Genomic DNA, 109,971 nt, shown 5'->3' on the forward strand with positions numbered 1-109,971 from the left:
TCAGCATCGACATCGGCGCGAAAAAGCGTCCGCCCAGCTGGCCGCTGGCGCGCATCGCCTGAAGCTTGTCTTCGATGTTGCCGGCGCGCTCGGCAAGCACGCCAAGCAGGAACAGTACGAAACCGCCGCCGACCCACAGGGTGGCCGAGACGATGTGGAGGAATTTGACGATCGAATACCAGTCCATGGATCTCTCCCTTGGATATCCCAAATGATTGCAGGCGGCGCGGCCGCCCCGGTTCGGAGGAGCGGACGTTTAGCGTGGCGGCTGTTTCGGAACGATGTCGGGAGGGAGACCGGCTTGTATCAACGATGCGCACGCCGCCCGATCGGGCCCGTTTGTCCACGGGCGCGGCGATGCCCGCCCTGTCCCGAAGCGGTACAGATTTGCGGCACGATGAGAATTTTTCCGGCGCCGTTAAGGGTTCATTAAGCTTTACGGGCGTTTACTATGCGCATCCAGTGATCTGGATTCTTACCGAGTGGTTGGAGCCACTTTGTTTGACGCCTCCCTGTTAAACTCCTGAGAGCCGCCTTATCCGCGGCTCTTTTTTTGTCCGCGGCCCGCTTTGGCCAGGCCGGCTCCGCCGTTAACCCTTCGTTAAACATGTGCTTGCCTTCACCGGCGGCGAAGCGCATTTTCAAGCTTCAGTCATTTAGGGTTCAGGGCGTGACGGCATACGATGCCGAATCGGCTTGCGGCAGTGCAGGGGCGTAGCGATGAACGAGCCTTCCATGGGGAGCGCGAAAACCATCAAATTGGCGGAGCGCCGGGTTTTCTCCCAGTCCTTCAAGCCACTCTACCAGGAGGGCATGGGCCTGGTCGAGCAGGCAGCCGAGTATCTCGACGGCAAGGGCCGCGCCGAGGCCAAGAAGCTGTCGAGGACGGCTGCGACCCTCTATGCGGCCGAATCGATGCGGCTGACCACCAGGCTGATGCAGGTCGCTTCCTGGCTGCTTCTGCAGCGGGCGGCCAATTCCGGCGAGATGACCCGCGACCAGGTCGCGTCCGAAAAGTCCAAGGTGCGTCTCGACACCGCTTCCGCGCATGACGAAGCGATCGGCTGGGCCGAATTGCCGGCGGATTTTCTCGACCTCGTCACGCGCTCGCTGCGCCTGCAGGCGCTGGTGCGACGCATGGACGAGGAGATCTACGGCAACGCCTTCACTGATGCGCCGCCGGCGGTCCGCCGCGCCAATCCGGTTTCCGACCAGATCAGCTTGCTGAACACGGCGTTTGCCCGCGGCTGAAAAGCCGCGGCATCTCTCCCAACAGGGCGAACTCTCAAGCAGCCAGTGAGTTGCTGTGCGGCATCGTTTCTGGTTTGTTCACATTTCACTGGCATCGCTTGCCGCCAAGGGTAAAGTTGGCGGATGGGGGAAGCGATTCGCATCATCGGTATCGATCCGGGGCTCAGGCGCACCGGCTGGGGCATCGTCGAGAGCCTCGGCAATTCCCTGCGCTTCGTCGGCTCCGGCACCGTGCGTTCCGACGACAAGGCGGCGCTGGCGGTGCGGCTCTGCCAGCTGCATGACGGACTGGCCGAGGTGCTGCACGCGGCCATGCCGCACGAGGCCGCGGTCGAGCAGACTTTCGTCAACAAGGATGCAACGGCGACGCTGAAGCTTGGCCAGGCGCGCGGCATCGCCATGCTGGTGCCGGCGCGCGCCGGGCTGGTCGTTGCCGAATATGCGCCCAACGCTGTCAAAAAGGCGGTGATCGGTGTCGGCCATGGCGACAAGAAGCAGATCCATATGATGGTCAAGGTGCTGATGCCGAAGGCGACTTTCGACACCGACGACGCGGCCGACGCGCTGGCCATCGCCATCTGCCACGCGCATCACCGGCAGAGCGTCGCCTACCGGATGGCGGCGCTCGTATGAGGGGGCACGTATGATCGGCAAGCTCAAATGATCGGCAAGCTCAAGGGCACGCTGGACGAGATCGAAGAGGATTTCTGCCTCGTCGACGTGCATGGCGTCGGCTACGTCGCCTACTGCTCGGCGCGCACACTTGCCGCGTTGCCGGCGCCCGGCGAGGCTGTGGTGCTGTTCATCGAGACCTATGTACGCGAGGACATGATCCGGCTCTACGGCTTCCAGTCGGTGCTGGAGCGCGAATGGTTTCGGCTCTTGATGAACAATGTGCAGGGCGTCGGCGCCAAGGTGGCACTGGCCATCCTGTCGACGCTGGCGCCGGCCGATCTCGCCAATGCGATCGCGCTGCGCGATATCGCGATGGTCTCCCGCGCGCCGGGCGTCGGCAAGAAGGTGGCTGAGCGCATCGTCACCGAACTGAAGAACAAGGCGCCGGCCTATGCGGGTGCTGCCTCCGGCACCATCGGCCTCAAGCAGGAGCTCGGCGAGGGCGTCGCACCGGCGCCGATCACCGATGCCGTCTCGGCGCTGGTCAATCTCGGTTATTCGCGCGACATCGCTGCCAATGCGGTGTCGGCGGCGTTGAAGACGGCCGGCGAGGGCGCCGATGCCTCGAAGCTCATTCGATTTGGGCTGAAGGAACTGGCGCGGTGAGGCGTCGCTTGTTCCGTTCTCTGCCCTGTGCAAGGAAGGCAGCATGAGCCTTTCGCCCCGCCTGATTGCGCCCGACAAACGCGGCGAGGATGCCGAGCAGACCTTGCGGCCACAGACGCTTGACGACTTCGTCGGCCAGGCGGCGGTACGGGCCAACCTCAAGGTCTTCGTCGACGCCGCCAAGGGGCGCGGCGAGGCGCTCGACCATGTGCTGTTCGTCGGTCCGCCGGGTCTTGGCAAGACGACGCTGGCGCAGATCATGGCGCGCGAACTCGGCGTCAACTTCCGTTCGACCTCCGGCCCGGTCATCGCCAAGGCCGGCGATCTGGCGGCGCTGCTCACCAATCTCGAAGACCGCGACGTGCTGTTCATCGACGAGATCCACCGGCTCAATCCGGCGGTCGAGGAAATCCTCTATCCGGCGATGGAGGATTTCCAGCTCGACCTGATCATCGGCGAAGGGCCGGCGGCGCGTTCGGTCAAGATCGACCTTGCCCGCTTCACGCTTGTCGCCGCCACCACGCGGCTCGGCCTGTTGACCAATCCGCTGCGCGACCGTTTCGGCATTCCGGTCCGGCTCAATTTCTACACGGTCGAGGAACTGGAACAGATCGTGCGGCGCGGCGCCCGGATTCTCTCGATGCCACTGGGCGACGATGGCGCGCTTGAGATAGCGCGGCGCGCGCGCGGCACGCCGCGTATCGCCGGCCGACTGCTGCGCCGGGTGCGCGATTTTGCATCGGTCGCCGGTGACGGCCACGTCGACCGCAGGATCGCCGACGAGGCGCTGACCAGGCTGGAGGTCGATGCGCTCGGCCTCGATGCGCTTGACCGCCGCTATCTGTCGATGATCGCGCGCAATTTCGGCGGTGGGCCGGTCGGCATAGAGACCATCGCCGCGGGACTCTCCGAGCCGCGCGATGCCATCGAGGACATCATCGAGCCTTATCTCATTCAGCAGGGCTTCATCCAGCGCACGCCGCGCGGCCGGGTGCTGACGGCCAATGCCTGGCGCCATCTCGGCCTCGACGCACCGAAGGATCTGGCGCAGCAGCAGATCAGCCTGTTCCAGGAAGAGTAACGGAGATTTGTTCTTCGGTTGCCCGAGGGACGGCTTTTCTGCGCAAAATCTCCTCGCCTCCGCCAGCGCGAAGGCGCAATTGCCCGCTTCATGGCAAGTCTTGCTCAATGGACTTGCCATCCCAAAGAGGCCGGGGCTCATCGATGATCACCAGACGTGGCTTCCTGCGCCTCATCGGCGGCTCGTTCCTGTCGATGGTGTCGCTTGGCGCCTATGCAGTCGGCATCGAGCCGATGCTGCTGACGCATGTGAAGCGCTATTCGCTGACACCGCCGCATTGGCCGGCGGGTCTCAAGCTGCGCGTCGTTGCACTGGCCGACATCCATGCCTGCCGTCCCTGGATGACGCCCGAGCGGATTGCCTCGCTCGCCGCCGAGGCGAACGCCTTGCAGCCGGACCTGATCGTCCTGCTTGGCGACTATATTGCTGGCATGCGCCTGGTGACGGACCAGGTGACTGAACCGGAATGGGCCTCGGCTCTGTCAGGTCTCATGGCACCGCTCGGTGTCTTGTCGATCCTCGGCAATCACGACTGGTGGCACGATCATGCCGCGCAAAAGGCCGGAGCCGGACCGACGGTGGCGCGCAGGGCGCTTGAGGCCGTCGGCATTCCGGTACTGGAGAACGATGTCGTGCGCTTGGAAAAGGACGGACACGGCTTCTGGCTTGCCGGACTTGCCGACCAGCTTGCCTTGCGGCCGGGCGTAGAGTGGGGCCGGATTGGCTTCAAAGGCCTGGACGATCTCGACGGCACGCTGGCCAAGGTAAGCGACAGCGCGCCCGTCATCCTGCTGGCGCATGAGCCGGACATATTTCCGAAGGTGCCGTCGCGGGTTTCGCTGACCCTGTCCGGCCACACCCATGGCGGGCAGGTGCGGCTGTTCGGCTATTCGCCGGTCGTGCCGTCACGGTTCGGCAATCGCTACGCCTATGGCCACGTCGTGGAACATGACAGCAACCTGATCGTATCCGGCGGGCTCGGCTTCAGCATCATGCCGGTGCGTTTTGGAATGCGCCCGGAGATACTGCAGATCGATTTGGGTTAATTCCTCAATCCCGCCCGGCGTCTTAGTGAAGCGACCGGATCGCATCCATCACTTCAGGCTCGGCCTTGTCGCCATCGAAGGCATCGACGATGCCGAAGGCGCCGCCGAAACTCCACACCGACCAGGAAAAGCCGTGCGCTTCGGCGCGCGCGATCATGTCCCTGACATAGGCTGCGCGGTCATCACCAGGCATCACATAGGAATTGCCGTATTCCTGGCGAATCATGCCGAACTCACCCAGCGTGATGTTTTCCGGCTTGATGCCGTTGGCCTTGGCCCAACCTTCCACCGTCTTGAATGGTGCATCCATCAGCCCAAGCAGCTTTTCGTCCGTGTCCATACTGGCGACCTGCTCGTCGAGATAGGCAAGCATGCCGTTCTGTCGCGTCCATGGCGCTTCGGCCCTGATCCGGGCGCGGATCGTATCCAGCGCCACATCGAGCTGAGCGTGCGGCACCGCGGTCAGCGGAAAGGGCAGACCGGTGACATAGCGGATGAAATCGCCGGCCCAGGTCGCGCCCTGATGGGTGAGCAGGAACGGATCATAAGAATGGAAGGTCCAGATGATGTTGTCGTCGGCGATCATCTTCGGATCGATCTTCGCCAGCGAGGCGGCGTTAGAATAGCAGGCCCCGGTCAGGATCAGGGTGAGTTTGGTCGCCGAGGAGCGCGCCGCCGCGAACAGCTTCAGCTGCCGGTCGGGCCACAGGCTGGTGCCGTCGCCGTCACAGTCGACGATCGGCTCGTTCATCGGCTCGAAAGCGACCTGGTGCGGATCCTCGGCGGCAAGCGTGCGCGCCATCTTGCGCACCATCTCGACATAACCTTCGAAGATCTCGGGATTGTCCATCACCTGGCCCATGCCGATCTTGCGGCTGCCGCCGGACGGGATCAGGTGCATGTCGACGATGACCTTCAGCCCGGCACGGTTGATCATGCGCACCGAGTCCAGCACGCTGGCATAGAGGTCGTCGCGCAGCGCCACCGTCTCGGCGGAGAGGAACGGCGAGGGGTCGACCGGCATGCGCAGGAAATCGAAACCGGCATCCTTCAGCGCCTTGAGGTCATCGTCTTTGAGGAATTTGCGCCATTCCGGATAGGGCAGGATGGCTTTCGGGTCGTTCCACTTGTCCTCGCCGACCCAGGTCGTCCATTGGTCGAGGTTGAGGCCGCGCTTCATCGAGAAGGTTGCCGCCTGGCCAGGCAGCACCAGGTTGGTCAGCACAAGCAGCATCGCCAGCAAGGTCTTGATCATCGCGCCCAACAGTGCCATCCGGTTCCCGCGCCGCAACACCTGCCTGCTCATGCCCGAAAAGGAAAGCGCTATGGACGATCATGGTGAATCGGCAACGCTTGTGGCCGGGCTTTCCGGCGCGCTGACGGAATTCGGCCACCGGCTGATGGCGCGGGTCTATTATGCCGACACGGATTTCTCCGGCGTCGTCTACCATGCCCGCTATCTCGAATTCTTCGAGCGCGGCCGTTCCGATTATCTCAGGCTTGCCGGCGTCCACCACACCGAGCTGGCCAACGGCAGGCATGGCGAAAAGATCGTCTGGGTGGTCAGGCGCATGGAGATCGATTTCCGCTCGCCCGCCCGGATGGATGACATCCTGACCATCGACACGCGCACCGAGGATATTTCCGGCGCCCGCATCGTCATGGCGCAACAGCTGAAGCGCGGCAGCGAAGTCCTGGTCAAAGCGCGGGTCGAGGCAGCGATCATCGGCGAGAACGGAAGGCCAAGGCGCTTTCCGAAGGATTGGGTGGCGGCTTTCTTACCCAAGGCAAACGGCTGATATTTCGCGCATCGGCAACCTCGGCGACCATTCGAATAACAGACCCAACCACCAGCCAAGCGATCCGGAGGCGCGGCAATGCGCCGCGCTGTACGTCCTAACCCATCCTTAACCATAACGGTTCATGAAGAGATTGGTGAAGATTGGCGGAATCCGAACGCCTTCCTTTGACCAATATTTGCCCCGAAAAGGCCGAGAACGGCGCATTTGGGGTGCTCCGCAAGCTTCAAGCTTCGCGCGAACGGACCACAAGGGATGCCCATGGGCCAGCCGCCAGCGATGCCCGGAAAATCTTTAAGGACGTAACCATGGAAAACATCGCACTCGCCGAACCGGGCGCGCATCTGTCGATTTGGGCGCTGTTCATGCAGGCCAACTGGGTCGTCAAGCTGGTGATGATCGGCCTGCTCTTCGCCTCGATCTGGACCTGGGCGATCATCGTCGACAAGCTGGTCACCTATGCCCGCATGCGGCTCGCGCTCAACCGCTTCGAACAGGTTTTCTGGTCGGGACAGTCGCTGGAAGAGCTTTACCGTACGCTCGCCGACCGCAAGACCACCGGCATGGGCGCGATCTTCGTTGCCGCCATGCGCGAATGGAAAAAGAGCTTCGAGAAGGGCGCGAAATCGCCGCTCGGCCTGCAGACCCGCATCGACAAGGCGATGGACCTGGCATTGACGCGCGAGATGGAGCGGCTGGAGGGACGGCTCGGCTTCCTCGCCACCACCGGTTCGGCGGCGCCCTTTATCGGCCTGTTCGGCACCGTCATCGGCATCATGACTTCGTTCCAAGCCATTGCCGCTTCCAAGAACACCAGCCTGTCGGTGGTGGCGCCCGGCATCGCCGAAGCGCTGCTGGCCACGGCCATCGGCCTGCTCGCCGCCATTCCCGCGGTGATCGCCTACAACAAGCTGTCATCGGATGCGAACAAGATCGCCGTGCGCATGGAAGGGTTCTCGGACGAGTTCTCCGCCATACTCTCGCGCCAAATCGATGAAAAAGTCGCGCAGAAGGCCTGAGGTACAAACATGGGTATGTCCGTAGGCATGTCGGGACGCGGCGGGCGCGGCCACAGGCGGCGAGGCCGCCATCATGCGCTGATTTCGGAAATCAACGTCACGCCGATGGTCGACGTGATGCTGGTGCTTTTGATCATCTTCATGGTCGCGGCACCGCTGCTGACGGTCGGCGTGCCGATCGACCTGCCGGATACGCAGGCCAAGGCGATGAACGTCGACACCCAGCCGATCACCGTCTCCATCAACGCCTCCGGCCAGATCTATCTGCAGGAAACCGAGATCCCGATCGACGAACTGGTGGCAAAGCTGCAGGCGATCTCGAAGACCGGCTATGACGAGCGCATCTTCATCCGTGGCGACAAGCTGACGGACTACGGCACCGCCATGAAGGTGATGGCCCGCATTTCGGCTGCCGGCTACAAGAATATCGGCCTCGTCTCGCTGCAGGAACAGGATCAGTAGACAAGAAGATGAGGACCGGCCTCACCACATCGGTAATCTTGCATGCGGTGGCGCTCGCCCTCGGGTTGTTCACGCTGACGTCGCCGGCTGCGCTGCCGGCGGCCGATGTCGAATCCGTCTCGGTCGACATAGTGCCGACGGAAGCCATGGCGCAGGTGCTGCAGGGCGACAAGAAGGCGGTGATGCATGACAAGCCAGCGCCTGTGCCGACCCAGCGTCCCGATATCATTCCCGCTGCCCAGAAGATTGGCGAAAACAGCGTCGACACCGACAAGCCGATAACGCCGGAGGCCAAGCCGAAGCCGGTCGACATGACGTCGGCGCCGCCGCCTGCCCCAACGCCGGTCGAGAAGCCGAAGCCCGAGGACGTGCCGAAGCCGCAGGAAAAGCCGAAGCCGATTCCGGCGACCGAAGTGGCGCCAGAGCCGCAGCCCAAGGAAGAGGTCAAGCCAGAGCCGGTGAAACAGACGGAGCCCAAGCCGACTCCGGCCAAGGAGCCTGCCCCCACGCCGCCGGAGGACAAGACCGCCGCGATCGAGCCGAAGCCCGAGGTCAAGCCTGACGCCGTTGCCGAGGCCATTGCCCAGGAGCCGCCAACCGAAACGACGCAGCTGCCGGACTCTGCGCCTGCGCCGGAAGCCCGCCCGAAGCCGAAGCCGGCGCAGGCCGAAAGCGCCAAGGCGCCGGACCGCAAGGACGCCGAAAAGCCGGTCAAGGAAGCCTCATCCAAGCCCAAGTCCGAGGACAAGCAATTCAACGCCGACGAGATTTCGGCGCTGCTCGACAAGCAGAAGCCGTCCGGTGGCGGCGCCAAGCGCTCGACCCAGCAATCGTCGCTCGGCGGTGACAAAGATCAGGGCGCGAAGCTTTCCAAGTCGGAGCAGGGAGCGCTGGAAAGTCAGCTCGGCGGTTGCTGGACCCTGCCGGTCGGGCTCGAGGGTTCGGAGAATTTCGTCGTTGTGGTCCGGTTCAATCTGGACACTTCCGGCAAGCTGGATGGCCGTCCATCTGTCGAGCAATCGAGCGGCAACCGCCAGTTCGACGAAAGTGCGGTGCGCGCGGTGCAGAAATGCGACATGGCCGGCCTGCAGGTTCCCGCCGGCAAGCAGGACATCTGGAACGACATCCGGGTCACCTTCGATCCAAGGGAGATGCTTGGCCTCTAGGCCTGGCGTCTACATAATCAAAGAAGAGAAGCGAGAAGATATGAGATCTTTCCTCAAGCCGCTCCTGACGATTGCAGCGATGGCGCTGGGCATGACGGCCGCGGCTCCGCTGCCGGCGTGGGCGCTCGTCGAGCTCAACGTCAACAAGGGCAATGTCGAGCCTCTGCCGATCGCCATCACCGACTTCCAGGGCGGCGACGCGCTAGGGGCGGAGATCTCCGACATCGTCAGCGCCGACCTCAAGCGTTCGGGTCTGTTCGCGCCGATCGACAAGAGCGCCTTCATCGAGAAGATATCCAATCCCGACGCCCAGCCCCGCTTCGACGACTGGAAGGTGATCAACGCGCAGGCGCTGGTGACCGGCAGCGTCGGCAAGGAAGCCGACGGCCGCATCCGCGCCCAGTACAGGCTGTGGGACACCTTTGCCGGCCAGCAGATGTCGGGCGAGCAGTTTTTCGCCAACGACGCCAACACCAGGCGCGTCGCCCATATCATCGCCGACGCCATCTATGAGCGGCTGACCGGCGAGAAGGGCTATTTCGACACCCGCGTCGTCTTCATTGACGAATCCGGCGCCAAGAACGCACGCAAGAAGCGCTTGGCCATCATGGACCAGGACGGCGCCAATGTGCGCTACCTCTCGGACGGCCGGGCGATCGTGCTGACGCCGCGTTTCTCGCCGAACCGGCAGGAAATCACATACATGTCCTATGAGAGCGGCCAGCCGAAGGTCTACCTGCTGCAGATCGAAACCGGGCAGCGCGAACTGGTCGGCAACTTTCCCGGCATGACGTTTGCACCTCGCTTTTCGCCTGACGGCCAGAAGGTGATCATGAGCCTGCTGCGCGACGACGGCAATTCCAACATCTTCGCCATGGATCTGAGAAGCCGCTCGACCACCAGGCTGACCAATTCGACCGCCATCGACACCTCGCCGTCCTATTCGCCCGACGGCAGCAAGGTGGTCTTCACCTCCGACCGTGGCGGCCGCGCGCAGATCTACGTGATGGGCGCCGACGGCTCGGGCCAGACCCGCATCTCGTTCGGCGACGGTGTCTATTCGACCCCGGTGTGGTCGCCGCGCGGCGACCTCATCGCCTTCACCAAACAGACCGGCGGCGAGTTCCAGATCGGCGTCATGAAGACCGACGGCTCGGGCGAGCGCATCCTGTCGTCAGGCTTCCAGCAGGAAGGACCGACCTGGGCGCCGAACGGTCGCGTGCTGATGTTCTTCCGCGATGCCAATGGCGGGCCGAAGCTGGTTTCGGTCGATCTTACCGGCCGCAACGAACAGTCGATTCCGACGTCGAACTTCGCCTCGGACCCGGCCTGGTCGCCTTTGCTCGAATAGGCTGGCCGCGGAGTATACTTTGCTCCAGTTGCAAGCCGGCAACGGCGTCGGAAAAGCCCCATTCTGGGGCTTTTTTCACGCCTTGGTCGCGTTTCGGCCGCATTTCCGCCTACGGTCCGCGCACATTGTGGCGTTCGGTCATGACGGTTGCGGACGGCAGCCGAAACCAAATTTTAACCGTGTTTCTTGAATGCCGGTTAACCCAAACGTGGTTACTGGGTGATCAACGAAATCACTCGAAATGCGAAGGAGAGGCGGCATGGGCCGTATCGCAGCACTTACTCGAAACCCGGTGATGATCGCGCTGGTCGCAATGCTCGCCATTACCGGTTGCGCCTCGAAGAAGACCCCGAACAGCGCTGCCGATCTCGGCCTTAACGGTGCTGGCGCGGCGACCCCCGGATCGGCGCAGGACTTCACCGTCAACATCGGCGACCGCATTTTCTTCGACACCGACTCGTCCTCGATCCGCGCCGACGCGCAGACGACGCTTGCCCGCCAGGCGCAGTGGCTGAACCAGTACAGGCAGTATGCCATCGTCATCGAAGGCCATGCCGACGAGCGCGGCACGCGCGAATACAATCTGGCGCTCGGCGCCCGCCGCGCCGCCGCCACCCGCGACTTCCTGGTCGCCAAGGGTGTCTCGGCGCAGCGCCTGAAGACGATTTCCTACGGCAAGGAACGTCCAGTCGCGGTCTGCGACGACATCTCCTGCTGGTCGCAGAATCGCCGCGCCGTCACCACGCTGAGCGGCGCCGGTTCCTGATCGGCAAAAATACAACACACCTGTGCGAAAGGCGGCCTCGGGGCCGCCTTTTTCATGTGCAGCTTCGATATCCCTTGGCCAAACAAAATTTGGCCGAAGTCTCAGGCCCTGCTATGAGCCGAGGGCGCTTGGTCCCACTCTGATCGGAAGGGCGCAACAGACCAACGATTTTCACGGCGAGAGACATAATGCATTTCAGAACGGTCCTGAGCGGCACGCTTGCGCTGCTGCTCGTATCAAGCATCGCCGCCCCGGCAAGCGAGACCGGGCAGCCAGCAGACAGCGGGTTCTCCTTCCACCTGCCGACGCTGGGCATTTTCGGCCAGAAGAAAAAGCCGGACCAGCAGCAGGTGGCGCAGCAGGATCCTGCCGGCGCCACCGGTCTGGAAGACCAGCTCCGACAGATGAACGGCAAGATCGAGGAACTCAATTTCCAGATCCTGCAGATGCAGGAGCAGATGCGCAAGCAGCAGGAAGACAACGAGTTCCGCTTCCAGCAGCTTGAAGGCGGCACGCAGGGGGCCCAGCAGCCGCCGGCACAGAAGAAGTCGGAAGCGGCGCCGGAGAATACCGACAACAGCGTCGCCGAGGCCCCGGCGACGCAGGCACCTGCCGATACGGCCACGCCGCCGGCGGGTGGCCAGAGCGTCGGCGAGGTCATCGTCGAATCGCAGACCGGCGATCCCGGCAAGGTGATCACCGGCGCGCCGCCGAAGACGTTCGGCACCATCACCGTCGACAAGAACGGCAATGTGGTCGAGGCCGGCGGCAACACGCAGGCGAGCGCGCCGGCGGAGACTGCTGCTCCGGCTACCGAGGCTCCGGCAACCGGGTCCAAGACCGGCAAGGCCGACGGCACGGTGGTCGCGGCGCTGCCGTCCACCAACAATCCCGATGAGCTCTATCGCAACTCCTACCAATTCATCCTGTCGGGCGACTACGGCACAGCCGAACAGGGTTTCCGCGACCACATCAGCCGCTTCCCCAAGGACGCCAAGGCGGCGGACGCCCATTACTGGCTGGGTGAGTCGCTGCTCGGCCAGCAGAAATACCGCGACGCGGCCGAGATCTTCCTCGCCGCCAGCAAGGACTATCCGAAGGCCAAGAAGGCTCCCGACATGCTTTTGAAGCTCGGCGTGTCGCTGGTCGGCCTGAAGCAGAACGACGTGGCCTGCGCCACCTTCGGCGAGATCGGCAAGCGCTATCCCGACCTTTCCAGCGCGCTCAAGGAACGTATCAAGCAGGAAAGGGCGCTTGCGGCGTGCTGACGCTCGATACCAGGCCTGACCTTACCGGGCCTGACCTTTCGGATTTTTCCAAGATCGACTTTACCAACGGCGCCATTGCAGCCGTATCCGGCGGCAGCGACTCGACCGCCCTCCTCCTTCTCCTCAAAAACCATCTCGACCGCACCGCGCCGGCCACCAGGCTGCTGGCGGTGACGATCGATCACGATTTGCGGCCGGGCTCGGCGGCGGAAGCGCGAGCCGTGGCCAGCCTCTGCGCCGAGCGCGGCATCGCGCATCGCACACTTCGCTGGTCCGGACCAAAGCCGTCGAGCGGCCTGCCAGCCGCCGCGCGAGAGGCGCGCTACCGGCTGTTGGCGCAGGCCGCGGTAGAGGATGGCATCGACCTGATCCTGACCGGCCATACCGCCGACGACCAGGCTGAAACCGTGCTGATGCGGCAGGCGCGGGATGAGGGCCGCGGCCTTGCCGGCATGGCGCCGGCGACCCTCTACGATTGGCGGCAATGGATCGTCAGGCCGCTGCTCGGCGCGCGGCGCTCGGCATTGCGCACATTCCTGCGGCGCGAGAATGTCGGCTGGGCCGAAGATCCGACCAACGCCGACGCGCATTTCGAACGGCCGCGCGTCCGGGCAGTGCTTGGCGAAGACGATGGTCAGCGATTTGCCGAGGCGATCGGCCTAGCCAAGCGGGTCGCCGCCGAGCGCGAAGAGCTCGGGCAGCGCGCGGCCATGCTGATCCGTGACTTTGCCGCCATGCCGACGACCGGGCTCATCCGTCTCGACCCCGCCTTCACGGCATCGGGCGATGCCCAGGCCGCCGTCTACGCCATGCGCATCCTGCTGGCGACTATTGGCGGCGTATCCTTCCTGCCTGACGAGGCCCGCAGCCAGGCGCTGTTTTCCCGGCTGCGGGCCGGACCGCTTTGCGCCACATTGTCGCGGACGGTGGTCGACGCGCGGCGCGCCGGCATCTTCCTGCGCCGGGAAGCGCGCGGCCTGCCCTTGGCGGCACCGGTCAGCGACGATGTCTTTTGGGACGGCCGTCGGCGGATCACATTGGGCGACAGGCCGGGTGCATTGTTGATCGCGCCGCTCGGGCGGGCCGCGGCCGCAAAGCGGGCGGTTGCCGAGGACGGCACGCCGCCGAACCTTGCGCGCGCCGCTCAAGCCGCCGAGCCGGCGCTTTGGCACGGGGCCGAATGCCTGGGTTTTGCGGGCGACGGCGCGGTGCCGACGACGGTCGGCGTGTCTCCCGTCGTGGCGCCCTTTGCCTGCTTCCTGCCGTCCTTCGATCTGGCGCCCGCCGCGGCCATTGCCGCGCTGATCGGCGCGCTGCCGGTCCCGGCCCTGCCTTTCCGCGGCCATAGTGCCGGGCGATGATGGGCGAAAGCTTAACCCAGACGTGCTGTTATGCTTGGCAAGGGGAGGCGCTCTCCCTATGTTAGGCTCAAGCTTCCTCTCATCATGTGTGTCCGCGTGCGGGCGCTAACGGGACATTAGATGAATCCGAATTATCGCAACCTCGCGCTCTGGGCGATCATAGCGGTCCTGCTCATCGCCCTGTTCAACCTGTTCCAGACGCCGCAGACGCGGGGCGCCTCGAGCGATGTGCCTTATTCGCAGTTCCTGCAGGACGTCGCGGCGGGCCGGGTCAAGACGGTGACGATCGCCGGCGCCCGCATCTCCGGCACCTACACCGACAGCTCGACCGGCTTCCAGACTTATTCGCCCGGCGACCCCTCGCTGGTCACACGGCTGCAGGACAAGAACGTCACCATCAATGCCCGGCCTGAATCCGACGGCTCCAACTCGCTGTTCGGCTATCTGATCTCCTGGCTGCCGATGATCCTGATCCTCGGCGTCTGGATATTCTTCATGCGCCAGATGCAGTCGGGCTCCGGCCGCGCCATGGGCTTCGGCAAGTCGAAGGCCAAGCTTCTGACCGAAGCGCATGGCCGCGTCACCTTCCAGGACGTCGCCGGCGTCGACGAAGCCAAGGAAGACCTGGAAGAGATCGTCGAATTCCTGCGCGACCCGCAGAAGTTCCAGCGCCTCGGCGGCAAGATTCCGCGCGGCGTGCTGTTGGTCGGCCCGCCCGGAACCGGCAAGACGCTGCTCGCCCGCTCGGTCGCCGGTGAAGCCAACGTGCCGTTCTTCACCATTTCCGGTTCGGACTTCGTCGAAATGTTCGTCGGCGTCGGCGCGTCCCGTGTCCGCGACATGTTCGACCAGGCCAAGAAGAATGCGCCCTGCATCATCTTCATCGACGAAATCGATGCCGTCGGCCGCCATCGCGGCGCCGGCCTCGGCGGCGGCAATGACGAGCGCGAGCAGACGCTGAACCAGCTGCTGGTCGAGATGGACGGTTTCGAATCCAACGAAAGCATCATCCTGATCGCTGCGACCAACCGCCCCGACGTGCTCGATCCGGCGCTGTTGCGTCCGGGCCGTTTCGACCGCCAGGTGGTGGTGCCGAACCCCGACATCGTCGGCCGCGAGAAGATCCTCAAGGTGCATGTGCGCAACGTGCCGCTGGCGCCGAACGTCGATCTCAAGGTGATCGCGCGCGGCACGCCGGGCTTTTCCGGTGCCGACCTGATGAACCTCGTCAACGAGTCCGCTTTGATGGCGGCGCGGCGCAACAAGCGCCTCGTCACCATGGCCGAGTTCGAGGATGCCAAGGACAAGATCATGATGGGCGCCGAGCGCCGCTCGTCGGCGATGACGCAGGCCGAGAAGGAGCTGACCGCCTATCACGAGGCCGGCCACGCCATCCTGGCGCTCAACGTGCCGTCGGCCGATCCGCTGCACAAGGCGACCATCATCCCGCGCGGCCGTGCGCTCGGCATGGTCATGCAGCTGCCGGAAGGCGACCGCTATTCGATGAGCTACAAATACATGGTGTCGCGGCTTGCCATCATGATGGGCGGCCGCGTCGCCGAGGAGTTCAAGTTCGGCAAGGAGAACATCACCTCGGGCGCCTCCTCGGATATCGAGCAGGCGACCAAGCTGGCGCGCGCCATGGTCACGCGCTGGGGCTTCTCCGACAAGCTCGGCCATGTCGCCTACGGCGACAATCAGGAAGAAGTCTTCCTCGGCCATTCGGTGGCACGCACGCAGAACATCTCCGAAGAGACGGCGCAGATCATCGACGCCGAAGTGCGCCGGCTGATCGACGACGCCTATTCGACGGCGAAGGCCGTGCTGACCAAGAAGAAGAAGGAATGGATCGCGCTGGCGCAGGGGCTGCTCGAATACGAGACGCTCACCGGCGAGGAGATCAAGCAGCTGATCGCCGGCCACAAGCCGGCCCGCGACCTCGGCGACGACACGCCGCCGAGCCGTGGCTCGGCCGTGCCGAAAGCCGGCACCGGCGGCCGCCGCAAGAAGGGCCCCGAGCCCGAAGGCGGCATGGAACCTCAGCCGTCGAGCTGAGGTTCGGGTAGGAGACTGATTTCGAAAACGCCGCGGCTTGGTCCGCGGCGTTTTTGTTTTGCAGAGGCTTATTAGCGGTCTGCCGCAGCTGAAAGTCGTCGTTTGCAAAGATAGCCGGCCAATTGCTGATGTCTGCGCCGCCCCTCATCGCCCTGCCGGGCACTTCTCCCCGTATAATGACGGGGAGAAGGACGCTGGTCGCAGCCTTGGCACGCTTCCTGCCACGTTGGTGATTGGTGAAACCGCCGATGATGGCGTCCTTCGCCCCGTTTACGGGGAGAAGATGCCGGCAGGCAGATGAGGGCGGTGCCAACGTTCGCAAATGCTCCCCCGGCCTTGAAAGCGGACCAGTCTGTCCAATCAACCTGCGGAGAACATTCCGCTGCCGGCAGCAAAAGGCCCGCGCACTTTGCTGGTGCGCGGACCTTCGTCGTTGGGAATATTACTGCGCTATCAGCTCTTCAGCTTGGCGTTGCAGAGGCTGTAGAAGCCGCCGCCCTTCTGGATCCACTTCAGGCCGCCCAACGTGTTGGCGTCCTTGTTGGCATAGTACAGTTCGAGGCAGGTGTGCATGCGACCCTTGGCGGGCGTCTCGCCGGCAAACTTCTTCGAGATCGCCGTCGGGAACTTTACGCCCCCGGGCGCTGCAACCGTCGGCTTTTCGGGGTCGCTTGTGTAGGTCGCCTCGTCGGCGGCCGGCACGGTGTCGTCGTCGGAGGCGGAAGCACCGCACTCGCTCTTGCGGAAGTCGTTCCACTTCTTGCCGCCCAGCGAGTTGCTTGCCTTGGCCGCCTGATACTTGGCGCTGCAATCGGCCATGCTCAGGCCCTTGCCGTCTTCGGCGGCTGCCTTGGTCGTCGCCTTGGCGGGCTCAGCCGCGGCCGTGGCGCCGGCGGCGCATTCGGTCTTGCGGAAGTCGTTCCACTTCATGCCATTGAGGGTGCCGGCGGCCTTGGCGGCCTGGTACTTGGTGCTGCATTCCTTCGCCGTCAGACCCTTGGCGGCATCGTCGTCGCTGGCCGCGGCGGCCTTGGTCGTCGCCTTGGCGGGCTCGGCTGCGGCCGTGGCGCCGGCGGCGCATTCGGTCTTGCGGAAGTCGTTCCATTTCATGCCGTTCAGCGTGCCGGCGGCCTTGGCCGCCTGATACTTGGTGCTGCATTCCTTCGCGGTCAGACCCTTGGCGGCATCGTCGTCACTGGCCGCGGCGGCCTTGGTCGTCGCCTTGGCGGGTTCGGCTGCGGCCGTTGCGCCGGCGGCGCATTCAGTCTTGCGGAAGTCGTTCCACTTCATGCCGTTCAGCGTGCCGGCGGCCTTGGCGGCTTGGTATTTGGTGCTGCATTCCTTCGCCGTCAGGCCCTTGGCCGCATCGTCGTCACTGGCTGCCGCCGCCTTGGTGTCGGTCTTGGTCGTCTTCTTGGCCGGCTTGGTGTCGGTCGTCGCTGCCGCGTCCGTGCCGCACTCGGCCTTGCGGAACTGGTTCCAAGTCTGTCCGCCAAGTGTTCCCGCATCCTTGGCTGCGTTATACTTGGTGCTACACTCTGCCATGGTCAGCGCGTTGGCCGGCGCCGCCAGGAACAGGGTTGCGACGGCAAGGCCCGTCAGTGTTGCAAGTCTGTGGATGAGCATGGCGTTTCTCCGTTGCTGCCGCCCAAGTTTGTCCGTTGCGGAATCAATAGCTCTCAACGGCCGGTTGCGCCAGATGCTAACTGGCGCGGACGTCGCCGGAAACTGCGTTCTGCCGACAAGGTGATGAAAACGTTGCGGATCAAGGCCGCCGGGCCAAGAGTTGCCCGGCGAATCTGCGCCGTTCTGCCCGCCGCGACTGGTCTATTGTGGCGAGACAGTGTCATCGTGGTAGACTGTCGAATCGCTTGAACTAACCGCAACAATGATTTTCTAAGGAATCGTAATACATAATCACACAATGTGATGTTCGGACGCAGCCCAATTGTGGCAATACGAACGGCTGAAAAATCGACGGGGACCAAGGCAGGTATGGCAGGGCAGTATTTCGGCACCGACGGTATTCGCGGACGCGCCAACAAATTTCCGATGACGGCGGAGATCGCCATGCGGGTCGGCATGGCCGCAGGCCTGTCGTTCCAGCGCGGCAGCCATCGGCACCGTGTCGTGCTCGGCAAGGACACCAGGCTTTCCGGCTACATGATTGAGAACGCGATGGTGTCGGGCCTGTGCGCCGCCGGCATGGACGTGTTCCTGCTCGGTCCCATTCCGACGCCCGCGGTTGCCATGCTGGTGCGTTCGCTGCGCGCCGATATCGGCGTGATGATCTCGGCCTCGCACAACCCCTATTACGACAACGGCATCAAGCTATTCGGCCCCGACGGCTACAAGCTCTCCGACGAGATCGAGGAGCGCATCGAGGGGATGCTCGACAAGGATATCGAACTGGCGCTTGCCGATTCCGACGGGCTTGGCCGCGCCAAGCGCGTCGACGGCGTGCATGACCGCTATATCGAATTCGCCAAGCGCACCTTGCCGCGCTCGATGTCGCTGTCGGGTCTCAGGATCGTCGTCGATTGCGCCAACGGCGCCGCCTACAAGGTGGCGCCCGAGGCATTGTGGGAACTCGGAGCCGAGGTGGTGGCCATCAATGTCGAGCCCAACGGCTTCAACATCAACAAGGAATGCGGCTCGACCCATCCGGCCGGACTGCAGAAGAAGGTGCATGAGGTGCGCGCCGATATCGGCATCGCGCTCGACGGCGACGCCGACCGCGTCGTCATCGTCGACGAGAACGGCACGATCGTCGACGGCGACCAGATCATGGCGCTGATCGCCGAGTCATGGCACCAGAGCGGACGGCTGGCCGGCGGCGGCGTGGTTTCGACGGTGATGTCCAATCTCGGCCTCGAACGCTTCCTCGGCGACATGAAGCTGCAACTGCACCGCACCAAGGTCGGCGACCGCTATGTCGTCGAGCATATGCGCGCGCATGGGTTGAATGTCGGCGGCGAGCAATCGGGCCACATCGTGCTCTCCGACTTCTCGACCACGGGCGACGGCCTGGTCTCGGCGCTGCAGGTGCTGGCCTGCATCAAGCGGCAGAACCGGCCGGTCAGCGAACTGTCGAAGAAGTTCGAGCCGGTGCCGCAGCTTTTGAAGAATGTGCGTATTGCCGGCGGCAAGCCGCTCGAGGAGGCGCCGGTCAAGGCGGCGATCGAGGATGCCCGTCACCGCCTCGGCAAGGCCGGGCGGCTAGTCATCCGTCCTTCCGGTACCGAGCCGCTGATCCGCGTCATGGCCGAGGGCGACGATCCGCAACTGGTCGAGGCGGTCGTCAACGACATCGTCGGCATCATTTCCGAGACCCGCAGCGCCGCCTGAACCCTGGCGCGTCCGAGGAGGGCGCGGCGCGAAAACTACCTGTTCCAGAGTTGCAAAGGCCCGCCGTCAGGCGGGCCTTTTTGTGCTTGTCGGAACACCCTGCTGCTTGGGGAACATGCTCTACTTCTAAAATTCTATAGATTCGTGGTTAATCGATACGGTTAAACGCCTTTTAACCTTTGCAATTCATTATCCACGCCGAGGTCAATCACATTCGGGCGGATACGTCGTTCCGAGGCTTCTTAGGGGTGACAAGCATGTTCAGTACAGCAAGAATGGCACTGTTCGCCGCGCTGTTGGCGGGCGTGGCCGGACCGGCCTTCGCCGCCGATTTCGTGGAGCCGCCCGTGGTCGAGCAGGCGCCGCCGCCGGTGGCCTATCAAGAACCGGCCGATTTTGGCGGCTGGTACATTCGCGGCGACATCGACTACCATTGGTCGGAGTTCGGCGGTGGCGACTACACCACATACAGTGGAACAGCGCCCCAGAATCCTGGGTCTTTCGCCAGCGGTGAGCTGAAGGGCGCCTTCTCGGCCGGCGCCGGTGTCGGTTATCAGGTCAATCGGTACTTCCGTACAGACCTGACCTTCGACTGGATGGGCAAGTCTGATTTCCGCGGATCGACGAACGGCTTCTGCGGCCCTGCACCGCAAGTTGCCTGTACCTCGACCGACACATCGTCCTATTCGGCCATGCTGCTGCTGGCCAACGCCTATGTCGACATCGGCACATGGCACGGCGTGACGCCCTATGTCGGCGCCGGCATCGGCGGCGCCTGGGTCAAGTGGGACACGCTGCACAACAGCGACTCCGATGGTGAATTTGAACACACAGGCGGTAAGGGCTGGCGCTTCGCTTACGCCCTCATGGCCGGCGCTTCCTACTGCCTTACCGATCAGGTCAAGCTCGATGTCGGCTATCGCTACAGCCACATCAATGGCGGCAAGATGTTCGAATACGCTTCGGACAGCAATGTCGGCCCGGGCTACGATCACGGCATCAACGTGCACGAAGTGCGCGGCGGTCTGCGCTACCAGTTCGGCCGGTCCGACTGCGCTCCTCCGCCGGAGCCCTATGTGCCGGAGCCGGTCTACACCAAGTAATCGGTTCGATTTCAGACCTTCGCCAACCGCCCGGCCTTGCCGGGCGGTTTTCGTTTGTGCCGCTTCAGTCCGTGTCCGACCCTTTCCGAACCAAGATCAGCGAAGCAAAACCGGATCGCTTTCTGCCGCCGACCTTCAGTGGGGTAAATGCTCCAGTCAAAACCCTGCCGAAATCAATTCGCTAACGCTCTGTTATCCTTAACCGGCACTTAACCACTATGGTTAACAATGCTCCCTGAAACGGCGCGTGCCATTGCAATGCGCGCCAAGTTCGGGAGCCCGGGGACCATGGTACTCAAATCGCGTATAGCGCTGGCGCTTGCGGCAATCATGCTGATGCCGGTGACGCAGGCGTCGTCGGCCGACTACGATCCACCCATCTATGTCGACCAGGCGCCCGACTACGTGCCGGTCGAGGTCGGTTCGGGATGGTATCTGCGCGGCGATATCGGCTACGCCTTCAGCCATCCGTTCGAACACCAGACAGCAGCCAGCGGATCGACCACTTTCACCAACGACAGCAGCCTGTTCACCGGCAGCATCGGCATGGGCTATCACATCAACGATTACCTTCGGGTCGAACTCAACGGCGGAATTCTGCCGACCAACAAGTTCGGCGACCATGCGCTGGTGCCAAGCGGGTGCGCCGGCACAACGAACAGCCTGTTTCCGGACGGGGCTGGCGGCTTCATCATTGTTCCCACGGCTACGACCCAGGATTGCGAGGCCTCAAACTACGGCACCAACAAGGGTTACAGCGTGATGGCCAACGGCTATGTGGACCTCGGCACCTATGTGGGCATCACACCCTATATCGGTGGCGGCGTCGGTGTTGCCTACAACAAGTATTTCAAGACCCAGGGCGCGCGCAATTGCATTCCGATCGATCCCGATCCGACGTCGGGCGCGGGTGGCTTCCAGTGTAACGATCCGGCTGGATACAGCGGGTCGGAAGACTCAGAGGCCAAATTCAATCTCGCTTATTCGATCGGGGCCGGCCTGTCCTATCAAGTGACCAAGAACGTCTCGGTTGACCTGGGCTACGAGTATTTCTCGATCCCAAGCGCCAAATATGTCGCCTATGATGATGGCGCCTTCGGCATCCACAAAGGCATCGATTATCAGACGGTCAAGCTCGGCCTGCGCTACGATCTCTGGTAAGCGCGCAACGAAGCCCAAGGAATCGACGGCGAGCCCTCGGGCTCGCCGTTTGCATTATGCGCCTAAGATGGCATGGCGCGCCAGTATCCTGCCAGCGACAAAAACTTTCCTCTTGACGCCGAAAGCCTGAACGCATATCGCCGTCCGTGGGCCACCCCTCCCCAACGAGGGGCCACTATCTGGAAGGATAGACCACGATGACGACACATACGAAGCCCGGACTCCGTCCGGCAAACCCCAATTTCTCCTCAGGTCCCTGCGCAAAGCGCCCCGGCTGGTCGGTCGAGGCCCTCAAGAATGCCGCGCTTGGACGTTCGCATCGCGCCAAGATCGGCAAGACCAAGCTCGAACAGGCGATCGAGCTGACGCGCGAGATCCTCCAGGTACCAGCGGGCTACCGCATCGGCATCGTGCCGGCGTCCGACACCGGCGCAGTCGAGATGGCGCTGTGGTCGCTGCTCGGCGAGCGCGGCGTCGACATGGTCGCCTGGGAGAGCTTCGGCTCCGGCTGGGTCACCGACGTGGTCAAGCAGCTGAAGCTCGCGGACGTGCGCAGGATCGAAGCCGGCTACGGCGAGCTGCCCGACCTGGCGAAGATCGACTTCGACCGCGACGTGGTCTTCACCTGGAACGGCACGACCTCGGGCGTGCGGGTGCCGAACGGCGATTTCATCCCGGCCGCTCGCAAGGGCCTGACCATCTGCGACGCGACGTCGGCGGCCTTCGCGCAAAGGCTCGATTTCGAAAAACTCGATGTCGTCACCTTTTCCTGGCAGAAGGTGCTGGGCGGCGAGGGCGCGCATGGCATGCTGATCCTCAGCCCGCGCGCTGTCGAGCGGCTGGAAACCTACAAGCCTTCATGGCCGCTGCCGAAAATCTTCCGCCTGACGTCGGGCGGCAAGCTGATCGAAGGCATCTTCAAGGGCGAGACCATCAACACGCCGTCGATGCTGTGCGTCGAGGATTATCTGGATGCGCTGCAGTGGGCGAAGTCGATCGGCGGCCTCGAGGCCCTGATCGCCCGCGCCGACGCCAATGCCGCGGTGCTCGATCGCTTCGTCGCCAAGTCCTCCTGGCTCGGCCATCTCGCCGTCCAGCCGGCAACGCGATCCAACACTTCGGTCTGCCTGTCCTTCATCGATCCGGATGTCGCGGCACTCGACGCGGACGGCCAGGCGGCTTTCGCCAAGGGACTGGTCTCTGTGCTCGACAAGGAAGGCGTCGCCTATGACATCGGCGCCTATCGCGATGCACCGCCCGGCCTGCGCATATGGTGCGGCGCTACGGTCGAGACATCCGACCTCGAAGCACTGCTGCCTTGGCTCGACTGGGCCTTTGCCATGCAAAAGGCGTCGCTGAAAGCGGCTGCCTGAGCTCATTGCGCGGCGGCCTTCGGGCCGCCGGTTTCCCGTACGGATCAATCCCATTTTCAAGGAGGCCGCCATGGCGCCCCGCGTTCTCGTCTCAGACAAACTTTCCACCACCGCCGTGCAGATCTTCAAGGACCGAGGAGTCGAGGTCGACTACCTGCCCGATCTCGGCAAGGATAAGGAAAAGCTCGCCGAAGTGATCGGTCAATATGATGGCCTCGCCATCCGTTCGGCGACCAAAGTCACGGAAAAGCTGATCAATGCCGCCACCAATCTGAAGGTCGTCGGCCGCGCCGGTATCGGCGTCGACAATGTCGACATCCCGGCGGCGAGCCGCAAGGGCATCATCGTGATGAACACGCCCTTCGGCAATTCGATCACCACTGCCGAGCATGCGGTTGCCATGATCTTTGCGCTGGCGCGCCAGATCCCGGAGGCCAATGCCTCCACGCATGCCGGCAAATGGGAGAAGAACCGTTTCATGGGCATCGAGATCACCGGCAAAACGCTGGGCGTGATCGGCTGCGGCAATATCGGTTCCATCGTCGCCACGCGCGGCGTCGGGCTGAAGATGCATGTCATCGCCTTCGACCCGTTCCTGTCGGACAGCCGTGCGGAAGAACTTGGCGTCGTGAAGGTCGAACTGGACGAGCTGTTCGCCCGCGCCGATTTCATCACGCTGCACACGCCGCTGACCGACAAGACGCGCAACATCATCGACGCGTCGGCGATCGCCAAGATGAAGGACGGCGTGCGCATCATCAATTGCGCGCGCGGCGGCCTGATCGTCGAGGCCGATCTGGTGGCGGCGTTGAAGAGCAGCAAGGTGGCGGGCGCCGGCATCGACGTGTTCGAGGTCGAACCGGCGGAGAGGAACGAGCTGTTCGGCATGGACAATGTCGTGGCGACGCCGCATCTCGGCGCCTCGACCACCGAGGCGCAGGAGAACGTTGCGCTGCAGGTCGCCGAACAGATGGCCGACTATCTGATCAAGGGCGCCGTTTCCAACGCCATCAACATGCCGTCGATCTCCGCCGAGGAAGCGCCGCGGCTGAAGCCTTTCGTCAAGCTCGCCGAAGTGCTCGGGGCCTTTGTCGGCCAGGTCACCGAGGATCCGATCAAGGAGGTCGAGATACTGTTCGACGGCTCGACCGCGACGATGAACACGCGCGCACTGATCAGTGCCGCCCTTGCCGGCCTGATTCGGCCGCAGGTCTCCGACGTCAACATGGTGTCGGCGCCGATCATGGTGAAGGAGCGCGGCATCATCGTCGCCGAGGTCAAACGCGACAAGTCGGGCGTGTTCGACGGCTACATCAAGCTGACGGTCAAGACCGAGCACCGGACGCGCTCGATCGCCGGCACCTGCTTCTCCGACGGCAAGCCGCGCTTCATCCAGATCAAGGGCATCAATCTCGACGCCGAGGTCGGCCAGCACATGCTCTACACGACCAATGCCGACGCGCCGGGCATCATCGGCCTGCTCGGCACGGTGTGCGGCGAAAATGGCGTCAACATCGCCAACTTCCAGCTTGGCCGCAACCGGCCCGGCGGCGATGCCATCGCGCTGCTCTATCTCGACGCGCCGTTCCCGGAAAGGGTGCTCGATCAGCTGCGGGCGCACAAGTCGATCGACTCGGCCAAGCCGCTGCACTTCGACGTCGGCAGCGCCTGACCTGATTCCAAGAAAGCTTTATCGAAGGCGCGGCTCCGTCCGCGCCTTTTCTGTTTTGCGGCGGCTCGGCCAAGTAAATGATGCAGAAGGCGAAAATTGTTGCGTTTCAAGCGGCAAAGAATGGTCGCATCGGCCTGCTCTTGACGCTATAGAGGCCTGTCGTTTCAAAGCCGCCGGTCGGCATCTCAAGGGAAAAGAAACATGGCCAATGTGGTGGTCGTCGGCTCGCAGTGGGGCGACGAAGGCAAGGGCAAGATCGTCGACTGGCTGTCGGAACGGGCGGACGTCGTCGTGCGCTTCCAGGGCGGCCACAATGCCGGCCACACGCTGGTCGTCGACGGCAAGGTCTACAAACTGTCGCTGCTGCCGTCCGGCGTAGTGCGGCCAGGCAAGCTGTCGATCATCGGCAATGGCGTGGTCTTCGACCCGCACGCCTTCGTCGCCGAAGCGGCGAAACTGAAGGCGCAAGGCGTGGAGGTGACGCCGGATCGCCTGAAAATAGCCGAAAACACCGCGCTTATCCTGTCGCTGCACCGCGAGCTGGACGGATTCCGCGAGGACGCCGCCTCCAATTCCGGAACGAAGATTGGCACGACCCGCCGCGGCATCGGCCCCGCCTACGAGGACAAGGTGGGCCGGCGTGCGGTCAGGGTGATGGACCTGGCGGATTTGGAAACGCTTCCCTTGAAAGTCGACAGGCTGCTGACGCACCACAACGCGCTGCGCCGCGGGCTCGGCCATGCCGAGGTCACGCATGACGCGATCATGGGCGAGCTGACTTCGGTCGCCGACGAAATCCTGCCCTATATGGATCGGGTCTGGAAGGTTCTCGACGACCGGCGCCGCGCCGGCGAACGCATCCTGTTCGAGGGCGCGCAAGGCACACTTCTCGACATCGACCACGGCACCTATCCATTCGTGACCTCGTCCAATACCGTGGCCGGCCAGGCGGCGGCCGGCGCCGGCGTCGGCCCCGGCGTCATCGGCTATGTGCTCGGCATTACCAAGGCCTATACGACGCGTGTCGGCGAGGGTCCGTTCCCGACCGAACAGAAGAACGAGATCGGCGAATTCCTCGGAACGCGCGGCCATGAATTCGGCGTCGTCACCGGCCGCAAGCGCCGCTGCGGCTGGTTCGACGCCGTGCTGGTCCGCCAGGCGGTCGCCGTCAACGGCATCAAGGGTATCGCGCTGACCAAGCTCGACGTGCTCGATGGCCTGGACGAGATCAAGGTCTGCACCGGCTACCGCCTCGACGGCGAGATGATCGACTATCTGCCCGCCAGCCAGGGCGCGCAGGCCCGGGTCGAACCGGTCTACGAGACGCTGGAGGGCTGGAAAGGCACCACCGCCGGCGCGCGCAGCTGGAACGATCTGCCGGCCCAGGCGGTCAAATATGTCCGTTACATCGAAGAGCTGATCGGCGCGCCGGTAGCACTCCTTTCCACCAGCCCGGAACGGGACGATACGATACTTGTGACCGATCCGTTTCAAGACTAGTTTCTGAGCCTTTCCGGGCATTGCGGCTGATTTGCGGGGGCCGGTCCGTGACAAAATACAGGTCGACTGACGCATGGCAGATTTCGTTGCTGTTCTGAAAAAGACGATCGACGGTCTCGGTGAGAACACGCCGGAGATTCGGGCGAGGGTCTACGACAAGGCCCGGGCGACGATCGCGAAGAAGCTCGCGGATCACGTTCCGCCTTTGGCCCCGTCGGTCGCCGACCAGCAGAAGCGCACGCTTGAAGATGCCATTTCCAGCGTCGAGCGGACCTACGCCAAGAACGTACCTGCCGCCGACCCGCTGGCGGAGCTGGAGCACATCTTCTCGTCCATAGACCGCAACAAGAACCAGCCGAGCCACACACGGCAACCGGCAAAGACGGAACCGACCTGGCCGCCGCCGCCTATGGCCAAGCCGGAACCCGCCAAGTCGGAGACCGTCAGGCCGGCGCCGCCCGCCGCCAAGGCAGAGCCGAGCTGGCAGAAGACGCCGCAGACGCCGCCATTCGACACTGCCGATAACCGCCTTCCGGGGATGGACGCGCAGGCGCCGAACGATCAGGACAATGTCTTTGCCAATGACGAGCAACCGGCGGCGGAGGACACCTTCCAGCGCTTGCGCCCCGCCGTGCGCAAACGCAGCTATGGCGGGCTGATCGCGACCGCCGCCGTGCTGCTGGTGGTTGCCGGCGGCGGGTACGGCATCTGGCTGAACAAGGACGCATTCGGCTCGATGTTCGGCCCTGGCGGGTCGAAGACCGTCACCACCGAGCCGCTGGTGAAACCGGCGGCCCCGGCCAAGCCGGCGGCCGATGCCGCGGCGGCACCGCCAGCGGCGGGCGCTACCGACACCGCCGAGACAACCAAGTTCACCCAGCGCCTGACGCCCGAGGGCAAGGAGACCGATCCCGGTCCGGCCGCCGGGCAAAGCGGCATAGGCGAAGGCGAATCCGTCGCCGCACTGACCACGCCGCCGCCGGCGACGCCGCCTGCGGCCACTCCCGCGCCGACCACGCAACCGCCGACCACTCCGGTGCCGACCACTCCGGCGCCTGCGCCGGCCGACCAGCCGGCAGCAGGCGCTCCCGCAGCGCCCGCAGCAACGCCGCCAGCCGACGGTGCCGCGCCGCCCGCAGCACCGGCTGACGCTACTGCCGCCGCTCCGACTGCGCCGCCAGCGGCCGGCACCACACCGGCCGCGCCTGCCGCACCGGCGGCCGCACCCGCCGAGGCCACGCTGCCGGTCGGTCAGAAAGCGATCTTCTACGAAGAACGCACAAGCACCGCGCAAGGCTCGGCCGAGCCTGGCAATATCGTCTGGTCGCTGGTGCAGGAATCGCCCGGCGGTGACCTGCCGCCCGAGCCGGCGATCCGGGCCGAAGCGACCATTCCGGGCAAGGACATCCAGCTGCGCATGACGATCAGGCGCAACACCGACCAGACGCTGCCGGCCAGCCACATCATCGAGATGATCTTCCTGACGCCGGAAAGCTTTGACGGTGGCGGCGTCGACAACATCCTGCGCATCGCCATGAAGAGCTCGGAGCAGGATGCCGGCAGCCCGCTGATCGGCATCCCGGCTAAGATCGCCGACGGCTTCTTCCTTGTCGCGCTCAACGACACCAAGGCGGACGAGGACGCCAACCTTACCCTGCTCCGCGGCCAGGACTGGATCGACGTGCCGGTTGTCTACAAGACCGGACGGCGGGCGCTGCTCACCATGGAGAAGGGCATCCCCGGCGAGAAGGTGTTCGACGAGGCGCTGAAGGCCTGGCAGGCCAAGACGTCGGGCTGAGCAAAGCTCGGCCCGACAATTCAGAAACCCTGGAACAACATGTCGAGCGCGCCGACGATGTCGTCGTGATGCTTGGTGATGTTCAACCTGATTTCACCCAGTTCGCTGCTCGGAACCGTGGCGATCAGATGGGTGGCCACAAGCAGCTTTCGGCCATTGATCTCGACGATGGGATGCAGTTTTCGAATCGCCGGTGGTGCGGCCTGGATCGGGAGAAGCGGGATCACCACGCGTGTCCTGAGATGGTCGAGCAGATCGGATTGCACGTTCAGCAAATAGCTGCCTTCGACGCGACCCGCGAAGACATCATAGCGGGCCATCAGAATTGCCGGTACTCTTCCAGCGGTATTCCTTGCTTTTCGGCGTATTCATTCCACGCTTCCATCGTGGCACGGTTCTCCAGCTTCCACAGCCGCGTCTTTTCGGCAGCCACGGCCTCTGCGATGCCGGCTTCCGCGGCGCGCGAGACATTGACGTCCAGCCCCTTGGCTTCCTTCATGAGATTGGAATCGATCGACAGGTTCGCCGGCTGGCGGATCGCGTTCGAGGCAAGCTTGCGCATGGTGACCTCCGCAACATGCGCATAATCTATGCGCATTTGCGCGCAGCGGCAATGGCGGTGTCCGATCGCGGTGCGCACGAGCCTGCTTCCTAGAGCGGTCCAACATCGGTAGAATCGTTGAGCCGCTCTAACTCTTTGTTTTTACGCAATTCCGGGCGGAAAACCGCTACGCACTTTTCCTGGAATTGCTCTGGGGACATGGGAGAAATTGTCTTCAGATGCTATACTCACTTAAACGGCAGGTCGAAACCGGGCACGGGCGATGACCAATGCGAAGATCGATCTTCGTGAGCTGGGCGAAACCGTTCTCCTGACGGATGGCGGCCTCGAAACGTCGCTCGTCTTCATGCATGGGCTCGATCTGCCGTTCTTTGCCGCTTTTCCCCTGCTCGGTGAGGAAGAAGGCCAAGACAGGCTCGCTCGCTATTTCCGCCAGTTTCTGGATATCGCCGAACAGCGCGGCGTCGGCTTCGTGCTCGACACGCCGACGTGGCGCGCCAATCCGGACTGGGGCGGGAAGCTCGGCTACTCGGATAAGGCGCTGTCGGCCGCCAACCGGCACGCTGTCTCGTGGGCACGGGCGCTCGGTGCGCCTTACGTCGCGCGCGGGATGGTCGTCCTTGTGAATGGAGTGGTCGGACCGCGCGGCGACGGCTACCGTGTCGATGCGGTGATGACGACGGCCGAAGCCGAAAACTATCACATCGAGCAAATCAAGGCGTTCCGCGACGCCGGCGCCGATATGGTCAGCGCCATCACCATGACCTATTCGCACGAGGCGGCCGGAATAGCCTGCGCCGCAATGGCATCGGGCCTTCCGTCGGTGCTCTCCTTCACTGTCGAGACCGATGGGCGCCTGCCCTCCGGCGAGAGCCTGAAGGATGCCATCGAAACCGTTGACGACGAAACCGACGGCGCACCGGCCTATTTCATGATCAACTGTGCGCACCCCAGCCATTTCGACGCCGTTCTTGCCGGCGACGGAGGCTGGGTGGGCCGCATTCGCGGCGTGCGCGCCAACGCGTCCGCCAAGAGCCATGCCGAGCTCGACGCGGCGACCGAGCTCGATCCCGGCGATCCGGTCGACCTCGGCCGGCGCTATCGCGCGATGCGCGACCGTTTCGGCCACATCTGCGTGCTCGGCGGCTGCTGTGGTACGGACGCAAGGCACATCGCCGCGATCTGCGATGCCTGCCTGTGACAGGCTGCTGTCAGAGAAGGCCCAGCTCTAACCTTCCATCTCCTCGCGCAGCATCTCCAGCTCCAGCCACTCCTCCTCGAGCGCGGCCAGCGTGGAGCGCTCCTTGTCGAGGGCGGCAATGGTCTTCTGGAACGAGGCCGGATCGCGCTCGTAGTAGGCGGGATCGGCGATGTTGTTCTCCAGCCTTGAGATCGATGCGGTCACCGCCTCGATTTTCTTCGGCAGCGATTCCAGCGCGAATTTCTGCTTGAACGAGAGTTTCTTGGCCGGAGCTTTCGGAGCCGCGGGTTCTGACCTAGCTGTGGCCGGCGCTTCGCCAGCGTCCTTCGGCCTCGCCTTGCGGTCTTCCAGCCTGGTGCCGCCGCGCTGCGCCAGCATGTCGGAATAGCCGCCGGCATATTCGATCCAGCGGCCGCCGCCGTCAGGCGCAATCACGCTGGTCACGGTGCGGTCGAGGAAATCGCGATCGTGGCTGACCAGGATGACAGTGCCAGCAAAACCGGCGACCAATTCCTGCAGCAGTTCCAGCGTCTCCATGTCGAGATCGTTGGTCGGCTCATCGAGCACCAGAAGGTTCGCCGGCCGCGCCAGCACGCGAGCCAGCAGCAGGCGTGCCCGCTCGCCGCCGGAAAGCTCGCGCACCGGCGTGCGCGCCTGCTCCGGCTTGAACAGGAAGTCCTTCATGTAGGAGACGACGTGGCGCTGCTCGCCATTGACGACGAGATTTTCGCCGCGCCCGTCGGTGAGGTAATGCGCCAGCGTCTCGGCCGGGTCGACGGCCTCGCGCTTCTGGTCGAGCGTGGCGATCTCCAGATTGACGCCAAGCCGGATCGAGCCGGCATCCGGTGCCAGCTCGCCGGTCAGCATCTTCAGAAGTGTCGTCTTGCCGGCGCCGTTCGGTCCGACCAGACCAACGCGATCACCGCGCTGGATCCGGGTCGAAAAGCCTTTGACCACGGTGAGGTCACCAAAACTCTTCTCGATGTTCCTGGCCTCGATCACCAGCTTGCCGGATTCAGCGGCGTCGCTGGCCACCAGGGTCGCCGTGCCCTCGGCGCCGCGATGGCCGCGAAAGCGCTGGCGCATGGTTTGCAGCTCGCCAAGCCGGCGCATGTTGCGCTTGCGCCGCGCCGTCACGCCGTAGCGCAGCCAGTGCTCCTCACGCACGATCTGGCGGCCGAGCTTGTGCTGCTCGCGCTCTTCCTCTTCCAGCACCTGGTCGCGCCATTCCTCGAAATGACCAAAGCCCTTGTCGAGCCGGCGGGTCTGGCCACGGTCGAGCCAGACGGTGGCGCGCGAGACGCGCTCGAGAAAACGACGGTCGTGGGAGATGAGGATCAGCGCCGACGAGGTGCGGGCAAGCTCCTCCTCCAGCCATTCGATCACCGACAGGTCAAGATGGTTGGTCGGCTCATCAAGCAGCAAAATGTCGGGCTCGGGCGCCATGACGCGGGCAAGGGCTGCGCGGCGCGCCTCGCCGCCGGAGAGATCGTTCGGCTTCTCTTCGCCGGTGAGGCCAAGGTGTTCCATCAGATAGGTGGCGCGGTAGGGATCGTCGGCGGGCCCCAGTCCCGCCTCGACATAGGCGCGAACGTTGGCGAAATCGTCCATGTCGGGCATTTGCGGCAGATAGCGCACGGTCGCCGAGGGCTGGCGGAACACTTCGCCATCCTGCGGCTCGATCATTCCAGCAGCGATCTTCAGCAGCGTCGACTTGCCGGAGCCGTTGCGGCCGACCAGCGCGATCTTGTCGCCGGCCGAGGCACTGAGTTCGGCGCCGTCAAGCAGCGGCGTGCCGCCGAAGGTGAGCTTGACCCCGTCGAGATTGAGAAGCGGCGGGGCCATGATCAGCTTTCAGGCAAGGGGTAGGGGTGGGCAAGCAGCAGCGCACGGCCGCTGCCCAAGGCGATTTCGAGGCGGCCCTTGACCTCGTTGGAAATGGTCAGCGACGAGCCGAACGCAACTTCGACATGGTCGAGCGGCCATTTGGCGCCAGTGACGCTCAAGCCGGCAAGGTCGGAGAAGCCGAGCACCGAAAACAGCGTGCCGTCGGCGTAGCTGAAACCGGCTTTTCCAGGCAAAAGCGGGATGCCTTCCTGTGCGCCGCTGGTCAAAAGCACATCCATCCCGCCTTCGGCCAGGCGCACCGCGAGGGCTAGGTGCAGGAAGGCGTGGTCGGCACGCTTGCCGCCGAAGGCGCCGGCGAGAACCAGGCTGGTGGCGCCGCGTTCGAGTGCGGCTGATATCGCCAGTTCGCCGTCGGTCTGGTCTTTCTCGGGCGGAAACACCTGGCGCGGCACGGCGGCCAGATCGTCCGGCAAATCCGCCGGCACGGAATCGAAATCGCCGACCCAGAGTTCGGGCATCACTCCCAGCATCCGAGCATGGCCGATGCCGGCGTCGGCGGCGATGACGCGCGTGCCCTCGATCTGGCGGTCGAGCAGTGGCGTGCGGATGAGATCGCCGCCAAGCAGGATGGTGAATGTGCTCATATCTCGTGGCCCTTACCAGCCCTGCCTGCGAAACGGAAGGCCGGGCCTCACGTGCGTCGCGTCTTTGGGCAACATGCACTGGATCCCCGGCAAAGTTCCGCTTGCACGCCACATCGGCCGGGCCTATGTGTCGAAACGCTCTAACGGGGTGCCGGACGCGATCTTCGCGGACCGGCTGAGAGGCAAACCAGCCAACCCGCTGAACCTGATCCGGTTTGTACCGGCGGAGGGATTAGACGTTTCGGACAACCCGACGCCTCAATTCCTTTCAACACGAACGAAGGAGGCGCCGATGCGCACGCTTTTATACGCACTGATCTCAGCAATCACCCTGGCTGTTACTGCACCCGCGCAAGCGCAGGACAAGCTCACCGTCTACACCTATGAGAGTTTCACCGCCGAGTGGGGTCCGGGTCCGTTGGTGAAGAAGGAATTCGAGGCCGAATGCGGCTGCACCCTCGACTTCGTCTCGGTCGCCGACGGCGTGGCGCTGCTCAACCGCGTCAAGCTCGAAGGGGCCTCGACCAAGGCCGACATCGTACTCGGCCTCGACACCAACCTGACGGCCGAAGCCAAGGCCACCGGCCTGTTCGCGCCGCATGGCGCGGTGTCCGATGTCAACGTGCCGGGCGGCTGGAGCGACGACACCTTCGTGCCGTTCGACTATGGCTATTTCGCCGTCGTCTACGATACCGAAAAGCTAAAAGTGCCGCCGAAGAGCCTGAAGGAACTGGTCGAAGGCGATGCAACCGACAAGATCGTCATCCAGGATCCGCGCACCTCGACACCGGGCCTCGGCCTGCTGCTCTGGGTCAAGTCGGTCTATGGCGACAAGGCGCCGGAGGCCTGGGCCAAGCTCAAGTCGAAGGTGCTGACAGTGACGCCGGGCTGGAGCGAGGCATACGGCCTGTTCACCAAGGGCGAAGCGCCGATGGTGCTGTCCTACACGACGTCGCCGGCCTACCACATGGTCGCCGAAAACACCGAGCGCTACCAGGCGGCGTCTTTCGAGGAAGGCGAGTATCTGCAGATCGAGGTTGCCGGCATCACTACGACCGGCGCCAAGAACCCGCTGGCGGAAAAGTTCATGGCCTTCATGACCGGACCGAAGTTCCAGAATGTCATTCCCGAGACCAACTGGATGTACCCGGCCGGCAAGACCGACAAGCCGCTCAACCCGGCCTTCGACAGACTGGTCAAGCCAACCAAGACCTTGCTGTTCAGTCCGGAGGAGGTCGCGGCCAACCGCAAGGTCTGGGTGGATGAATGGCTGGCGGTGATGAGCAAGTAGGGGTCGGGATGGTACCGGCGCGTTCGACCGATCCCCGCATCACCGCCGGCATCGTCGCGCTTTCGGCAATAGCGCTACTGATCGGCGGCGCGTTCGCCGGGCTCATCCTCGAAGGCGCACGCGACCTCTCCGGCGCTGCGTCCGCCTTCGATCCCTATCTCCTGCGCGTCGCCCGCTTCACGCTGTGGCAAGCGGCTCTCTCGACGCTGCTTTCCGTCGTGCCGGCGCTGTTCGTGGCGCGCGCCCTGTCGCGGCATCCGCGCTTTTTCGGCCGCGGCCTGATCCTGCAGCTCTTCGCCCTGCCGCTGGCACTGCCGGCCATCGTCGCTGCGCTCGGCATCCTGGCGCTCTACGGCAATGCCGGCTATTTCGCCGGCATTCTTGGCAGCCGGAATTGGCCGGGCATCTACGGGCTGTCAGGCATTCTCGTCGCCCATGTCTTCTTCAACCTGCCTTTGGCCACAAGGCTGTTCCTGGAGGCGCTGGGGACGGTGCCGGCCGACCAATGGCGGCTGGCGAGTCAGCTCGGCATGGGCGCAAGACCCGCCTTCCGGCTGATCGAATGGCCGGCGCTGCGCGCGGCACTCCCCGGTATTGCCGGGCTTGTCTTCATGCTCTGCATCACCTCCTTCACCATCGTGCTGACGTTGGGCGGCGGGCCGGCCGCCACGACGCTGGAGGTCGCCATCTACCAGGCGCTGCGCTTCGATTTCGATCCCGCGCGGACCGTAACGCTGACATTTCTGCAGATCGCGCTCACCTTCGTCGTCGTGCTGGCCTTGATGCGGCTCGGCGTCAACACGGTTGGCGATGCCAATCTGCCGGTGGCGCCGCGACGGTATCTTTCCGCCGGCATGGCCGAGACCGCGTTGAACGTCACCTTGATCGGTCTGGCCTTGCTGTTCGTCGCCGGGCCGATGGCCGCGACGTTGGCCGCCGGGCTTGGCGCCGATCTCGGCCGGTTGGCGGGCGAGGCTGCCGTGCGACAGGCGACGGTGACCAGCGTCGTGCTTGCCTTGCTCTCGGCGGTTCTTGCGGTGGCGCTGTCGTTGTCGCTCATCATGGCGCGGCGAGCACTCGCGCTGATGCGCGGCGTCGGTCCTCGGACGCTGCTCGAACATGCCACCGACACCGGCGCCGGCTTTGTGCTGGTCGTGCCGCCCATCGTCGTCGGCGCCGGCTGGTTCCTGCTGTTGAGTGCGATCAGCGACGTCTTTGCCGTCGCGCCTGTCATGGTCGTTGCCGTCAACGCGGTGATGGCAATGCCCTTCGCCATCCGTGCCGTGCGTCCCGCCTATGATGCGGCGAGCGAACGGCACGAACGGCTTTGCGCGCAACTTGGCATCTCAGGCTGGAGCCGGCTCATTCTGGTCGACTGGCCGTCGCTCAGGCGGCCTCTGGCCACAGCCTTCGCCTTCGCCATGGCCTTGTCGCTCGGCGACCTCGGCGTCATCGCGCTGTTCGGCAGCGATTCAGTGCAGACCTTGCCTTATCTTTTGCTGGCGCGCATGGGCAGTTACCGGACCGCGGACGCCGCCGGCTTGGCCTTGCTGCTCGGCATGGTTTGCCTGGCGCTCGTGCTTGTCGCAGACCGGCTGGGGCGGGGAGAACGAGCATGACGCCCACCCATGATGGCGCCGACGTGAAACACGGGGCAGCAGTGCGGCTGGACAATGTTTCGTTCAGCTACGGCGAGGCGTCGTTTCTCTTCAATGTCCAGTTTGCCGCTTCCAGGATCACCGCCATCATGGGGCCAAGCGGCTCCGGAAAATCGACGCTGCTCAATCTGGTGGCCGGTTTCGAGGCGCCAGGGTCGGGCCGCGTGCTGATCGGCGAGGCGGAAGTCAGCGCCGCTCCGCCTTCGGTCCGGCCAGTGTCGATGGTGTTCCAGGAAAACAATCTGTTTGCCCATCTCCCGGTGGAGCGCAATGTCGGGCTCGGCCGCTCGCCGTCGCTCGGCCTAAGCGGCGCCGACCGCGAGGCGATCGCCGGGGCACTCCAGCGCGTCGGCCTTGCCGGCAAGGAAAACCGCCTGCCGCGCGAGCTCTCCGGTGGCGAGCGGCAGCGCGTCGCACTTGCCCGCGTGCTGGTGCGCGACCGGCCGGTGCTTCTGCTCGACGAGCCATTCGCCTCCCTCGGACCGGCCCTGCGCGACGACATGCTGGATCTTTTGGCCAGTGTCCATGCCGAGCGGAAGATGACGGTTCTGTTCGTCACCCACCAGCCCGAAGATGCGCGCCGCATCGGCCAAGATATGGTGTTTCTCGACAATGGCGCGGTCGCCGCGGCGGGGACGGCGGCCGATTTCTTCGACGGCGCTGGACCGGAAGCCTTCCGGCGCTATATCGGCTCGGGACCGGTCAACACCGGATCACGAGATATTGCCCGGAAGCGGACATAATTTACGGCCAAACCGGGTTTGGACGATGCGGCGTTTGCTTGCCTTGACCAGAGGAGTGTGGCTAGGTCCGGCCATACTGGTCCGGCATAGGCCGTGATTTGCCGCAAACAACAGAAGGGACGCCGATCTGCCGACCGGCAAGGACAGACTGTTGATGAAGCCGCTGGCGCGATTCCTTGCGCTGGCCGGCTTGGCCGTGGCGCTGGCAAGCTGCCAGATGTTCACGCCGCCGGATGTGCAGGAATCCGGTTTCCAGCCGTCCGACAGGCCCGTCACCGTCGACAATGTCGTCGCCAACAGCAAGCTCGCCGAGATGGCGAAGGCGCAGCATCCGCGCATCCTCGCCACCTATGGCGGCGAATATTCCGATCCCAAGCTCGAGCGTATGGTGGCCAAGGTCGTCGGCAGCCTGACCGTGGTGTCTGCCAATCCGACCCAGACCTATCGCATCACCATCCTAAATTCGCCCAACGTCAACGCCTTCGCGCTGCCTGGCGGCTATCTCTACGTCACGCGCGGCCTGCTGGCACTGGCCAATGATTCGGCCGAGCTTGCCGCCGTCATCGCGCACGAGATGGGCCACGTCACCGCCAATCACGGCCTGCAGCGGCAGCAGCTGGAGGCCGAGGAAGGGCTGGCGACCAAGGTCGTCTCCGATGTGCTCGGCGACAGCCCGACCGCCAAGGCCGCACTCATCCGCGGCAAGCTCAGGCTTGCGCAGTTCTCGCGCAACCAGGAGCTCGAAGCAGATGCCATCGGCATCAAGTCGGTCGGCGAGGCGGGTTATGATCCTTACGCCGCCGGCCGCTTCCTGCAGTCGATGTCGGCCTATACCGATTTCCGCTCGATCAGCGGCGCCACCGATGCCAGCCTCGACTTCCTGGCGACGCACCCCAACACGCCGCAGCGCATCGACCTGGCACAGCGGCATGCCCGTCAGTTCGGCCCGCCGGGCGTTGGCACGCGCGACCGCGATGCTTTCCTCGCCGGCATAGACGGCCTGCTTTACGGCGATACGCCGGAAGAAGGCTATGTGCGCGGCCAGACCTTCCTGCATCCTGGCCTCGGCGTGTCGTTCACCGTGCCCGACGGCTTCGTCATCGACAATTCGGCCGCCGCCGTGACGGCGACCGGCCCGGGCGACATGGCGATCCGCTTCGACGGCGTTTCGATCGACAAGAACCGCCCGCTGACCGACTATATCCGCAGCGGCTGGGTGGCCGGTCTCGACGATGCGAGCGTGAAGCAGGAAACCATCAACGGCAACGAGGCGGCGACAGCGCATGCCGGCGCCGACGGCTGGCAGTTCGACATCGCGGTGATCCGCGCCGGCGGCCAGGTCTACCGGCTGCTGACGGCGGCACCCTCGGCCAGCACCACGCTCGATCCGGTGGCGCGCTCGGTGAGCGGCTCGTTCCGCATCCTCAGCGCGGCCGAGAAGGCGGCGCTGAAGCCGCTGCATATCCGCGTCGTCACCGTGCAGGCGGGGCAGACCATGGGCTCGCTCGCCGCGCAGATGGTCGGCGTCGACCGCAAGCTCGACCTGTTTAGGGTGCTCAACGCGATGTCGCCGGGCGCCGCCGTTTCGACCGGCGACAAGGTCAAGATCGTCACAGATAGATAAGGTTCAGGACGGCAAGGTTCAGGCGGCTGTCGCCATGAATTCGGGGTTCTGCTCGACCAGCGCAACCTTCAGCTTTTCCATGGCGCGGGCTTCGATCTGGCGGACGCGTTCCTTGGAAATGCCGAGCGCTTCGCCAAGCGACTCAAGCGTTGCGCCCTCGTCGGTCAGACGGCGCTGCTCGATGATCCTGAGTTCGCGGGCATTGAGCGCGCCGAGCGCTGCCTTGAGCCATAGCGAGCGGCGTTCGATGTCGATCGTGTCGCCGACAATTTCGTCCGGCAAGGGATCGTCCGAGATCAGGAAATCCATCCGCTCGGCCGTGCCGGCATCGTCGGCAAGCGGCGCGTTGAGCGAAGAGTCGGGAGCCGAGAGGCGGGAATCCATCATTGCCACGTCGGCCTCGGAGACGCCGAGCGCGACGGAAACTTCGCGGTAGAGTGAGGCGTTGGAGATCGGTTCGGCACCGTTCGCAAGCCGGGCGCGCAGGCGCCGCAGGTTGAAGAACAGAGCCTTTTGCGCCGAGCTGGTGCCGCCGCGCACGATCGACCAGTTGCGCAGGATGTAGTCCTGCATCGAAGCGCGGATCCACCATGTCGCATAAGTCGAAAACCGCACCTCGCGGTCCGGCTCGAAACGCGCCGCGGCTTCCAGCAAGCCGACATGACCCTCCTGGATCAGGTCGCCGAGCGGCAGGCCGTAGTGGCGAAACCGCGAGGCCATGGAAATGACCAGCCGCATATGCGCGACGGTGATCCGGTGCAGCGCCTGCTGGTCGTTATCTTCCTTCCAGCGCAAGGCCAGAAGATGCTCCTCCTCGCGCTCGAGATAAGGAGCCTTCATCGCCGCGCGGACCATGGTTCGTCCTGCCGTGTCTTCGATCATGCCGCGCTCCTGTTCCGGGTCTTGCCGGCGGGCTCGCCACCGCGATCTTGTCGGCGCTTCGGTTGAAATGTCGGCGCTGCGCCCTACAACAGCAAAACTCGCCACGCCGAGGAATGTTCCCCGGCGCAATCGCCCTGCGGTTGGACGGAGTGGAGCGAAGCGGGAACGCTGAAGGTTTGCGCCGCGTTCGTCGGTGTGGATTTTGAGAATGGGATTTCTGAAATGATCTATCTTTGAAATCCGATTCCTTATTTTGCCGAGCTGCATCTGCCAGTTTCCAGCCCTTCACAAAGTGCCGACCACCGGCCAAGACGGGATCACAGAAAAATGAAATGGCTCACTTCGCTCATCGTTGCCGGAACGCTGCAGGTTCTGGCGGTTACGTCAGGCCACGCCGGCGCCAACCTCGACCAGATCAAGCAGGCTGGCGTCATCAAGGTCGGCACGGAAGGCACCTATGCGCCCTTCACCTATCATGACGCTTCCGGCGCGCTGGTCGGCTTCGACGTCGAGATCGCCAAGGCGATCGCCGACAAGCTCGGCGTGAAAGTCGAATTCCTCGAAGGCAAGTGGGACGGGCTGATCGCCGGCCTCGACTCCAACCGCTATGACACCGTCATCAACGAGGTCGGCATCACCGATGCGCGCAAGGCGAAGTACGACTTCTCCGATCCCTATATCGCCTCCAAGGCGGTGCTGATCGTTCGCGGCGACAACACTGACATCAAGAGCTTCGCCGATCTCAAGGGCAAGAAGTCGGCACAGTCGCTGACCTCGAACTTCGGCAAGCTCGCCGAGACCAACGGCGCCGAGCTCGTCGGTACGGACGGCTTCGACCAGTCGATCCAGCTGCTGCTCACCGGACGTGCCGACGCCACCGTCAATGACAGCCTGTCCTTCCTCGACTTCAAGAAGCACAAACCCGACGCCAATGTGAAGATCGCGGCGCAGGAAGAGAACGCCGACTATTCCGGCGTGATCGTGCGCAAGGGCGATCCGGAACTGGTCGCCGCCATCAACAAGGCGCTGGCCGACATCAAGGCCGACGGCACGTACAAGAAGATCGCCGACACCTATTTCGGCCAAGACGTCTCGCAGTAAACGCATTCTTCTCGGGCGGGCCGATACCGGCCCGCTTTCCATATTTTGCGGTGAGCCGTCTTTGACGGCTCGCCGGTTTTCGCATGATATCCGGTCCTGTGTCCGCGCCTCGACGGATGCGGGCTGATGCACCGTAGATGATCTGGCAAGGAGGCCTTCTGTGCCGCACTGGCTGCAACTGATGCTGGACTCCTTGCCGACGCTGTTGTGGGCGGCGCTGATCTTTACCGTGCCGCTGACGCTGCTGTCGTTTGCCTTCGGCCTCGCCGCCGGACTGGTCACGGCGCTGATCAGGCTGTTTGGCCCGAAGCCGTTGGTTGCCGTGGCCCGTTTCTATGTCTGGATTTTTCGCGGGACGCCGCTTCTGGTGCAGTTGTTCCTGATCTTCTACGGCCTGCCGTCGGTCGGCATATTGCTCGACGCCTTTCCTGCCGCGTTGATCGGCTTCACGCTCAACATCGGCGCCTACACGTCGGAGATCATCCGCGCCGCCATCGGCTCGGTGCCGAAGGGGCAGTGGGAGGCGGCCTATTCGATCGGTATGAGCTGGAGCCAGGCGATGCGGCGCACGATCCTTCCGCAAGCCGGACGCGTCGCCGTGCCGCCGCTGTCCAACACCTTCATCTCGCTGGTCAAGGATACGTCGCTGGCCGCCGCCATCACGGTGCCGGAAATGTTCCAGGCGGCGCAGCGCATTGTTGCCACCACGTATGAGCCGCTGATCCTCTATGTCCAGGCTGCGGCGCTCTATCTGGCGCTGAGTTCGGTGCTGTCGGCGCTGCAGACGCGGCTGGAGGTACGACTCAACCGCTATGGCGGCTTCCTGGAGGCGCGCTCATGATCGGCCTCACCAATATCGAGAAGCGCTTCGGCGACAATCTTGTGCTGAAGGGCGTCACCGTCGCCATCGAGGAGGGCGGCGTCACCGCCCTTGTCGGCCCCTCCGGCGGCGGCAAGAGCACGCTTCTGCGCTGCATCAACCTGCTGGAGATCCCGACCTCCGGCACGGTGCGCATCGGCGATGAGACGCTGGAATTCCGCCCGGGCACCAAGGTCGCCACCAGGGACATCCGGCGCCTGCGGCTGCAGACCGGCATGGTGTTCCAGAACTTCCAGCTGTTCCCGCACCGCACCGTGATCGAGAACGTCATGGAAGGGCTGGTGACGGTGCTGAAATGGCCGGTTGAGAGGGCGCGCGAACGGGCGATGGCCCTGCTCGAGAAGGTCGGCATGGTGCACAAGGCCGATGCCTGGCCGGCGACGCTGTCGGGTGGCCAGCAGCAGCGGGTGGCCATCGCCCGGGCGCTGGCGCCGTCGCCGAAGGTGCTGCTCTGCGACGAGCCGACCTCGGCGCTTGACCCGGAACTGGCGCAGGAAGTGGTCGACGTGCTTGGTCAGCTCGCCAGCGAAGGCACGACCATGGTGATGGCGACGCATGATCTCAGGCTCGCTTCCAAGATCGCGCAGGAAGTGGTCTTTCTCGACGCCGGTGTCGTCGTCGAGAAGGGCCCGGCTTCCGTGGTGTTTTCTACCCCGGAGCATCAGCGCACCAAGCGGTTCATCGCCACGTTGAAGCAAGAAGCGGGCGGGTCCCAATAAAAAACCCGGCGCGAGGCCGGGTTTTCTGAATTTCGCGTACGAAAAGCTCAGGCAGCTTCTTCCTGCTCGGCTTCCTCGTTGTCGGCCTTGGCGCCGCGCTTCGGACCCTTGTTGAGGTTCACCTCGATGAGGCGCACCGCTTCGGTCTCCGACATGCGGTTGACGGCCGCGATCTCGCGCGCCATGCGGTCGAGTGCCGCCTCGTAAAGCTGGCGCTCGGAATAGGACTGCTCCGGCTGGTTGTCGGCGCGGTAGAGGTCGCGCACCACTTCCGAGATGGAGATCAGGTCGCCCGAGTTGATCTTCGCGTCATATTCCTGGGCGCGGCGCGACCACATGGTACGCTTGATGCGGGCACGGCCCTGCACCACCTTCAGCGCGCGGTCGACATAGTCCTCTTCCGAAAGTTTGCGCATACCGATGGAGGTCGCCTTGGCGACCGGCACCTTCAGGCGCATCTTGTCCTTCTGGAAGTCGATGACGAAGAGTTCCAGCTTGTGGCCTGCCACTTCTTGCTCGTCGATCGACACGATCTGGCCGACGCCATGCGCCGGATAGACAATGAACTCGCCGGTCTTGAAACCGTGACGCGCCGCGGTGGACTTCTTCTGCGGGGTGATCGTTGCCATACGCCCTGAACTCCTTGTTGTAGCGCCGGCGTGGCGGCGCCGGCTGAAACTTCGCGCGATCGGGGTGGCCGACCGTTAGCCGCACAACAGACGAACCCATCCGGAAAAGCGACCGGCAAACCGCAATATCGCGACCGCCTGCCCCAGATCGCTCTGGTCCGGATTGAGAAGTTCACCTTTCAGTGATTTGGGGCGTTTGCGCCATAAATCGATGTTGTGTCACCGGCATGTTTGGCTGATGTAGCACAAAAAGTCGGAAGAATCAAGGTTTTGCTGCATTAGCGAAGGCAACGGGCCATCACCGCCTGTCAAGACAGTTCATGTCTCATGCCCGTTACGCAGCGTCACGCCGGCCGAACCGGCGCGACCGTCAGTCGCCTTCGCCGGGCTCGGCGGAGAAATATTTCTCGAACTTGCCGGCCTCGCCATCGAAGGTCTTGGCGTCTGCCGGCGGCTCTTTCTTGGCGGTAATGTTGGGCCATTTCTCGGCGTATTCGGTGTTGACCTGCAGCCATTTTTCAAGGCCCGGTTCCGTATCGGGCTTGATCGCGTCGGCCGGGCACTCCGGTTCGCAGACGCCGCAGTCGATGCACTCGTCGGGGTGGATGACGAGCATGTTCTCGCCTTCGTAGAAACAGTCGACCGGACAGACCTCGATACAGTCCATGTATTTGCATTTTATGCAATTGTCGGTCACGACATAGGTCATCGGTCGGCTCCGGGACGTCCCATTTTGTTGGGCTTTTTTGGTGAGGTAACGCCTTTGCCTGCCGCTGGCAAGGGCGGCCATTCTCACCGGTGTCGGCGCTTCCGGAATGGATTTCCAGGGCGAGACGTTGGTGAAAGTCGCGCGTGCCTTCAATCGTCGCCGATGAGCCGCTCGGTTTGGCGGCGTTCCTTCTTGGTCGGCCGGCCGCTGCCGGCGTCGCGCAGTGCCGGAATCGCATCTGGAACGGCCTCGCCCTTCGGCGCCGGCGGTGGCGACATGTCCTCGTAAAGCAGGCGCGCTTCTTCAGCCGGGCCGCGCCGGACACCCGCACCGAGCACCTTCCAGACGAAGATGCGCCGCTCCAACGTGATGGTCAGGACATCGCCAGGCTTGACCAGATCCGAGGCCTGCGCTGCTTTGTCGCGATTGATGCGCACGCGTCCGGCGACCACCAGCTTCGCCGCCAGCGAGCGCGATTTCACCGCGCGGGAAAAGAACAGCCATTTGTCTATTCTCTGGCGGCCTTCGGCAACCATCGGACCTTTGACTTACTTCTTCAACTGGTCGCGCAAAGCGGCGAGCTTGGCGAAGGGCGAGTCCGGATCGAAACGCACCGGACGCTCCTCGCGCGGCTTTGCCTGGAATGCAGGCTTGCCACTCTGTGCGCCGCCCTTGCCGTCCTGCCGGCCGCCTTTCCAGTCGGGCCGGCTCTCGCGGCGATCGGGACGCTCACCCTGCGGCTTGCCCTCGCGCCGTTCTCCGGCCTCGCCTTGAGGCTGCGGCCTCGGCTTGAACTTGCTGCGATCGAAGCGCGGCTTGCCGGCACCGTCGCGCTGTTCGCGGCGACCCTCCTGAGGCGGCCGGCTGCCGGGGGCGGCTTCAGTGCCTGCCGGCGCATCGCTGCGGCTCTGCGCAGCCTGCCCGTTGCGCGGACGATTGTCCCGGCGGTTGTCGTGATGGCGGTGACGTGGGCGCTGCTCGAAACGACCCTGCCGCCACAAAAGGATGGGTTTTGGTTCTTCAGCCTCTGGAGCGGGCTCGCCGGTGGCGGTTTCCGCGGCCGTTGCGTCTTCGCTTGCAGATGAAGTCTCGGCGACCGGTTCTGCCGATGCGGCATCGACTTCGACAGCTTCGGATTCCGCCGCCGACTCTGCCGGTGCGGCCTCAACCTCGGCAGCTTCGGGCTTTGCCTCTGGCTCAGCCTCTGTTTCGGCGGGCCCTTCTGCAGCAACGGCTTCGGCTACTGGCGGCGCGTCGTCCGTGGCCTCTGCGGGCGTCTCCGGCTGCGCGTCGGTAACAGCCTCCGCGGCTGCGTCAGCGACGGGCTCCGCAGGAATTTCAGCCTCTACAGTGGCAGCCGCATCAGGCTCCGAACCTTCGGCCGTGGTCTGAGCGACAGTGTCGGCAACGGCTTCCGCCGCCACAGCCTGCTCGGCCTTTGCCGCCTCTTCCGCTGCCAGTTTGGCTGCGCGCGCGGCATTGTCCTGCGCTTCGAGCCGCGCCTTGACTTCGGTGGCAGGCTTCGGTTCGGCGCGGTAGCCGAGACCCTTCAGGATCTCTTCCATGTCGTCGGCGGTGGCGCCAAGGATCGACATCATCGGCGGCGTCACCATGAAGGCGTTGCCGTCATAGGCGCCGTCGGGGCGCTGTCCGAGGCCCGGCTTCCAGTTGGTCGCCGGACGGATCAAGTCGGCCAGCCGCTCGAGGATGTCGACGCGGACCGCGCGGCGGCCGAGATTGCGGTAGCCGGCGAGTTTGTAAAAGGATTTGTCGAAGGTCGGATCGATGACCACCGAGGTGCGGCCCGACGCCAGGGCGTGAACCACGTCGCCAAAACCCGGCTTCTCCTTGCCGTCATTCTTCAATGCCCAAAGCAATGTCACCAGTCCGGCAGGCGCCGGCTTGACCAGCGCCGGCACGAAGACATGGTAGGCGCCGAAGCGCACGCCCAGCCGGCGCAATGCGGCGCGACCTTCCTGATCGAGCGACTTCATCTCTTCGGCAATGTCGCGGCGGTTGATGAGGCCGAAATTCTCGACCAGCTGGAAGGCGATGCCGCGGCCGATGCCGGTGATCTGGTCGGCGTTCTTCAAGTCGACCAGCGGCTTCAGCAGGGATTCGACCTGGAAGTTGACGAAGCGCTCGGCGCGCGCCGCGACCTTGTCGCGGGCGGGACCGGTAAGCTGCTCGTCGGCCAACAGGACAAGGCGCGGCTTCAGCGGCTCGTCGCCGGCGACCAGCGTGCCGACCGGCGCGCCGATCCAGCGCAGCGTGCCGTCGGAGCCGAGCGCGATGTCGCCATTGGCGCAGGCGCCGAAGCGTTCGGCGCGCGCCTCGAATTCGGTGGCCAAAGCCTTTTGTGCCGCCGTGCGTACGGCCTTGGCATCCTCGCCGCCGGCGCTCTGGTCGGCGGTGAAGCGGAACCCTTGCAACTCGCCGACATGATGGCCTTCGACAAGGACGGTTCCGGTAGGGCTAATTTCGGCTTCAGGCATGGTATTTTCTCTAAGGCGCCGCATGAGGACGGAAGTCCTGCGGTCTACGAAGCGTTTCGTCAACCGCTCATGCAGCGCATCCGACAATCTGTCTTCGATTTCGCGCGTCTTTTCCTGCCAGTGTGCCTGATCGGCCAGCCAGCCGGGCCGGTTGGAAACGAAAGTCCAGGTGCGGATCTGGGCGATCCGGTGCGACAGCGTGTCGATGTCGCCGTCTGTCGTGTCGGCACGCCGCACCTGCTCGGCCATGTAGTTCTCGTCGACATGGCCATGCCGGGCGAGGTCCATATAGATCGAGGCGATGAGGTCGGAATGCTGGGCCGGCGCGATCTTCCTGTAGTCGGGGAGCGCGCAGGCTTCCCACAGCAGCGCCACTCGCTTGGCGTCGGTGGCCAGAGCGCGGATGTCCGCGTCGCGCGACAGGTGCTCGAGCGCTTGAGCATCGACCGCCGGCAGCGCCCGCGTCAGGCCCTCAACCGGCGCGTTGGTCTCGATCGAGCGCTTCAGCGCATCGAGGCTGGCGAAATCGAAATCGGCGGTGCGCCATTGCAGCACCTTCACCGGATCGAAATCGTGCCCCTCGATCTTCTTGACCAGTTCTTCGTCGAGCGGATCGACCTGGCCGGTGACGCCGAAAGTGCCGTCGCGCAGATGTCGGCCGGCGCGGCCGGCGATCTGGCCGAGTTCGGCGGATGTGAGGTCGCGAAACTGGTAGCCGTCGAACTTGCGGTTCTGGGCGAAGGCGACATGGTCGAGGTCGAGGTTGAGGCCCATGCCGATGGCGTCGGTGGCGACGAGGTAATCGACATCGCCGGACTGGAACAGCGCCACCTGGGCGTTGCGGGTACGCGGCGAGAGCGCGCCGAGCACGACGGCGGCACCGCCCTGCTGGCGACGGATCAATTCGGCGATGGCATAGACCTCGTCCGCCGAGAATGCGACGATCGCCGTGCGCCGGGGCAGACGGGTCAGCTTCTTCGAGCCGGCATAGGCGAGGTGCGACAGCCGCGGCCGCGTCACCACCGAGACGCCCTTCAGCAGGCGCTGCAGGATGCCGTGCATGGTGGCCGCGCCCAAGAGTAGCGTTTCCTGGCGGCCGCGCAGATGCAGGATGCGATCGGTGAAGATGTGGCCGCGCTCGAGATCGCCGGCGAGCTGGACCTCGTCGATGGCGACGAAGGCGGCGTCGGTCTCGCGCGGCATGGCTTCGACGGTGCAGACCGAATATTTGGCGCCCACCGGCTGGATCTTCTCCTCGCCGGTGATGAGCGCCACCTTATGAGCGCCGACCTTTTCGCAGACGCGCGTGTAGACTTCGCGCGCCAGCAGCCTGAGCGGCAGGCCGATGACTCCGCTTTCATGCGCCACCATGCGTTCGATGGCGAGATGGGTCTTGCCGGTGTTGGTCGGGCCGAGCACGGCCGTCACGTCGCGGCCCGAAAGGATCAGCGGCTGGGAGTGTTTCGGCTGGATGTTCATCGGCTCGGAAATAACGCTTCTGCCGCTCGTTGCCGGGGAGCACGCCAGTGGTGGCGCGTGTGACAGCCGACACATAAGGATTTCAGGCGCGAAGCGAAAGCGGAATGTTCCGCAGATGGGGCGAAGAGCCGTCCGGCTCGCGCGAAATCCGGTCCCGATTAAGAGTTGGAACGAGTCTGGAACGAATCGGCGACGAATCACCGACTCTCGCTGATTCAGGTTTTGTTCACGGCTACATGTGGATTTTTGGGTGGCGAGTCTCACCACATGCTGAATCGCTAAACTGGCCCGATTTATGCAGAGAGAACAACGCTGTTAACTTTTGCCGGGGAACGATCGCCGCACCCAGCTCGACCTCGGCCAACATTATGAAATCGTTGACTTTTCCTAACGGACCTTAACCATTTGGCCGAGATTTTCGGGCCTCGCCGTTAACGTTTCGGCCAAAGCCGGAACGAATCGGCGACGAATCAGCGATGTCAGTATGTTCCCGGTTTGTTCACCCCAACAGGTTGTGCTTAAAACAGGTTTTCCACCGAGGAGTCACAGCTTGTGACGTCGGTTTTGCACAGCCTTGGCAGCTGCCGTTAACCTTTGCGTGCCACTCCGGCACAGATCGGTGTTGGGCGCACCGGTCGGCCCGATCATAGCACCACGACCAGGCTCGGCCAGCAATGCCAAAACGGCTGCTTCAGGACAGATCCTCTTCCGTCACATAGCGCTGCAAGGCAGAGCCGACATTCCGGATTATCTCGTCGTGGGAGAGGGCGACGACCTGAGGAAGCCGCAGCAGGTATCGGCACATCGCCAAACCCAGCAACTGGCTTGAGACGAGACCGGCTCGTCGACCCGCATCGGCGGGGTCGCCGACCGCCGCAACCACTGGCCTCACCTGGCTGGCAAACACCTCGCGCAGCTTTTCGGCAGCAAAGTCGTTGGACATCGCCGAACGCAGCAGAATTGTCATGCCAGGACCGCTGGCCGGACCTTCCCAGATTTCGAGAAAGCGCCTGATCAGTGTTTCGCCGATGGCGGCTCGGTCAATCATCCGCAGCTCCGGCAGATGCAGGTCGACAACCGCCGCCCTGGCGAACAGTTCGTCCTTGCTGCGGAAATAGCGGATCACCATGGCCGGATCGATCGAGGCATGCGCCGCGACATCGCGGATGGAGGCGCCGTCATAGCCGCGCTCGGCGAACAATAGCCGTGCGGCCTCGAGGATATGGGCCCGCGTGCGGTCCGACTTGCTGATTTTCTTCGCCTGATTCTGAGCCATGAAAATTCATATGCCAACGACTGTTGACAAATGCAATGGCGTCGATTAGAAAGTCAACACTTGTTGATAAACGGAGAGAGAAAATGTTGCCCGATACAACGGAAGTCCTGATCATTGGCGCCGGCCCGACCGGCATGGCGCTGTCCATCATGCTGCACCAGGCCGGTGTCGATCACGTGCTGATCGACAAGCTGGCGCAGGGCCTTCAGACTTCGCGCGCCGGCGTCATCCATGCGCAGACGCTGGAAGCGCTGCAGCCTCTCGGTGTCACCGAGCGGCTGGACGAACTTGCCCTGAAGCTGCAAAATTTCGCCATCCGCGACCGCAACCGGGCGCTGCTCAATCTTGATTTCGGCAAGCTTCCATCAAGGCATCCCTATCTGTTGATGCTGCCTCAGAACCTGACCGAGCTGGTGTTCGCCGAGCGGATCGCTGCCCTGGGCGGCGTCATTCATCGCGAAGTCGAGGCCAGGGCGGTTGTTCACGATGCTGACGGCGCCCGCGTGACGGTGGTCGAGAACGGTCGCGAGAAGCTGATATCGGCGCGCTACGTCGTCGGTGGTGACGGCATGAACAGCCTGGTGCGTAGCGCGACCGGCATCGAGTTCGACGGCGCTGCCTATGACGGGTCGTTCGTGCTTGCCGACGTCCGCCTCGACTGGCCGATCGGGCCGAAGGAAGTGTCGCTGTTCTTTGCGCCGGCCGGGCTGGTGGTGGTGGCGCCGCTTCCGGACGGGTCATACCGTATCGTTGCAACAATGGATGACGCGCCGGAAAAGCCAGGGATTGCCGACATCCAGGCGCTGCTCGACAGCCGTGGGCCGACCAGACAGCGCGCCCGGGTGCTCGACCTGGCGTGGAGTTCGCGTTTTCGCGTGCATCACCGCCTGGTCCGGTCGTATCGCAAGGACCGGTTGTTCCTCATGGGCGATGCCGCGCACGTGCACAGCCCGGCAGGGGGACAGGGCATGAACACCGGCATTATCGACGCGGTCATGCTTGGCGAATTGCTCGGCGATGTGGTGAACGGCGTGCGCACGGAAGCCGAGCTCGACCTCTACGAAAAGCTGCGGCGACCGGCGGCCCAGGAGGTGCTTGAGCTGGCGGGCAGGATGACCGAGATGGCACTTACCCGTAATCCGGTGAAGCGGTTCGTCCGCAATCTGCTGCTCTCGCTGATGAACCTCAATCCATTGCTCAAGCGTCGCATGGCCTTGAAACTGTCGGGCCTCAGCCGCGCGCCGCTGGCCCGGTTGCCGGCACCTTCGCGTGTGCCGGGTTCAATTGCTCCCGGCAAGCCCGTAGCCAAACCAGCGCTGAAGCTTGCCGCCTGACAACTGCGATTGTCACGGCAACGAGCCTCGATCGTGGGCGCGTAGATCTGTACCGGCCGTTAGGCCGGTACGTCAGTTGTCGCGGAACGGACTCGAAACCTCAGGCGAAATACTGTCCGCCATTGGCGGAGATGGTCGAGCCGGTGATGAAGCCGGCTTCATCGGAAGCCAGGAAGACGACGCAGCGCGCGATCTCTTCCGGCTCGCCGAGGCGACCGACCGGGATCTGCGGGATGATGCGTTCGTTGAGCACCTTCTCGTCGATCGCCTTGACCATCTCGGTGGCGATGTAGCCCGGGCAGATGATGTTGACGGTGATGCCGGCGCGGGCGCCTTCCTGGGCGAGCGCCTTCGAGAAGCCGATGTCGCCGGCCTTGGCGGCGGAATAGTTGACCTGGCCGGCCTGTCCCTTCTGGCCGTTGATCGAGGAAATGGTGATGACGCGGCCGAACTTGCGGTCGCGCATGCCGCCCCACAAAGGATGCGTCATGTTGAAGACACCGGAAAGGTTGGTGTCGATGACTTCCTTCCACTGCTCGCGCGTCATCTTGTGGAACATGCCGTCGCGGGTGATGCCGGCATTGTTGACGAGCACGGAAACCGGGCCGAGATCGGCCTCGACCTGCCTGATGCCGGCGGCGCAGGCGTCATAGTCGGCGACCGACCATTTGTAGGTCTTGATGCCGGTTTCGGCAGTGAACTTCGTCGCCGCCTCGTCATTGCCGGCGTAGTTCGCGGCAACCGAATAGCCGGCGTTCTTCAGCGCGACCGATACCGCGGCGCCGATGCCGCGCGACCCGCCCGTGACGATTGCTACCTTGCTCATGCGTTTCCCCTTTCGGTACCGCCCTGTTTTCGGGCGTTTCATGCAGAATGGAACGGGCGGCTCGCGCCGCCCGGATAGTCTGTCACTACAGCGCTTCGATGCACATGGCGACGCCCATGCCGCCGCCGATGCAGAGCGTGGCGAGGCCTTTCTTCGCACCGCGGCGGCGCATCTCGAAGACCAGCGTGTTGAAGATGCGGGCACCGGAAGCGCCGATCGGATGGCCGATGGCGATGGCGCCGCCATTGACGTTGACGATCGAGGGATCCCAGCCCATGTCCTTGTTGACGGCGCAGGCCTGGGCGGCGAAGGCCTCATTGGCCTCGACCAGGTCGAGGTCGCCGACCGACCAGTCGGCCTTTTCCAACGCCTTGCGCGAGGCGGGAATGGGTCCGGTGCCCATGATCTGCGGATCGACGCCGGCGGTGGCCCAGGACACGATGCGCGCCAACGGCGTGATACCGCGCCTGATGGCTTCGGCCTCACTCATCAGCAGGGCACCGGCGGCGCCGTCATTGATGCCGGAGGCGTTGGCGGCGGTCACGGTGCCGTCCTTGTCGAATGCCGGCTTCAGCTTGGTCATGGCGTCGATGGTGGCGCCGTGGCGGATGTACTCGTCCTGGTCGACGATGGTGTCGCCCTTCTTGCCCTTGATGGTGAAGGCGACGATCTCGTCCTTGAACTTGCCGGCCTTCTGCGCGGCCTCGGCCTTGTTCTGCGAGGCCAGCGCGAACTGGTCCTGGTCGTCGCGGGTGATCTGGAATTGGCGCGCGACGTTCTCGGCAGTGTTGCCCATGTGATAGCCGTTGAAGGCGTCCCACAGCCCGTCCTTGATCATGGTGTCGATCATCTTGTAGTCGCCCATCTTGACGCCGGCGCGCAGATGTTGGGCATGCGCCGAGAGCGACATCGATTCCTGTCCGCCGGCGACGATCACCTTGGCATCGCCCGAGGCGATCTGCTGCATGCCGAGCGCAATGGCGCGCAGGCCCGAACCGCAAACCTGGTTGAGGCCCCAGGCGGTGGTCTCCTTGGGCAGGCCGGCGTTGATCGAGGCCTGACGGGCGGGGTTCTGGCCTTGGGCGGCGGTCAGCACCTGACCTAGTATGACCTCGTCGACCTCGCCCGGCTCGACTCCGGTACGCGACAGGAGTTCCCGGATGACGACGGCGCCGAGCTCGTGCGCCGGAGTGGCGGCGAAGGCGCCATTGAAGGAGCCAACAGACGTGCGTGCCGCGCCGGCGACAACGATGGCATTGGACATTTTCTTCTCCAGACTTCGAGTTGACGTGTTTTTGGGTATCGTTAGGGACTTTTCTTGCCCGTTCCATGACCCAAGTCAAACCGGAAATAGGCATGCCAGCCATGCGCGGCAAGCAGGCTGCCGGCGGTCAGCGCAATCGCCACGGCTTTCGCTGCGCAGCATATTTTGCCCGCCATGCAGCATAAAATGATGCCGCACTGCACAAACCACTTGGAATTGTGACGCTTTTGCGCATATCCTCGCAAGGGCGCAATCGTTACCGGCTGCTTACTCACATGCGCCGGTGTCCGGGGAGGATACTGATGGCCGCGAAAGACGATCCGATCATCATCAAGAAATATGCCAATCGCCGGCTCTACAACACCGGCACCAGCACCTATGTGACTCTCGAGGACTTGGCCGACATGGTCAAGAAGGGCGAGGAGTTCACCGTCCAGGACGCCAAGACCGGTGACGACATCACGCACCCGGTGCTGACACAGATCATCTTCGAACTGGAGAACAAGGATGGGCAGAACATGCTGCCGATCCCGTTCCTGCGCCAGTTGATCGCCTTTTATGGCGACCAGATGCAGATGATCGTGCCGAGTTTCCTCGAACAATCGATGATCGCCTTCTCCAAGGAACAGGAGCGATTCCGCGAGCAGATGAAGGGCGCCTTCGGCAAGTCTCCGATCGACGTGATGAAGATAGCCACGCCGATCAAGGCGCTGGAGGAACAGACGCGCCGCAACATGGAGATGTTCCAGAACGCGATGCGCCTGTTCACGCCGTTCCCATCGGCCGGATCGAACGGGCCTGCTCCTGCCCCGGCTGAGCCGGCCAAGAAGGAAGCGCCGGAGAAACCGGACGACCTTCAGGAACTGAAGGAACAGATCGCCGCCATGCAGCGCAAGCTCGACACCATGTCGTGAGCGCCAGACGGCGCCGGCTCGGCCGGTGCCGCAAACTCAGCTGCGACGGCAGCCGTCGTCATTCGTCGGGTCGATCTAAGGTTCCTTCACGGGCCCGTTGTAGCGGGCGCGGGGCCTGATCAATCCGTTGCTGGTCACCTGTTCGACGGCATGCGCGGCCCAGCCGATGCTGCGGCCAAGCGCGAACAGGCGAAACGGCGCTTCTGACGGCAGGCGCAAATTTCGGGTCAGCGCGGCCAGAGCGAAATCGATGTTCGGGCGGGTGCCTGTCGCGGCGAAGACAGCATCGCGCAGGTTTGAAAGTGCGCCGTCGACCTCGATATCGGTCAGCAGGGCGTCTGCCCTGGGATCGCCCTCGGGGTAAAGCTGATGACCGAACCCTGGCAGTGGCCTGTCATGGCCAAGCCAGCGCCCGACCGCGATATCGGCTCCCAGCCGCTCCGCATCTTCTACCAGATTGAGGGCCGCCTCGCCGGCGCCGCCATGCCGGGGCCCGGAAAGGGTGACGAGGCCGGCAAGCAGGCAGGCAGCAACCGGCGCGCCGGTGGAGGCGGCGACGCGCGCCGCAAAGGTCGATGCATTCAACTCATGATCGGCCAACAGCACCAGCGCCCTGCGGATCAAACCCGCGCCGGCGCCGCCGACGGACCAGCCACGCGCCAGCCTTTCGTGCACGGCGCGGCGTCCGGCAACCGCGCCAAGTGCCGCCGCCAGAGCGCCGATGGCGCCGGCCGCATCCTGATACAGCATGGTCGGCAAGCGTCCGAGGGAAGGCCGGCCTTCCGCCGCCAGCCGGGCAAGGCTGGTGAAGGCCGCCGCGCGGCTGCTTTGACCGCCGGGAGAGCCCTGCGCCGCAAATGACACGCCGGCATTCGTCGCCCAAAGCAGGCTCGCCGTCTCTTCCAGCGTGGCCGTGGCAGAGAGTGTCGCGGCGTCCTCGCCACGATAGACGAGGCGGCCGTGGACGATGGTCGAGATCGAGGTGGCAATGGCCGGCTCGCCCCAGGCGATGGCGCTTTCGGCGATCGCCTGCGGGCTTCGTCCACGCGCCCGGCGGGTCGCCAACGCCGCGATATCGTCAGCGCGATACTGGCTGCGGCGCGGATCGGCCTGATCCGGCCGCATGCCGATGCGGCCGCGGCTGACATAGGCATAGAGGGTCTGTGGCCGCACCCTGAGCCGCCCCAGAGCTTCCTCACGTGTCAGCCACTCGGACATGTTGCTCCAAGCCTATATTGATTATCTTGATCAAGATTGATGCATTGATCATGCACCATTAGTTGCTGTCGGTAAACCTCTCAAGGAGACAGATATGGCAAACGGGCTCGATGACGTGGTAGCGGCGGAAACCGTGCTTTCCGATGTCGACGGCCTTGGCGGCCGCCTCACCATAAGAGGCCATTCGCTGCCGGAGCTGGCTGGTCGCTGGCGTTATCCGCAAGTGGTTCGCCTGCTGCTGGACGGCTTCTTCGACGATCTTCCCGATAATGCCGAGCTTGCGCAGGCCATCGGCCGATCGCGCGTCGAAGTGTTCGAGCGGTTGCGGCCGATGCTCCCGGCCCAGGTGCCGCTCGATGTCTACAGCGGCATGCGCGCCGGCATCGCCTTGCTGCCGGACGGCGATACGTTGACGGACGCCTTGCTGTTGATCGCGGCGCCGGCGGTGCTGACGCCGGCTTTGCTGCGCGGCAAGCGCGGACATCCGGCGATCGCGCCGAACCCGCAGGCAGACCATGCCGCCGACATGTTGCGGATGCTGAGCAGCACCGATGCATCGCCTGCCTTGGCCACGGCCCTCGACACCTATCTAGTCACCGTCTGCGACCACGGCCTCAACGCATCGACGTTCGCGACGCGTGTGGTCGCCTCGACGCAGGCCGGCTTGACCTCGGCCATCCTGGCCGGCCTCGGTGCGCTCAAAGGGCCGCTGCATGGCGGCGCGCCCGGTCCGGTGATCGAGATGCTCGACGCGATCGAGGCAGGCGGCAATGCTGCCGGCTGGCTGCGGGCGGAGATCGCGCGCGGCGAACGCATCATGGGCTTCGGCCATCGCATCTACCGGGTGCGCGACCCACGCGCCGACGTGCTGAAGGCGGTGGTGCGGCAACTCGGTGGTGCCGGCGCAACCGGCCACCGGCTGGCCTTTGCCGAGACGGTGGAGCAGACCGCACTCGAGGTGCTGCGGCAGGCCAAGCCGTCGGCGTCGTCCAAGGTCAATGCCGAATGGGCATTCCTCGCCTATCTGCGCGATCTCGGCCGCACCGCGGCCAGCGACTGGCTGGAGGAGAATTACGACGCCGTCGGCAAGCGGCCGACGCTCGATCTCTCCGGCGAGCTCGACGACGGTTTCAAGCCGGTGCGCGGGCCGGCGCCCGGCCGGCGAGTCAAGGAGTTTTTGGCGGCGCGCAAGAAGCCCGAGCAGGCACGCCGTCAGGCCTGAGCAGCGGTCTTCAATTCATCTGCTGCCAAGTGCTTGCCTCGCGGCGAGAACAACGAGATGTCTGCCGGCGCGGTTCTTCCCCAACGGAACCAGGGAAGTGCTGGATTCGACCCCAGGTGCGATGTAACTTACCTAGACGTAAACGGGAGGTTGCGATGTTGCAGACCAGACAGGATGCCCTTGGCGCACGGTTCGAGTCGCAGCGCCGGGCATTCGAGAAAGAGCCTTTCCCAAGCCTTGATGTCCGCAAGGATCGTCTCAAGCGTCTGCTGGCGCTCACGGAGCAGCATGAGGCCGAGATCTGCTCCGCCATCGACTCCGATTTCAGCAGCCGTTCGGCCCACGAGACGCGCCTTGCGGAGCTGTTCGTCGTTGGCGCGGGGATAAAGCATGCGCTTGCGCATCTGCGCGGATGGATGCGGGAGCGCCGCGTCGCCACCAGCCTGCCGTTCCTGCCGGGGCGCAATCGGCTTCTGCCCCAGCCGGTCGGTGTGGTCGGCATCGTGTCGCCCTGGAACTATCCGTTCCAGCTTGCCATCGCGCCGGCCACGGCCGCGCTGGCAGCCGGCAACCGCGTTCTGATCAAGCCCTCCGAACTGACGCCGAAATTTTCCGCCTTGCTCGAACGTCTGGTCGGCGAGCATTTTGCCCCTGACGAGATGAGTGTCGTTGTCGGCGACGCCGAGGTCGGAAAAGCCTTCGTGTCGGTGCCCTTCGATCATTTGCTGTTCACCGGTTCGACGGCGGTCGGCCGCCAGGTCGCGATCGCCGCGGCAGCGAACCTTACGCCAGTGACGCTCGAACTTGGTGGCAAGTCGCCAGCTATCTTCGATGGGTCATGCGACCTCGACGCAGCCGTGTCCAGCGTCGCCTACAGCAAGCTTTTGAATGCAGGCCAGACCTGCATCGCTCCGGACTATCTGCTGGTTCCGCAAGGGCAGTCGGAGATGATTGCCACGAAGTTTGCGGCCGCGATGGCGCGGCTCTATCCGAGCCTGCGCAACAATCCCGACTATACGGCCATCGTCAGCGAGCGGCACCATCGGCGGCTCAGCGACATGGTCGCCGAAGCTCGTGAGAGTGGTGCCGATGTCATCGAGATCAATCCGGCAGGCGAAAAACTCGGCGACACGGATCGCAAGATGCTGCCTACGCTGATCAGGAACGCGGGCGAGGATCTGCGGCTTATGCGCGAAGAGATTTTCGGGCCGGTGCTGCCGATCATCGAATACGCCAACGTCGATGACGCCATCGAGCATGTGAACCGGGCGGAACGTCCACTTGCGCTCTACTGGTTCGGCCGCGACAGCGGCAATCGCCAACGGGTGATGCAGGAAACGATTGCCGGCGGTGTGACGGTCAATGACTGCATGCTGCATCTGGTGCAGGAACGCCAGCCATTCGGTGGCGTCGGCGCCAGCGGCATGGGTGCCTATCACGGCGAATGGGGTTTTCGGACCTTCAGCAAGGAAAAGCCGATTTTCCTTCAGTCCAAATTGAGCGCGGGCGCCCTTTTGCGCCCACCTTACGGCAAAACATTCGAGCGGCTTTTCCGCCTGTTGAAGCTCATCACCTGATAGATTTGCCCTCGGTTTCCTCGAATGCTTGAGAGGTTCCGCATCATCCTGACACCTGCTGCCAATGACCGTCCCGAACCAGTAAAGGCGAGCGGCCAGGCGGCCAAGAGCTGGAGAATGGCGGGCATACTCTGTCCGGTGGCGCAATGATCCATCAAACTTTCTGACTGTTTTGCAATGCAACTTTGAGGTAGAAGCGCGCTTCGCCGTTCACGGCAAATTGAACATGGCCCTGCGCGCACCCATATCGGCGACGCGCCCGCGTTTCGAAGACGTGACCTGGCCCGACCCGCAGTGGAAAAAAACGACATGCCGAAAATCAGGTTTCACAAGCTTGCAGCAATTGTCGTGCTTATCGGATTCGCAGCCTGGATGGGGACCGGCGCGTTCTCATCCGTCGGCAGCGCTGCCCCTGACAACAAGCCCAAGGCCGGCGAAGCCGATCAGCCCAAGGCGGCGGGCACCGACAAGCCGAAGGCCGCCGAGGCCGAGCAGCCCAAGGCCGCGCCGCGCACCGTCGCGGTGGTGACGCCGCCGCGCAAGACCTATGCGCGCGCTATCCGCATTTCCGGATTGACCGAGGCCGACAAGCGCGCGGTGCTGGCGACGCGGGTGGCCGGCATCATCGACAAGCTGCCGGTCAAGCAGGGACAGCACGTCAAGACCGGCGACCTCGTGCTGATGCTTGCCACCGAGGAAAAACTTTCGGCGGTCAGCAATGCCAGGCAGCTTCTTGCCCAACGCCAGGCGGAGCTTGCTGCTGCCGAGCGATTGGCCAAGACCGGAAATCTGCCCAAGCTGCAGCTCGATAACGCCCGCTCCAGCCTGACGTTGGCACAATCGGTGCTGGAAGCCATGCAAGCCGAGCTTGGTCGCAATGAGGTGAAGGCGCCTTTCGATGGCATCATCGACCGGGTGCCGGTGGAAGTTGGCAGTTCTGTGATGGCGGGCGGCGAGGTGGCGACCATTCTCAAGCTCGATCCGGTCATCGCCCGTGGCGAAGTCAGCGAGCGCGACCTGCGCTACATCAAGATCGGCGACGAGGCCAATGTGCGCCTGGTCAATGACCAGAAGGTCACCGGCACCGTGCGCTACATCAGCCGCGATGCCTCGTCGCAGACCCGGACCTTCCGCGTCGAGGTGGCGATCCCCAATGCGGACGGCAGCATCCCGGCCGGCATGACGGCGGAAATCGCGCTCAGCGCGCAGCCGACCGACGCGGTCATGCTGCCACGTTCGGTGGTGACGCTGGGCGACAAGGGCGATCTCGGCATCCGCACCGTTGGCAAGGACAACAAGGTCGCGTTCTTCCCGATCGATCTCGTCGACGACACGCCGAATGGCCTCGTGCTGGGCGGCATTCCCGATGATGCGCGCATCATCGTCGCCGGCCAGGAGCTGGTGAAGGAAGGCGATTTGGTCAAACCGGTCGAGGCCGACCAGGCGACAATCAACAAGCTGATCGGCGAGGCGACAGCCGGCACACAATAGCATGATCTGCCGGGGTTCCACCCTGGTGACGACACGCTGCCGCTCAGATCCCGAAAGCAACAGCAGGCCTAAGTCATGGATATCGTAAGACTCGCAATCCACAACGCCCGGCTGACCATTTCGGTCCTGGTCTTCCTCCTGCTCGCCGGCTGGGTCGCCTATCAGTCGACGCCGAAGGAAGCGGAGCCCGACGTTCCGATCCCGATGATGTATGTCAGCCTGATCTATCAAGGCATCTCGCCGGAGGATTCGGAGCGCCTGCTGCTGCGGCCCATGGAAAGCAAGCTGAAGAGCCTGAAGGGGCTCAAGGAGATGCGCTCGGCCGCCTTCCAGGGCGGCGGTTATGTGCTGGTCGAGTTCCAGCCGCAGACGAACCTGGCGACGGCGCTGCAGGATACGCGCAGCAAGGTGCAGGACGGCAAGGCCGACCTGCCGCAAGCGGCCGAGGAGCCGACGGTCACCGAGGTCAACGTTTCCGAATTCCCGGTGCTGGTGGTGACGCTGTCTGGCGAAGTGCCGGAGCGGGTGCTGACGGCGGCGGCGCGTGAATTGCGCGACCGCATCGAGGAAGTGCCCGGCGTGCTCGAAGGCTCGCTGCAGGGCGCGCGCGACGATCTCGTCGAAGTCGTCGTCGATCCGATGAAATTGTCATCCTATGGGCTGCAGCTCGACCAGGTCGTGCAAGGCGTCGCTGCCTCCAACAGCCTGGTTGCGGCTGGCAACATCGAAGGCTCGGAAGGCAAATACGCCGTCAAGGTGCCGTCGCTGATCGAAAAGCCGGAAGACGTCGCCAATCTGCCGGTGGTCGCCACGCCTGACGCGGTCGTCCGGGCCAGGGATATCGCCACCATCCGCTCCACCTTCAAGGATGCCGAGACGGTGACCCGGCTCGACGGCAAGCCGGCGATCGCCATCGAGGTGAAGAAGCGCATCGGCGCCAACCTCATCGATACGCTGACCAATGTCCGGGCGGTGTCGGATAGTTTCATCAAGTCGATGCCGGAAGGCATGCACGTCACCTACACGCAGGACAAGTCGGTCTTCGTCAATCAACTGCTCGGCGATTTGCAGAACCATGTCATGATCGCCGTCATCCTGGTGTTCATCGTCATTCTCTATGCGCTGTCCGGCCGCGCATCGCTGCTGATCGGCTTGGCCATTCCATCGTCCTTCCTGATCGGCATCCTGCTGCTCGCCATGATGGGCTACACGATCAACATGATCGTGCTGTTCAGCCTCATCCTGGCGGTCGGCATGCTGGTCGACGACGCCATCATCGTCACCGAATTCGCGGAACGGCGGATGAGCGAAGGCATGCCGAAGGAAGAGGCGTTCGCGCTTGCCGCAAGGCGCATGGCCGGGCCGGTGATCGCGGCGACGATGACGCGCATCGCCGCCTTCTCGCCGCTGCTGTTCTGGCCGGGCATCATCGGCGATTTCATGAAATACATGCCGATCACGCTGATCGTCACGCTGTCGGCCTCGATGCTCTATGCGCTGGTCTTCGCGCCGACATTGGGCGCCATCTTCGCCAAGGCGCCGAAGCATCACGAGGACGACAACCGCGATGGCTGGTACATGGCCGTGGTGAAGCAGGCGGTGCGCTTTCCCATCACCGTGCTCGTGCTCACGGTCGCTTTGCTGTTCGGTGTCGGCTTCGCCTATTCGAAATTCGGCGCCGGCGTCGAGTTCTTCCCCAATGTCGAGCCCGACTACGGCCTGCTCTACGTGCATGCCCGCGGCAATCTTTCGCTTGCCGAAATGGACGCCGCGACCAAGGAGGCGGAGAACCGGCTGCTCGGCTGGCCGGGCGTGAAATCGGTCTATACCCGCGTCGGCAAGACGCAAGGCGGTGGCCAGGACGTTCCCGAGGACGTGGTCGGCGTGATCCAGTACGAATTCGTGGACTGGCGCGAGCGCAAATCCGCGAATGACATACTGAACGATCTGCGCGGCGTCATGGCCGGTATTCCCGGCGTCGATGTCGAGGTGCGCGTGCCCGAGGCCGGCCCGCCGACAGGCAAGCCGATCCAGATCAGGCTTTCGGCCGCCGATCCTAAGGGGCTCGACGACAAGGCGCGGGCCGTCGCCGCACGGATCGCCAAGGTGCCCGGCGTCATCGACATTTCCGACGGCCTGCCGCCGCCCGGCGTCGACTGGGCGATCGACGTCGACCGCGCAAAAGCGGCGCAGTACGGCATCAGCCCGACCTCGGTCGGCACCGTGGTGCAGCTGGTGACCAACGGGCTGAAGCTTTCGGAATACCGGCCCGCGGGCGCCGATGACGCCGTCGACATTAGGCTGCGCCTGCCCGAGGACCGGCGCACGCTGTCGACACTCGACGAACTCAGGGTGCAGACCTCGCAAGGGGCGGTGCCGATCTCGAACTTCGTCATCCGCAAGCCAGAACCGACAGTTGGTGTGCTCAACCGCATCGATGGCGCGCGCACGGTGGTCGTCCAGGCCAACGTCGCCGCCGGCACCCAGGTCGCAGCCGTCCAGCAGGAGGTCACCAAGGCCGTCTCCGACATGAACCTCGGCAGCGGCATACGCTGGAAGCTTGCCGGCTCGAACGAGGACAGCGCGGAAGCCAGCGCCTTCCTCAGCAAGGCCTTTGGTGCGGCGATCTTCCTGATCTTCCTCGTGCTTCTCGCGCAGTTCAACAAGTTCACCAGCGTCTGGCTGGTGCTGTCCTGCGTGGTCATGGCGACGATCGGCGTGTTCCTCGGACTGCTGCTGACGGGAGAAGCCTTCGGCATCGTCATGTCGGGCATTGGCGTCATTGCGCTTGCCGGTGTGGTGGTGAACAACAACATCGTGCTGATCGACACCTACGACCGGTTGCGCGAAGAGGGCTGGGACAAAGTCGAGGCGGTGCTGCAGACCTGCCGCGAACGCGCCCGGCCGGTGGTGCTCACGGCGGTGTCGGCGATCCTCGGCGTGCTGCCGATCGCCTTTGGCCTCGGCCTCGAAATCTTCCATCACGAGACGACGATCAACGCGCCGTCGACGCAATGGTGGATTTCGCTGTCGTCGGCGATCGTCTTCGGCCTGTCCTTCGCCACCATCCTGACACTGGTGGTGACGCCGTCGATGCTGATGGTGTTCACTCGCGCCAAGGTCAAGCCCGGCGCCCGGCGCGGATGGTTCAGCCGTCTGTTCCGGCGCGGCAAGGGTGAGATTTCTTCGGATGCGCCGGCGCCGGATCTCGGTGCGGAGCCCGCAATCGCCTTCCCGAAGGCCGCCGAATAGCCTTGTTTTGGTTAGCCGAGCAAAAGGCCGTCCGGGAACCTCGGGCGGCCTTTTGCATTGTCCCTTCGAATTCAATTTTAAGGCGAGGGATTTCTCATGACAATCAGCACGCTTCTCATCATCATTCTGATCCTCATCCTGATCGGCGCGGTGCCGGCATGGCCGCATTCGCGCGCCTGGGGCTATGGCCCGTCGGGCATCGTCGGCGTCCTTCTGGTGGTGCTGCTGATCCTGCTCTTGATGGGCAGGATCTAAGCCGAGACTCCGGCAGAGCAAGCAGCGGAGGCCCATCTGGCGCCCGCTGCGTTGTCCGAACTGTAGATCAGGCAGCCTTCTGGCTGTCCACTGCTGCAATTGTGGCAATGCCAATGTCGTTCAAGGCATCTGCAACGGCCGTCTCCAGCGGCGTATGCGGGATCGGCCCAATGATGCCTTCCAGCCTTGGCGAGGCCAGCCTGTGCGGTTCGAAGCGCAGGTAGGACATCGAGACGATCTCGCGCCACATCGCTACGAATGGGCTGCCGGCGCGCAGCACCCACCAGGGCATCGACGTCAGTTTGAGCGTACGCCCGAGTGCTTTCTCGGCCGCCGCCTTGATCTCCAGATCGGTGACGGCATGTCCCGGAAAGTTCAGTGCCTCGTAAGAGCCGAGCTTGTCGAGGTTCCGCGCCAGGCCGACGAAGGCCTTGGCCATATCCGGCAAATAGGCCCATTCATGCACGAGATCGACCGGCCCAGGTGCCGTATAGATGCCCCTGTTCATCTTGGCGGCGACGATCAGGTCGAACCAGGAGCCGCTGCCGGTGCCGCCGAAGAAATCGCCGCTCCTGAGCAGGATGGTGCGGACACGTCCGGCGTCCGCCTCACGGCGAAAAAGTTCCTCCATGGCGATGCGGATGCGGCCCTTTTCGGTCGTCGGGTGGAACGGTGTGTCTTCCCAGATCACCGCCGGGATGGGCGAGCCGAAATTGTAGACATTGCCCGGAGTAAGGTGCAGGGCGCCGTTCGCCCAGCAGGCGGCCATGACGTTTTCGGCCATTGGCAGGCACTTGCCCCAGTCGGTGTAGATCGGGTTGAGGCCATTGAAGATGATGTCGACGCCTTGCGTGGCGCGTATCAGCGCGTCACGGTCGAGGGCATCGCCGGCGACAGCCGTGGCGCCCTTGAGTTCCGTCGGCACCTTGCCGCTACGGGTGACGGTCCGGACGTCGTAGCCGGCGTCGATGAAGGCCCTGGCGACCACGCGGCCGAGCCGGCCATTGGCGCCGAGGATTGCGATCTTGGTCATTTTTGTCTCCATGTTTGCGTTGAGACCTTCAATGTGCAGTGTTTGCAAACGAATGGAAATTGACTGGATTTGGCGATCTGATATTCATAAATGAATGGCTGAGATCGACTGGAACCTGATCAAGAGTTTCGTCACCGTGGCGGAAACCGGCAGCCTGTCCGCTGCCGCGAGAAAGCTGGCCGCGAGCCAGCCGACGCTTGGCCGCCACATCGCGGAACTGGAGCAGGCGCTTGGGGTGACGCTGTTCCGGCGCGGTCGGCGCGGCTACGCACTGACCGAGGCCGGCAGCACGCTCTACGAACGCGGCCGGGCCGTCAGCGAACAGGCGAGCGCTTTTTCGCTGCTGGCGCTGGGATCGGTCGAAGCGATCGAAGGCACGGTGCGTATCGCCGCCAGCGAAGTGGTGGCAGCCTGTGTGCTGCCGGAGATGACGGCTCGACTCGGTGTCGAGGAGCCCGGCATCGAGGTCGAGATCGTCGCCTCGAACCAGGTCGAGAACCTGCTGCGCCGCGATGCCGACATTGCCATCCGCATGGTGAAGCCGGCGCAGAACGAGCTGGTGGCGCGCAAGGTCGCCGATATTCCGCTCCGCCTCTGCGCGGCATCATCCTATCTCGACCGGCGGGGCCGGCCGCTCGAGCCCGGCGATCTTGTCGGGCATGACCTGATCGGCTTCGACCGCGGCGACGAGATCATTCGCGGTTTTACCCAGTTCGGCATCTCGCTCACGCGCAATGCCTTTCGCTTCAGGACCGACAACCAGATCGTGCTGTGGGAGGCGGTGCGGGCGGGAAATGGCATCGGTTTCGGTCAGGGGCCGCTGATCGACCGCGATCCATTGGTGGAGACGATACTGCCGGAGCTGACACTGCCGACGCTCCCGGTGTGGCTGGCCATGCATCGCGATGTGCGCAGCAGCGTGCGCATCCGCCGCGTCGCGGATTTTCTCTATGAGGAACTGAAGCGCTATTCGGCCGGCGCCGGCTCGGGCGCGAATTCGGCGCGGTGAGCAAGCCCCGCCATCAAGAGCACGATGACGAGCAATCCCGAAAGGGCGACGAAGATCGGTCCGAAGCTCGAATGCTCTGCGAAGAAGCCGATCGCCGACGGGGCCACCAGAATGCCTGAGTAACCCATCGTGGTGACGACGCTCATGCCGGTGCCGGATGACATGCCTTCCTGGTTGCCGCCGGCCGAAAAGATGATCGGCACCATGTTGGCGATGCCGAAGCCGCAAAAGGCAAAGGCGGCGATGGCGAGCCAGGGCGACGGCGACAGGCCGGCGACCAGCATGCCGGCAGCGGCAACAAGCGCCGAGCCACGCAGCGTCGCCACCGCGCCGAAGCGGTTGCGCACGCCGTCGCCAAGGAAGCGCATGACGGCCATGACGCCGGAAAAGGCGGCATAGGCGAGGCCGGCGATAGCAAGGTCGGCACTAAGTTCCTGCTTGAGGTAGAGGGCCGCCCAGTCGAGCACCGCGCCTTCGGAAATCATGGTCAGCAGCGCCATCAGCCCGACCAGATAGACAAGCGGATTTGCCGGCAGCGAGAATTTCTGGTGCTCGGATGCCTTGGGCTTGTCCTCGACGATAAGGTGGCCGACTGCCAGCGCGATCAGGGCAAAGGCCAGCACTGTCACCACCATCGCGTGGGCAAGATGGCCGTAGTTCTGTATGGCCAAGCCGCCGACCGCACCACCTGCGAAACCCCCGAGGCTCCAAAAACCGTGCGAGGACGACATGATCGCGCGGGAAAGCCTTCTTTCCACCGCCACCGCATTGGCGTTCATGGCGACGTCCATGCCGCCGATCGAACCGCCGAAGATGAACATGGCGATGGCCGCCAGCGGCACGTTGGGGGCCAGTGCCACGACCAGCAGGCCGAGACTGCCGCACAGGCCGAACCAGCGCAGCACGCTGCGCGACCCGTGCCGGGAGATAAGATGGCCGCACCAGGTCATCGCGGTCACCGCGCCGACGCCGAACAGCAGGATCAGCAGGCCGAGCGTGAACTTCGAGATGTCGAGGCGGGTCAGGAACACCGGAATCTGCGGCGCCCAACTGCCGGTCAGGAAGCCGTTGGCGAGGAAGATGCCGGCCACGGCCCACCGCCCGCGAATGGCTGTCTCCATGACGTTTTGCGCGTCCATAAGGCAGAATCCGGTGTGAAAAGGGCTTTGCGCGGCAAATTAGATCGATTCAATTTTCAGTCAAGCGCTGGGGGCCGAAAGTGTTTGGGCCAAGCAGCGTCAGTGATCCCTGGGACGTCTTGCCTCGAATTCGGCCTTCTTGGCGTCTGAGGCCTCGGTCTGGTTGAGCGCCTGCCATTCGGCATAGGGCATGCCGTAGATAATTTCGCGCGACTGGTCCTTCGACAGGGCAACGCCCTCGGTCTCGGCGGCTTCGCGGTACCAGTTGGAGAGGCAGTTGCGGCAGAAGCCGGCGAGGTTCATCAGGTCGATGTTCTGCACGTCGCTGCGTTCGCGCAGATGCGCCACCAGCCGGCGGAAGGCGGCGGCCTCGAAATCGCGTCTCTGTTCGTCGCTAAGTTCGGTCATTGTCGGATCTCCGTCACACCGGCCCGGTGCGCGAGCCGAACATCTTCACCCGATGTATATCGGGAAGGCGGTCGATCGCGTCAACGATCGGGGCCAGCCGTTCGGCCCATTGCATTGCGCCCCTGCTGTCGGCGATCAGGTCCTGGCGGATCTCGATCAGCGCATGGGCAAAGCCGTTGATGATGGCGTGCCTGAACATTGTGTCGCCGCGCAACGCGCCGTCATAGGGTTCGTTGTCGCCGACGACGAGGCTCTCGTCCGCCGCCAGCATATCGATCAGCGGCCGCGCCACCCGGTCGTCCAGGTCCCACAATATGCCGACATGCCATGGGCGCTCGATGCCCTGCATGGCCGGCGTGAAGGAGTGTACCGAGAAGATGAAGGGCGCTTTCGCGGACGCCTGCGCCACCGAGGCGATCATGGCGCCGACGGCATCGTGATAGGGCCGGTAGAAACCGTCGAGCCGTCTCTCCCGCTCTTCCGCCGCCATGGGGTAATTTCCCGGCACGATGGTGCCGTCATAGAGCTGGCGGATCAGTGTCGGGTCATCCTCGCCGCGATTGGGGTCGATCAAGAGCCGCGAGAAATTGGCAAGCACCGCCGGCACGCCGAGCATTGCCGCCAGCGCGCGCGTCACGGCCTCGACGCCGATATCGTAGGCGATGTGGCGCTCGAACTCCTTAGCCGGCAGGCCGAGGCTGCCATACTCTTCCGGCAGTTCGCGGCGGGCGTGATCGCCAAGAAGCACGATGCCTCGCTTGCGGTCGCCTTCGACGATATCGAACGGCGCGAAAACTGTGGATCGGGTCATTGTCTGAAAATGGTCTGGTCGCTGGCTTCCGGGGAGGGTGGTATCGTCATTCCACGAAGAGGGCGCAGGCGCAATGCCGTTGTTTGGCCACGGTTTCTGCGAAAAATCCGACGCAAGGCGACAGATCGCCGGCGGGGCCTTTCTAAATCGATTGGAATTGGACAGAACGGCGCGTTGACATGCGCCCGGAGTTTTCCGAAAAGGGGCGTCGAGAGATGCAGATGTGGTTCTTGAGGGGTTTCAGGATGGGTTTCGCCGGCAGGCCGCGCATGCGCCGTGCCTTCGCCTTGCCGGTCCTGATCGTCACCGCGGGCCTGTCGGCCATGATCGCGGCCTCGCCCGCCCGTGCCGACTTCCGCGTCTGCAACGCCACGCAGAACCTGGTTGGCGTCGGCATCGGCTACCGCGCCAAGGCCGGCTGGATCACCGAGGGCTGGTGGCACATAGAAGGATCGAGCTGCAAGACGCTGATCGAAGGACCGCTGTCATCAAGGTTTTACTATCTTTATGCAGAAGACGCCGAGCGCGGCGGGCGTTGGGATGGCCCGATCAACATGTGCGTGGCCGAAAAAGAGTTCAAGATCGCCGGCGTAACCGATTGCGTCGCCCGGGGCTTCCAGCGCGCCGGATTTCAGGAATATGACACGGGCGAGCAGGCAAGCTGGATGGTCCAGCTGACCGACGAGCCCGCAACGGGAGGCGCTCCGGCGACCCCCGCCCCGGGAACAAACAGTCAATGAGACGCAACCGCAAGGTCAAGATCCTCGCCACCATCGGTCCGGCTTCCTCCTCCGAGGAGATGCTGAAGAAGCTGTTCGAAGCCGGCGCCGATGTCTTCCGCATCAATATGAGCCATACCGACCACGATTTGATGCGCACGCTGGTCGGCCGCATCCGCACTGTCGAGGAAGCCGTCGGCCGTCCCATCGGCATCCTCGCCGATCTGCAGGGGCCGAAGCTGCGCGTCGGCAAGTTCGCCAATGGCAAGGAGGTGCTGGGCGTCGGCCAAAGCTTCACGCTCGACGACAATCCGGAGCCCGGCACGTCGAGCAGGGTCTATTTGCCGCATCCGGAAATCCTGAGCTCGGTCGAGGCCGGTCACCGTTTGCTGATCGACGACGGCAAGCTGGAACTGAGGGCGGTGAAGAGCGACGGCAAGTCGATCGTCTGCACTGTCGTTGCCGGCACCACCATTTCCGACAAGAAGGGCGTCAGTCTGCCCGACACCGACCTGCCGGTCGGCGCCTTGACCGAGAAGGACCGCAAGGATCTCGACGCGGTGCTGGCGGCAGGCGTCGACTGGGTGGCGCTGTCCTTCGTGCAGCGGCCGGAGGATCTCGCCGAAGCGCGCAAGATCGCGCGCGGCCGGGCGCTGATCATGGCCAAGATCGAAAAGCCGCAGGCCGTCGCCCGGCTGTCGGAGATCATCGAACTGTCGGATGCGCTGATGGTTGCCCGCGGCGATCTCGGCGTCGAAATGCCGCTCGAAGCCGTGCCCGGCATCCAGAAGCAGATCACGCGCGCCGCGCGCCGCGCCGGCAAGCCGGTGGTGATTGCCACGCAGATGCTGGAATCGATGATCACCGCACCGGTGCCGACCCGCGCCGAGGTCTCGGACGTGTCGATCGCCGTCTTCGAAGGCGCGGACGCCATCATGCTGTCGGCCGAATCGGCGGCCGGCGCCTATCCGGTCGAGGCTGTGGCGATGATGGACAGGATCGCCACCAAGGTCGAAACCGACCCGACCTATGCCGGCATCATCAATGCGCAGCGTTCTGAACCGGAAGCGACGGGTGCGGACGCCATTTCGCTCGCCGCCCGCGAGATCGCCGAGACGCTGAAACTGTCGGCGATCGTCACCTATACGGCCTCCGGCACCACCGGCCTGCGCGCCGCGCGCGAGCGGCCGCAGGTGCCGATCGTGGCGCTGTCGCCGATCCTCAACACGGCGCGGCGGCTGTCGCTTCTGTGGGGCACGCATTGCGTCGTCTCGCCCGATGCGGTCGACCTCGACGACATGGTCGACCGCGCCTGCCGCATCGCCATAGATGAAGGGTTCGCCAAGCCGGGCGACCGCGTCATCATTACCGCTGGCGTGCCGCTCAGGACCCCGGGCTCGACCAATATGCTTCGTATCGCCTATGTCGGGTCGGAGACGCAGCCGAGCCGGTAGAGCTGGTCCGCCCGATTGCGGAATCTATCTCTTTGTTTTGACGCAATTCCGGACGGAAAACCGTTTCACACCTTTCCCGGAATTGTTCTAGGTCGGCGCGAGTTCGGCTTCCGGCACCTTTAGATCGGGACATTTGGCGCCCTGCGCATCGCCGGCGATGCGTGCTTCCACGCTCCTGGCCATTGCCTGCAGGTCCAGGGCCCTGCCGGCGACCTTGCCGATCGCGCCGATGACGAGATCGGGGGCGATCCAATCGGGCTTGTGGCCGAGATTGCGCACCCAAACCAGTTCGGCGCCCGCAATGTCGCGCGCCAGGCCAACCGAATGGACCGTCGCGTAGACGATCTTGTCGCGGTCGCCCGAGATGATCACGGTCGGCGCCTTGATGTCGTGGTAGCGCGGCGCGGCGGCCAGCACATAGCCATAGAGCCCCGCTACATCGATGGCATTGGCGCGGAAGGCGGCGGGCCGTAGCACCAGGGGGATCGAAGCCGCGGCCACATAGCCGTCCGGCACCTTGTTGGGGGAAAAGACGCAAGTGGTGGCGGCGTCCATCTGCAGCGTTCCCGCCGGATAGGCCAGCGTTTCGGAAAACAGCCGGCCGACGACCGGAACCGTCGTCAGTCTGTAGTACCAGGCGGTCGCGCCGCCCGGCCAGGGATGGCTGACGGGCGAAAGGAAGACGAGGCCAAGCGTCCTGTCGGCATGTTCGCGCCCGAAGGCCGCAGTGACCACGCCGCCGAAGGAATGGCCGACGACGATCGCCTTTTTGATGCCGAGGCGATCCATCAGCGCCGCGATGGTGTTGGCCTGCACAGACGGGGTCTCGTTGTTGCCGGGTCCCGACCAGCCGAAGCCGGGACGGTCGAGGAACAGCATCTCGGCGCGGCCTTCGATCAGGGGTCTCAGCGGCAGCATCTGATCTTCAAGATTGGCGCTGGCGCCGTGGATGAAGACGATCGGCGGCAGGTCGGCATTGGCCGGCGCCGGCACGTGGACATAGTGGATGCGCGCGCCGCCGATATCGGCGAAGTCACCGGCCGGCGGATTGCGACGCTCGATCAGCCATGCGCCGGCGCGGGTGACGCCGGCAAAGGCGAACACAAGCGCCAGGAAGAAGGCAAACGCAGCGTAGATGAGGTTCATGGGCAGGAGGTACGGAGCGGAGCGGAATTAGTTCAGGGGGCGCAGCGGTTTTTGTGCTGCAAGCCTGCGCATCAAATGCCTTCGCCGGCAAGCTCTTCCGACAGCGCACCGACCTGGTCCTGGGCGCTGCGCATCATCGGATAGATGGCAAGCACCTTCTGCCAGGCTTCAAGCGCCGACTGCTTGTGGCCGGTCTCGGCCATGATCTGCGCCAGCCCCGAAAGTGCGCCGAAATGGCGGGGCTCGAGTTGTAGCGTGCGGTCGATGTCGGACATCGACTTGCCGTAGTTCTTCATCATGAAATGCACCGTCGCGCGCCGGTTCCAGCCTTCGGCATAGGCCGGCTGCAAGGTCACCACCTGGTCGAGGAAATCGAGCGCGACGTCGTATTTCTGGTTTTCCATGGCCTTCTGCGACCATTGCATCATCAGGTCGATCGAGGCGCTGCCGGACTGGAACCATTCGCTCCAGATGCGCCCGGCAATGCGCTCGGCGGCCTTTTCATTGCGTTCGCGCCTCAGGTCGACGAAAAGCTGGTCGAGGCGTGCCTGTTTGGTCGTGGCAACCGGAGGCGCGACAGGATCGTCCGCCCGAGCTGGTGAGATGGCGGCCGGCAAGACGATGCCCGAAAGCAGAAGGGCCGGGATCAATGCAAAAAGAATCCGCATCGCCGGAATCTAGCCCCGGACGGCGGATCGTCAAAGTGATTTTAGCGTGAAAGGGCCGGCAGGCCGGCAATTAACATCATGCAGGCGCGGCAACATCAGCCGCGCATGCAAAACTCAGCCCTGGCGCGCCTTGTAGCGCGGGGCGGTCTTGTTGATGATGTAGATGCGTCCCTTGCGACGAACCAGCTGGTTGTCGCGATGACGCGCCTTCAGCGCCTTGAGCGAATTCTTGATCTTCATGGTCTTGCCCGTCGGTCTGGGCCCGGTCCGGGCCGAATTTTTAAGGCGCGCCCGAAGACGCGCCTTTCAACTTGTGCGTGGCTCATAAACGAGGAGCCTTGCCCATGTCAACCGCAAGTCAGCCACAAGAGCGCTTCCGATATGCGGCAAGTGACCTTGCCCATCAAATATTCGCCATCCGCACCGAGCGGCATTGCGCGATACGGGTGCGGCTGGAATGGTGCCGTCGCCGCGAAGCAAATCGGAGAACACCATGCGCCGCCTTCTACTGTCTGCCTGTCTCGTGGTCCTTTCGGCCGGGTCAGCCGTCCAGGCACAGGAGGAATGCGACCGCAGCGACGACAGCCAGTCGATGATGACCATCTGCGCCGGCGCCGATTACCAGGCGGCCGACGCAAAGCTCAACGCGGCCTACAAGGACCTTGTCGGCCGCAACGACGACAAGTCCAACAAATTGCTGCAGACCGCACAGCGCGCCTGGATCACTTTCCGCGACGCGGAATGTGCGTACACGACCGCGGACAGCGAGGGTGGCTCCATCCATCCGATGGAGGTTTCGCAATGCCTAACGGAATTGACCAATGAGCGGATCAAGCAGCTCACCTCCGGTGCCAACTGCCAGGAAGGCGACGTGAGTTGCGACAGTCCGAACGAGGACGAGGGCGACGATCCCCAATAGACAAAACGTCAGGCGCGGCGGCTGACGCGCGTGAAATGGCCCATCTTGCGGCCGGGCCGCGCCTCGGCTTTGCCGTAGAGATGCAGCATCAGGTCGGGCTCGGCGAGCAGAGCCGGAACTCGCAGCACGTCGTCGCCGATCAGGTTTTCCATGACGCAGTCGGAATGGCGGGCAGGCGATCCCAGCGGCAGGCCGGCGACGGCGCGGATATGCTGCTCGAACTGCGAGACGGTTGCTGCGGCTTCGGTCCAGTGGCCGGAATTGTGGACGCGCGGCGCCATCTCGTTGGCCAGCAGCGAACCATCGGCAAGGACGAAGAACTCGACGCCGATGATGCCGACATAGTCGAGCGCCGTGAGAATCTTTGCGGCCGCCTCCTGCGCCGCGGCCGCGGTTTCAGGCCTTATCGCGGCCGGCAAGGTCGAGGTGTGAAGGATGCCGTTGCGATGCACATTCTCGGCCGGATCGTAGGCGGCAAGCGCACCGCCCAGACCACGCGCCGCGATCACCGAGATTTCACGCTCGAAAGCGACGAAGGATTCGAGGATCAACGGCACATTGCCCATCGCCTCGCAGGTGCCGGCAAAGCCGCCGGTTTCCATGTTGCGGAAAACGCGCTGGCCCTTGCCGTCATAGCCCATTCGACGCGTCTTCAGGATGCCGCTGCCGTTGAATTTCTGCAGCGCCTCCGTCAGTTCCTCGTCATTGTCGACGGGACAACAATCCGCCGTGGGAATACCGATGCCGTTGAGGAAATTCTTTTCCGCCAAACGGTCCTGCGACACTTCCAGCGCCCGTGCCGGCGGATAGACAGGCACCTTGGCGGCAAGTGCTGTGGCTGCGGCGACCGGGACGTTTTCGAACTCGTAGGTGACGACGGCGCTGGCCGCCGCCAGTTCGGCAAGTGCGGCGGCATCGTCATAGGCGGCCGTGATCTGCCGGTTGGCGACTTGCGCCGCCGGGCAATCGGCCTGCGGCTCGAGCACCACCGTGCGGTAGCCGAGGCGTGCCGCGGCCATCGCCAGCATGCGGCCGAGTTGGCCGCCGCCGATGATGCCGATGGTCGATCCCGCAGGCATGCTCACGGCGCGTCCGTGGGTTCGGCGGCGACCTTGGCGGTCTGGGCGGCGCGCCAGGCATCCAGCCGGTCGGCGAGTTCTTCGTCGTGCAATGCCAGCACGGCGGCGGCGAGAAGCGCCGCGTTGGCAGCACCGGCTTTGCCGATGGCCAAAGTGCCGACGGGAATGCCCGCCGGCATCTGCACGATGGAGAGCAGCGAGTCCTGGCCGGACAGCGCCTTGGATTCCACCGGCACGCCGAATACGGGCAGCGGCGTCATCGCCGCGGTCATGCCGGGCAGGTGCGCGGCACCCCCGGCGCCGGCGATGATCACCTTGTAGCCAGCCGCCTTGGCGCCCTTGGCGAAGTCATAGAGCCGGTCCGGCGTGCGGTGGGCCGAGATGATCAGGCGCTTGTGCGCAACGCCCAGCGCCTCCAGCGTTTCGGCGGCGTGGCGCATCGTCGCCCAGTCGGATTGGCTGCCCATGATGATGGCGACGTCGGCGCGGTGATCGTTCAAGCGCATGCTCCCGGCGGCAAAGGCGCGCCTTAGCGGAATTCGCCAAGGGCCGCAAGGATCGGGAGCATCTAATCCGGCCACCGCAAGGCGCCGGAGGACTCCTTGCGGGGCTGTTTCATGGCATCCGCGGGGCGCTCAGCCGCGCTCAACACGGCACGCAGCCGCTCGCCGACGATCTCGGCCTCGCCGGGATGCAGATTGCACGGATCGAGGAAGAAATGGCCGCGCTCGACTTCGTGGTTGCGCACGATGATCGGCGGCGAGCCGGCGGCAAGCGCCGAGGCGAGGCCGGCGGCGGTGAAGCGGCTCTCGGGCGAAACAAAGATCTGCAGGCGGTCGAGTGGATTGGCGGTCGGGTCGGGGATGATGCGCGCGGTGATGCCGGGCAGGCCCTGCAGCGCGTCCTGCCACAGGTTGAGCGCCGATTCTTCCCGCTTGCGGATGCCGGCATGATCGCGCCGCTCCCAGGCCTCGAGTGCCGCCATAGTGCCGGCGATGCTTTCCTTGCCGACCTTCATCGCCCTGGCGACGCCACGGTTCTGCAGATAGGCGGTGCGCACCAGGTCCTTGCGTCCCGTCACGATGCCGCTGGTCGGTCCTGAGAGGAATTTGTGGCCGCTGTAGACGACGATGTCGGCGCCGCGCGCGAGGAAGCTGCGCAGATCATATTCGGAAGCCGCGTCGACGATCACCGGGACGCCCTTGGCGTGGCAGATCTCGCAGAATTCCTCCAGCGACAGCATGCCGTACTGCACGGTGTGGTGCGCAATGACGTACAGTCCTGCCGCCGTGCGCTCGTTGATCGCTTCGTGCACATGATAGTCCTGCGTGACGCTGACCGTGCCGGCGGGCACAACTTTGGCGCCAGCCACCCGGACCGACTGGTCGATCGGCGCGCCGTAATTGACGATATGGCCGAGCTGGATGACGACCTCGGACTTCAGGCCTTCGGTGTCATCCGGAAGGCGCTCGATCGCCAAAAGGTTGGTTCCGGTCATCGCGCCGGCGATCGCCATGGTGATGCCGCTGGCACAGCAAGCGGTGATGAAACCGGCCTCGCCGCCGGTCAGGCGCGCGATCACCGTGCTTGCGGCGCGCTGCAGATCGTCCATCTCGACCCATTGCGAGGCGATTTCCGCCATTGCCGCGATCGCTTCCGGGACGATGATCGAAGCGCCGAGCGTCGTCATGGTGCCGGAGACATTGATGATCGGGCGCAGGCCGAGCCGGTCGCGGATTGGCAGGTTGGAGCGGTCAGCGGAATAGGTGTTCATCTCGGCAGATCCATTTCTAACAAATCAGGTGGCGATCTCGACGACCGCTTCGATTTCGACGGTGATGTTGCCCGGCAACGAGCCGACGCCGATCGCCGAGCGGGCATGCCCGCCGATCCTATCAAAGACCTCGGCGAAAAGATCGGAGCAGCCATTGACCACCTTTGGATGGTCGCTGAAGGTCGGGATGGCGTTGACGAAGCCGAGCAGCTTGACGACGCGCACGATGCGGCCGAGGTCGCCCGCCGCCGCATGCATGACAGCAAGCAGGTTGAGGCCGGTGAGGCGGGCGTGCTCGTAGGCTTCCTCGACGGTCACGTCTTCGCCCACCTTGCCGGTGCAAAGCGTGCCGTCGGCGCGCAGCGGTCCCTGTCCGGAGAGGAAGATCAGGCGTCCGCTCTCGGCATGGGTGACGAAGTTGGCGATCGGCGTCGGTGGCTCGGGCAGGATCAGGCCCAGTTCGGCGAGCCGGATGTAAGGCGTCATCAAATGCTCCTTGCGGCAGCTTTCGCTGTCCGGTGTCAGAAATGCGAGGCGCGGAACCGCGCCAGAAAGCTGCGCAGGCGTTCGTTTGACGCTTCCGCCGCCAGGATTTCGGCCGGCGGGCCAACCGCGCTGACGCCGCCATCGGCCATGAAGACGATGCGGCTCGAGGCATCGCGCGCAAAGGCCATTTCATGGGTGACCATCAGCATCGTCATGCCGTCCTCGGCCAGGCTGCGCACGACGGCCAGCACTTCACCGACCAGTTCGGGATCGAGTGCGGAGGTTATCTCGTCGAGAAGCAGGATCTTCGGCTCCATGGCGACCGCGCGGGCTATGCCGACGCGCTGCTGCTGGCCGCCGGAAAGCTCGGCCGGCAGGCTGTCGGCCTTGTGGGCGAGGCCGACCCGGCCGAGCCAGTGCTCGGCAATGTTGCGCGCCTCGGCTTCGCTTTTGCCGCGCACCTTGCGCAGGCCGAGCATGATGTTGCCGGCGGCGGTCAGATGCGGGAACAGGTTGAAGCTCTGGAAGACCATTCCGGTCTCGGCGCGCATCGCCGCCAGATCGCGCTCGCTGCGGCGCTGGCGTGTCCCGGCATCGCGATAGCCGACCTCCTTGCCGTCGATGCGGATCGAGCCGCTGTCGTAGCTTTCGAGGAAGTTGACGCAGCGCAGCAGCGTGGTCTTGCCGCTGCCGGACGGCCCGATGATGGTCACCACCTCGCCGCGCTTCACCTCGAGGCTGACGGCACGCAGCACCTCGACAGTGCCGAAGGCCTTGGAAACATCGCTCACATCGAGTAGCGCGGCATTGGAGGCATCGGACATTCTTGCTATTCCCGAATGAAGGCGAAGCGCTGTTCCAGCCGCCGGCTGGCGAGCGAAAGCGCGTAGTTGACCGCGAAGTAGACCAGCGCGCCGAGGATATAGAGCGGCATGGCCTCATAGGTGCGGCCGATGACCTGGTTGATGGCCTGCATCAGGTCGGTGATGCCGAGCAGCGAGACCAGCGCGCTGCCCTTCACCGCATCGGTGACGCCATTGATCCAGGGCGGCAGGAAGCGCCTGAAGGCCTGCGGAAAGATGACGTAGGCCAGCCGCTGGCGGAAGGTCAGCCCTATCGCCATCGCCGCTTCGGACTGGCCCTTGGGAATGGAGCCGACGGCACCGCGCAGATATTCCACGACCTGCGCCGTCTTGAACAAGGTCAACGCCAGCACCGCCGCCCAGAAGGACTGCAGGTGAATCCCGACGGCCGGCAGGCCGTAATAGACGAAGAAGATGAGCACCAGGATCGGGATGCCGCGTATGGTGTCGCTGAAGATGCGCACTGCCCAGCGCAGCGGCGTCGGACCGTAGACGAGGCCGACACCCAGCACGACACCGGCGATGAGCGACAGGACTACGACCAGCAGCGACACCCACAGTGTCACGGCGAAGCCTTCGGCGAGGAACGGCAAGGCGTAGATGATCTGGCTCAGCATGTCAGCGCGCCGCCCTGAACCGGCGCTCGACGAGCCTGAGCGCGAAAAGCAGCACATAGCCGGTCAGCAGATACATCGCCGTGGTCACCAGATAGACCTCGACGATGCGGAAGGTGTTGAAATTGATCCACTGGGCGCCGTAGGTCAGTTCGGGCACCGAGATGACCGAGGCGACGGAGGTGTCCTTGAACAGCGACAGGAAGGTATTCGAAAGCGCCGGCAGCGTGATGCGCAGCATCGTCGGCAGGCGCACATGGATGAGCCGCTGCCAGGGCGTCAGGCCGATCGCCTTGCCGGCATCCAGCTGTCCGCGCGGCACGGCTTCGAGGCCTGAGCGAAACACCTCGACCAGATAGGCACCGCTATAGAGCGACAGCGTGGCGACGAACGAGGTCGGTGCGCTGTAGGCGATGTCGACCACGGTCGGCAGGCCGTAGAAGACGAGGTAGACGAGCAGGATCAGCGGCACGTTGCGGATGAATTCGACATAGGCGGCGATGATCGACCGCACGATACGGCCGGCCGAAACATACCAGACCGCCAGCACCAGCCCGATGACGATGCCGATGGCGATCGAGATGACGGCGAGCTCAAGACTGAGCAGCAGCCCGCCCCAGAGCTTGTCGAAATGCCGCCAGATCAGGTTGAAGTTGAGCGTATAGCCCATGCGTCCGCCTCAATAGCCAGCGTGGCATCACGCTGTCGAGGAGAAGGAGGCGGAAGGGCGTGCTTGCCCCTCCGCCGGCTTTTGTCAGATAACCGGGAAACCGGGATGCCGCGCCGGCGGCTCCAGCCCGAAATAGTCCTTGAATGCGGCGTCGTAGAGCGCCGTTTCATGACCGAACATCGCCGTCGCAAAGGCTGTGTTGACGAAGGCCAGCCAGTCGGGATCGCCTTGCCGGAGTGCGGCGCCGTAAAGCATCGAGAACCAGCTCTTGCCGGCATCGAAATATTTGTCGGGATTGCGCGAGGCCAGCCAGCGGACCGTCGAGAGATCGACGGCGGCCGCGTCGACACGCTTCGATTCCAGCGCCTGCAGCACATTGGCCTGGGTGTCGATCTGCATCACCTGCGACTGCGGCAGGACGAGATGGACATTCTGCTCGGCATCGACGTTCTGCAGGATGGAAATGCGTGTTGCCGAACCGCCGGCGAGCAGCTTGTCGAATGTCTTGTTCTCGGCTGACGGAAGCGTCAGCAGCGCGACGCCTTCGACGTAGTACGGCCTGGAGAAGTTGATCAACTGCGAACGCTGGGCGGTCATGGTCATGAACTGGATGGTGATGTCGACCTTGTTGGTGGTGACATTCGGAATGCGCTGCGCCGGGTCCTGCATGACGAACTCGACCTTGGTCGGGTCGTCGAAAAGACCCTTGGCCAGGATGTGGCCCATGGTGATGTCCATGCCGACGAGTTCGCCGGCATCGTTCTCGAAATGCCAGGGCGCGTTGGTGCTTCCGGTGCCGACGATCAGCTTGCCGCGCTCGAGAACAGTGCGCAGCAGGCTGTCGGGTGCGGCTTGTGCCGCCGCCTTCTGGACATCGACCGAGGCGGCTGCGCCGATTACTCCGGCCGTGGCGAGCCCGGCCATTCCCAGTTTCAGAAAATCACGTCTCTTGGATGTATCGTTCATGGCGACCTCCTTTTCGTGGTTGTGTTCCCCTTTCAGATACATGTGTCTTTTGCCAATTTGTCTCTTACAAAAGACATCTGTACCTTGTACAAGACAGATACTAACATCAGGAATCAGTAATGCAAGACGGTATTGGCGTTACAGATCGGCCGGACATCAGCCCGGCCGAGGACAAGACCCCGGGCTCTCGCGAGAAGGGACTCAACCGGGTGCTCGAGATATTTGAGTTCCTGCATACAACGCAGCGTGCGATCGGCATTGGCGACCTCGCCAAGGGCGTCAACGCGCCGCGATCGACGACCTATACGCTGGTACGTTCGCTGGTGGATGCGGGCCTGCTGGAAATGGCCGGCGACGGCAACCGGGTCTATTTCGGCAAGAAGCTTTATCTCTACGGAATGGATTATGTGCGCGGCAACGACCTGCTCCGGCGTGGGCGCCAGGAGGTCGACGACCTGTCGCGCGAGACCGGCGAGACCTCCGAATTGTGCATGCTGCAAAGCGGCCGCTATACGATCGTCCATTCCAGCCCGGGCACCAGGCCGTTCCGAATCAGTTCGGCCACCGGTCTGCAGATCCCGTTGCCCTGGACGGCTTCCGGACGGCTGCTGCTGGCCGGTCTCGAAAGAGCCGATATCGAGGACATGGTCTCCGAAGACGACCTCGTGCTGCCGGACGGACGCAGGCTCAAGCTCGACGATTTCATCGCCGATATAGTGACCGCCAGGTCGACCGGCTACTGCGTGACTTCGGGCCTGGTCGACGCCTACACGAAATGCCTGGCCGCCCCCGTCTTCTCGGTGCCGGGTAAGGTCGAGGCGACGATGTGCCTGGTGGTTCCGATCGACACGTCGAAGGAAAAGACCGACGAACTGCTTATCCTGCTGCGCCAGCGCGCGGCGCGGCTGTCAATCGCGGCGTGAGGCGTTTGAGCGGCGAGGCTCGGGCGCTGCTCAGGCGATGATGTCGGGAATGATGCGGTCTTCCAGCGCCATCAGCCGGTCCTTGAGGAAGAGCTTCTTCTTCTTCATGCGCTGGATCTGCAGCGGGTCGCAGCCCATGGCGATCATAGCGTTGATGGCGGCGTCGAAATCGGCGTGTTCCTGCTTCAGGCGGGAATATTCGAGGCGGATCTCAGCCTGTTCCTGTTCGGACATTATCTACCGTCTGCACGTAAGCGGCGCCCAAAGGATGGGCCTGATTGGGCGGGGCCGGCGGGGTTTTGCCACCGGTGCGCAGGCCTTATCACATTTCACATTGTCGTGGAATGCTACCACAGGGCATTCGACATCGATGGCGGATGGTGGCAGAGTGTCATCGCGCTGTCACAGATGCGAACTGGCGGTGGACGCATTTTGGCGGCTGCAATCGAGGAAACCATGAAAGGGAGAACCAATCATGTCTCTTGCATCCCATCTTGATGAGTTGCAGCGGAAACACGGCGACATCGAGCGCGAAATCACCGACGCGATGAACCATCCTTCGGTCGACGACCTCGAGATCGTGAATCTCAAGCGGCGCAAGCTGGCAATCAAGGACGAGATTGAAAAGCTGAAGGCAAAACCGACGACGCACTGACGCTCCACTAGCAAACAGCGCGCGCCCCCTTCGGTGCGCAATCAACTTTCCGGTGGCAGTCATGCCGCCGGTGTTGGTGGTTTGTTCTGAAATCCAATATCCCACTGTTGTCGTCACCGGCGAAGCCGGAATGCGACTCTCGTGAACGCCAGGCTTTCTTGGCCTCCCGGCGATTTGCCGCGACTGCTTGCCGCTTGCCATTGACAAGCCATCTTTGCTCCTCCACCTCATGCCCGGACCTTCTAGATAAGAGGCGGCCGGCCATGACCGGGTATTTTTCCTCTCCTTTCCCGCGCCGCACGTCGGTCGGCGTCGACGTCGGCGGCGTCATCGTCGGCGGCGGTGCGCCTGTCGTCGTGCAGTCGATGACCAATACCGACACGGCCGATATCGACCAGACCGTGGCGCAAGTTGCAGCGCTGCATCGTGCCGGCTCCGAGATCGTGCGCATCACCGTCGACCGCGACGAGAGTGCCGCCGCCGTGCCGGCCATCCGTGACCGGCTCCAGCGGCTCGGCATCAACGTGCCGCTGGTCGGCGATTTCCACTATATCGGCCACAAGCTCTTGGCCGATCATCCCGCTTGCGCCGAGGCGCTGGCCAAATACCGCATCAATCCCGGCAATGTCGGTTTCAAGGACAAGAAAGACCGCCAGTTCGCGGCGATCGTCGAGATGGCGATCAAATACGACAAGCCGGTGCGTATCGGCGTCAACTGGGGCTCGCTCGACCAGGAACTGCTGACCCGTCTGATGGACGAAAACCAGGCGCAAGGCTTTCCGCTCACCGCCCAGGAAGTCACCCGTGAGGCGATCGTGCAGTCGGCGATCCTGTCGGCCGAGATGGCCGAGGAGATCGGCCTTGGCCGCGACAAGATAATCCTGTCGGCCAAGGTCAGCGGCGTGCAGGACCTGATCGCCGTCTACACCGAACTCGCCACCCGCTCCAACCACGCGCTGCATCTCGGCCTGACAGAGGCGGGCATGGGCTCGAAAGGCATTGTCGCCTCGTCCGCCGCGATGGGCATCCTGCTGCAGCAAGGCATCGGCGACACGATCCGCATCTCGCTGACGCCGGAGCCGAATGGCGATCGCACGCGCGAGGTGCAGGTGTCGCAGGAATTGCTGCAGACCATGGGCTTCCGGCAGTTCGTGCCGATCGTTGCCGCATGCCCCGGCTGCGGCCGCACGACGTCGACCGTGTTCCAGGAACTGGCGCAGAACATCCAGGCCGACCTCAGGAAGAACATGCCTGTCTGGCGAGAGAAATATCCAGGCGTCGAGAACCTCAAAGTCGCGGTGATGGGCTGCATCGTCAACGGGCCGGGCGAATCCAAGCATGCCGATATCGGCATATCGCTGCCAGGCACCGGCGAGACGCCGACGGCGCCGGTGTTCGTCGACGGCAAGAAGGCGGCGACGCTGCGCGGCCCTTCGATCGCAGCGGATTTCGAGAAGATGGTCGCCGACTATATCGAGCAGCGGTTCGGGCGCCACGGCAAGGCCGCGGCGGAATGAGCCCATGCCGAAAATCCACTCCGGCGGCCACCTGAAGGCGTCTTCTGCGCTTCCAGTGCTCACGGACCGGATGTCCGCTCCGCGCCGGTTCTCGAAGCCACTATCATCTGGCTCACCGGAGCGATTTTCAACACGGGCTCAGCGTTTGGCGCACGTCGTTGCGCTTATTGTTTCCTTGGTCTCTCTTTGGCTTCTGTGGGGCAACACGGCTTACGCCGATCCGCCGCAATCCGCGGCCAAGAGATTGATCAACCGGGTCTGCGACCTGATCGAGGCGCATGCCAACCAGAACGGCCTGCCCAAGGACTTCTTCGCTCGGCTGATCTGGAAGGAAAGCCGCTTCGATCCGAATGCGGTGAGCCCCGTCGGAGCGGAAGGCATCGCCCAGTTCATGCCGGGAACCGCCAAGATGCGAGGGTTGGCCAATTCCTTCGACGTCGAGCAGGCGATCCCGGCTTCGGCCAAATATCTCGCCGAGATGAAGGTCGGCTTTGGCAATCTTGGCCTGGCGGCGGCTGCCTACAATGCCGGCGAGAACCGTGTGTCGCGCTGGCTGAGTTCCGGCGGCTTCCTGCCGATGGAGACCGAGAGCTACGTCTTCGACATCATGGGTGAACCCGCCGACAAGTTCACCGACACCACCTATGCCGGCACCATCCAGCCGCTCGACAAGAAAATGAGCTTCGCCGTCGCTTGCCGCAAACTGCCGGTGATCATGTCGAGAACCGTGGCGATGGCCTCGATCAACGTCAAGCCATGGGGCGTCCAGGTGGCTGGAAATTTCCGCCGGGGTGCTGCGATCAATCAATGGCTGCGGGTGAGGGGCCGGTTTCCGGCCCTGCTCTCCGGCCATGATCCGGTCGTCAGCCGGGTGCGCACGCCGATCGGGCGCCGCGGTATCTATGCGGTCCGCATCGGTGTCGACAATCGCGCCGCCGCCAACGTCATTTGCCAGAAACTGCAAAGCGTCGGCGGCGCCTGTATCGTGGTGCGGAACCGGTAGGTCGTGGATCGCAAATCCTGGCTAGAAGGGGTTCTGACGTGACAGCCAAAATTGTCCTGCTCAACGGCGTCGGCAGCGCCGGCAAGAGTTCGATCGCCAGGGCGCTGCAGACGATCACCGCCGAGCCCTTCCTGCATGTGCAGATGGACGCCTTTTTGGAGATGCTGCCCGAGGCGCTGCAGGACCATGCGCAAGGCTTCGCCTTCGAAACACTATTGCAGGACGGCAAGCCGTCCGTCGTCATCCAGGCAGGTCCGGTCGGCCGGCGCGCGATGCAAGGCAGCACGCCGTTGCCGCCATGGCCGGGCAGGGCAACAACCTCATCGTCGATGACGTGCTCTGCGACGAGATGTCGGAGTATCAGGCGCTGCTGTCCGGCTTCGATCCACGTGGTCGGCGTCTTCGCGCCGCTGGCCGTGCTCGAGGCGCGGGAGGCCCAGCGTGCCGACAGGCTGCCTGGCCTGGCGCGCTGGCAATACGACCGTGCCCACAAGGGCAACCGCTACGATCTCGAGATCGACACCAGCTTACTCTCGCCGCTCGAATGCGCCCGTCGCATCCAACAGGAATTTCGGCTATAGGCGGTCATGAAATTGGCCGAGGGGTTGCCCGTCTGAGGCATCGATAGAGGTGGCTAAGCCGTCTTCGCCACCACTGTCTCGCTGAGCCAAGTGCCGATCTTGGTGCCGAGGCGGTCGGGGGAGACCGGCTTCGGCAGATAGTCGTCCATGCCGGCTTCGATGCATTTTTCGCGATCGCCCTTCAGTGCGTGCGCGGTGACGCCGATGATCGGCGTATGGCCGCCGCTCTGCTGCTCGATCGCGCGGATGGCGCCGGTTGCCTCGTAGCCGTTCATCTCCGGCATCGAGACGTCCATCAGGATCAGCTTCGGTCGCAACGCCCGGTACATCTCGACCGCGGTGCGGCCGTTGCCGGCGATACGATAGCTCAGTCCCAACCCGCTGAGGATCTGGCCGAACACCAGCTGGTTCACGTCATTGTCCTCGGCGATGAGGATGTCGATTGGACCATTGGCTGCCGTGGCCGACTCCGGCGCGGCTGGCGCCGGGATTGCCGGGCCGCGGATGATGGTGAAGGCGGGTGCGGCCGCTGGTGTCGCCTGCGGCGCGGCCGGCTCGCGAACGAAGCGCGCCTTGCCGACCTGGGCGCGGGCCTTCTGGATGACCGAGATGACGGTGCCGAGCAGGATGGCCGAGCGCGCCGGCTTGGTCAGATACGCGGCGATGCCGAAATCGATGACCATCTTGCCGAAATCGACCTGGTCGACCGAGGTCAAGAGCACGACTGGAATGGCGGCAAGGCGGCTGTCGGCGGCAATCGCCCTGGCGACGTCGGCGCCGTTCATGCCGGGCATCTGGTAGTCGAGGATGATGCAATCCACCGACGCGCCGAGTTGAGTGGCGCGGTCGAGGAAGGCCAGGCCGACGGCACCGCTTTCGGCGGCGGCGCAATCGAAGCTCCAGCTTTTCAGCTGCTCGAGCAGGATCTCGCGGTTGACAGGATTGTCGTCGATGACCAGCACGCGGGCACCGGTAACATCGACCGGCACGATCTCATCGCGCGCGGCCTGCTGGTGCGCCGGCAGCGGCACGGCAAACCAGAAGACGGAGCCGCGGCCGATCTCGCTTTCGACGCCGATCTTGCCGCCCATCAGATCGACAAGGCGGGCGGCAATCGCCAGGCCGAGCCCGGTGCCTTCATGGCGGCGCGTCGAGGAACCGTCGACCTGCGCGAATTTCTCGAACACGTTCTGCAGCTTCTCGGCCGGGATGCCGATGCCGGTGTCCTCGACGCGGACCTTGAGCTGGATGACGCCGTCGACCACGTCGCCGCCGACATCGACCAGCACATGGCCCTTTTCGGTGAACTTGACCGCATTGCCGAGCAGATTGGTGATGATCTGCCGGAAGCGGCCGGCGTCGCCGACGACGAAGGAGGGCAGGCGCGGATCGACGCGCACGATCAACTCGAGGTTCTTTTCGGCGACGCGCGCCGACACCAGCGTCGCCACGTCCTCGACCGCCTCGGACAGGCGGAAGGGCGCGGGGTCGAGCGTCAGCTGGCCGGCGTTGATCTTGGAGAAATCGAGGATGTCGTTGATGATGGTGAGCAGCGCATTGCCGGATTTGACGATGACGTCAGTAAACGTCTTCTGGCGCGAGGTCAGGTCGGTCTTGGCCAGCAGCTCGGCCATGCCCAGCACGCCATTCATCGGCGTGCGGATCTCATGGCTCATATTGGCCAGGAATTCGGATTTGGCGCGATCTGCGGCCTCGGCCTTGAACAGCGACTCTGCGGATTCGGCGAAGGCACGGCGGATCGCCTTTTCCATCGGTCGAAAGACCCACATGGCGACAATGGCAAGGACGGCGAACAACAGGCCGCTCGCCCACAACAGCAGCCTGTCGCTCGAAGCGTCCGCCAGATGGCGTTCGGCATCCATGGCGGTGCGGACGCGGACCAGCATCGGCTGGGCAAACAGGTCGTTCTGATTGCGGATTTCGCGATAGCTCCATTCATCGACCTTCTGCGCCACCGACATCAGGTTGAAGTTGCGCACCATGTCGCGCGCCGACCAGAACAGGTCCCCGTTCACGGACGCGGAATCGAGCTCGTTGAGGGTGTCTTTCGAAAGCCGTGATTTTATAGCGGCCAGCTGGGCCGTCAGGGTCGCGATCTCGCCGGCCAGTCGCTCGGAGTGGCCTCGGGCCGACGCCACCAGCCCGTCGCGGGTTTCGGCCCGCCAGGCGGTGCCGGTGGTCTCGGCGAAATTGGTGGCGTTGCGCAGGTCGCGGCCGAAGATGACGAAATTGCTGCTGAGGGCATCGACGTCGTGACGGAAGGAATTGACGCGGTTGAGCGCGAACATGACCGCGGCGGAGGCCAGCGCGAAGATCAGCAATCCCGACAGATAACGGACCCGGATCGACCGGATGAAGGAAGAGTATTCCGGCATGCGCAACCCCAACACATACGCATCATTATTATGGTCGGGATTACGCTTGATTTACATTAAAATTTCGTTCGTGCGGGGCCGTCGATGTCGCGGCTGCACGTCAATGAATGACGGCTTTTGATCCTATGCCGCCGCGACAGTAATCTACCGGGCGATAGGTGCATCAATTCTGAGCAGTTGGGTCGTTACCCTTTCACGCCAGAACTCGTCGATAGCGCTCGCGCGTACCCACAGCCATCCGGCAAGCCAGGCGATCGCTATCGCAAGAACCACCAAGCCTAGATCAAGAGCCCACTCCGGCACGAACGCACGAAGCGCGATAGGCACTGCGCCAATGAAATAGAGAGCGAGCGGAATGCGCGACACGCCTCTTCCAACGGCAAGAGAGATTACGAACGCGAGCGTCCCAATTAGAAAAAGCAACGAACTGATGACCAAGACCAGGCCGAGCGGTCCGGCTCGAAGGTCGATGATGGTCGTCAGCGGAAGCTTCGAAAATACGAGATTGATCACCACCTCCACACCTTCCAAACTTGCCAGTGCAACGAAGTTGATGACAAACGCGATAGTGCCGAATAGGCCCGCGCGCCGGCCAAACGCAAGAAACAAGCCTATGACGAGGCCAAGCGCCAATATCTCGGCGAGTGGCGCGAGAAGTTGCGTTAGATCGGTGGTTGGGATGAGCGAACTCCGTTTAGCCGCGTTGACCAAAAGAATAAGCGCGCTTCCCACCCCGGCGACGGCGGCAAGCCGATAGAGCGTGACGCCGGGCACAGCGGCGTTCGACAGAACGGTTCGGAAATTCTCCTTGTGCTGGGGTTCTTCGGCCGCACCCCGGGGCGATGTGAACGAATGCGGACGGCGAGGTTCGGCGTTTCTGGCGAGCATGTTCGTTCCTCCATCTGGGCATTTGGCAGCCGCGAAGACCGCTGGCCTGTTCCGTCCCATCTGTAATCACTGCTTACATCCTCATGCCGAGATTGTAAACAGTGATTACATGATTTGCGGCAGCATGATATAGAGGCGAGATGCAGCTCTACTGAACGAAGGGAACGAGATGCCAAAAGCCGAGACGCCTCGCCGTACTGGTTACCACCATGGCAATCTGCGGGAGGTGCTGATCGATGCCGCGGTTCAACTTGTCGAGGAGGGCGGCCCTGACAATGTGAGCGTGCGCGAAGCCGCAAAGCGGGCGGGTGTTTCTCCCGGCGCGCCCTTCCGTCATTTCGCCAACAAGACCGCATTGATGACGGCTGTCGCAGAGCAGGCAATGAGCCGGTTCCGCTCGGAGATTACCATTGCAGTCGAGAGCGTAGCGACGGACGACCCCATTGAGCGCTTTGCCGCAGTTGGGATCGCCTATCTGCGCTGGGCAATTCGAAATCCCACCCATTTCCAGGTCATCTCGACGCGGAGTCTTATCGATTGGGATAGTTCGGAGTCGCTGCGTCACGATAACGAAGCGGTGCGTGCGTTGGTAGAACGGTCGATGGTAGAGGCGCAGCGACGAAACATGCTCCGGTCAAACGACATAGCAGAGACCCAGATAGCCGCGAGGGCGCTTGTCTACGGGCTCGCACGCATGTGCATTGACGGGCACTTTGCGCAATGGGCAGTGGCCGGGCATACCGCGGAGCAAACTGCGCAGGACGTATTAAACCACTTCGTGACACTCATTGGAAACGACGAGCCAAAAACAGCCAAGAAGGTGAATCTCACCTTGGAGAACCCGGACTAAGCGCATCCAGTTGGTCGCAACTTCAGTTGTTGCGCGTCGCCACGAATTTTGCCGCTTCCTTCAGCAGCACTGCCTGTTCGCCGTAAGGCTCCAGCAGCGCATGTGCTTGGCCGACGAGGCCGTTGAGCTGGCTGCGCGCCCAGCCGGCGCCGTGCAGCGCCACCAGCGTCGCCTTGCCGGCGGCAGCGTCCTTGCCGGTCGCCTTGCCCATCTGGTGCGCGTCCGCCGTCAGGTCGAGCAGGTCGTCGGCAAGCTGGAAGGCAAGCCCGATCGCCGAGCCGAATTCGGCCAGTCTTTCGCGGTCCTCTTGTGCCGCACCGCCGATGATGGCGCCTGCCTCGCAGGCGAAGCGGATCAGCGCGCCGGTCTTCATTGCCTGCAGCCGGATAATGCCGGCCTCGTCCGGCCTGCTGCGCTCGGCCTCGAGGTCGAGCGTCTGGCCGCCGACCATGCCGCCGGCGCCGGCGGCGCGGGCAAGCGCCAGCACCAGGGCTGCCCTGCGCTCCGCCGGCAGCATCGTTGCCTCATCGGCCAGGATGTCGAAGGCGAGCGTCAGAAGCGCGTCGCCCGCAAGGATCGCGGTGGCGTCGTCGAAGGCCTTGTGCACGGTCGGCTGGCCACGGCGCAGATCGTCATCGTCCATGGCCGGCAAATCGTCATGGATCAGCGAATAGCAATGCACGCATTCGAGCGCGGCTGCGACGCGCAATGCTGCCTCGCCGTCGGCGGAGAAAAGTGCTGCGCTTTCCATGACCAGGAAAGGACGGAGCCGCTTGCCGCCATTCAGCACGCCGTGACGCATGGCCGCCATCAGCCGCTCCGGCCGGGCGATCTCGCCCGAAAGCGTGCGGGCGTCGAGGAGCTGCCTCAACATAGCCTCAAGCGGGGCCACCCGCGCGGAAAGCACGATTTCGAAGCCCATTTGGTCGTCTTTCGTCATGGCCGGGAGCGGTAGCCGACACTCAGACATTGCGCAAGAAGCCTCTCGCCATTATGCCGGAGCAGCTGATAGCGCAGGTGGGGCGGCTTGACGGAACCGATCGTCGATCATGAAACCGAAGGGCTGGACATGGCGCGACCGAGGCGCTTGAACCGCGCCGGTCTCGAGCGCCTGGGCCGGCGTGGCATCGTCGTGGCTGCCGTGCTGGCCCTGATACCCGTGGTGCTGACCTTCCTCTATCTGCCGTCCTTCGTGCATCCGGTGTCGACGCTGATGCTGAAGGATCTGGCGACGTTCTCCGGTTATGACCGGCGCTGGGTCTCGATCGACGACGTGTCGCCGGTGCTGGCCAATTCGGTGATCATGTCGGAGGACGGGCAGTTCTGCTTCCATCGCGGCGTCGATCTCGGTGAATTGCGCGGCGTCGTCGACGATGCGCTGGCCGGCGAAGCGACGCGCGGCGCCTCGACCATCACCATGCAGACGGTGAAGAACCTCTATCTGTGGTCGAAGCCGCTGGGCACTGTGCGCAAGGTGGTGGAGCTGCCCTTGGCCGTCTATTTCGACGCGGTGATGTCGAAGCGGCGCATCATGGAGATCTATCTCAACATCGCCGAGTGGGGGCCGGGCATCTATGGCATCGAGGCCGCCGCCCAGCACCATTTCGGCGTTTCGGCAAAACGGCTGTCGCGCCGGCAGGCGGCATTGCTTGCCGTCACCTTGCCCAACCCGATCGCCCGCAACCCGGCCAAGCCCGGGCCGGGGCTGAGGCGGCTGGCGGCTTTAATCGAGCGGCGCGCGGGCAGGTCGGGTGCTTATGTCGGCTGCCTAGATTAGAGGCTTTGTTTCGGCCTAAAAAAATTCTCGGTAGTGCTGGCCAAAACGGCGCAGGGCGTGTATAGGCACCCGACTTTCTCAGATTCCGGCCCCTGACGCGGCCCTTTCACGAGGGCAGCCGGGGCATTTTGACCATCTAGTGGAGCATATCCATGGCCGTTCCGAAACGAAAAACCTCTCCGTCCAAGCGCGGCATGCGCCGCTCGGCCGACGCCCTCAAGGCCCCGACCTATGTCGAGGACAAGAATTCCGGCGAAATGCGCCGTCCGCACCATATCGACCTGAAGACCGGCATGTATCGCGGCCGCCAGGTTCTGGAGCCGAAGGAAAGCTGAGAAGCTTTTTCACGGTTTTGCGCCTATCAAAAGACCGGCCAATGGCCGGTCTTTTTGCATTGTCGGGCAAGCCTAACCCTTCGCGCTTGATATGCTGAGGGTCGAGGGCTTATGCGATGATGGAATCCACCAATCTTCGGAAGGCAGGAGATCCGATGCGCACTCTGTCCGATGCCTTCATTCCCGAATTGCCGGGCCACTACAGGGGCAAGGTCCGCGAGAACTACGACCTGCCGGACGGCAGGCGCATCATCATCGCCACCGACCGGGTCAGCGCCTTCGACATCATCCTGACCTCGATCCCGCTCAAGGGAGAGATCCTGACCCAGATTGCACGGTACTGGTTCGAGGAAACCGCCGATATCTGTCCGAACCATGTTCTGGAATACCCCGACCCAAACGTCGTCATTGGCACCCGGCTCGATATTCTGCCGGTCGAGATCGTCGTGCGCGGTTATCTGGCGGGAACCACCAGCACCTCGATATTGACCAAGTACCGGAAGGGTGAGCGGGACCTGTATGGCATCAGCCGGCCTGATGGCTTGCGTGACAACGAAAAACTGGCTGAGGCGATCATCACGCCGACGAGCAAGGCCTTGGACGGTGCTCATGATGAGCCTCTGTCCAAGGCCGAAATCATCGAACAGGGCCTTCTCACGCAGGCGCAGTGGGATACCGTATCGAACTACGCCTTGCAGTTGTTCGCCAGGGGCCAGGCGCGCGCCGCCGAACGCGGCCTGATCCTCGCCGATACGAAATACGAATTCGGCACCGACAAGAACGGCACCATAATTCTTGCCGACGAAATCCATACGCCGGACAGCAGCCGGTACTGGATCGCGGCGAGCTACGAAGGGGCCTTCGAAAGCGGCAATCGTCCGGAGAGTTTCGACAAGGACTTCATCAGGTCGTGGGTCTCGGCGCGGTGCGATCCTTATAGGGATTCGATACCGAAGATACCGGACGAGGTCGTAAGCCAGGCTTCGCGCGTCTACGCGCAGGCCTATGAGGCAATCACCGGCAAGAAATTCCTTCCCGACACCTCCGGCCACACCGTGTTGGATCGCATCCGCTCGAACCTTGAGCGTTATTTTTGACGACCAGGTGAGCCCCCTTCGGGTACCGCAACGTGGTAGCCCGGTTGCTGCTGACGCCGTTGTTTCGGACGGTCTTTGTCCGTGTTCGCTACGCGCGCGAAAAATCTTGACGACAATGGCCCGGGCGCTGCTAGTGAGAGATCAGAGCGCGCCGTATCTGAGCGGCACTGTGCGGCGCACCTCGAGTTGTTGTTTCCGTGCGTATCGCTGTCTGAAGCCCGCCTTTGGGCGACACGCACCCAACCGGAGACCCGCAATGTTCGGTGCCATTCCGCTGCTGATCGTGCCCTTCGTGCTCTACAATCTCGGACTTCTCGGAATCTTCGGCAGCGGCGACGACCCGTGGGCAACCGAGATGTTCTCGATCGGCATGATGTCGGGCGGGGTGTTCTCGATGACGCTTGGCGACCTGATGGTGCTGATCGCGCTGGTCTTCCTGTTCGCCGAAATGGTGAAGTCGGTGCGCACGACGAATGCCTCGATCCTGGATCATCTCTTGTCGACGCTGGTCTTCGTGGCGTTCCTGGTCGAGTTCCTGCTGGTGAAGGGCGCGGCGCATTCCGTCTTCTTCACGCTGATGGTGATTGCGCTGTTCGATGTACTGGCCGGCTTCTCGGTGTCGATGCGCTCGGCAAGCCGGGATATCAACTTGAATTAAGGGCTCGGTGCGCCTCAGCCCGGGTCGGCGGTGAAGCCGGCTGCTTCGATGCCGGCGATTGCGGCTGCCTCATCATTGTCCGACGTGTCGCCGGAAATGCCGACCGCGCCGATGACGGTGCCTGACTTGTCGCGGATCAGCACGCCGCCGACAACGGGCAGCACGCGGCCGCCCGATACGTCCGAGATGCCGGCGACGAGATGCGGCCGCTCCTTGGCGAAGGCCTCGACGCGGCGCGAGCCCATGCCGATCGCCAGTGCTCCATAGGCCTTGCCAGCCGACATTTGCGGACGCAGGAACGAGGCGCCGTCCTGGCGCTGGAAGGCGACAAGATGGGCGCCGGCATCGAGGACCGATACGCCCAGCGGCTTGAGCTTGAGCTCCGCACCTTTGGCGAAGGCGGCGCCGATGATCTCGATGGCTTTGGCGAGCGTCAGTGCGGTCATGGCAATCTCCTGTTGAAACGCGTCAATCATCGACCGGCCGCAGGAGATGCGAAATCCCGATTGCGGTTGAAATTGCTTCGCGTGAAAAGGCGAAACGGAAGGCGAGGCCACCATGGAACGAGCCGGCGACCGGCACGCGCCCGATATGGCATCGCCGTGCGGCTACTTACAGACTGCTGGTGAAGAAGGCTATTTTTTCTTGGCCCGCGCCGGTTTTTTGGCCGGAGCAGCTGCCGCATTGGCGAGGTCTTCGGCTTCCTTGGCCAGGCGCAGCGCCCTCAGCTTGTTGGTCTTGGCCTGGCGGGCGTCGCTCTCAGCGACATACTCAGCCATCGCCTTCTGGCGGACCGTGGCCGCTTCTTCCTGCTTCTTGAAACGCAAATCAGCCCGTGCGCGGGCGGTATCCTTAGAGTTCTCGACCAAGAGCGTTGTCCAATCCCATAAATTATTGCTTTCAGGTCCTTGATAGCAGAGCCGGCCCGCAATTGCGAAAATAAGTTGGTCAGGCCGGGTTGCGCACGGCACCGAGCGCCTTGCGCGCGACCACGGCCTCATACCCGGCCTGCAAGATTGCGCGCACGGTGGGGCCCGCTGCGCGGGCGGGGGCGCCGAGATGCTCGTGGCGCAAATCGTCCATGAAGTGCTCCCACATCGGTGGGCCGCCTTTCTCCAGAAGCTCGGCGCGGATCGAGAGTTCCTCAGTGACCGGCAGCCAGACACGGCCCCAGGCGCCGAGATGCGCCAGGATAGGCACCAGCGAGATCGCCATCTCGGTCAGGCTATAGATTGCCTTCTGCTTGTGGGAGGGATCGTCGGCCTTGGTCAGCATGCCCAACTCCATCAGCCGCTTCAGCCGGTCGGCAAGGATGTTGGAAGCGATGCCCTCGATCGACCCGTTGAGCAGTTCGCGGAAATGGCGCCTGCCGCCGAAGATCATGTCGCGCAGGATGATCAGGCTCCAGCGGTCGCCAAACACTTCGAGCGACAGGTTGATCGGACATCCGGACCGGTGGTCGGTGCTCATGCGAGTCTCCAGCAAAAACTGGTTGCATTATCTTATCGGTCTTATTATCGTGCAACTGATTGCAAAATGCAATCGGATTTGAATGCGATGGAGGAGAAGCATGAGCAGGAACGAGCAACCCGAAATCGTATCGCAGACGTTTGGCGATCCGGCGCATCCGGCGGTGCTGCTGATCATGGGCGCCATGGCTTCCATGCTCTGGTGGCCGGAGGCGTTCTGCCGGAAGCTCGCCGATGCGGGCCGCTTCGTGATCCGCTACGACAATCGCGATACCGGGCTGTCGACCAAATATACGCCGGGCGAGCCGCCCTACACGTTCGACGACATGGCCGATGATGCCATCCGCGTGCTCGACGATCATGGTGTTGAGAGCGCGCATGTCGTCGGCATGTCGATGGGCGGCATGATCGCGCAGCTTGTGGCGCTGAAACACCCATGGCGCGTCACGACGCTCACGGTCGTCAGCAGTTCGCCGATGGGCGTGGACACGTCCCGTCTGCCCGGAACGACCGATGCCTATCGGGAGCATTCGGCCGAAGGCGCGAAGGTCGATTGGGCGGATCGTGACCAGGTGATAGGCTTCGTGGTCAGTGACGCGCGCGCCATCGCCGGCATTGCGCATCCGTTCGACGAGAAACGGACGAGAGCGTTCGTCGAGCAAGACTACGACCGCTCCGGTGGCCTTTTGAGCGCGACCAACCACTTCATGCTTCAAGGTGGTGAGGACTGGAAGGGCCGCTTGCATAACATGAAGGCTCCGCTCCTCGTCATCCACGGCACGGCGGACCCGATCTTCCCGGTCGAGCATGGCGCCGCTCTTTCCGAGGCGGTCGCTGGTGCAAGGCTGGTGCGGATCGAAGGCGGCGGCCACGAACTGCATCCCGATGACTGGCCGGAAATCGTCGCCGCCATCGCGACGCATAGCCAGGCAGGCTGAGCGCGGTCACTGTCAGGTCGGACTTGCGGCGATAGGTAAGCACGTGCCTCACTATTGAAATCGATGACCAGAGCGGTTCACCGTTTCACGGAAACGCAGAACCGCTCTATCCTTTTTGTTTTGACGCAATTCCGGACGGAAAACCGCTACACACTTTTCCTGGAATTGCCTAAGAAAGAAGCGAGCAGACAATGTCTCTGACCATGCATCTCCACCCGCTGGCGTCCTTCTGCTGGAAGCCGCTCATCGCGCTCTACGAGAACGGCACGCCGTTCAACTCCGTCATCGTCGATCTCGGCAACGAGCAGTCGCGTGCCGCCTTCCTGAAGCTGTCGCCCGCCGGCAAGATGCCGGTGCTGCAGGACGAGGCGCTTGGCCATACGGTGCCGGAATCGACCATCGTCATCGAATACCTCAACGCGCATTACCCCGGACCGGTCGACCTGATCCCGGCCGATATCGATCTTGCCCGTCAGGTTCGCCTGGCCGATCGCTTCTACGATTTCTATGTCCAGGAGCCGATGCAGAAGGTCGTCGGCGACCGCCTGCGGCCGGAAGGCAACACCGATCCGTTCGGCGTCGAGCAGGCCCGCGCCCAGCTGCGTGGCTCCTACGCCATCATCGAAAGGGAGATGCAGTCGCGGACATGGGCGGTGGGCGATGCCTTCACCATGGCCGACTGCGCCGCGGCGCCGGCCTTGTTCTATGCCAACAAGGTCGAGCCGTTCGGCGACAACTACCCGGCAGTAAAGCGCTACCACGACCGCCTGCTCGCGCGGCCGTCGGTGGCCCGCGTGATCGAGGAAGCGCAGCCCTATTTCAAGCTGTTTCCCTACAACAACGGTTAGCGCCGATCGCCGAAATCTGGCCGACGATGTCTCAGCTTCCGGGCGACCCAAGCTCCCCGGCTTCCCAGAACTGGTCGAGCCAGACGTTCAATCCGAGGAAGCCGGCGCTGCTCACCGCATAGACGCGCCTGGTGCCTTCGGCCTTGGCGTTGACCAGGCCCGCGTCGAGCAGCACTTTCAAATGCTGGGAAACGGCCGGGCGCGACACTGGCAGCCCGGCAGCGAGTTCGTTGACGGTCTTCGGGCCGCGCCGGAGCTCTTCGAGAAGGTAGCGCCGGTTCGGATCGGCGATCGCCATGAAGGCGTCGGAAAAGATCATGCCTTATTTGTGGGGCAAAGCTCCCGAAATCTCAACCATTGGTTTCATTCTTTCTGCGCGGATCAAGCCGCAAGGCTTCCGGTGTGACCGAGCGGTCGGCCGGCTGCGTCGTGAACGCGTCGCGATCTTCGATCGGCACCGGAGCGCGGCGGCTGATGCGCAGCAGCGTGTAGGCGGCCAGGCAAAGATGCGCGAGCGCGGTTGCAAGAAACAGTCCCTCGGGACGAAACCAGCCCATCAGGCCGGCTGCCAGCAACGGGCCGATCATGGTGCCGAAGCCATAAAGCAGCAGCAGGCCGCCGGAGACCTTGACGAAGTCCTCGGCGCGGGCGTGGTCGTTGGCATGCGCCACGGCGATCGAATAGAGCGTGTAGGCGAAGGCGCCATAGGCGGCGGTGAAGACGATGACGAACAGGCTGGAGCGCGGTTCGAACAGGAACATCAGGATGGCGAACAATGCCGCGCCGAAGGCAGCGCCGGCCAGCACGAAACGGCGATCGGTCTTGTCGGACAGACGCCCGGCCGGAAGCTGCATGGCGGCGCCGGCAACGACCACGAGGCTCATCATCAGCGCGATCTCGGCCGTGGAAATGCCGATGCGGGCGCCATAGACTGCGCCCAGCGTGCCCCAGGCGCCATTGGCGATGCCGATCAGCAGGCAGGCGATCGCCGAAACCGGCGAATTGGCATAGAGCCCTTTGACGTCGAGCTTGACGTCCTGCAGCGGCTTGGGGTGCGAAGCCGACGAGACGGCGGTCGGGATTAGCGACAGGCAGAACAATATGCCGGTGATCATGAACAGCGAGGCCGATTTCACGTCGCCGCCTGCAACGATCATCTGGCCGCCCATGATCGAGGCGTAGGTGACCATCATGTAAAGGCCGAAGACGGTGCCGCGGTTCTCGTTGGTGGCCTTCTCGTTCAGCCAGCTTTCGATGACCATGAAGGCGCCGGCCATGGTGAAGCCGGTGAAGGCGCGCAGCAGGATCCAGATATATTCGTCGATGACGAGGCCGGTGAGCAGGGCGACGATGGCGCCCGACGCGGCAAAGGCGCCGAAGGCCCTGACATGGCCGGCGCGCCGCACGATGCGAGGCGCAAAGAAACAGCCGGTGACGAAGCCGCCGGCCCAGGCCGTGCCCATCAGGCCGAGCGATGCCGTTGAAAACCCTTCCACCTGGCCGCGCAGCGGCAGAAGCAGCCCGTGCAGACCGGAGGCTGCGAGCAGGAAGGCGGTGCCGCGAAGCAGCGAAAGGATCGGCCTGTAGGTTGCGAACATGTTTTGATCCGGCTGGAATTTCGGGGCGCAGGTCTGAAGACAGTGGCATTCGGGCTTTTCAGCGGCGCGCGTCGCAGCTCCGAAGGCCTATCGGTGGAAATCATCCACGGCGAAACAGCGCCTCGGCAGCGGATTTGGTCGTGCTTTTGCTCTTGAGCTCGCCTTCCAGCCGGGCGATCTCGTCGCGCAGGATGCCGATCCGCTCGGTGAGCTCGCCGACCGAAAGCAGCGCCAGATCCTGTCCGATCTCGTGCGGACGGGCTTTCTTTTTGGGTTCGTCGTCGAAGATCGCCATCGTCGCTCCTCCCTGATTCAGCATTTGCCTGATTTGGCAATCAGCATACATAGGGCAGGGGTGCTGATGCAAACAGCCGGCGACAGAGCGGCATATTCGAGACGGGACAGTTCATGGCGAGCGCACAGAAAATTCCGGCGAAGATGACGGCCATTGCGATTTCCGAACCCGGCGGCCCACGGGTGCTGAAGCCGGAAACGCGCGACGTACCCATGCCCGGTCCGGGCGAGATCCTGATCCGGGTTCGCGCTGCCGGCGTCAACCGGCCCGATGTGCAGCAGCGCAAGGGCGCCTATCCGCCGCCACCCGGCGCGTCCGACCTGCCGGGCCTCGAAGCGTCGGGCGAAGTGGCGGCCCTGGGCGACGAGATATCGCGCTGGCGCATCGGCGACCGGGTCTGCGCGCTGACGCCAGGCGGCGGCTATGCCGAATATGTCAAGGTGCATGCCGGCAGCGTGCTGCCGCTGCCGGCCGGCTTCACCCACACCGAGGCGGCGGCGGTGCCGGAGAACTATTTCACCGTCTGGCACAATGTCTTCGAGCGCGGCGGCCTGAAAAGCGGCGAGACGCTGCTCGTCCATGGCGGCTCGTCAGGCATCGGCACCACGGCGATCCAGCTGGCATCCGCCTTCGGCGCCTACGTCATCACCACCGCCGGCAGCAAGGAGAAATGTGACGCCTGCCTCAAGCTCGGCGCCGACCGGGCGATCAACTACCGCGAAGAGGATTTTGTCGCCGCGGTCAAGGACGCGACCGCCGGCAAGGGCGCCAATGTCATCCTCGACATGGTCGGCGGCGACTACATCGTGCGCAATTACGAGGCGGCGGCGATAGAAGGCCGCATCGTGCAGATCGCCTTGCAGGGCGGCGCCGTGGCGAGCGCCGATTTCTCCAAGATCATGGTCAAGCGGCTCACCCATACCGGCTCGACGCTCAGGCCACGCACCGTCGAATTCAAGGCGGCAATCGCCGCCGCGCTCGAGGCGCAGGTGTGGCCGCTGCTCGGCACCCGCAGGATAGCGCCGGTCATGGACATGATCTACCCGCTCACGGATGCCTGGCGGGCGCATGAGCGGATGGAGGAGGGCGAGCATATCGGCAAGATCGTGCTCGACGTCGGCTAGGATCCTGGGTGCGCGCGTCGCCTGCTGCATCCTGAACAAAGGCTTAATGCTGCAATGCACAATTGCATTGCGGCCATGCAAAAGCGTCCGTTCATTTCTTGGGCAACGATGCCTATCTAAGCGGCATCGAAACGATTTGATCCAACAAATGGAGGACTACCATGAACCCGATCCGCGCTTACCGTAACTGGCGCATGTACAACGAAACCGTGCGCGAGCTGAACAAGCTCAACGCCCGTCAGCTGCACGACCTCGGCATCAACCGTGGCGACATCGAGAGAATCGCCCGCCAGGCGATTTGATTTTCCGGCAGGTCCGGCCCGAAAGGCCGGACCTGCCGAAAGAAGCCAGAGCCGCCGCTGACAGTTTTGCGTCGCCGGCTCCGAGCCCGCTGGACCCTGTCCGGCGGGTTTTGTCTTTGTGGCCCGCCCCTTGCGGCGGTACCGACCGCCGATCGCTGATCGGCCGTTGCCATGCTCTGTCGCCGCTCTTGCCGCGACTTTCCCAAAAACATTGCGAAATGACAGCGGAGCAGTTATACAGGCCGCGAATTTCCCATTTTGGTGGCTCTAAAACCACCGCCCGCGCGGGAACGCGGGCGAACGAGAAGGATTTTTAAAATGGCCAATACGCTGCTGATGCCCAAGGCGACCGCCGTCTGGCTGGTCGACAACACTGCGCTCTCCTTCGAGCAGATCGCGCAGTTCTGCGGGCTGCATCCGCTCGAGGTCAAGGCGATCGCCGACGGCGAATCGGCGCAAGGCATCAAGGGCATGGACCCGATTATGACCGGTCAGCTGACCCGCGACGAGATCGCGCGCGCCGAGAAGGATCCAAACCATCGTCTGAAGCTCTCTGACCCCAAGGTGCGGGTGCCGGAATCCAAGCGCAAGGGTCCGCGCTACACGCCGCTGTCGAAGCGCCAGGACCGGCCGAACGCCATCCTGTGGCTGGTGCGCAACCATCCGGAGCTGAAGGACGCGCAGATCTCGCGCCTCGTCGGCACCACCAAGTCGACGATCGACCAGATCCGCGAGCGCAAGCACTGGAATTCGGCCAATCTGCAGCCGATGGACCCGGTGACGCTGGGTCTGGCCTCGCAGATCGACCTCGACATGGAAGTCAATCGCGCCTCGCGCGGCCGCGAGCAGGCGCAGCCTGTCGGCGATACGCTGCTACCGGCGGCGCTGACCGAACGGTTGGTGCCGGCGCCGGAAAAGCCCAAGGACGAGGATGCCGAGCTCGATGCCAACGCCGTCTTCGCCAAGCTTTCGGCCTTGAAGTCGAAAGACAAGGATGAGGAAGCGGACGAGGAGTAAGCTTCTCGGCAACCAACAAAAAAGCCCGCTTCGAGCGGGCTTTTTCATCGGTTGTCTCGCGCTGCCTCAGCTACGCGCCGCCCGATCCGGCGTCATGCCGTAGTCTTCGCTGCGCTCCACCGCCCGGTAGAAATCAGCCAGCTGCTTACCGCGTTCCGGCTTGAAGATGCGGCCGGCGATCACGACCGAAGCGATGCGGTCGATGCGGAAGGCGCGAAAATCGTCGCGCATCTCGCACCAGGCGACCAGCGTCCACACCTTGCCCCAGAACCACAGGCCGAGCGGCCGTATGTCGCGCGCGGTGCCGCGGCCGGCCTCGTCCGAGTAGTCGATGGTCAGCACCTGGCGTTTCTCGACGGCGCGCTCGATCAGGTCGATCGCCTCGCGCGCGGCATCGCTCACCACCCACATCGGCGTATGGATCTCGGTACGGGCGATGCGGTCTTTCTCGGCGTCGGGCAGCACGGCGCCGATCTTGACAAGCGCCTCGTCGGCGGCCCTGGCCATGGCGGCGCCGCCAAAGGCCCGCACCATGCGGGCGCCCGCGACCAGCGCCACGATCTCGTCACGCGTGAACATCAGCGGCGGAAGGTCGAAACCCTCCCTCATCATGTAGCCAACGCCCGCCTCGCCGTCGATCGGCACCCCGGTCGACTGCAGATCGGCGATGTCGCGGTAGATGGTTCGCTCGGAAACCTCGAGCCATGTGCCCAACTTCTGGGCAGTGACCAGACGGCCACCGCGCAGATGCTGCACGATCTGGAAGAGCCTGTCGGCACGGCGCATCGTATGGTCCCTCGGCGTTGTCTTTATGCATGTCGTGGTCGGGCGACATGCATTATGGTTTTAGCCCTTCGCGCTTGCGCTGCGCGGCGACGAACTCCGCGCCGAAGGACAATTTCCTCGTTGTCAGCGTCTTGGCGTCGATCACCCGCCAGAAGGGTGCGACGTCACTCAGCGACATGCCGCGCTCCAGATCCTCATTGGCGGCCTCCGCGACGGTGCGCAGATGATAGCCGATGGTGACCGGACATGTCACTTCGGCACCGTGCTCGATGGCTAAAGCGGTGCGCAGGGCGCGGACATCCATTTCGACGCCCTTGGGAATGGAGCGGATGAAATCGTCGACCTGGCGTGCCGTCGGCACCAGCATCGACTGGCCTTCGACGACGTCGGCCACCGTGCGCGGCGACGGTTTGATGCCGTTGATCCCCGCTGTGTTCAGCCTATCGTTCCAGCTTTTCACCATGCGCGTACCTAGACGAAAAGGCCGAAACTGTTGCCGTCAGGGTCGAGGCAATAAGCGAATGTGCCGGCTGGAATGGAGATCGCCGGCGAGACGACCTGGCCGCCATTTTGCGTTACCCGCTCCATCGCATCCTCGATGGGCGCGGCCACCGACAAATGGATCGTCGGGCCGGTTCCCGGTGCTGCCGGCTTGCCGGGATAGACGTGGCCAGATGCCATCCGCTCCTGCGCGCTGAACATGGCGATCGGATTCGGGCCGCTCTCCTCGAGCACCAGATCGTTCTGCAGCACCGACGCATAGAAGGCGCGGGCGCGGTCCATGTCGGTGACGGGAATCTCGAACCAGGCCGAGGCTTTTGCAGGGATGAAGGCCATGTCTTTCTCCTGAACTTAACCGCTTTATCGCACGCCGCTCCTGACAGCATACTGTCAGGAGCCTTCAGCAGCCCCGCGAGTTACATCTGGGCGTCGCTGCCTCCGCAGCCAAGCGCGGCGCGTAAAAAAACATCTCAGCTATCGATGTGGCGGCCGTTGGCATACATGTCCGGCCAGCCAATGTCCTTGCGGATGTGCGCCGGCAGATCGTTCATAAAACGCTGGGTGCGGATCTCGTTGCGTATGGTGCGGATCTTGCCGACATAGTGCTGGACGCTGCGCATAATCGTAAAACCGTTCATGACGACTCTCCTGTGTTTGATGAGAGCATCATCGCACACCCCTCCTGACAGCAGTCTGTCAGGAGGATGTCAGGCCGTCGAAGAAGGCGTTGGGTTAGCGTGCGAGTGCCTTAGAAACGGGTCTTTTGTCAGGAACGGCTCAGCCGGCTGAGATGACGGGAGAACCGCTTTGACAGCCGCGCGCGATGCTGGTCAAAAGCGGCATGTCGAAACTCCTCGCTCTCGTCATCATTGGCATCATGGCAATCCAGCTGATCAAGCCGCTCGGCTGGCCGGGGCTGAAGCGGCGCAGCGACTTCTGGAAGCTGGCGGTGCTGGCCATGGCGGCGATCTCGATAACGGCGCTGCTCGGCCATTGGGGGTAAGGGCGCAAGCCGCTACAGCGCCTCGCCTTGCCCATCCGCCAACACCAGGCCGACCAGATGCTCGGCCCAGGCCCGGTAACCGGCCTCCGAGGCATGAAAACCGTCGGAGGCAAAGCCGGCCTCCGGGTTGGTGATCGGCAGCCGCGGCGCCGGCACTGCACCGCGCTCGAGACAGAGGCGCTCGCCCATGCGGTTCATCTCGGTGGCGCGAATTTCGAGGATCTTGCCGAGCAGTGGCGGCATGGCCGGCGCGCGGGTGAATTCCAGCACCGGCGACCACACCACGCGCGCCTCCGGCCATTTGGCGCGCAGCGCATAGAGCAGGCCGCCGAACTCCTTCTTGAAGCGCGGCACCGAATGAAAGTTCTTGGTGTCGTTGGTGCCGATGGCCAGCACGATATGCGTCCACGAATCGGCCGACAGATTGGGCAGGACATGATCGCGGATTTGGCCCGACGTTGCCGAATTGAAGCCGGCCGCCCGCCAGCGCACGACGCGGCCGGTGCCTTGCGAGATCAACGCGGCCAGCTGCGCGGCAAGCCCGTCCTCGGAATTGCCGATGCCGACCGAAGCGGCCGAGGAATCGCCCAGCACCAGCAGCGAGATCGCCGGCTGCCTGCCTGATATTTCGTGCATGACCGGCCCCTGCGCCGGCAGCATGCGGGTGGTGCGGCGGCGCACGCCAAGCCCCTGCCAGATATAGACCGGGAAGGCGAGCCAGGTGAGGAGGGCTGGAAAACGCATGGCGATACCATTGAACGGATTGCAACCAGCCCTTTAGCGCATGCGGCGCCGCAAATGAACGGGCTTGCGCGGCTGCCACTCTCGTCAGCGGCAGCAATCGTGCTCAGCCTGGCGCCTCTCCTGGTATTCGTCATGCAGCCGCACCCAGTCCATCAGCCCGTTGTAGGGACCGGTCTCGTTGCGTCCCTTGGGCGTCATGTCGAGATAGTGGTAGGCGCCGATCAGCGGGTCGCCGCCACGGGCGCGTGTCATGAAGGTCAGGAAGATGTCGCCGGCCGCATCGCCGTAGAACACGCTGGCGCCGGGAAGATCCTTCGATGTCCGGGGACGCGTCTCGAAATTGTAGGTGGTGTCGCCCGCCGCGATCTGCTTGTCGGTGAAAGAGACCTGCATGTCGAAATTGAAGTCCGAGGCGTAGGACGACACCCAGTCGAATTTCCAGCCCATGCGCTGCTTGTAGGGCAGCAGTTCGGCCAGCGGCGCCCGCGACACCACGACCAGTGACACGTCGTGGTGTTTGAGATGCAGGTTGGCGCCGTCGATGTGGTCGGCGAGGAACGAACAGCCTTCGCAGCGGTAGTCGGCGCCTGGGCCGAACATGAAGTGGTAGACGATCAGCTGGCTTTTGCCCGCGAACAGGTCGGCCAGTTTCTTCGGGCCCTTCCCGGTTTCAAAGACGTAGTCCTTTCTGATCTTGAGCCAGGGCAAGTCGCGCCGCTCGGCGGCGATGCGGTCGCGAAAGCGCGTGAGTTCCTTTTCGCGCGCCAGATGCGCCTTGTGTGCTTCGAACCAGTCTTCCCGCGAAACGATCTTGTTGTTTGGCATGAACTTTCTCCCTGTCGTTCGCCCCAAGGACGTTCGGGGTCGGCGCAAACCGACATGACCGCCTGTTTTTCCGGGGAGGACATGGTCATGCGGGAGGGCTGGCCCAACAACCGGGCAAACAAAACCCGGGCACACGGCCCGGGTCCGGATCAAGACAGAAGAGGTATGGTCAGGCGGCCTTTTCCAGCGCCGGCTGCCATTGTCCGAGCGCCGCCAGATGGTTCATGCGCGCGCGATGGGCAAAGGCGGCCTGGCCGGCGGCAACATTTTCCGCCTTGCCGCTCCAGGCCTTCTGCGGGGCGGCCTGCAAGGCGCGGCCGTAGGAGAAGCTCAGTTTCCACGGATGCGGACCGATGACGTTGATGGCGTTGAGGTTGGCGGTGGCTTCCTCGTCCGATTGCCCGCCGGAGAGGAAGGCGATGCCCGGCACCGCCGACGGCACCATCTCGCGGAACAGCTTTATGGTCCGTTCGGCGACTTCTTCCGGACTACTTACCTTGCCCGACTTCTTGCCGGCCAAAACCATGTTGGGCTTGAGGATGGTGCCTTCGAGGACAACGCGGGCCGCATAAAGCTCGGTGTAGAGCTTCGTCAACGTCGCCTTGCTGATCTCGTAGCAGGTGTCGATGTCGTGGGCGCCGTCCATCAGCACCTCCGGCTCGACGATCGGCACGATGCCGGCCTCTTGGCAAAGCGCCGCATAGCGGGCCAGCGCATGGGCGTTGGAGCCGATCGAGGTGGCCGACGGCACGCCTTTGGCGACGTCGATGTCGATCACCGCGCGCCATTTAGCGAAGCGCGCGCCCATCTTGTAATACTCAGCGAGCCGCTCGCGCAGGCCGTCGAGGCCTTCGGTGATGGTGTCGCCGGGAAAACCGGCCAGCGGCTTGGCGCCGGCGTCGACCTTGATGCCGGGGATGGCGCCTGAAGCCTTGATGATGTCGACCAGCGGCGTACCGTCGGCGGCCTTCTGGCGGATGGTTTCGTCATAGAGGATGACGCCGGAAATGTATTTCGTCATCGCGTCCTTGGCGCGGAACATCATCTCGCGGTAATCGCGGCGGCTGTCGGCGGTCGATTCGACGCCGATGACGTCGAAACGCTTCTTGATGGTGCCGGAGCTTTCATCGGCGGCCAAGAGGCCCTTGCCGTCGGCGACGATCGCGGCGGCAATGTCTTCGAGACGTTCGCTCATTTTGCTTCTCCTTGACGGTGTTGTTTCCGCGCTAGCAGAACATTACCGCCAAAGAAATGACGCCGGAAAGCTCGAATCGATTGAAAGTTGCGGCCGCCCCGGCGCGCTCTCCTAGTATTGATCGCTCAAGCCAGACGCTCTCAGCGCTTCAGCACCTCGACGCCCGGCAATGGCTTGCCCTCCATCCATTCCAGGAAGGCGCCGCCGGCGGTCGAGACATAGGTGAAGTCGTCGGCCACACCGGCATGGTTGAGTGCCGCCACCGTATCGCCGCCGCCGGCCACCGAGACCAGCTTGCCGGCCTTGGTGCGGGCCGCTGCGTGCCTGGCCGCTGCCACCGTCGCATGGTCGAAAGGCGCGATCTCGAAGGCGCCGAGCGGACCGTTCCAGACCAGCGTCGCGGCGCGGTCGATCCAGTCGGCGACGGCTTTCACGGTTTTCTCGCCGACATCGAGGATCATGCCGTCGGCCGGCACCTCCGAGATGGCGACGGTTTCGCTGGCCGCACCCGCCTTGAACTCTTTCGCCACGACGCCGTCGACCGGCAGGATGATGGCGCAGCCGGCTTCGGCCGCTTCGATCATGATCTGCTTGGCGGTGGTGGCAAGGTCGTGCTCGCACAGCGATTTGCCGACGGCGGTGCCGCGCGCGGCGAGGAAGGTGTTGGCCATGCCGCCGCCGATGACCAGCGCGTCGACCCTCTTCACCAGGTTCATCAAGAGGTCGATCTTGGTCGAGACCTTAGCGCCGCCGACGATGGCGACGACCGGGCGAACCGGATTGCCGAGGCCCTTTTCCAGCGCGTCGAGTTCGGCCTGCATGGTGCGGCCGGCATAGGCCGGCAAGAGATGCGCCAGCCCTTCGGTCGATGAATGGGCGCGGTGGGCGGCGGAGAAGGCGTCGTTGACGAAGATATCGCCATTGGCGGCGAGCTTTTCGGTGAAGGCCGGATCGTTCTTTTCCTCGGCCTTGTAGAAGCGGGTGTTTTCGAGCAGCAGCACTTCGCCCTTGTTCATGGCGGCGACGGCGCTTGCCGCTGTGTCGCCAATGCAGTCCAATGCGAAGCCGACGGGTCGGCCGAGCACCTCCGCCGTCGCGTTGGCGATCGGCTCCAGCGAGAACTCCGGGGTCGGGCCGTCCTTGGGACGGCCGAAATGGGCAAGCAGGATGACCTTGGCGCCCTTGCCGGACAATTCGGCCAGGGTCGGGGCGATGCGCTCGATGCGGGTGACGTCGGTGACCTTGCCCTCAGTGACGGGAACGTTGAGGTCGACGCGCACCAGCACGCGCTTGCCGGAGATGTTGCCGATGTCGTCCAGTGTCTTGAAGCCGGCCATGCTGATCCCTTTTCGCGAAAAATCGCCGGGACCATACCCCGCACCGACGACGATGCAAGGCCCGCGTGAAGGCGCGCGCGCAAAAATGATGTCGCCTCGAAAGATCAGCTTTCGCTCGCGGCCTTTTCATTGGCCGGCCCCGGTGCTTCCTCCGCATGAAGCTCGGCAGCAGGCACTTCGGCCGGCTTGCGCCATCTGCGGACGAAGGCGGCGAGGCGGTCGCGGATTTCGCCGGCGCTCAGGAACACCGGCACGCGCGCCACCGGTGCGGTCGGTTCGAAGGACAGGCCAAGGCCTGTGATTTTGCCCTTGTCGTCGACGTCGCGCACGATCAGCTCGATCGGACCGAGCAGGACACGGTCAGCATATTCGGCATGGCTGCCAAGGCGCTCTGTGACCAGGGCGCCGATGGTCAGCTTGCTCTCGGCCTCGGTCAGGCCCGGCGAATAGGCGGCTTCCAGTTCCGCGGCCGAGCGTGTCGGATCGACGGCGAAGGCGCCGAAGAAGTCGGCATCCTCGGGGTCGACCAAGGCGCGGCTGGCAAACAGCTTGTCAAGCAGGCGCGGATAGCGGTCCGGCACGAAGATGTAGACGTGGTCGCCGGCGGCAAGCCGGCCCATGTCCTGGAAGCGCATCGAGCGGCCGTCGCGCAGCACCAGCGAGGGCCTGGCCCAGCGTGGGATGCGTTCGCCGCGCGCCACTGGACTGCCCGGCGCGACGCGATAGGCGAGCAGTTCGTGATGGGCCGAGCCCGGCAGTTCAAGTTCGACCTTGTCCAGCGGCCCGAGCCGGGCCGGCACGATCAGGCCGAGGCGGCGCGCCAGAGGCCCGACGGTCCAGCCCTGGATGACAAGCGACACCAGCACGATGATGAAGGCGGTGTTGAAGATGGTGCGGCCGTTTTCCAGGCCGCCGAGCAGCGGCGTGATGGCCAAAAGGATCGACACCGCGCCACGCAGACCGACCCAGGAGACAAAGGCGATCTCGGGACGGGGCAGGCGGAACGGGATCAGGCAGAGCCAGACGGCGATCGGCCTGGCGACGAAGATCAGGAACAGGCCAAGCAGCACCGCCGGCACCAGGATCGCCGGAAATTGCGAGGGCGTGGCGAACAGGCCGAGGATCAGGAACATGATGATCTGCGCCAGCCACGACATGCCGTCCTGGAAGCGCTTCAGGATGGTGACGGCGCGGATGTCGGAATTGCCGGCGACCAGCCCCGCCAGATACACCGCGAGGAAACCGGAACCGCCGATGGCGCCGGCGGCGGCGAACACCATCAGCGACAGGGTCAGCACGAAGATCGGCAACAGGCCATGGTCGAGGTTGAGCCGGTCGACCAGGCGCACGATGGCGAGACCGCCGAGCACGCCGACGACGGCGCCAAGGCCCATATTGAGCAGGAAGCCGAGGACAAGGTTGGTGACCAGGACATTGGTTTCCGGATTGGCGTGGGCGGCGATGATCTCGACCAAGGTGATGGTCAGGAAGATGGCGATCGGGTCGTTGGTGCCGGATTCGACTTCGAGCGTTGCACGCACGCGTTCGCGCAGATTGATCTCGCCGGCGCGCAGCAGGAAGAACACGGCAGCCGCATCGGTCGAGGCGACGGCGGCGCCGAGCAGGAAGGATTCCAGCCAGGTGAGGTCGAGCAGGTAATAGGCGGCGGCGCCGAACAGGCCGGTGGTCAGAATGACGCCGACGGTCGCCAGCGACAGCGCCGGCCCGGCCGCCTGGCGCAGGGCGTTGAGCGGCGTGCCGAAACCGGAATCGAACAGGATGACGGCGAGCGCCAGTGAGCCGGCAAAATAAGCCAGCCGCGCATTGTCGAATTCGATGCCGAGGCCATCGGTTCCGGTGGCGAGACCAATGCAGAGGAACAGCAGCAGCAGGGGGGCGCCGAAGCGGAATGCGATCAGGCTCGAAAACGCGGCGGCAACGACAAGCGCGGTGCCGATCAGCGTCACGAGATAGATCGCATGCTCCATCCGAATTTGCCCCTCACATTCGCGTTCTCATCGAATTACGGGAGAGTGAGGCGAAGACGTGACCAGTGCAAGGCGGGAGGGTGGCTTTTTGGCCTATGCCGCTGATTTCCGGATAGTTTGGCGCCTCGGCCACAATCCAAGGGAAGCCAGACCCTGCCCGATATTCCCTGTCGCCCGGAATGCCGCAACGATCATGTCGTGCATAACGAAAAACGCCCGGGCAAAGCCGGGCGTTTCAGGTCTCGAAAAGAGAGCCTTGCGATCAGGCGATGGTCTTGCCGAAAGCGACGGCGGTGTCGCCCATGCGGTTGGAGAAGCCCCATTCATTGTCGTACCAGGACAGCACCGAAACAAAGTTGCCGTCCATGACCTTGGTCTGGTCGAGCGCCATGACCGAGGAGTGCGGATCGTGGTTGAAGTCGATCGAGACGTTCGGGTGATGGGTGACGCCGAGGATGCCCTTCAGCTTGCCGTTGGAGGCGGCGATCACGGCCTCGTTGATTTCCTGCACGGTGGTCGAGCGCTTGGCGATGAACTTGAGGTCGACGACCGAGACGTTCGGGGTCGGCACGCGGATCGAGATGCCGTCGAGCTTGCCCTTGAGGTCGGGCAGCACCAGACCGATCGCCTTGGCGGCACCGGTCGAGGTCGGGATCTGCGAGAGGGCCGCGGCGCGGGCGCGGTAGAGGTCCTTGTGCATGGTGTCCAGCGTCGGCTGGTCGCCGGTGTAGGAGTGGATCGTCGTCATCATGCCCTTCTCGATGCCAACCGCGTCGTGCAGCACTGCGGCCAGCGGCGCCAAGCAGTTGGTGGTGCAGGAGGCGTTCGAGATGACGATGTGGTCCTTGGTCAGCTTGTCGTGGTTGATGCCGTAGACGACCGTGAGGTCGGCGCCCTCTGCCGGCGCCGAGACGAGGACGCGCTTGGCGCCGGCGGTCAGGTGCGCGGCGGCCTTGTCGCGGGCGGTGAAGATGCCGGTGCATTCGAGCGCGATATCGATGCCGAGTTCCTTCCACGGCAGCTGCGTCGGGTCCTTGATGGCGGTGACCTTGAAGGTCTCCTTGCCGACGGTGATCTGGTCGCCGGACACCGACACCTCGTGCGGGAAGCGGCCATGCACGCTATCGTAGCGCAGCAGGTGCGCGTTGGTCTCGACCGGGCCGAGGTCGTTGACGGCGACGACGTCGATGTCCTTGCGGCCGGATTCATGGATGGCGCGCAGGATGTTGCGGCCGATGCGGCCAAATCCGTTGATGGCAACTCTGACGGTCATTTTTCTCTCCCTGGGAGCTGGAAGGCAATTGGGTCTGCTGCTTCATAGCGGCGGACGGGCGAAGAATCCAGCCATGCAGGGCCTGGATTTAAATCGATTAGGTTGGGCCAGCCCGCGAAATCGCCTGAAGCAATTCGCGCGCCGGCCCTCAATGCCTTACTTGCCGTGCAGGCGGGCTTCCGCCGCCTTCGCGGCCGCATCCGCGGTGATGCCGAAATGCGGATAGAGCTGCTCGATGGTGCCGGAGGCGCCAAAGCCGGTCATGCCGATGAAGATGCCGTCGGTGCCGATGAGGTGATCCCAGCCCTGGCGGATGCCGGCCTCAATGGCGATCTTCACCGGCGCGTTGCCGATCGTCTTCTTGCGGTAATCATCGCTCTGCAGGTCGAACAGTTCGAAGCAGGGCACCGAGACGACGCGGGTCGGATGGCCGTGCTTCTCCAGCAAGTCGCGCGCGCCAAGCGCGATCTCGACTTCGGAACCGGTGGCGAAGATCGTCACCGCCGCTTCGCCGCTGGCGGCGGCAAGCTCGTAGGCGCCGGAAGCGCTGAGGTTCTTGGCGGCGTATTCGGTGCGCACCGTCGGCAGGTTCTGGCGGGTCAGCGCCAGCGTCGACGGCGTCTTTTTCGATTCGATCGCCAGCTGCCAGCATTCGGCGGTTTCGACCGCGTCGGCCGGGCGGAACACAAAATGGTTCGGAATGGCGCGCAGTGCCGCCAGATGCTCGACCGGTTGGTGGGTCGGGCCGTCTTCGCCAAGGCCGATGGAATCATGGGTCATGACGAAGATCGAACCGATGCCCATCAGCGAGGCAAGGCGCATCGACGGACGGGCATAGTCGGAGAAGCACATGAACGTGCCGCCATAGGCGATCAGGCCGCCATGCAGCGTCAGGCCGTTGAGTGCTGCCGCCATGCCGTGCTCGCGAACGCCGTAATGGACATAGCGCTGGCCGTAGTCGTCCGGGGTAATGTTCTTGGTCTGGCTGGTCTTGGTGTTGTTGGAGCCGGTCAGGTCGGCGGAGCCGCCGATGGTCTCCGGCACTGCGCCATTGATGATTTCCAGTGCCATTTCCGACGATTTGCGGGTGGCGACCTTCGGCTTGTCGGCTGAGAGCTTCTTCTTGTAGTCGGCGATGACGGCGTCGAAATTCGACGGCAGCTTGCCACTGACGCGGCGCTCGAACTCGGCCTGCAGCTTGGCGTCGGCCTTGGCGAGGCGGCCTTCCCAGTCGGTGCGCGACTTGACGCCAGCCTTGCCGGCAGCGCGCCAGGCGTCGAGGATGTCGGCCGGAATCTCGAAGGGGGCCGAATCCCAGCCGAAGAACTTCCTTGCGCCGGCGATTTCCTCGGCGCCGAGCGGCGAGCCATGCGCCTTGTTGGTGCCGGCCTTGGTCGGGGCGCCGAAGCCGATCGTCGTCTTGCAGGCGATCATGGTCGGCTTGTCGGAATGGCGCGCCGCCTCGATGGCATAGGCGATCGCTTCCGGATCCTGGCCGTCGATATGGCTGGCGTTCCAGCCGGAGGCCTGGAAGCGGGCGACCTGGTCGGTGTTGTCGGCGAGCGACACCGGGCCGTCGATCGAGATGTTGTTGTTGTCCCAGAAGACGATCAGCTTGTTCAGCTTGAGGTGGCCGGCCAGCGCGATGGCTTCTTGGGAGACGCCTTCCATCAGGCAGCCGTCACCGGCCAGCACATAGGTGTAGTGGTCGACGAGGTCGTTGCCGAAGGCGGCGTTCATGATGCGCTCGCCGAGCGCGAAGCCGACCGAATTGGCAAGGCCCTGGCCGAGCGGGCCGGTGGTCGTCTCGATGCCCTCGGCATGGCCGTATTCCGGGTGGCCCGCGGTCTTCGATCCGAGCTGGCGGAAATTCTTGATCTGGTCGAGGGTCATGTCCTCGTAGCCTGTCAGATGCAGCAGCGAATAGAGCAGCATCGAGCCGTGGCCGGCCGACAGGATGAAGCGGTCGCGGTCGGCCCAATGCGGAGCCTTGGCGTCGAATTTCAGGAAGCGGGTGAACAGCACCGTGGCGATGTCGGCGCAGCCCATCGGCAGGCCGGGGTGGCCGGAATTTGCCTTCTCGACGGCGTCCATGGAGAGAAAACGGATCGCGTTGGCCATCCGATCATGCTGTTCACGCGAGGTCATGCTTCCTCCGGGGTGGGGGTTTGGGGCCTTGGGAGAGGCCTGGAAAGGGTGCGCGACACATAGCAGGCGCGGCCCTTGAGTCAACAAATCGGTGCGTTTTTGCCGGGCTTGTGATGCCGCAACCCCTCTACATTAGCGTTAGCAGGGGACAGTCGCGAGAGCTTTGTTGACGTCGCCTTCACACGGCGCCTAATCTTTCCTGAATAACGCGTTCTGAACGCAAACGATTCGGTGATGGGCAGGGTGCAGGGACGAAGCCATGACCGGGGAAACCACGCTCAAGGAAGTCATAGCCCGGCTGGGTAAAGCCATCGAGGGCCTTGAAAACGCCGTCGCGGCCAAGCTCGAGCACGAGCGCGACTATTCGGAAGCCGAGGCAGAGGTGCAGCGCATGAACGCTGACCGCTCCAGGCTGGCGCAAGAACTCGACAATTCCGAAGCGCGCGCCGAACGGCTGGAAGATGCCAACAAGGAAGTGTCGCGTCGGCTGGTGACCGCGATGGAAACCATTCGCGCGGTACTGGACAGGTAGGCCCATGTCACAGGTTACGGTTTCAATCGACGGCAAGCAGTATCGCATGGCCTGCGACGAGGGCCAGGAAGAGCACCTGATCGATCTTGCCGAGCGCTTCGATCGCTATGTTTCGCATCTGAAGGACTCTTTTGGCGAGATCGGCGACCAGCGGCTGACCGTCATGGCCGGCATCATGGTCATGGACGAGCTTTCGGAGCTGCAAAAACGCGTCAAGGGCATGGAAAGCGAAGTACTGACCTTGCGCAAGACGCGCGACGAGGCGCTGACCAAGGCCGACAAGAGTGACTCCGTGCTGACCAGCGCGCTTGGTGCGCTGGCTCAGCGCATGGAGGATCTGGCGGTTGCCCTGGCGGTGAAGAAGGCCTGAGCACTGCCCGGCTGAGGGTGTCCCGGAAGAAATGCCGCATTTCCACGAAATGGGCGAAAATATTTCGCCATAGGTCCCGGCGCCGGTGTCCGCCAGCGTTTTAAGGATGCTCCTACAGTGCTAAGAAGACCAAGCGGCGCCGGCGGGCTGACTGTGCCGGCGGCAAGTCAAAGGGTAGGGACACGCCATGAGTCTTCGTATCAACGACATCGCGCCGGATTTCACGGCCGAAACCACGCAAGGCACAATCAGCTTCCATGAATGGATCGGCGACGGCTGGGCGGT

At 63.8% G+C, this 109,971-nt stretch carries 112 protein-coding genes and 1 riboswitch (2 of these 113 running past the window's edge); of the genes, 59 read left to right on the forward strand and 53 right to left on the reverse strand.

The annotated features are described in order from the left end of the window. A protein-coding gene (locus AC04SI_RS06695) for a DUF2269 family protein (protein WP_404282960.1) crosses the window boundary here: on the reverse strand, positions 1-187 show its beginning. Its footprint begins 365 nt before the window's first position; only the first 187 of its 552 coding nucleotides appear in the window; the start codon lies at positions 185-187; the stop codon falls past the left edge of the window. Between the two features lie 533 nt (positions 188-720). Between AC04SI_RS06695 and rcdA the strand changes: the two genes are divergently transcribed. The 5 genes from rcdA to AC04SI_RS06720 all read left to right on the forward strand — a co-directional run bounded on the left by rcdA (position 721) and on the right by AC04SI_RS06720 (position 4,659). Then, a complete protein-coding gene (gene rcdA, locus AC04SI_RS06700; RefSeq protein ID WP_040582001.1) occupies positions 721-1,251 on the forward strand; it encodes a protease adaptor protein RcdA in 531 nt (176 codons plus the stop codon). 123 nt (positions 1,252-1,374) lie between these two features. Beyond that, positions 1,375-1,884 carry a crossover junction endodeoxyribonuclease RuvC gene (ruvC, locus tag AC04SI_RS06705; protein ID WP_404282962.1) on the forward strand — a complete coding sequence of 170 codons (510 nt, stop codon included), beginning with the start codon at positions 1,375-1,377 and terminating at the stop codon, positions 1,882-1,884. 27 nt (positions 1,885-1,911) lie between these two features. After that, positions 1,912-2,532, forward strand: a complete 621-nt coding sequence (ruvA, locus tag AC04SI_RS06710; RefSeq protein WP_404282964.1) for a Holliday junction branch migration protein RuvA — start codon at positions 1,912-1,914, stop codon at positions 2,530-2,532. A gap of 43 nt (positions 2,533-2,575) precedes the next feature. Continuing rightward, positions 2,576-3,613 (forward strand): Holliday junction branch migration DNA helicase RuvB, encoded by a 1,038-nt coding sequence (gene ruvB / locus AC04SI_RS06715; protein WP_006200120.1) that lies wholly within the window; start codon positions 2,576-2,578, stop codon positions 3,611-3,613. Positions 3,614-3,756: 143 nt separating this feature from the next. Beyond that, a complete protein-coding gene (locus AC04SI_RS06720; RefSeq protein WP_404282965.1) occupies positions 3,757-4,659 on the forward strand; it encodes a metallophosphoesterase in 903 nt (300 codons plus the stop codon). Between the two features lie 22 nt (positions 4,660-4,681). Here AC04SI_RS06720 and AC04SI_RS06725 read toward each other — a convergent pair whose 3' ends face one another. Beyond that, a complete protein-coding gene (locus AC04SI_RS06725; RefSeq protein WP_404282966.1) occupies positions 4,682-5,932 on the reverse strand; it encodes a glycoside hydrolase family 5 protein in 1,251 nt (416 codons plus the stop codon). Between the two features lie 52 nt (positions 5,933-5,984). On the opposite strand from AC04SI_RS06725, the gene ybgC reads away from it, so the two are divergent. The 9 genes from ybgC (at position 5,985) to ftsH (ending at position 15,906) form a co-directional block, all read left to right on the forward strand. Continuing rightward, positions 5,985-6,458 (forward strand): tol-pal system-associated acyl-CoA thioesterase, encoded by a 474-nt coding sequence (gene ybgC, locus AC04SI_RS06730; protein ID WP_404282967.1) that lies wholly within the window; start codon positions 5,985-5,987, stop codon positions 6,456-6,458. Positions 6,459-6,766: 308 nt separating this feature from the next. Then, positions 6,767-7,477 carry a protein TolQ gene (gene tolQ, locus AC04SI_RS06735; RefSeq protein ID WP_404282969.1) on the forward strand — a complete coding sequence of 237 codons (711 nt, stop codon included), beginning with the start codon at positions 6,767-6,769 and terminating at the stop codon, positions 7,475-7,477. Between the two features lie 9 nt (positions 7,478-7,486). Further along, entirely contained in the window at positions 7,487-7,939 is a 453-nt protein-coding gene (tolR, locus tag AC04SI_RS06740) for a protein TolR (protein WP_404282971.1), read from the forward strand. Positions 7,940-7,947: 8 nt separating this feature from the next. Then, a complete protein-coding gene (locus AC04SI_RS06745; protein WP_404282973.1) occupies positions 7,948-9,105 on the forward strand; it encodes a TonB family protein in 1,158 nt (385 codons plus the stop codon). A 79-nt stretch (positions 9,106-9,184) separates the two neighbouring features. Then, a complete protein-coding gene (gene tolB, locus AC04SI_RS06750; RefSeq protein ID WP_244425862.1) occupies positions 9,185-10,456 on the forward strand; it encodes a Tol-Pal system beta propeller repeat protein TolB in 1,272 nt (423 codons plus the stop codon). 259 nt (positions 10,457-10,715) lie between these two features. Continuing rightward, positions 10,716-11,222 (forward strand): peptidoglycan-associated lipoprotein Pal, encoded by a 507-nt coding sequence (gene pal, locus AC04SI_RS06755; RefSeq protein ID WP_192182067.1) that lies wholly within the window; start codon positions 10,716-10,718, stop codon positions 11,220-11,222. Between the two features lie 188 nt (positions 11,223-11,410). Continuing rightward, positions 11,411-12,490, forward strand: a complete 1,080-nt coding sequence (ybgF, locus tag AC04SI_RS06760) for a tol-pal system protein YbgF (RefSeq protein WP_192182068.1) — start codon at positions 11,411-11,413, stop codon at positions 12,488-12,490. Beyond that, on the forward strand, positions 12,484-13,851 hold the full coding sequence (tilS, locus tag AC04SI_RS06765; RefSeq protein WP_404282974.1) for a tRNA lysidine(34) synthetase TilS: 1,368 nt from the start codon (positions 12,484-12,486) through the stop codon (positions 13,849-13,851). The genes ybgF and tilS overlap by 7 nt, the downstream gene beginning before the upstream one ends. A gap of 120 nt (positions 13,852-13,971) precedes the next feature. Then, the gene (gene ftsH / locus AC04SI_RS06770) at positions 13,972-15,906 is read left to right on the forward strand and encodes an ATP-dependent zinc metalloprotease FtsH (RefSeq protein ID WP_006200109.1); all 1,935 of its coding nucleotides are present in this window, start codon (positions 13,972-13,974) and stop codon (positions 15,904-15,906) included. Positions 15,907-16,359: 453 nt separating this feature from the next. Here ftsH and AC04SI_RS06775 read toward each other — a convergent pair whose 3' ends face one another. Next, positions 16,360-17,016 carry a hypothetical protein gene (locus AC04SI_RS06775; protein WP_481839345.1) on the reverse strand — a complete coding sequence of 219 codons (657 nt, stop codon included), beginning with the start codon at positions 17,014-17,016 and terminating at the stop codon, positions 16,360-16,362. A gap of 885 nt (positions 17,017-17,901) precedes the next feature. Here AC04SI_RS06775 and glmM point away from each other — a divergent pair. From glmM to AC04SI_RS06810, 7 genes are all read left to right on the forward strand, one after another. Then, on the forward strand, positions 17,902-19,254 hold the full coding sequence (glmM, locus tag AC04SI_RS06780; RefSeq protein ID WP_006202419.1) for a phosphoglucosamine mutase: 1,353 nt from the start codon (positions 17,902-17,904) through the stop codon (positions 19,252-19,254). 257 nt (positions 19,255-19,511) lie between these two features. Continuing rightward, positions 19,512-20,357, forward strand: coding sequence for an outer membrane protein (locus AC04SI_RS06785; RefSeq protein WP_404282977.1), 846 nt, complete (start codon positions 19,512-19,514; stop codon positions 20,355-20,357). Positions 20,358-20,645: 288 nt separating this feature from the next. Beyond that, the gene (locus AC04SI_RS06790) at positions 20,646-21,518 is read left to right on the forward strand and encodes an outer membrane protein (RefSeq protein ID WP_404282978.1); all 873 of its coding nucleotides are present in this window, start codon (positions 20,646-20,648) and stop codon (positions 21,516-21,518) included. 197 nt (positions 21,519-21,715) lie between these two features. Beyond that, positions 21,716-22,891 (forward strand): phosphoserine transaminase, encoded by a 1,176-nt coding sequence (locus AC04SI_RS06795; protein WP_404282980.1) that lies wholly within the window; start codon positions 21,716-21,718, stop codon positions 22,889-22,891. Between the two features lie 70 nt (positions 22,892-22,961). Beyond that, the gene (serA, locus tag AC04SI_RS06800; protein WP_404282982.1) at positions 22,962-24,563 is read left to right on the forward strand and encodes a phosphoglycerate dehydrogenase; all 1,602 of its coding nucleotides are present in this window, start codon (positions 22,962-22,964) and stop codon (positions 24,561-24,563) included. A gap of 201 nt (positions 24,564-24,764) precedes the next feature. Further along, positions 24,765-26,063, forward strand: coding sequence for an adenylosuccinate synthase (locus AC04SI_RS06805; RefSeq protein WP_404282984.1), 1,299 nt, complete (start codon positions 24,765-24,767; stop codon positions 26,061-26,063). Positions 26,064-26,136: 73 nt separating this feature from the next. Beyond that, a complete protein-coding gene (locus AC04SI_RS06810) occupies positions 26,137-27,861 on the forward strand; it encodes a hypothetical protein (protein WP_488474026.1) in 1,725 nt (574 codons plus the stop codon). 20 nt (positions 27,862-27,881) lie between these two features. Here the strand turns inward: AC04SI_RS06810 and AC04SI_RS06815 are convergent, their stop codons facing one another. Beyond that, positions 27,882-28,181 (reverse strand): CcdB family protein, encoded by a 300-nt coding sequence (locus tag AC04SI_RS06815; protein ID WP_488474027.1) that lies wholly within the window; start codon positions 28,179-28,181, stop codon positions 27,882-27,884. After that, the gene (locus tag AC04SI_RS06820) at positions 28,181-28,423 is read right to left on the reverse strand and encodes a type II toxin-antitoxin system CcdA family antitoxin (RefSeq protein WP_120013622.1); all 243 of its coding nucleotides are present in this window, start codon (positions 28,421-28,423) and stop codon (positions 28,181-28,183) included. The genes AC04SI_RS06815 and AC04SI_RS06820 overlap by 1 nt, the downstream gene beginning before the upstream one ends. A gap of 262 nt (positions 28,424-28,685) precedes the next feature. On the opposite strand from AC04SI_RS06820, the gene AC04SI_RS06825 reads away from it, so the two are divergent. Then, a complete protein-coding gene (locus AC04SI_RS06825; protein WP_404282997.1) occupies positions 28,686-29,624 on the forward strand; it encodes a homocysteine S-methyltransferase family protein in 939 nt (312 codons plus the stop codon). 27 nt (positions 29,625-29,651) lie between these two features. Here the strand turns inward: AC04SI_RS06825 and AC04SI_RS06830 are convergent, their stop codons facing one another. Further along, on the reverse strand, positions 29,652-31,469 hold the full coding sequence (locus AC04SI_RS06830) for an ABC-F family ATP-binding cassette domain-containing protein (protein WP_404282998.1): 1,818 nt from the start codon (positions 31,467-31,469) through the stop codon (positions 29,652-29,654). A gap of 2 nt (positions 31,470-31,471) precedes the next feature. Further along, a complete protein-coding gene (locus AC04SI_RS06835) occupies positions 31,472-32,116 on the reverse strand; it encodes a thiamine diphosphokinase (protein ID WP_404282999.1) in 645 nt (214 codons plus the stop codon). A gap of 134 nt (positions 32,117-32,250) precedes the next feature. Continuing rightward, a riboswitch (TPP riboswitch) is annotated at positions 32,251-32,365 on the forward strand. 43 nt (positions 32,366-32,408) lie between these two features. Here AC04SI_RS06835 and thiB point away from each other — a divergent pair. The 4 genes from thiB (at position 32,409) to AC04SI_RS06855 (ending at position 37,432) form a co-directional block, all read left to right on the forward strand. Continuing rightward, positions 32,409-33,407 carry a thiamine ABC transporter substrate binding subunit gene (gene thiB, locus AC04SI_RS06840; RefSeq protein WP_404283001.1) on the forward strand — a complete coding sequence of 333 codons (999 nt, stop codon included), beginning with the start codon at positions 32,409-32,411 and terminating at the stop codon, positions 33,405-33,407. An 8-nt stretch (positions 33,408-33,415) separates the two neighbouring features. Further along, positions 33,416-35,026 carry a thiamine/thiamine pyrophosphate ABC transporter permease gene (gene thiP, locus AC04SI_RS06845; protein ID WP_404283003.1) on the forward strand — a complete coding sequence of 537 codons (1,611 nt, stop codon included), beginning with the start codon at positions 33,416-33,418 and terminating at the stop codon, positions 35,024-35,026. Beyond that, positions 35,023-35,808: a thiamine ABC transporter ATP-binding protein gene (thiQ, locus tag AC04SI_RS06850; RefSeq protein WP_404283005.1), complete on the forward strand. Its 786-nt coding sequence runs from the start codon at positions 35,023-35,025 to the stop codon at positions 35,806-35,808. The genes thiP and thiQ overlap by 4 nt, the downstream gene beginning before the upstream one ends. Positions 35,809-35,962: 154 nt before the next feature. After that, positions 35,963-37,432, forward strand: coding sequence for a M48 family metalloprotease (locus AC04SI_RS06855; RefSeq protein WP_006202433.1), 1,470 nt, complete (start codon positions 35,963-35,965; stop codon positions 37,430-37,432). An 18-nt stretch (positions 37,433-37,450) separates the two neighbouring features. Here AC04SI_RS06855 and AC04SI_RS06860 read toward each other — a convergent pair whose 3' ends face one another. Next, positions 37,451-38,314, reverse strand: a complete 864-nt coding sequence (locus tag AC04SI_RS06860) for an RNA polymerase factor sigma-32 (RefSeq protein ID WP_006202434.1) — start codon at positions 38,312-38,314, stop codon at positions 37,451-37,453. Positions 38,315-38,641: 327 nt separating this feature from the next. Between AC04SI_RS06860 and AC04SI_RS06865 the strand changes: the two genes are divergently transcribed. From AC04SI_RS06865 to AC04SI_RS06875, 3 genes are all read left to right on the forward strand, one after another. Further along, positions 38,642-39,415, forward strand: coding sequence for an amino acid ABC transporter substrate-binding protein (locus AC04SI_RS06865; RefSeq protein ID WP_404283006.1), 774 nt, complete (start codon positions 38,642-38,644; stop codon positions 39,413-39,415). Positions 39,416-39,575: 160 nt separating this feature from the next. Continuing rightward, positions 39,576-40,256 (forward strand): ABC transporter permease subunit, encoded by a 681-nt coding sequence (locus AC04SI_RS06870; protein WP_404283007.1) that lies wholly within the window; start codon positions 39,576-39,578, stop codon positions 40,254-40,256. Continuing rightward, positions 40,253-41,014, forward strand: a complete 762-nt coding sequence (locus tag AC04SI_RS06875; RefSeq protein ID WP_404283008.1) for an amino acid ABC transporter ATP-binding protein — start codon at positions 40,253-40,255, stop codon at positions 41,012-41,014. The genes AC04SI_RS06870 and AC04SI_RS06875 overlap by 4 nt, the downstream gene beginning before the upstream one ends. A 47-nt stretch (positions 41,015-41,061) precedes the next feature. On the opposite strand, the gene AC04SI_RS06880 is transcribed toward AC04SI_RS06875, so the two are convergent. The 5 genes from AC04SI_RS06880 to AC04SI_RS06900 all read right to left on the reverse strand — a co-directional run bounded on the left by AC04SI_RS06880 (position 41,062) and on the right by AC04SI_RS06900 (position 47,602). After that, positions 41,062-41,643 carry a CarD family transcriptional regulator gene (locus tag AC04SI_RS06880; protein ID WP_296745540.1) on the reverse strand — a complete coding sequence of 194 codons (582 nt, stop codon included), beginning with the start codon at positions 41,641-41,643 and terminating at the stop codon, positions 41,062-41,064. A 370-nt stretch (positions 41,644-42,013) separates the two neighbouring features. Beyond that, positions 42,014-42,352, reverse strand: coding sequence for a ferredoxin FdxA (gene fdxA, locus AC04SI_RS06885; RefSeq protein WP_006202440.1), 339 nt, complete (start codon positions 42,350-42,352; stop codon positions 42,014-42,016). 149 nt (positions 42,353-42,501) lie between these two features. Next, a complete protein-coding gene (locus tag AC04SI_RS06890) occupies positions 42,502-42,888 on the reverse strand; it encodes an RNA-binding S4 domain-containing protein (protein WP_404283010.1) in 387 nt (128 codons plus the stop codon). A gap of 12 nt (positions 42,889-42,900) precedes the next feature. Beyond that, complete coding sequence (locus AC04SI_RS06895) at positions 42,901-46,326, reverse strand: helicase-related protein (protein ID WP_404283012.1); 3,426 nt, start codon at positions 46,324-46,326, stop codon at positions 42,901-42,903. A 691-nt stretch (positions 46,327-47,017) separates the two neighbouring features. Then, the gene (locus tag AC04SI_RS06900) at positions 47,018-47,602 is read right to left on the reverse strand and encodes a TetR/AcrR family transcriptional regulator (protein ID WP_404283013.1); all 585 of its coding nucleotides are present in this window, start codon (positions 47,600-47,602) and stop codon (positions 47,018-47,020) included. 83 nt (positions 47,603-47,685) lie between these two features. Here AC04SI_RS06900 and AC04SI_RS06905 point away from each other — a divergent pair, with 83 nt between their 5' ends. Next, positions 47,686-48,936, forward strand: coding sequence for an FAD-dependent oxidoreductase (locus tag AC04SI_RS06905; RefSeq protein WP_404283015.1), 1,251 nt, complete (start codon positions 47,686-47,688; stop codon positions 48,934-48,936). A 100-nt stretch (positions 48,937-49,036) separates the two neighbouring features. Here the strand turns inward: AC04SI_RS06905 and phbB are convergent, their stop codons facing one another. The 3 genes from phbB to AC04SI_RS06920 all read right to left on the reverse strand — a co-directional run bounded on the left by phbB (position 49,037) and on the right by AC04SI_RS06920 (position 51,301). Further along, positions 49,037-49,762, reverse strand: coding sequence for an acetoacetyl-CoA reductase (gene phbB / locus AC04SI_RS06910; protein WP_404283016.1), 726 nt, complete (start codon positions 49,760-49,762; stop codon positions 49,037-49,039). Positions 49,763-49,847: 85 nt separating this feature from the next. After that, positions 49,848-51,026 (reverse strand): acetyl-CoA C-acetyltransferase, encoded by a 1,179-nt coding sequence (locus AC04SI_RS06915; RefSeq protein WP_404283018.1) that lies wholly within the window; start codon positions 51,024-51,026, stop codon positions 49,848-49,850. A gap of 41 nt (positions 51,027-51,067) precedes the next feature. Beyond that, the gene (locus AC04SI_RS06920) at positions 51,068-51,301 is read right to left on the reverse strand and encodes a hypothetical protein (RefSeq protein ID WP_404283020.1); all 234 of its coding nucleotides are present in this window, start codon (positions 51,299-51,301) and stop codon (positions 51,068-51,070) included. A gap of 27 nt (positions 51,302-51,328) precedes the next feature. Between AC04SI_RS06920 and phaR the strand changes: the two genes are divergently transcribed. Further along, on the forward strand, positions 51,329-51,940 hold the full coding sequence (phaR, locus tag AC04SI_RS06925; protein ID WP_404283022.1) for a polyhydroxyalkanoate synthesis repressor PhaR: 612 nt from the start codon (positions 51,329-51,331) through the stop codon (positions 51,938-51,940). Positions 51,941-52,015: 75 nt separating this feature from the next. On the opposite strand, the gene AC04SI_RS06930 is transcribed toward phaR, so the two are convergent. Then, on the reverse strand, positions 52,016-53,158 hold the full coding sequence (locus AC04SI_RS06930) for a citrate synthase (protein WP_488474028.1): 1,143 nt from the start codon (positions 53,156-53,158) through the stop codon (positions 52,016-52,018). A 94-nt stretch (positions 53,159-53,252) separates the two neighbouring features. Here AC04SI_RS06930 and AC04SI_RS06935 point away from each other — a divergent pair, with 94 nt between their 5' ends. The 5 genes from AC04SI_RS06935 to AC04SI_RS06955 all read left to right on the forward strand — a co-directional run bounded on the left by AC04SI_RS06935 (position 53,253) and on the right by AC04SI_RS06955 (position 60,955). Further along, positions 53,253-54,380 carry a citrate/2-methylcitrate synthase gene (locus tag AC04SI_RS06935; RefSeq protein ID WP_488474029.1) on the forward strand — a complete coding sequence of 376 codons (1,128 nt, stop codon included), beginning with the start codon at positions 53,253-53,255 and terminating at the stop codon, positions 54,378-54,380. A 155-nt stretch (positions 54,381-54,535) separates the two neighbouring features. Beyond that, on the forward strand, positions 54,536-55,957 hold the full coding sequence (locus AC04SI_RS06940; protein WP_404283118.1) for a coniferyl aldehyde dehydrogenase: 1,422 nt from the start codon (positions 54,536-54,538) through the stop codon (positions 55,955-55,957). A gap of 309 nt (positions 55,958-56,266) precedes the next feature. Beyond that, positions 56,267-57,448, forward strand: a complete 1,182-nt coding sequence (locus AC04SI_RS06945) for an efflux RND transporter periplasmic adaptor subunit (protein WP_404283026.1) — start codon at positions 56,267-56,269, stop codon at positions 57,446-57,448. Positions 57,449-57,523: 75 nt separating this feature from the next. Continuing rightward, positions 57,524-60,700, forward strand: coding sequence for an efflux RND transporter permease subunit (locus tag AC04SI_RS06950; protein ID WP_404283028.1), 3,177 nt, complete (start codon positions 57,524-57,526; stop codon positions 60,698-60,700). A gap of 96 nt (positions 60,701-60,796) precedes the next feature. Beyond that, positions 60,797-60,955 (forward strand): DUF3309 family protein, encoded by a 159-nt coding sequence (locus AC04SI_RS06955; RefSeq protein WP_006203743.1) that lies wholly within the window; start codon positions 60,797-60,799, stop codon positions 60,953-60,955. Positions 60,956-61,022: 67 nt separating this feature from the next. On the opposite strand, the gene AC04SI_RS06960 is transcribed toward AC04SI_RS06955, so the two are convergent. Further along, entirely contained in the window at positions 61,023-61,988 is a 966-nt protein-coding gene (locus AC04SI_RS06960) for an SDR family oxidoreductase (RefSeq protein WP_404283029.1), read from the reverse strand. 94 nt (positions 61,989-62,082) lie between these two features. Here AC04SI_RS06960 and AC04SI_RS06965 point away from each other — a divergent pair, with 94 nt between their 5' ends. Then, positions 62,083-62,997: a LysR family transcriptional regulator gene (locus AC04SI_RS06965; RefSeq protein ID WP_404283031.1), complete on the forward strand. Its 915-nt coding sequence runs from the start codon at positions 62,083-62,085 to the stop codon at positions 62,995-62,997. On the opposite strand, the gene AC04SI_RS06970 is transcribed toward AC04SI_RS06965, so the two are convergent. From AC04SI_RS06970 to AC04SI_RS06980, 3 genes are all read right to left on the reverse strand, one after another. Next, positions 62,955-64,136, reverse strand: coding sequence for an MFS transporter (locus AC04SI_RS06970; RefSeq protein ID WP_404283032.1), 1,182 nt, complete (start codon positions 64,134-64,136; stop codon positions 62,955-62,957). The two genes, AC04SI_RS06965 and AC04SI_RS06970, sit on opposite strands and share 43 nt — an antisense overlap. 99 nt (positions 64,137-64,235) lie before the next feature. Further along, positions 64,236-64,544, reverse strand: coding sequence for a DUF1244 domain-containing protein (locus AC04SI_RS06975; RefSeq protein ID WP_404283034.1), 309 nt, complete (start codon positions 64,542-64,544; stop codon positions 64,236-64,238). A 13-nt stretch (positions 64,545-64,557) separates the two neighbouring features. Continuing rightward, positions 64,558-65,355, reverse strand: a complete 798-nt coding sequence (locus AC04SI_RS06980; RefSeq protein ID WP_488474030.1) for an N-formylglutamate amidohydrolase — start codon at positions 65,353-65,355, stop codon at positions 64,558-64,560. Between the two features lie 323 nt (positions 65,356-65,678). Here AC04SI_RS06980 and AC04SI_RS06985 point away from each other — a divergent pair, with 323 nt between their 5' ends. Together AC04SI_RS06985 and pyk are read left to right on the forward strand one after the other, a co-directional pair. Beyond that, a complete protein-coding gene (locus AC04SI_RS06985; protein WP_404283119.1) occupies positions 65,679-66,095 on the forward strand; it encodes a DUF1036 domain-containing protein in 417 nt (138 codons plus the stop codon). After that, positions 66,092-67,528 (forward strand): pyruvate kinase, encoded by a 1,437-nt coding sequence (gene pyk, locus AC04SI_RS06990; RefSeq protein ID WP_404283037.1) that lies wholly within the window; start codon positions 66,092-66,094, stop codon positions 67,526-67,528. Before AC04SI_RS06985 ends, pyk begins: the two co-directional genes overlap by 4 nt. Before the next feature lie 87 nt (positions 67,529-67,615). Here the strand turns inward: pyk and AC04SI_RS06995 are convergent, their stop codons facing one another. The 3 genes from AC04SI_RS06995 to ykgO form a co-directional block, all read right to left on the reverse strand. Continuing rightward, positions 67,616-68,674 (reverse strand): alpha/beta fold hydrolase, encoded by a 1,059-nt coding sequence (locus tag AC04SI_RS06995; protein WP_488474031.1) that lies wholly within the window; start codon positions 68,672-68,674, stop codon positions 67,616-67,618. Positions 68,675-68,745: 71 nt separating this feature from the next. Further along, complete coding sequence (locus AC04SI_RS07000) at positions 68,746-69,342, reverse strand: tetratricopeptide repeat protein (RefSeq protein WP_404283040.1); 597 nt, start codon at positions 69,340-69,342, stop codon at positions 68,746-68,748. Between the two features lie 114 nt (positions 69,343-69,456). Further along, positions 69,457-69,582: a type B 50S ribosomal protein L36 gene (gene ykgO / locus AC04SI_RS07005; protein ID WP_006203764.1), complete on the reverse strand. Its 126-nt coding sequence runs from the start codon at positions 69,580-69,582 to the stop codon at positions 69,457-69,459. Between the two features lie 253 nt (positions 69,583-69,835). Between ykgO and AC04SI_RS07010 the strand changes: the two genes are divergently transcribed. After that, entirely contained in the window at positions 69,836-70,261 is a 426-nt protein-coding gene (locus tag AC04SI_RS07010; protein WP_404283043.1) for a lysozyme inhibitor LprI family protein, read from the forward strand. Between the two features lie 8 nt (positions 70,262-70,269). Here AC04SI_RS07010 and AC04SI_RS07015 read toward each other — a convergent pair whose 3' ends face one another. The 8 genes from AC04SI_RS07015 to AC04SI_RS07050 all read right to left on the reverse strand — a co-directional run bounded on the left by AC04SI_RS07015 (position 70,270) and on the right by AC04SI_RS07050 (position 76,713). Beyond that, the gene (locus AC04SI_RS07015; RefSeq protein ID WP_488474032.1) at positions 70,270-71,346 is read right to left on the reverse strand and encodes a 5-(carboxyamino)imidazole ribonucleotide synthase; all 1,077 of its coding nucleotides are present in this window, start codon (positions 71,344-71,346) and stop codon (positions 70,270-70,272) included. Further along, positions 71,343-71,840 carry a 5-(carboxyamino)imidazole ribonucleotide mutase gene (purE, locus tag AC04SI_RS07020; protein WP_006203767.1) on the reverse strand — a complete coding sequence of 166 codons (498 nt, stop codon included), beginning with the start codon at positions 71,838-71,840 and terminating at the stop codon, positions 71,343-71,345. Before purE ends, AC04SI_RS07015 begins: the two co-directional genes overlap by 4 nt. 68 nt (positions 71,841-71,908) lie before the next feature. Then, complete coding sequence (locus tag AC04SI_RS07025; RefSeq protein ID WP_488474033.1) at positions 71,909-73,114, reverse strand: aminotransferase class V-fold PLP-dependent enzyme; 1,206 nt, start codon at positions 73,112-73,114, stop codon at positions 71,909-71,911. A 24-nt stretch (positions 73,115-73,138) separates the two neighbouring features. Beyond that, positions 73,139-73,600 (reverse strand): RidA family protein, encoded by a 462-nt coding sequence (locus tag AC04SI_RS07030; protein WP_192182122.1) that lies wholly within the window; start codon positions 73,598-73,600, stop codon positions 73,139-73,141. A gap of 35 nt (positions 73,601-73,635) precedes the next feature. Continuing rightward, on the reverse strand, positions 73,636-74,424 hold the full coding sequence (locus AC04SI_RS07035) for an amino acid ABC transporter ATP-binding protein (RefSeq protein ID WP_488474034.1): 789 nt from the start codon (positions 74,422-74,424) through the stop codon (positions 73,636-73,638). A gap of 5 nt (positions 74,425-74,429) precedes the next feature. Further along, positions 74,430-75,080, reverse strand: a complete 651-nt coding sequence (locus AC04SI_RS07040) for an amino acid ABC transporter permease (protein ID WP_488474035.1) — start codon at positions 75,078-75,080, stop codon at positions 74,430-74,432. 1 nt (position 75,081) lies between these two features. Then, the gene (locus AC04SI_RS07045) at positions 75,082-75,747 is read right to left on the reverse strand and encodes an amino acid ABC transporter permease (RefSeq protein WP_488474036.1); all 666 of its coding nucleotides are present in this window, start codon (positions 75,745-75,747) and stop codon (positions 75,082-75,084) included. Positions 75,748-75,831: 84 nt separating this feature from the next. Next, positions 75,832-76,713: a transporter substrate-binding protein gene (locus AC04SI_RS07050; RefSeq protein WP_192182126.1), complete on the reverse strand. Its 882-nt coding sequence runs from the start codon at positions 76,711-76,713 to the stop codon at positions 75,832-75,834. A gap of 119 nt (positions 76,714-76,832) precedes the next feature. On the opposite strand from AC04SI_RS07050, the gene AC04SI_RS07055 reads away from it, so the two are divergent. Then, complete coding sequence (locus tag AC04SI_RS07055; RefSeq protein ID WP_404283053.1) at positions 76,833-77,636, forward strand: IclR family transcriptional regulator; 804 nt, start codon at positions 76,833-76,835, stop codon at positions 77,634-77,636. Positions 77,637-77,666: 30 nt separating this feature from the next. Here AC04SI_RS07055 and AC04SI_RS07060 read toward each other — a convergent pair whose 3' ends face one another. Continuing rightward, positions 77,667-77,870: a YdcH family protein gene (locus tag AC04SI_RS07060; protein WP_006203777.1), complete on the reverse strand. Its 204-nt coding sequence runs from the start codon at positions 77,868-77,870 to the stop codon at positions 77,667-77,669. 241 nt (positions 77,871-78,111) lie between these two features. On the opposite strand from AC04SI_RS07060, the gene AC04SI_RS07065 reads away from it, so the two are divergent. From AC04SI_RS07065 to AC04SI_RS07080, 4 genes are all read left to right on the forward strand, one after another. After that, on the forward strand, positions 78,112-78,291 hold the full coding sequence (locus AC04SI_RS07065; RefSeq protein ID WP_006203778.1) for a YdcH family protein: 180 nt from the start codon (positions 78,112-78,114) through the stop codon (positions 78,289-78,291). A gap of 263 nt (positions 78,292-78,554) precedes the next feature. Further along, a complete protein-coding gene (gene ispG, locus AC04SI_RS07070; RefSeq protein WP_481837546.1) occupies positions 78,555-79,808 on the forward strand; it encodes a flavodoxin-dependent (E)-4-hydroxy-3-methylbut-2-enyl-diphosphate synthase in 1,254 nt (417 codons plus the stop codon). 166 nt (positions 79,809-79,974) lie between these two features. Further along, positions 79,975-80,811 carry a lytic transglycosylase domain-containing protein gene (locus tag AC04SI_RS07075; protein ID WP_488474062.1) on the forward strand — a complete coding sequence of 279 codons (837 nt, stop codon included), beginning with the start codon at positions 79,975-79,977 and terminating at the stop codon, positions 80,809-80,811. A 38-nt stretch (positions 80,812-80,849) separates the two neighbouring features. Then, complete coding sequence (locus tag AC04SI_RS07080; RefSeq protein ID WP_488474037.1) at positions 80,850-81,392, forward strand: chloramphenicol phosphotransferase CPT family protein; 543 nt, start codon at positions 80,850-80,852, stop codon at positions 81,390-81,392. 53 nt (positions 81,393-81,445) lie between these two features. Here the strand turns inward: AC04SI_RS07080 and AC04SI_RS07085 are convergent, their stop codons facing one another. Together AC04SI_RS07085 and AC04SI_RS07090 are read right to left on the reverse strand one after the other, a co-directional pair. Next, positions 81,446-83,788 (reverse strand): response regulator, encoded by a 2,343-nt coding sequence (locus tag AC04SI_RS07085; protein WP_488474038.1) that lies wholly within the window; start codon positions 83,786-83,788, stop codon positions 81,446-81,448. Positions 83,789-83,932: 144 nt separating this feature from the next. Next, positions 83,933-84,676: a hypothetical protein gene (locus AC04SI_RS07090; protein ID WP_488474039.1), complete on the reverse strand. Its 744-nt coding sequence runs from the start codon at positions 84,674-84,676 to the stop codon at positions 83,933-83,935. Between the two features lie 169 nt (positions 84,677-84,845). Between AC04SI_RS07090 and AC04SI_RS07095 the strand changes: the two genes are divergently transcribed. Further along, the gene (locus tag AC04SI_RS07095) at positions 84,846-85,526 is read left to right on the forward strand and encodes a TetR/AcrR family transcriptional regulator (protein ID WP_404283061.1); all 681 of its coding nucleotides are present in this window, start codon (positions 84,846-84,848) and stop codon (positions 85,524-85,526) included. Positions 85,527-85,548: 22 nt separating this feature from the next. Here the strand turns inward: AC04SI_RS07095 and AC04SI_RS07100 are convergent, their stop codons facing one another. Continuing rightward, the gene (locus AC04SI_RS07100) at positions 85,549-86,466 is read right to left on the reverse strand and encodes a polyprenyl synthetase family protein (protein ID WP_404283062.1); all 918 of its coding nucleotides are present in this window, start codon (positions 86,464-86,466) and stop codon (positions 85,549-85,551) included. 129 nt (positions 86,467-86,595) lie between these two features. Between AC04SI_RS07100 and AC04SI_RS07105 the strand changes: the two genes are divergently transcribed. The 4 genes from AC04SI_RS07105 (at position 86,596) to AC04SI_RS07120 (ending at position 89,393) form a co-directional block, all read left to right on the forward strand. Beyond that, a complete protein-coding gene (locus AC04SI_RS07105; protein WP_404283121.1) occupies positions 86,596-87,303 on the forward strand; it encodes a transglycosylase domain-containing protein in 708 nt (235 codons plus the stop codon). Positions 87,304-87,455: 152 nt separating this feature from the next. After that, positions 87,456-87,638, forward strand: coding sequence for a 50S ribosomal protein L32 (gene rpmF, locus AC04SI_RS07110; protein WP_006203806.1), 183 nt, complete (start codon positions 87,456-87,458; stop codon positions 87,636-87,638). A gap of 155 nt (positions 87,639-87,793) precedes the next feature. Then, positions 87,794-88,735, forward strand: a complete 942-nt coding sequence (locus AC04SI_RS07115; protein ID WP_488474040.1) for a phosphoribosylaminoimidazolesuccinocarboxamide synthase — start codon at positions 87,794-87,796, stop codon at positions 88,733-88,735. Positions 88,736-88,991: 256 nt separating this feature from the next. Beyond that, positions 88,992-89,393, forward strand: coding sequence for a hypothetical protein (locus AC04SI_RS07120; protein ID WP_120013490.1), 402 nt, complete (start codon positions 88,992-88,994; stop codon positions 89,391-89,393). Positions 89,394-89,407: 14 nt separating this feature from the next. Here AC04SI_RS07120 and AC04SI_RS07125 read toward each other — a convergent pair whose 3' ends face one another. The 3 genes from AC04SI_RS07125 to AC04SI_RS07135 form a co-directional block, all read right to left on the reverse strand. Beyond that, complete coding sequence (locus tag AC04SI_RS07125; protein WP_192182136.1) at positions 89,408-89,839, reverse strand: GlcG/HbpS family heme-binding protein; 432 nt, start codon at positions 89,837-89,839, stop codon at positions 89,408-89,410. 189 nt (positions 89,840-90,028) lie between these two features. Beyond that, a complete protein-coding gene (locus AC04SI_RS07130) occupies positions 90,029-90,262 on the reverse strand; it encodes a hypothetical protein (RefSeq protein WP_192182137.1) in 234 nt (77 codons plus the stop codon). Between the two features lie 79 nt (positions 90,263-90,341). Beyond that, positions 90,342-90,863 (reverse strand): winged helix-turn-helix transcriptional regulator, encoded by a 522-nt coding sequence (locus AC04SI_RS07135; protein ID WP_404283066.1) that lies wholly within the window; start codon positions 90,861-90,863, stop codon positions 90,342-90,344. A 100-nt stretch (positions 90,864-90,963) separates the two neighbouring features. On the opposite strand from AC04SI_RS07135, the gene AC04SI_RS07140 reads away from it, so the two are divergent. Both AC04SI_RS07140 and AC04SI_RS07145 read left to right on the forward strand, forming a co-directional pair. After that, positions 90,964-91,800 carry an alpha/beta fold hydrolase gene (locus tag AC04SI_RS07140; protein WP_404283068.1) on the forward strand — a complete coding sequence of 279 codons (837 nt, stop codon included), beginning with the start codon at positions 90,964-90,966 and terminating at the stop codon, positions 91,798-91,800. Between the two features lie 191 nt (positions 91,801-91,991). Next, complete coding sequence (locus AC04SI_RS07145) at positions 91,992-92,648, forward strand: glutathione S-transferase family protein (RefSeq protein WP_404283069.1); 657 nt, start codon at positions 91,992-91,994, stop codon at positions 92,646-92,648. A 31-nt stretch (positions 92,649-92,679) separates the two neighbouring features. Here the strand turns inward: AC04SI_RS07145 and AC04SI_RS07150 are convergent, their stop codons facing one another. The 3 genes from AC04SI_RS07150 to AC04SI_RS07160 all read right to left on the reverse strand — a co-directional run bounded on the left by AC04SI_RS07150 (position 92,680) and on the right by AC04SI_RS07160 (position 94,541). Further along, complete coding sequence (locus AC04SI_RS07150; RefSeq protein ID WP_192182141.1) at positions 92,680-92,967, reverse strand: ArsR/SmtB family transcription factor; 288 nt, start codon at positions 92,965-92,967, stop codon at positions 92,680-92,682. Between the two features lie 31 nt (positions 92,968-92,998). Beyond that, complete coding sequence (locus tag AC04SI_RS07155; RefSeq protein ID WP_404283071.1) at positions 92,999-94,246, reverse strand: MFS transporter; 1,248 nt, start codon at positions 94,244-94,246, stop codon at positions 92,999-93,001. 100 nt (positions 94,247-94,346) lie between these two features. Beyond that, entirely contained in the window at positions 94,347-94,541 is a 195-nt protein-coding gene (locus AC04SI_RS07160) for a DUF1192 domain-containing protein (protein WP_404283073.1), read from the reverse strand. 113 nt (positions 94,542-94,654) lie between these two features. Here AC04SI_RS07160 and AC04SI_RS07165 point away from each other — a divergent pair, with 113 nt between their 5' ends. From AC04SI_RS07165 to AC04SI_RS07175, 3 genes are all read left to right on the forward strand, one after another. Continuing rightward, positions 94,655-95,665: an NAD(P)H-quinone oxidoreductase gene (locus AC04SI_RS07165; RefSeq protein ID WP_404283074.1), complete on the forward strand. Its 1,011-nt coding sequence runs from the start codon at positions 94,655-94,657 to the stop codon at positions 95,663-95,665. A gap of 161 nt (positions 95,666-95,826) precedes the next feature. After that, positions 95,827-95,967, forward strand: coding sequence for a DUF1127 domain-containing protein (locus AC04SI_RS07170; RefSeq protein WP_404283076.1), 141 nt, complete (start codon positions 95,827-95,829; stop codon positions 95,965-95,967). A gap of 318 nt (positions 95,968-96,285) precedes the next feature. Continuing rightward, positions 96,286-96,984: a DUF1013 domain-containing protein gene (locus AC04SI_RS07175; protein ID WP_006203788.1), complete on the forward strand. Its 699-nt coding sequence runs from the start codon at positions 96,286-96,288 to the stop codon at positions 96,982-96,984. A gap of 66 nt (positions 96,985-97,050) precedes the next feature. Here the strand turns inward: AC04SI_RS07175 and AC04SI_RS07180 are convergent, their stop codons facing one another. From AC04SI_RS07180 to AC04SI_RS07195, 4 genes are all read right to left on the reverse strand, one after another. After that, the gene (locus tag AC04SI_RS07180) at positions 97,051-97,770 is read right to left on the reverse strand and encodes a helix-turn-helix transcriptional regulator (RefSeq protein WP_065518138.1); all 720 of its coding nucleotides are present in this window, start codon (positions 97,768-97,770) and stop codon (positions 97,051-97,053) included. A gap of 52 nt (positions 97,771-97,822) precedes the next feature. After that, positions 97,823-98,233, reverse strand: coding sequence for a hypothetical protein (locus AC04SI_RS07185; protein WP_404283078.1), 411 nt, complete (start codon positions 98,231-98,233; stop codon positions 97,823-97,825). An 8-nt stretch (positions 98,234-98,241) separates the two neighbouring features. Next, positions 98,242-98,607 (reverse strand): VOC family protein, encoded by a 366-nt coding sequence (locus AC04SI_RS07190; protein ID WP_404283080.1) that lies wholly within the window; start codon positions 98,605-98,607, stop codon positions 98,242-98,244. A 134-nt stretch (positions 98,608-98,741) separates the two neighbouring features. Next, positions 98,742-98,909, reverse strand: a complete 168-nt coding sequence (locus tag AC04SI_RS07195; protein WP_404283082.1) for a hypothetical protein — start codon at positions 98,907-98,909, stop codon at positions 98,742-98,744. Between the two features lie 203 nt (positions 98,910-99,112). Here AC04SI_RS07195 and AC04SI_RS07200 point away from each other — a divergent pair, with 203 nt between their 5' ends. Further along, a complete protein-coding gene (locus tag AC04SI_RS07200; RefSeq protein ID WP_120013607.1) occupies positions 99,113-99,274 on the forward strand; it encodes a hypothetical protein in 162 nt (53 codons plus the stop codon). Between the two features lie 12 nt (positions 99,275-99,286). On the opposite strand, the gene AC04SI_RS07205 is transcribed toward AC04SI_RS07200, so the two are convergent. From AC04SI_RS07205 to tkt, 7 genes are all read right to left on the reverse strand, one after another. Then, on the reverse strand, positions 99,287-100,018 hold the full coding sequence (locus AC04SI_RS07205) for an SGNH/GDSL hydrolase family protein (protein ID WP_404283084.1): 732 nt from the start codon (positions 100,016-100,018) through the stop codon (positions 99,287-99,289). Between the two features lie 84 nt (positions 100,019-100,102). Continuing rightward, complete coding sequence (locus AC04SI_RS07210) at positions 100,103-100,843, reverse strand: DUF899 domain-containing protein (protein ID WP_404283085.1); 741 nt, start codon at positions 100,841-100,843, stop codon at positions 100,103-100,105. Between the two features lie 169 nt (positions 100,844-101,012). Further along, entirely contained in the window at positions 101,013-102,038 is a 1,026-nt protein-coding gene (locus AC04SI_RS07215) for a class I fructose-bisphosphate aldolase (RefSeq protein WP_404283087.1), read from the reverse strand. Positions 102,039-102,178: 140 nt separating this feature from the next. After that, positions 102,179-103,375 (reverse strand): phosphoglycerate kinase, encoded by a 1,197-nt coding sequence (locus AC04SI_RS07220; protein WP_404283088.1) that lies wholly within the window; start codon positions 103,373-103,375, stop codon positions 102,179-102,181. A gap of 104 nt (positions 103,376-103,479) precedes the next feature. After that, the gene (locus AC04SI_RS07225) at positions 103,480-105,363 is read right to left on the reverse strand and encodes a potassium/proton antiporter (RefSeq protein WP_404283090.1); all 1,884 of its coding nucleotides are present in this window, start codon (positions 105,361-105,363) and stop codon (positions 103,480-103,482) included. Positions 105,364-105,625: 262 nt separating this feature from the next. Then, entirely contained in the window at positions 105,626-106,636 is a 1,011-nt protein-coding gene (gap, locus tag AC04SI_RS07230) for a type I glyceraldehyde-3-phosphate dehydrogenase (protein WP_404283091.1), read from the reverse strand. 156 nt (positions 106,637-106,792) lie between these two features. Next, positions 106,793-108,784: a transketolase gene (gene tkt / locus AC04SI_RS07235; RefSeq protein WP_488474041.1), complete on the reverse strand. Its 1,992-nt coding sequence runs from the start codon at positions 108,782-108,784 to the stop codon at positions 106,793-106,795. Positions 108,785-109,043: 259 nt separating this feature from the next. Between tkt and AC04SI_RS07240 the strand changes: the two genes are divergently transcribed. The 3 genes from AC04SI_RS07240 to AC04SI_RS07250 all read left to right on the forward strand — a co-directional run. Then, positions 109,044-109,316: a DUF4164 domain-containing protein gene (locus tag AC04SI_RS07240; RefSeq protein WP_006200774.1), complete on the forward strand. Its 273-nt coding sequence runs from the start codon at positions 109,044-109,046 to the stop codon at positions 109,314-109,316. A 4-nt stretch (positions 109,317-109,320) separates the two neighbouring features. Continuing rightward, entirely contained in the window at positions 109,321-109,686 is a 366-nt protein-coding gene (locus AC04SI_RS07245) for a cell division protein ZapA (protein ID WP_488474042.1), read from the forward strand. Positions 109,687-109,873: 187 nt separating this feature from the next. Then, a protein-coding gene (locus AC04SI_RS07250; RefSeq protein WP_120013472.1) for a peroxiredoxin crosses the window boundary here: on the forward strand, positions 109,874-109,971 show its start. It continues 562 nt past the right edge of the window; only the first 98 of its 660 coding nucleotides appear in the window; its start codon is at positions 109,874-109,876; its stop codon lies beyond the right edge, outside the window.

This window comes from Mesorhizobium sp. CNPSo 4689 (assembly GCF_057784325.1).

What these genes read in the sequence shown, in the direction of transcription:
- AC04SI_RS07155 (WP_404283071.1), bottom strand. Translation starts at nt 94,246, where the DNA reads ATGTTCGCAACCTACAGGCCGATCCTTTCGCTGCTTCGCGGCACCGCC.
- AC04SI_RS07145 (WP_404283069.1), top strand. Translation starts at nt 91,992, where the DNA reads ATGTCTCTGACCATGCATCTCCACCCGCTGGCGTCCTTCTGCTGGAAG.
- ruvA (WP_404282964.1), top strand. Translation starts at nt 1,912, where the DNA reads ATGATCGGCAAGCTCAAGGGCACGCTGGACGAGATCGAAGAGGATTTC.
- AC04SI_RS07210 (WP_404283085.1), bottom strand. Translation starts at nt 100,843, where the DNA reads ATGCCAAACAACAAGATCGTTTCGCGGGAAGACTGGTTCGAAGCACAC.
- AC04SI_RS07225 (WP_404283090.1), bottom strand. Translation starts at nt 105,363, where the DNA reads ATGGAGCATGCGATCTATCTCGTGACGCTGATCGGCACCGCGCTTGTC.
- AC04SI_RS06795 (WP_404282980.1), top strand. Translation starts at nt 21,716, where the DNA reads ATGACGACACATACGAAGCCCGGACTCCGTCCGGCAAACCCCAATTTC.
- fdxA (WP_006202440.1), bottom strand. Translation starts at nt 42,352, where the DNA reads ATGACCTATGTCGTGACCGACAATTGCATAAAATGCAAATACATGGAC.
- ruvB (WP_006200120.1), top strand. Translation starts at nt 2,576, where the DNA reads ATGAGCCTTTCGCCCCGCCTGATTGCGCCCGACAAACGCGGCGAGGAT.
- AC04SI_RS06955 (WP_006203743.1), top strand. Translation starts at nt 60,797, where the DNA reads ATGACAATCAGCACGCTTCTCATCATCATTCTGATCCTCATCCTGATC.
- AC04SI_RS06830 (WP_404282998.1), bottom strand. Translation starts at nt 31,469, where the DNA reads ATGGCCCCGCCGCTTCTCAATCTCGACGGGGTCAAGCTCACCTTCGGC.
- AC04SI_RS07245 (WP_488474042.1), top strand. Translation starts at nt 109,321, where the DNA reads ATGTCACAGGTTACGGTTTCAATCGACGGCAAGCAGTATCGCATGGCC.
- AC04SI_RS06720 (WP_404282965.1), top strand. Translation starts at nt 3,757, where the DNA reads ATGATCACCAGACGTGGCTTCCTGCGCCTCATCGGCGGCTCGTTCCTG.
- AC04SI_RS06900 (WP_404283013.1), bottom strand. Translation starts at nt 47,602, where the DNA reads ATGGCTCAGAATCAGGCGAAGAAAATCAGCAAGTCGGACCGCACGCGG.
- AC04SI_RS07140 (WP_404283068.1), top strand. Translation starts at nt 90,964, where the DNA reads ATGAGCAGGAACGAGCAACCCGAAATCGTATCGCAGACGTTTGGCGAT.
- AC04SI_RS06965 (WP_404283031.1), top strand. Translation starts at nt 62,083, where the DNA reads ATGGCTGAGATCGACTGGAACCTGATCAAGAGTTTCGTCACCGTGGCG.
- glmM (WP_006202419.1), top strand. Translation starts at nt 17,902, where the DNA reads ATGGCAGGGCAGTATTTCGGCACCGACGGTATTCGCGGACGCGCCAAC.
- AC04SI_RS07065 (WP_006203778.1), top strand. Translation starts at nt 78,112, where the DNA reads ATGTCTCTTGCATCCCATCTTGATGAGTTGCAGCGGAAACACGGCGAC.
- AC04SI_RS06835 (WP_404282999.1), bottom strand. Translation starts at nt 32,116, where the DNA reads ATGAGCACATTCACCATCCTGCTTGGCGGCGATCTCATCCGCACGCCA.
- AC04SI_RS06810 (WP_488474026.1), top strand. Translation starts at nt 26,137, where the DNA reads ATGGCAGATTTCGTTGCTGTTCTGAAAAAGACGATCGACGGTCTCGGT.
- AC04SI_RS06970 (WP_404283032.1), bottom strand. Translation starts at nt 64,136, where the DNA reads ATGGACGCGCAAAACGTCATGGAGACAGCCATTCGCGGGCGGTGGGCC.
- phaR (WP_404283022.1), top strand. Translation starts at nt 51,329, where the DNA reads ATGGCCGCGAAAGACGATCCGATCATCATCAAGAAATATGCCAATCGC.
- ybgC (WP_404282967.1), top strand. Translation starts at nt 5,985, where the DNA reads ATGGACGATCATGGTGAATCGGCAACGCTTGTGGCCGGGCTTTCCGGC.
- AC04SI_RS07165 (WP_404283074.1), top strand. Translation starts at nt 94,655, where the DNA reads ATGGCGAGCGCACAGAAAATTCCGGCGAAGATGACGGCCATTGCGATT.
- ykgO (WP_006203764.1), bottom strand. Translation starts at nt 69,582, where the DNA reads ATGAAGATCAAGAATTCGCTCAAGGCGCTGAAGGCGCGTCATCGCGAC.
- AC04SI_RS06915 (WP_404283018.1), bottom strand. Translation starts at nt 51,026, where the DNA reads ATGTCCAATGCCATCGTTGTCGCCGGCGCGGCACGCACGTCTGTTGGC.
- AC04SI_RS07180 (WP_065518138.1), bottom strand. Translation starts at nt 97,770, where the DNA reads ATGCGCCGTGCCGACAGGCTCTTCCAGATCGTGCAGCATCTGCGCGGT.
- AC04SI_RS07060 (WP_006203777.1), bottom strand. Translation starts at nt 77,870, where the DNA reads ATGTCCGAACAGGAACAGGCTGAGATCCGCCTCGAATATTCCCGCCTG.
- AC04SI_RS06975 (WP_404283034.1), bottom strand. Translation starts at nt 64,544, where the DNA reads ATGACCGAACTTAGCGACGAACAGAGACGCGATTTCGAGGCCGCCGCC.
- AC04SI_RS06960 (WP_404283029.1), bottom strand. Translation starts at nt 61,988, where the DNA reads ATGACCAAGATCGCAATCCTCGGCGCCAATGGCCGGCTCGGCCGCGTG.
- ruvC (WP_404282962.1), top strand. Translation starts at nt 1,375, where the DNA reads ATGGGGGAAGCGATTCGCATCATCGGTATCGATCCGGGGCTCAGGCGC.
- AC04SI_RS07200 (WP_120013607.1), top strand. Translation starts at nt 99,113, where the DNA reads ATGTCGAAACTCCTCGCTCTCGTCATCATTGGCATCATGGCAATCCAG.
- AC04SI_RS07045 (WP_488474036.1), bottom strand. Translation starts at nt 75,747, where the DNA reads ATGGGCTATACGCTCAACTTCAACCTGATCTGGCGGCATTTCGACAAG.
- AC04SI_RS07135 (WP_404283066.1), bottom strand. Translation starts at nt 90,863, where the DNA reads ATGAGCACCGACCACCGGTCCGGATGTCCGATCAACCTGTCGCTCGAA.
- AC04SI_RS07150 (WP_192182141.1), bottom strand. Translation starts at nt 92,967, where the DNA reads ATGATCTTTTCCGACGCCTTCATGGCGATCGCCGATCCGAACCGGCGC.
- phbB (WP_404283016.1), bottom strand. Translation starts at nt 49,762, where the DNA reads ATGAGCAAGGTAGCAATCGTCACGGGCGGGTCGCGCGGCATCGGCGCC.
- AC04SI_RS06790 (WP_404282978.1), top strand. Translation starts at nt 20,646, where the DNA reads ATGGTACTCAAATCGCGTATAGCGCTGGCGCTTGCGGCAATCATGCTG.
- AC04SI_RS07125 (WP_192182136.1), bottom strand. Translation starts at nt 89,839, where the DNA reads ATGACCGCACTGACGCTCGCCAAAGCCATCGAGATCATCGGCGCCGCC.
- AC04SI_RS06930 (WP_488474028.1), bottom strand. Translation starts at nt 53,158, where the DNA reads ATGTCCGAGTGGCTGACACGTGAGGAAGCTCTGGGGCGGCTCAGGGTG.
- AC04SI_RS07100 (WP_404283062.1), bottom strand. Translation starts at nt 86,466, where the DNA reads ATGACGAAAGACGACCAAATGGGCTTCGAAATCGTGCTTTCCGCGCGG.
- AC04SI_RS07050 (WP_192182126.1), bottom strand. Translation starts at nt 76,713, where the DNA reads ATGAACGATACATCCAAGAGACGTGATTTTCTGAAACTGGGAATGGCC.
- AC04SI_RS07120 (WP_120013490.1), top strand. Translation starts at nt 88,992, where the DNA reads ATGTTCGGTGCCATTCCGCTGCTGATCGTGCCCTTCGTGCTCTACAAT.
- AC04SI_RS06905 (WP_404283015.1), top strand. Translation starts at nt 47,686, where the DNA reads ATGTTGCCCGATACAACGGAAGTCCTGATCATTGGCGCCGGCCCGACC.
- AC04SI_RS07025 (WP_488474033.1), bottom strand. Translation starts at nt 73,114, where the DNA reads ATGAACACCTATTCCGCTGACCGCTCCAACCTGCCAATCCGCGACCGG.
- AC04SI_RS06935 (WP_488474029.1), top strand. Translation starts at nt 53,253, where the DNA reads ATGGCAAACGGGCTCGATGACGTGGTAGCGGCGGAAACCGTGCTTTCC.
- AC04SI_RS07095 (WP_404283061.1), top strand. Translation starts at nt 84,846, where the DNA reads ATGCCAAAAGCCGAGACGCCTCGCCGTACTGGTTACCACCATGGCAAT.
- thiP (WP_404283003.1), top strand. Translation starts at nt 33,416, where the DNA reads ATGGTACCGGCGCGTTCGACCGATCCCCGCATCACCGCCGGCATCGTC.
- AC04SI_RS06860 (WP_006202434.1), bottom strand. Translation starts at nt 38,314, where the DNA reads ATGATCGAAGACACGGCAGGACGAACCATGGTCCGCGCGGCGATGAAG.
- AC04SI_RS07000 (WP_404283040.1), bottom strand. Translation starts at nt 69,342, where the DNA reads ATGCGGATTCTTTTTGCATTGATCCCGGCCCTTCTGCTTTCGGGCATC.
- tolB (WP_244425862.1), top strand. Translation starts at nt 9,185, where the DNA reads ATGGCGCTGGGCATGACGGCCGCGGCTCCGCTGCCGGCGTGGGCGCTC.
- AC04SI_RS06980 (WP_488474030.1), bottom strand. Translation starts at nt 65,355, where the DNA reads ATGACCCGATCCACAGTTTTCGCGCCGTTCGATATCGTCGAAGGCGAC.
- AC04SI_RS06775 (WP_481839345.1), bottom strand. Translation starts at nt 17,016, where the DNA reads ATGAAATGGAACGACTTCCGCAAGACCGAATGCGCCGCCGGCGCCACG.
- AC04SI_RS07160 (WP_404283073.1), bottom strand. Translation starts at nt 94,541, where the DNA reads ATGGCGATCTTCGACGACGAACCCAAAAAGAAAGCCCGTCCGCACGAG.
- pyk (WP_404283037.1), top strand. Translation starts at nt 66,092, where the DNA reads ATGAGACGCAACCGCAAGGTCAAGATCCTCGCCACCATCGGTCCGGCT.
- AC04SI_RS07195 (WP_404283082.1), bottom strand. Translation starts at nt 98,909, where the DNA reads ATGAACGGTTTTACGATTATGCGCAGCGTCCAGCACTATGTCGGCAAG.
- AC04SI_RS07030 (WP_192182122.1), bottom strand. Translation starts at nt 73,600, where the DNA reads ATGACGCCTTACATCCGGCTCGCCGAACTGGGCCTGATCCTGCCCGAG.
- AC04SI_RS07010 (WP_404283043.1), top strand. Translation starts at nt 69,836, where the DNA reads ATGCGCCGCCTTCTACTGTCTGCCTGTCTCGTGGTCCTTTCGGCCGGG.
- gap (WP_404283091.1), bottom strand. Translation starts at nt 106,636, where the DNA reads ATGACCGTCAGAGTTGCCATCAACGGATTTGGCCGCATCGGCCGCAAC.
- tolQ (WP_404282969.1), top strand. Translation starts at nt 6,767, where the DNA reads ATGGAAAACATCGCACTCGCCGAACCGGGCGCGCATCTGTCGATTTGG.
- AC04SI_RS07190 (WP_404283080.1), bottom strand. Translation starts at nt 98,607, where the DNA reads ATGGCCTTCATCCCTGCAAAAGCCTCGGCCTGGTTCGAGATTCCCGTC.
- pal (WP_192182067.1), top strand. Translation starts at nt 10,716, where the DNA reads ATGGGCCGTATCGCAGCACTTACTCGAAACCCGGTGATGATCGCGCTG.
- AC04SI_RS07220 (WP_404283088.1), bottom strand. Translation starts at nt 103,375, where the DNA reads ATGGCCGGCTTCAAGACACTGGACGACATCGGCAACATCTCCGGCAAG.
- AC04SI_RS06820 (WP_120013622.1), bottom strand. Translation starts at nt 28,423, where the DNA reads ATGCGCAAGCTTGCCTCGAACGCGATCCGCCAGCCGGCGAACCTGTCG.
- ispG (WP_481837546.1), top strand. Translation starts at nt 78,555, where the DNA reads ATGACCGGGTATTTTTCCTCTCCTTTCCCGCGCCGCACGTCGGTCGGC.
- thiQ (WP_404283005.1), top strand. Translation starts at nt 35,023, where the DNA reads ATGACGCCCACCCATGATGGCGCCGACGTGAAACACGGGGCAGCAGTG.
- thiB (WP_404283001.1), top strand. Translation starts at nt 32,409, where the DNA reads ATGCGCACGCTTTTATACGCACTGATCTCAGCAATCACCCTGGCTGTT.
- AC04SI_RS06940 (WP_404283118.1), top strand. Translation starts at nt 54,536, where the DNA reads ATGTTGCAGACCAGACAGGATGCCCTTGGCGCACGGTTCGAGTCGCAG.
- AC04SI_RS06825 (WP_404282997.1), top strand. Translation starts at nt 28,686, where the DNA reads ATGACCAATGCGAAGATCGATCTTCGTGAGCTGGGCGAAACCGTTCTC.
- tkt (WP_488474041.1), bottom strand. Translation starts at nt 108,784, where the DNA reads ATGACCTCGCGTGAACAGCATGATCGGATGGCCAACGCGATCCGTTTT.
- AC04SI_RS06985 (WP_404283119.1), top strand. Translation starts at nt 65,679, where the DNA reads ATGATCGCGGCCTCGCCCGCCCGTGCCGACTTCCGCGTCTGCAACGCC.
- AC04SI_RS06745 (WP_404282973.1), top strand. Translation starts at nt 7,948, where the DNA reads ATGAGGACCGGCCTCACCACATCGGTAATCTTGCATGCGGTGGCGCTC.
- AC04SI_RS07185 (WP_404283078.1), bottom strand. Translation starts at nt 98,233, where the DNA reads ATGGTGAAAAGCTGGAACGATAGGCTGAACACAGCGGGGATCAACGGC.
- AC04SI_RS07115 (WP_488474040.1), top strand. Translation starts at nt 87,794, where the DNA reads ATGCGCACTCTGTCCGATGCCTTCATTCCCGAATTGCCGGGCCACTAC.
- AC04SI_RS06880 (WP_296745540.1), bottom strand. Translation starts at nt 41,643, where the DNA reads ATGGCAACGATCACCCCGCAGAAGAAGTCCACCGCGGCGCGTCACGGT.
- AC04SI_RS06805 (WP_404282984.1), top strand. Translation starts at nt 24,765, where the DNA reads ATGGCCAATGTGGTGGTCGTCGGCTCGCAGTGGGGCGACGAAGGCAAG.
- AC04SI_RS06895 (WP_404283012.1), bottom strand. Translation starts at nt 46,326, where the DNA reads ATGAACATCCAGCCGAAACACTCCCAGCCGCTGATCCTTTCGGGCCGC.
- AC04SI_RS06815 (WP_488474027.1), bottom strand. Translation starts at nt 28,181, where the DNA reads ATGGCCCGCTATGATGTCTTCGCGGGTCGCGTCGAAGGCAGCTATTTG.
- AC04SI_RS06995 (WP_488474031.1), bottom strand. Translation starts at nt 68,674, where the DNA reads ATGAACCTCATCTACGCTGCGTTTGCCTTCTTCCTGGCGCTTGTGTTC.
- AC04SI_RS06865 (WP_404283006.1), top strand. Translation starts at nt 38,642, where the DNA reads ATGAAATGGCTCACTTCGCTCATCGTTGCCGGAACGCTGCAGGTTCTG.
- AC04SI_RS07240 (WP_006200774.1), top strand. Translation starts at nt 109,044, where the DNA reads ATGACCGGGGAAACCACGCTCAAGGAAGTCATAGCCCGGCTGGGTAAA.
- AC04SI_RS07090 (WP_488474039.1), bottom strand. Translation starts at nt 84,676, where the DNA reads ATGCTCGCCAGAAACGCCGAACCTCGCCGTCCGCATTCGTTCACATCG.
- AC04SI_RS07205 (WP_404283084.1), bottom strand. Translation starts at nt 100,018, where the DNA reads ATGCGTTTTCCAGCCCTCCTCACCTGGCTCGCCTTCCCGGTCTATATC.
- rcdA (WP_040582001.1), top strand. Translation starts at nt 721, where the DNA reads ATGAACGAGCCTTCCATGGGGAGCGCGAAAACCATCAAATTGGCGGAG.
- AC04SI_RS06945 (WP_404283026.1), top strand. Translation starts at nt 56,267, where the DNA reads ATGCCGAAAATCAGGTTTCACAAGCTTGCAGCAATTGTCGTGCTTATC.
- AC04SI_RS07035 (WP_488474034.1), bottom strand. Translation starts at nt 74,424, where the DNA reads ATGTCCGATGCCTCCAATGCCGCGCTACTCGATGTGAGCGATGTTTCC.
- AC04SI_RS07105 (WP_404283121.1), top strand. Translation starts at nt 86,596, where the DNA reads ATGGCGCGACCGAGGCGCTTGAACCGCGCCGGTCTCGAGCGCCTGGGC.
- ftsH (WP_006200109.1), top strand. Translation starts at nt 13,972, where the DNA reads ATGAATCCGAATTATCGCAACCTCGCGCTCTGGGCGATCATAGCGGTC.
- AC04SI_RS06725 (WP_404282966.1), bottom strand. Translation starts at nt 5,932, where the DNA reads ATGGCACTGTTGGGCGCGATGATCAAGACCTTGCTGGCGATGCTGCTT.
- AC04SI_RS07215 (WP_404283087.1), bottom strand. Translation starts at nt 102,038, where the DNA reads ATGAGCGAACGTCTCGAAGACATTGCCGCCGCGATCGTCGCCGACGGC.
- AC04SI_RS06855 (WP_006202433.1), top strand. Translation starts at nt 35,963, where the DNA reads ATGAAGCCGCTGGCGCGATTCCTTGCGCTGGCCGGCTTGGCCGTGGCG.
- tolR (WP_404282971.1), top strand. Translation starts at nt 7,487, where the DNA reads ATGGGTATGTCCGTAGGCATGTCGGGACGCGGCGGGCGCGGCCACAGG.
- serA (WP_404282982.1), top strand. Translation starts at nt 22,962, where the DNA reads ATGGCGCCCCGCGTTCTCGTCTCAGACAAACTTTCCACCACCGCCGTG.
- AC04SI_RS07085 (WP_488474038.1), bottom strand. Translation starts at nt 83,788, where the DNA reads ATGCCGGAATACTCTTCCTTCATCCGGTCGATCCGGGTCCGTTATCTG.
- AC04SI_RS07175 (WP_006203788.1), top strand. Translation starts at nt 96,286, where the DNA reads ATGGCCAATACGCTGCTGATGCCCAAGGCGACCGCCGTCTGGCTGGTC.
- AC04SI_RS06785 (WP_404282977.1), top strand. Translation starts at nt 19,512, where the DNA reads ATGTTCAGTACAGCAAGAATGGCACTGTTCGCCGCGCTGTTGGCGGGC.
- AC04SI_RS07040 (WP_488474035.1), bottom strand. Translation starts at nt 75,080, where the DNA reads ATGCTGAGCCAGATCATCTACGCCTTGCCGTTCCTCGCCGAAGGCTTC.
- AC04SI_RS07170 (WP_404283076.1), top strand. Translation starts at nt 95,827, where the DNA reads ATGAACCCGATCCGCGCTTACCGTAACTGGCGCATGTACAACGAAACC.
- AC04SI_RS06950 (WP_404283028.1), top strand. Translation starts at nt 57,524, where the DNA reads ATGGATATCGTAAGACTCGCAATCCACAACGCCCGGCTGACCATTTCG.
- AC04SI_RS06875 (WP_404283008.1), top strand. Translation starts at nt 40,253, where the DNA reads ATGATCGGCCTCACCAATATCGAGAAGCGCTTCGGCGACAATCTTGTG.
- rpmF (WP_006203806.1), top strand. Translation starts at nt 87,456, where the DNA reads ATGGCCGTTCCGAAACGAAAAACCTCTCCGTCCAAGCGCGGCATGCGC.
- ybgF (WP_192182068.1), top strand. Translation starts at nt 11,411, where the DNA reads ATGCATTTCAGAACGGTCCTGAGCGGCACGCTTGCGCTGCTGCTCGTA.
- AC04SI_RS06890 (WP_404283010.1), bottom strand. Translation starts at nt 42,888, where the DNA reads ATGGTTGCCGAAGGCCGCCAGAGAATAGACAAATGGCTGTTCTTTTCC.
- AC04SI_RS07055 (WP_404283053.1), top strand. Translation starts at nt 76,833, where the DNA reads ATGCAAGACGGTATTGGCGTTACAGATCGGCCGGACATCAGCCCGGCC.